Below are 114,797 nucleotides of genomic sequence, written 5' to 3'. Positions count from 1 at the left end.
AGCTTCATCGTAGTAGCCGATATCGGTGATGAGTTTATACTTTTTGGCATCTTCCGGATCGCGCACCAACAGGTTATCCTGCACATTTTTCAGTTGCTCAGGCGTAATGTTACGCGTCTTAGCGATTTGCTGCAGCTGGTAATCGTTGATAGAGTTAAGGAAAGAGTTCAGCTGCTCGCGGTTAGCCTCGCTGGCCTTCTCCAGGAAGAACGGCTCTACGGCGCTTTTGTAAGTACCAACTTTAAAAATCTGAGCCTCAATCTCCAGCTTATCCAGCAGGCGCTTAAAGAAGTATAGCTCCGAGCTCATGCCGTTAAACTCTATCGTGCCCATTGGGTTCAGGTAGATTTTATCTGCAACGGAAGCCAGGTAGTAAGCTTTTTCAGTGGAAAGGTCGGTGTAGGAAACAATAAACTTACCGGACTTCTTGAAGTCGATTAGATCATTCCGGATTTCCTCCAGCTTGCCCATTCCGGCATCCACATACGTCATGTTCAGGAAGATGCCTTCGATTCTGTCATCATTCTTGGCACGACGGATAGAAGCTTTGATTTGATCCAGGCCATCGGTACTGGAAAAACCTCCAAACGAAAAGCCTAGCTCTGAGAAAGGATCTTTGGGGTCGCGCTCTGAGATAGGTCTGTTTAGTTTAAGCTCGAGCACAGAATTGTCTGCCACTTTCACTTCGTCGCGGGAGGCGGTGCTGGCGGCAATACCAATCAGCAACAAAATGCTGATGAAGAAGAATATGAGCAAGCCTACAATGGTGGCCAGCACATATTTCAGAAAATTTAGCATGGTATGATAGGGTTTAATTTAAGTACATACTACTTCGAAAGTCTCATGCTTCCTTACTACAAAATCAAATTTAAGGCTTAAAGTTCATCTACCTCACCTCAACTCGACCAACCACGCCAATTAATAGACCAACCTTTTCAATTTGAAAGTTAAAGCGTTAGAAAGTTAAAATTTATGGTAATGTAAAGTATTTGGGAATATCAGACAACTTGCCTGCCCAGTAAGGCTTCATGCGCAGGTGGCGCCTCCTAAAGTATATCAGCACCATAGTGCCTGCCACCGTCAGGATGCCGCCAAAGCTCAAGCCCAGCTGCCCCCATACTATGTAAAACGCAATCAACAGCCCGAACGAAAGTATAAATACGATCCTACTCATACTTGGTGGTTGGTTATTCGATGATTGACTTTCTAACTCTTTAACTTTTTAACTAATACCTGTATTTTTTGCCCCACTGCGCCTGCAGCTGCTTCAGCAGGTCGCGCTCGCGGGCGTTGTTGCCTGGCTGGTAGAGCGGTGTTGTGCTCAGCTCCTGCGGCATAAACTCCTGCTGCACAAAGTTGCCTTCGTAATCGTGGGCGTATTTATAGTTGTTGCCGTACCCGATTTCCTTCATCAGTTTGGTAGGCGCGTTCCGGATGTGGAGCGGCACAGGCAGGTTACCGGTTTGCTGCACCAGCGCCCGTGCTGTTTTTATGGCCTTGTACGAGGCGTTGCTCTTAGGGGATGTGGCCAGGTAAATGGTGCACTGCGAAAGTATGATTTCCGCCTCCGGATAGCCGATCATCTGCACCGCCTGAAAACAGTTGGTCGCCATTAGCAGCGCGTTGGCATTTGCCAAACCAATGTCTTCAGAAGCAGCAATAAGCAAGCGCCTGGCAATAAACTTCGGATCCTCGCCGCCCTCTATCATGCGAGCCAGCCAATATACGGCAGCATTCGGGTCGGAGCCACGAATAGATTTTATGAAAGCCGAAACCAAGTCGTAATGCATCTCACCAGACTTATCGTACATCACGATGTTTTGCTGGGCCACCTGCTTCACCAGTTCATTTGTAACAACCACTTCATCGCCCTGTACACCTTCAGCCACGATCTCGAGCAGGTTCAGCAGTTTGCGTGCGTCGCCCCCAGAAATAGTGAACAGAGCCTCGTACTCCTGCACCCGCACCTTACGGTGCTGCATCCACTCGTCCTGCTCCAGCGCCTTGTCCACCAGCTCTATCAGTTCATCTTTGGTCAGGTGCTTGAGGATATACACCTGGCAACGCGACAGCAAGGCCGAAATCACTTCAAAAGACGGATTTTCGGTAGTGGCGCCTACCAGTGTGACTGTCCCTTTTTCCACGGCACCCAGCAAGGCATCCTGCTGAGATTTGTTAAACCTGTGGATCTCGTCTATAAACAGCACTGTGCCCTGCCGTTTTTTGGCCTGGTCAATTACCTCGCGTATATCTTTCACCCCTGAGTTGATGGCACTCAACGCTACAAACGGCACTTTCATCTGGTTGGCGATAATGTTAGCCAGGGTAGTTTTGCCAACGCCCGGAGGCCCCCACAGAATCATACTTGGTATAACGCCACCCTCTATGTAGCGGCGCAGAATACCATCTGGTCCTACCAGGTGCTTTTGTCCGTAATACTGATCTAAATTGTGCGGCCGCATGCGTTCGGCCAAGGGTATATTCGGGTGAATCATCTGCTCTATACTTTCTCCGGAAACGGTTACTAACAAAGCTACGAATTTACAGGCAAAGAGGTAGGCCTAATACCAGATGCCTTACTTCTGCCGTGGCGGTTTCACCTTGTTCTGCCGCTCCAGCTCCTTCCGGGCACGCTCGTTTTTCTGGCGCAGCACCGGCACTTCCATCGAGCTTTGCTCCGGCCTCTCATCCCCGAAAAGCACGCCCCACTGTTTAAAGTCCTGGGTTCTGTCAAACACCACTTTAAGCACAGCTATAATCGGCAGCGACAGGAACATGCCAGCAATACCCGCTATTTCACCGCCAATAATAACGCCTACGATAGTTGCCAACGCGTTAATCTTAACCTTTGAGCCTACAATACGCGGCATCAGAATGTTATTATCCAGAAACTGAACACCCGCAATGGTACCAAGCACGGCAAAGATCGGCCACAGTTCAGCAGAAGATGCCAGCGTGAGCAGCACCCCGATAATGTTGCCGAGCAGTGCGCCTACATAAGGTATCAGGTTCAGGAAGGCAAAGATCAGCCCTATCAGCAGGGCGTGCTTAATACCGATGATCAACAGAATGCCGCCCAGCAGCACCGTCATGTAACTTACCTGTATCAGCAGGCCAAACAGGTAGCTTTTGATGATGACCTGCATTTCGCCCAGCGTTTCGGCCACTTTCTCGTGCCTCTCCGGCGCGAACCATAGAAAAACAAACCGCAGCAGCAGGTTCTTGTAAAACATCAGCAGAAAAATATAGATAGGCAGCAGCCCCAGCAGGATAAACAAAGAGGTAACTGACCCGGCAGCCCCGCCAAGTATAGTTCCGGCGTAGTTAAGCAGGGCATTGCTTTGCTCTTTTATAAAGTTGAGTTGTTCTTCGGTAGAGAAAGGAGTGCGTTTCTCTACCCAGGAGCTGAGTGCGTTCAGGTGGTTGGTAACATTTTCCTGGATTACCGGAAAGTCAGATATCAAGCTGCCGATCTGGTAAGAGAAGAACCAAATAATGAGCCCGAAAACAATCGCTAAGGCCAGAATACTAATGGCGATAGAAAGTATATCCGGAAACCTGTGCCTCTGAAAATAGCGGTGAAGCGGCAGGAGCATAATGCTTATAAAAAAGGCCAGCAGCAGCGGCGTAAGCAGACCTTTGGCCAGCACAATGATCCACCCCAGGAAGAACACTCCCATTATCTCCACCGACCTTCTTACTGTAAGCGGCATATCGTTCATAAAATTCATATCTCCTGGTAAAGCGAGTTTAAGATTGTACATATACGTGCCGAAAAGATTTTGCACGTACCTTTGTTGTATGAACAAACAATTGCAGGTGCATGGAGCGCTCTTTCTGGTGGCGTTAATATACGGGAGTAATTACAGTATTGCTAAAGCAGTGATGCCGGCATATATGGGGCCATTCGGCCTGATCGTGATTCGGGTGGTATCGGCGGCTATTTTCTTTGGCTTTTTTACACGGCTTATCACAAAAGAAAAGATTGTAGGTTGGGCGGATAACCTGCGGGTTATACTATGCGGCGTAACAGGCGTGGCGGTAAACCAGCTGTGTTTCTTTGCCGGGCTTAATTTAACGGCGCCTATCAATGCGGCTCTGCTGATGGTGATTGTGCCGGTGGTGGTGCTGGTGTTTTCGGCCATATTGCTGCGCGAGCGCATCAGCACGCGCAAGGTTTCAGGTATTGCCCTGGCTTTTGTAGGCGCGTTCCTACTGATTTATACTTCCAGCAGCGAGCATACTACCGGTAACTTGTGGGGCGATTTGCTCATTATTCTCAATGCCACCTCCTTTGGTTTATACCTGGTGCTGGTAAAGCCGCTGATGCAAAAGTATAACGCCCTTACTGTGGTGAGCCGTATTTTTACGGTGGGTGCTGTTATCGTTATTCCGTTTGGCTGGCAACAGGTGCAGGCGCCTGACTACAACTCCTTTCCGGACTCTATCTGGGTAGCCATCGCTTTTATGGTGATTGCGGTTACCATTATCGCGTATCTGTTTAATACCTGGGCGCTGCGCTATGCCAACCCATCTTTGGTTGGCGCCTATATTTACCTGCAGCCGGTGCTGGCTATTGTTATTGCCATAAGTGTGGGCAAGGATGTCTTTACCATCGAGAAAGCTTTATACGCGCTCCTTATATTTGCCGGGGTCTACCTGGTGAGCCGCACCAGGCAAACCGCAACGGAAGTATAGTCTTATAAAGTATAAAGTCCTGCCAGATCATCTCCGGCAGGACTTTATACTTTATAAGACTATACTTAAGCGTTTGTCTTTGGCTTACTGCTGCTCCAGCGTCTGTTGCCGCCACCGCTATTGCGGGGGCCACCTGCAGGTCTGTTGCTGTTGGCACTGCTGCTGCGGCTTTGGGTACCGTTGCTGCTACCGGCGCTGCGCTGCTGGCCTTCACCGGACGGCTTATTGCCCCAGTTACCACGACCGCCTCTGCTGCCGCCTTTTTTCTTCTGTTCTTTTATAGTGCTGGCTGCCTCAGCAAAATCTTTGGCAGTTAGCGGGTACGGGTGGTTATCAATCACCGGCACGTTTTTAGAGATCAGCTTTTGGATGCTGGCCAGGTAAGGCACTTCATCAGCTCCGCAGAACGATAGCGCAATGCCGCTTGCCCCTGCCCTACCTGTACGCCCGATGCGGTGCACGTACGTTTCAGGTTCGTTTGGCAGCTCGTAATTTACCACGTGGCTCAGGTCGTCCACATCAATACCACGCGCGGCAATGTCGGTAGCAACCAGTACACGTGTTTTACGAGACTTAAAGTTGTCCAGCGCTCTTACGCGTGCGTTCTGTGCCTTGTTACCATGTATGGCCTCTGCGGTTACACCGGCACTGGCAATATCTTTGGCTACTCTGTCGGCGCCGCGTTTGGTACGGGTAAACACCAGCACGCTCTCCATCTCCTCATCCCTGAGCAGGTGCAGCAACAGCTTGCGCTTGTCCGGGCCCTTCACGTAGTATACCGACTGCTGAATGGTGTTAGCTGTAGACGATACCGGCGTTACCTCCACCTTGGCAGGGTCTACCAGTATAGTATCAGAAAGCTTCATGATTTCCGGTGCCATAGTGGCCGAGAAAAACAGCGATTGCTTTTTCTCCGGCAGCACTTTCAGCACCTTCCTCACATCATTCACAAAACCCATATCCAGCATGCGGTCTGCCTCATCCAGCACAAAAAGCTCAATATGCTGCAGGTGCACGTACTTCTGCGCCATCAGGTCCAGCAATCGGCCGGGTGTAGCCACCAGAATATCTATGCCGGCACGCAGGGCGTCGGTTTGCTTCTTTTGCGGCACACCGCCAAATATCACAGTATGTTTCAGGCCGGTGTGCTTGCCATAGGCTGCAAGGCTATCGCCAATTTGCAGGGCCAGCTCACGGGTTGGTGTAAGTATAAGTGCTTTGATCTTTCGCTGTCCTTTGTCATTTCCCTGGTTTTCGTGCAGCAACTGCAGAATCGGAATAGAGAAAGCCGCTGTTTTACCGGTGCCTGTCTGGGCGCAGCCTAGCAGGTCTTTTTTCTGAAGTATAAGCGGGATTGATTTTGCTTGGATGGGGGTTGGGGTAGTGTATCCTTCTGTTTTAAGAGCTTTTAGGATTGGCTCTATCAAATTAAGATTCTCGAATGTCATTCAATGGTTTTTCAAATAAAACCGCGCAACGCCATGTGCGCTGCTTTCACGGTAAGGTAGCCGGAGTTTGAAATAGTGCAGAAACTGCAAAGAGGCCATTCCCGACCGGTGTTGCTCTCATCAACCTAAAAAAAGCTTTTATAGTTTCAAAGGCGCAGAAAGCAAGCTACAAAGATAGAGCCAAGTTTACTCTGTTCCTAACTTGGCAAGTTTTATACTTTGGGTGGATGATCTTGATGCTTTTGAATGCCGAGCTGAGATTTTTATCGGAGAGGCAAGTATAACGCCAAATGCCTCCTGCGAGCTTTCAGTCCGTGGTTTGACATGAGGGTAAGTCTTCAGCTTACGATAATTAGCGGCATCTATACTTTCGCAAGCTGAAAGCTTGCCTTAAAAGCTGAAAGCTCGCGGCAGTAATAAGTAAGTATGTAGAACCATTGTTAGATGCAGTAGCTGCTATAATATTAAAGGAGGTTCTATTTTATACTTTCTCCACCTCCTGTAGCTCCTGCTTGATGTGATCTACTATTTTTACGGCGTGCTCGCGCGAGTTTTCAATAAACCATACCCGCGTGTCCATGCCGCCGCACACTACGCCTGCCAAGTATACGTTTGGCAGGTTCGTTTCCATGGTTTCGGGGTTATACTGCGGCAAGCGCTTCTCATCCTGACTCAGCTGCACACCTATTTTCTCCAGAAAACTGAAATCTGGTTGGTACCCTGTCATGGCCAGCACAAAATCATTCTCCAACGTCACTTTGCCGTCCGGCGTTTGTATATCCACCTCATGCTCACGCACCTCTGTGATGCTGGAGCTGAAATAAGCTTTTATGTCGCCTTCTTTGATGCGGTTCTCCAGGTCGGGTTTGGTCCAGTACTTTATACTTCCTAGCTCCGGCTGGCGCACTACCAGCGTCACCTCGGCTCCTTTACGCCAGGTTTCCAGGGCAGCATCGGCGGCAGAGTTGTTGGCGCCCACCACCACTACTTTCTGACGGAAATAATAATGCGGGTCAAAGTAGTAGTGACGCACTTTTGGAAGGTCCTCGCCGGGCACGTGCAACAAATTCGGGATGCCATAAAAACCTAGCGCCACCACTATATGGTGTGCCTTATAACTGCCTTTGCTTGTACTAATGCGGTACAAACCGTCTTCAGGCTGCAGATGCTGCACTTCCTCAAACAGGTTGATGTGCAGGTTTGCGGAATCGGCTACACGACGGTAATACTCCAGCGCCTCGGCACGGGTCGGTTTTGCGTTAAGCGAGGTAAAAGGTATCCCTCCAATTTCCAGTCGCTCCGAAGTGGAGAAAAAAGTCATGTTGAGCGGGTAGTTGTAGATAGAGTTGACAAGGCAGCCCCGCTCCACAATCAGGTAGCTCAGCCCCTTCCGCTGCGCCTCCAACCCTGCAGCGAGCCCAATCGGCCCGGCTCCGATAATGAGTATGTCGTGAGTTGTCTCCAATATTCTATCCTTTCTAAAGGCACTAAAGTACGCCCGCATTTACAACAGGCAGTGGTAAACTTTGGTTTAATGTATGTACATTAACTAGATTTCCATGCTTATTGTCACAGAAGCGCACTTATAAAACTCATTCTCTATTATCCTTTCCCTCTGAAATTTGTTCTATAACCTGCCAGGTGTTATCCTTTTTAACCGCTCTCCCTGTTAAAGATATCCTGCCGCTGCGCCCATGTATAGTGATTAGATAATCTAGTGTATCCTTATTACGCTGCTTGCTGTTGTACTCATATTCATAACTTTCATATCCACCTATAGAAGCCATTTTAGCCTCATCTTTTTTGTAGCTATCTACTATGTCATTGAAAAATTGAGGAGAACTAGGGTGGGACAAAAACTCCATAAGTATTAGTCCAGCCACAATAAAGATTCCCCAGTATACTTTGTGTATAGTTGGCATTGCTATAGTATGTTAAATCTATACTTATTTTACACCTCACACTAACGGCTATACTTCTACAGCTCCAACTTCATCACGAACATGCCTCTGTAGGCTGGCTTCATCTGCTCGAAAGGCAAGGTATGCGTGCCGCACTTCACAAAGCCGTTCTGCTCATAGAAATCTACCGAGCGGCTGCTGTCCATCGCTTTTAACCATATTATGCGCTTGTTATACTGGGCTGCAACTGCTTTCGTAAACCGGACAACCTCCCTGCCAATTCCTTTGCCTGAGGCAGATTTAAGCAGGTATATCCGTTCCAGCTCCAGCGCCTCCTCTGCCGTGTAATTCTCCAGCGCTTTGTGCAGGTTCAGCTTCAGGAAACCGACCAGTTCTGCTCCGGAATAGACAAAATAAAACGCGGCATGCGGATCTTTGAGCTCATCCAGCAACGTTTGCTTATTGAAACTACGGTCTACATACCAGGCTCCGCCATCAAGCCACAAGTATAAATAATGATCGTTGTAAGAGCGTATAGCTATTTTATGGAGCTCCTGCAGGTCCTGCAGCTGGCATGGCCTTAATTCAACTGAATGCATACTTATTGTTTGTATATACAAACATAACCACAAAAAAGAGCAGCTGCCAGTTTATACTTTAAAAGTTGCGGATCAGACCAGCTCACCCTCCTGCAGAATCTCCTCCAGCAGTTCTTCCTCAACGGGTTTTACCAGGAATCGGGCGACATTGGTAAACGATTTTGAGCGCTGTATGTCCAGCTCACTTGTGGATGAAGTCAGAATGTACACTTTCTGGCTCATGTTCCGGGCCTGCATTTTCTCCAGAAACGCCCAGCCGTCCATCTCAGGCATGTTCAGGTCCAGGAAGACCAGGTGCGGATCCAGTTCTTCGATGGCTGAGAATGCCTGCACCGGGCTGGTAAAATCATGCACGCAGTAAGCAGGATTTACGCTTTTTATAGAATTGACCATGATGAAGTTAAAAATCTCCATGTCATCCACCAGTACTATCCTTTTCATTCTAATTTTCTTAAGCTTTTAATTCTATCAAGTCTGCGGTTGATTTCTCGATTACCTCTTTCAGGGCTATATCCAAATCCTGCGCCGATGTTTTCAGGCGCGGTAAAAAGTTCTGCCGGACTTCCTCTAGCGGCCATTCACGCATTTCAAGCAGGTTTACCAGTCCCAGCACCCGGCTTAGCGGCTCCCGCACGTTGTGGGCGTTCAGTACAGACACCTCCAGGAGCTTTGCATTTTTAGCAGCCACTTCTTTGGTGCGCTCAACAATAACTTCCTGCTGATACTCCACAATAGAGGAGATAACCTGGTTCTGCTCGTTAATTGTGTCCAGCGCGTGCTGCAGCCGCTTGTTCTTTTCGTCCAGCTCCTGCAGCAGGCACAACTCGAACAGTTTTGCCTCCAGGTTCTCGGCCACCAGCTTCAGGAAATTGATATCTTTTCGGGTGAAGAGGCGGCTCTTCCCTGCCAGCACCGACACCACAATGTGCCTGTTTTCATCATTCTGAATTACCCAGCCCCACAGCTCCGGCAGCTCCTCGGCTGGCTGGCTATAATCTTGGGGCAGCTGCAACTCCTGCAGGTTTTGCCAGTGCCGCGGCACCCGGCGCTCCAGCAGCTCTTCCTCAAATGATAAAAAGCTAGCGTGCCCCTGCTTTGTTATGACAGCTCCTGCGGCTGTTACCTCGAGGTGCAGGTAAGTATTACCCCGGCAATAGCTGGCCCTGAAAACATGGAAGTTAAAGAGGTACTTCAGGTTTAACCGAAAAGACGCTGCCACGGCCTCCAGCGTGCGGCAGCACATCAGGCTGTTCGAAAACCTGGAAAAAGCCTCGTAGGTTATCCTGTATACCTGGTTTTCCACCGTCCGTTTTTCGCTTTTTAAAACTCAGCCTCGGCCAGTTCGTTATCGAGCTTTATGCCGGAAATGGTGGCAATTGTGTTCAGCATGTTCACTAGGTCTGCCTGCGCCATCAGCTCCTGCACCTCCGAGTCTGTGAAACCCTCCTGCTCCAGCTCCAGAAAATCCTCATCAGACAGCTGCTGAGTATGCAGCGCCGCTTTCGTTACCAAACGGATGGCTGTTTTGTAGCTGTTTGGCAGCAGCGGCGAATCCAGGTTGGTTGCCTGGTAGCCTTCTTCGGTGCTAATCATCGCGCTCATACTATCGGCAAAAATTCCGTGTGCCTGTGCGCAATAATCGCAGCCACGTAGGTTAGATACGTTGTAGATGATCAGCTGCTTGAGCACGTTCGGCACTTGCCCCTCTATGAGCGTTGCTTTTAATTTGGCCCAGTTGCCCCGCAAAAGCGTAGCGCTATTGCCCTGGCACTTAAACCAATTTAGTACAAAAGGCAGCTGCAACGTTTGCATGGTGTTGTCATAAATTGCCTGCACTTCTGTTCCTGCCTCGCTGTAATCCACCAGTTGGTAACGGCTCTTAGTAGCTGCGCTTATAGTATTGCTCATAAAAACATATCATTTTGAATATATAAAATTAAAGAATATTTCTGAGTAGGTTGTGTTACATAGATCAAAAAATTATTCAGGAAAGTATATAGCAAGACAGGCGGCGGGAAAGCTTTCCCGCCGCCTGTCTTGCTATGATTTTAATAGTGTTTATACTTAGGCCATTACCTCGCTTAGCCGGGGCAGCTGCAGCCTACCGAAGCGGTGCAGCGTAGCTAAATGCGACCGCACGGCCTGCACAAATGTTTCGCTCTCAAGGTACGGAATATTATACTCTGCGGCAGTCTGCTTCACAATATCGGCAATAGCGGGGTAATGCACATGCGATATGCGCGGGAACAGGTGGTGCTCTACCTGAAAGTTAAGGCCGCCTACGTACCAGGACAACAGCCTGCTTCTGCGCGAGAAATTGGCAGTAGTGTTGAGCTGGTGGATAGCCCAATCGTTCTCTATGGTGCCATTCTCGCCAGGCAGCGGATGGCTGGTGCCCTCCACCGTGTGCGCCAACTGAAACACCGTGGAAAGTATAATTCCGGTTACAAAATGCATCAGCAGGAAGCCACCCAGAACTTCAAGAAACGGTATTCCGAAAACAAGCGTCGGTGCCACAAGCACGCAAAAGAAATACAGCACCTTAAATGCTACAATCTTCGCGAAGGCAACCCTGTTCTTTGCTTTTGAGTTGGCATTTACGCCGCTTTTGATATATTTAAAGAACTGAACGAAATCCTTCAGAATAACCCAATACAGCGTAAGCAGCCCGTAAAACAGAAATGCATATGCCCACTGGATTTTATGGAAGAACTTTACTTTGGTGTGTGGGGAGAAACGCATAAACACGATATCGTCAATATCTTCGTCCATATCCGCCACGTTGGTATAAGTATGGTGCAGTATATTGTGCTGCAGCTTCCAGTTAAAAGCCGAGGCGCCTAGCAGATTCACAGAATGCGCCATCAGGTAATTTATGGTTTTGTTTGTGGAGAAGGCTCCGTGGTTGGCGTCGTGCATCACACTCATGGCAACGCCCGCCACGCCTATTCCCATCACAAACCAAAGCAGCAGACTTACAAACAAGCCCGGCGTAAAAGCCAGCAGCCCCGCAAAGGGCACTAGGTAAAGCAGCAGCAGTATAATACTTTTAGTCAGCAACGCATTGTTACCGGACTTAGATAGATTGTTTTCAGTAAAATAGGCGTCTACACGTTTGCGCAGCGTTGGGAAAAACAGGCTTTTGTCTTTGTTAACGAATTTTACTTTGCCTTTTAATTTCATTTAATAAACTTCATAATTGGTAAAATCGGCCCTTAAGTTAAAACTTTCGAGTCCCTTAAAAAAACCTTGGCATTTTAAAAATGCTAAGCAATTGCCTCATTAATGTTCGGTAACCTGCCAAAGCGGTGCAAGGTAGCAATATGAGAGCGTACGGCCTTTAAAAACGTTTCGTTTTCGAGATAAGGGATATTAAACTCGGCAGCTGTTTCCTTTACGATATGCGCGATAGCCGGATAATGCACATGGCAGACACGCGGAAACAGGTGGTGCTCTATCTGGAAATTAAGGCCGCCCACGTACCAGGACAGCAGCTTGTTATTCCGCGAGAAGTTAACCGTTGTGTTTAGCTGATGGATGGCCCAATCATTCTCGATGTTGCCATGCGCATCAGGCCTTGGGTGACTGGTGCCCTCCACCGTGTGCGCCAACTGAAACACCACTGTAAGTATAATACCCGCCACAAAGTGCATCAGCAGAAAGCCAAGCAGCACCTCCAGAAAAGGAATCCCGAAAAACAGCGTGGGCACCGCTAACACTACAAAAAAGTATAGCAACTTCATTATTACAAGCTTCAGAAGCATGGATTTGTTTTCTGAAGCAGTGTTGACATTTACTCCATTTTTAATAAAAAGACCATACTGCACAAAATCTTTTGCCACTACCCAGTACAATGTAAGCAGCCCATAAAACATGAAGGCGTACACCCACTGCAGCTTATGGAAGAACTTTACCTTAGTATGCGGCGAGAATCGTAGCACCAGCCTGTCCTGAATGTCCTCGTCCATCTCCACTACGTTGGTGTAAGTATGGTGCAGGATGTTGTGCTGCAGCTTCCAGTTAAAGGCCGACCCGCCTACCAGGTTCAAAGTATGCCCCATCAGGAAGTTAACTTTTTTATTGCTGGAGAAGGCGCCGTGATTGGCGTCGTGCATTACGCTCATGCCAATACCGGCCACGCCCAGACCCATTACAAACCACAGCAGCAGGCTAAGTGGCCAAGCAGGCTGTAGCGCCAGAATGGCCACAAACGGCAGCACATACATTAACAGCAGCACCACGCTTTTCACGACCATGGCCGTGTTAGCCGTTTTAGGGATATTGTTCTCTTTAAAATAAGCGTCTACGCGCTTGCGGAGGGTAGCGAAAAAGAGGTTTTTATCTTTGGATACGAATTTTACTTTGCCTTTAAGCTTCATGTTTGGGTAATGGTGTGATGAAAAATAAACCCACACAAAGCTAAAAGAGCAGAAGAGTGAATCGTTGATAAAAGAACCTCTAGCTTAAGATTCGGTGTAATTAAAGCCATAACAGTGCCAACTTGCCTACAGCATCTACAGCAGTACTATAATAAGGGCTGTAAAAGGCGTACAAGTTAAGTATAATTAGTGAATCTGGCTAAACACACTGCTTCTATGCAAAACGAAAAGTTTTATAGATTCTTGTAAAAAGAAAGACGAGCCGTTGCAGCTCGTCTTTGTAAATCAGTAAACCCAGGAAGAAAAGACCTCAAGCCTTAAATATACTTTCCGGCACTGGTGCTGAGTTTTACTTTGTGGCGTATAGCGCCGTTAAACTCCTCCTCCATCTTTAGCACCTCATGGCCTTTTTTGCTGATCCAGAAGATAGCATAGTTTCCGTTGCCATACTCGGTGCGGAGTTTCCAGCAATCGGTCTGGGTATTCCCAGGCGTCGGGATTTTCTCTGAGCCGATTACCTCATAGAGTTTCTCTGCCGGGCCGGGCCTGCTGCCGGGGTGGTAAAAGTTGATGCTGTACACGGTATTCGCCTTCAGCGGCAGCGTTTCGAAAAACTCCAGGTCCAGCTCCCAGTTAAACGCCTGCTCCGGCGATTCCACTTTAAACCCCTTAAAGGCATTGTGCTGCGTGGTATCCGAGCCTACTACCTGCCCCTGCCGGAACTCGAACGCAGCCGTGCCTCTGAACGAGGTGCTGGTGTGGTAAACCGGAGTGAAGTCGCTTTCGCAGATAGAGAAGATCCTGCGGTTGGTGGTGCTATCGGCCCCGACCCAGCTCTGCCGTATAACCAGGCGATCTTTGCCTTTATACTTTTCGAGGCGCACATCGCGGTTCCAAAGCGACTGGCTGAGCACGTCCGGCTTATCGGGCTTCCGGATCGTGACCATGTACTGCCGCAGGCCAGGCTTGAGCTGGTGCATGCGCAGATCCGCTGCTTTTATTTGCAGGGTGTCGGGTGTGGCATTGGCGAGGCCGTACCAGAGGCAGGCTCCTACCAAAATGAGTGATTTCTTCATAGTTTATAGGTATAGTTAGGTCGTGTATGCACTGCGGCAGCGCCGGCAGCGACTACAAGTTTCAACCATATCCCATAAAATAAAAAGGGGTTGGCCGAATTTTCGACCAACCCCTTTTTTGTATCGCTATACTTTCTGTTTACAGGTGTATCACCTCATCGTAAGCGGCAGCGGCGGCTTCCATAATCGCTTCGCTCATGGTTGGGTGCGGGTGCACCGACTTGATGATCTCGTGGCCGGTAGTCTCCAGTTTACGGGCAACCACCACTTCTGCAATCATCTCGGTTACGTTTGCGCCAATCATGTGCGCGCCCAGGAACTCGCCATACTTGGCATCGAAAATCACTTTCACGAAGCCATCTTTAGCACCGGCAGCACTTGCCTTACCAGACGCTGAGAACGGAAACTTCCCAACTTTAATCTCAAGGCCTTGCTCACGCGCGGCTTTCTCGGTTAAGCCAACAGAGGCAATCTCAGGAGAGCAGTACGTACAACCCGGTATGTTGCCATAGTTCAACGGCTCCGGATCGTGGCCTGCAAGTTTCTCCACGCAGATAATACCTTCGGCAGAAGCTACGTGCGCCAACGCTGGGCCTGGCACGATGTCACCGATAGCGTAGATGCCATCCACGTTTGTTTTGTAGTACTCGTCTACAATCACGCGGCCTTTGTCTACTTTGATGCCAAGCTCTTCCAGGCCGATGTTCTCCAGGTTAGTCTGGATACCTACCGCAGAAAGTACGACCTCAGCCTCCAGTGTTTCCTCGCCTTTGGCAGTTTTAACTTTAACCTTGCAGATATCACCGCTCGTGTCCACAGCCTCAACAGACGAATCAGTCATGATGTTGATGCCTGACTTACGGAGAGACTTAGACAGCTGGCGCGATACTTCCTCGTCCTCTACAGGCACGATGTTTGGCATGTACTCCACAATCGTCACCTTCGTGCCCATCGCGTTGTAGAAGTATGCAAACTCCACCCCAATGGCACCAGAACCAACTACCACCATGCTTTCCGGCTTTTTATCCAGCACCATTGCCTGGCGGTATCCGATGATCTTCTTGCCGTCTATTGGCAGGTTAGGCAGCTCACGGGAGCGCGCACCAGTTGCGATAATGATATTATCAGCCTCTACTGTGCTTTTCTTGCCTTCTGCATCTGTAACCTCCAGCTTGCCTTTGGCTACTACTTTACCAGTACCCATAATGGCATCAATCTTATTCTTGCGGAACAGGAACTGGATACCTTTGCTCATGCCGTCGGCTACACCGCGGCTGCGCTTAATCACTTTATCAAAATCAACAGAAGCCTCTCCTACAGAAATACCATAATCTGACGCGTGGTTGATGTACTCAAAAACATTTGCGCTTTTCAGCAGTGCCTTAGTCGGGATACAGCCCCAGTTCAGGCAGATGCCCCCCAGCGACTCGCGCTCGATAACACCTACTTTCATACCTAGCTGCGAGGCACGAATTGCGGCTACATAGCCACCCGGGCCACTACCCAGCACTACTAAATCGTATTTTGATGCCATAGTATCTTAATTATAGTTGACAGACAAAATTAAACGATAATCCCAACTCTACAAAACCACCTTTTACCCTTCTGATTATTAGCACAATGGCTGCATCACCATGGCACCAGCAGGCCTCCATACTATAAAAATCCTAATTATATTTTGAGGATGCGCAATGCTGCCGTATTTTAGCCCCTGAAAGTATAAATTACCATTGCTTATGCTGAGAATTTTACCCCTATTACTTTTTTTCCTGATTGCCTTTAATTCTGCTGCACAGCAAACTGCAACAGAGCTCTTTAGGAGCGGAAACGAGAAATTTAAAGCCGGCAGGTACAATGATGCCATACAGCTCTACGACCAGGTGCTGAAACTGGAGCCAAAGCATGCCCCTACCCTGACCAACCGTGGCGTGTCAAAAGACCGCCTGCGCGACTACAGAGGTGCGATTGAAGACTTTACAAAAGCCATAGCCGCTGATGCCAAGTATACGGAGGCATATTTGAGCCGGGGCCTTTCGAGGTACAACCTGCGCGACTACAAAGCCTCCCTTCAGGACTTTAACAAAGGCATAGAGTTAAAACCAAAGGACGCCAGAGCCTACAACAACCGCGGTTTGGTACGTTATGCGCTTAAAGATTACCGCAACGCTATCACAGATTACTCCAAAGCCATAGAGCTGGACAAGGAGTATGCAGAGGCCTATTATAACCGCAGCGCACCACGCTACAACATCGGCGAAAAAGCCAACGCCTGCCTCGACTGGACGAAAGCAAAAAACCTGGGCTTGAAGGAAGCTGAACCATACCTGAAAAAGTACTGCAAGTAAGCTCAGTACTTGAGATTGAATAGTATGATTTCTATACTTGGAGAGACGCAAATTTTGCGTCTCTTTTTGTTTTTAACGTTCCGTAAATGTTAACCCGGAACAGTTATGAGCGGGTCACAGCTGTTCCGGGTTTGCAATCCGAAACCAACTAAAAGCGGATTTGTAATCCGTATTGTAAAGGCAGTCTTAAATGGCAAACAGGTGGATTACAAATTTGCTTTTATTATACTTTCGGATTACAAATCCGAAAGAGCAGGAGGAAGCATAAACTTCATCCTCTGGCAGTAAAACAACAAAAGGCGCTGAAAACAGCGCCTTTTACATTAATATTCAAATATTCACTAAAGTATAGTTTTATGCATCGTTTGGTTCTTTGTTTTTACCGGAAGCCAGCAGCTCCTGTTTTACACTTTTGATATCGATGGCCTGCATACGCTGCATTGTCTGGTCTTTCACTGTATCGAACACGTCCATGTTCTTTCTAGCCACGGGGTTGGCAGCTGGCAGTTTCACGCGCAGGGCATCCACTTGTCGCCCATTCTTCCAGAAGCGGTAGCAAAGGTGCGGTCCGGTGGCCAGGCCGGTGCTGCCTACGTACCCGATAGTTTGCCCCATTTTAACGCGTGCACCTTTCCGGACACCCTTGGCAAATTTAGACATGTGCAGGTATTGTGTTGTATAAGTCTCGTTGTGGCGAACCTTCACAAAGTAACCGTTGCCTCTTGTATAATGGGCTGCTATCACCACACCATCGCCCACTGTACGGATCGGTGTGCCACGAGGAGCGGCAAAATCAGTACCTAAATGAGCTTTATAACGCTTCTGCACCGGATGGAAGCGGCGCTTAGAAAAACGTGAGCTAATGCGGCTATACTCCAAGGGCTCCTTTAGGAAGGCTCTTTTGAGGCTTTGCCCCTTTTGGTCATAATAGTTCAGGCCATTCCCTTCATCAAAACCAATCGCATAAATCTCTTCTCCTTCGTGCTCAAACACAGCAGATTTTAATGCTCCGAAGCCAATCGTTTCCCCGTTCACTACTTTTTCTTCATAAATAAGCTTAAAGCTATCGCCGGGCTGCAGGCGGTTCAGGTCGAGGCGCCAGGCAAAAATGTCGGCAAAGCTGTTTACCAGTTGTGGAGATCCTCCGGCCTCTACCATGCTCACGTACAGGGAGCTGTTAATCTCGCCGGCAATTGTTCGCTCCAGCACCTCCACTTTTCGCTTTTCCAGTGTTACAGCCAGGCTGTCGCGCAGGTCATAAATCACATACTCTACCTGGTTGGGCTCATAAATAAAGAAGCGGGCAGTTTGCGCAGAGTCGCGCGCATGCAGGATCATGTAGTTACGGCCAGCAGCTATACGACGCACATTAAATACGTCTTTCGCCTTCTGAGCCAGGTTGTGTACTGTGGTTGGGTCGATGTTGTATTGGGCCAGAATCTGGGATAGCACCTCCCCGCGCTCCACCTCTCCTTCTACTATCTCCAGGGAGTCGGTGGCGATGCCGTAGACGACCGGCGCAGGGGCAGCCTTTATCCGTTTATTATCTACAACATACTCAGCAGAAGCGGCTTCTGCTCGTTTTGTACCTAGTACATTTACTGGGATAAAGTTCAATGTTTGCGCAGCCGTAATGCAGATCAACAACGACAACGCGATCAGGATGGCAAGTCCTTTTCTGCGTTTCAGCATGAGTTTTGGGATACTTTTGGTTAAAAATCGACACGAAAATAGGCTTTAACCTATAAAAATAAAAGTCAATTTTTACACAATAATCAGATTATAAATATGTTGCAATGCATTCACTAGAATCAAACATATAACAAAGGCCTATATAGCAACATTTACCTTTTTTATTATACTACTGCCAACCTGCTAAACAACAACCGTTTAAAGGTCTTCAGCAGAAGCTATAAGGTCCCTACTTCGGAATACGGAAATCTTTTTTAACTTTGGCTCCCATGAAAGCATTAGAAGGAAAAGTAGCCCTGATTACCGGGGCCTCAAAAGGAATAGGACGAGCCATTGCACAGCAGTTTGTGGAAATGGGCGCAAAGGTAGCGTTTACCTACCTCTCAAGTGTAGAAAAAGGACAGCAGCTAGAGCAAGAACTGGCAGCCGGTGGCGGCAACGTGAAAGGCTACCGCTCCGATGCCTCTGACTACGCCCAGGCAGAGCAACTGGTAGAGGACGTGGTAAAGGAGTTCGGGAAAATTGATGTGGTGGTGAACAACGCTGGCATTACCCGCGACGGACTGCTGATGCGTATGAACGAAGAGCAGTGGGATGCCGTGATGAACGTTAACCTCAAGTCGGTTTTTGCAGTGACGAAGGCGGCCACCAAGCACATGATGCGAGCCAAGAGCGGCTCTATCATCAACATTACCTCTGTGGTAGGTATAAAAGGCAACGCTGGTCAGGCAAACTATGCGGCCTCTAAAGCGGGTATCATCGGCTTTACCAAGTCGGTGGCGCTGGAGCTTGGCTCGCGCAATATCCGCTGCAACGCCATTGCCCCAGGCTTTATCGAAACTGAGATGACCGGCGAACTGGACCAGAAAGTGGTAGACGAGTGGCGCAAGGCTATTCCGTTGCGCCGTGGCGGCACCCCGGAGGATGTGGCTAAAGCAGCCGTGTTCCTGGCCTCCGACGACTCAGCGTACATCTCCGGACAGGTGCTGCAGGTAGACGGCGGCATGCTAACTTAATAATTAGGAATTAGGGATTAAGAATGGAATTTACCTGTTTAGGTACTTTTATAATAAACATTCATAATTGATAAAAGACCAATGCGGCGGCGTTTACGTTAGTAGCATTGGTCTTTTTGTTTTAACTTTAGTTTTGCTGGTATAGCTATGTCTCAAGTGTCCGCCTGTTCCAGCAAATTGCTACCCGCACCCATACATGTGGCGCTGCCGTAGTTCTAACTTTCTAACGCTCTAACTTTCTAACTCAAACCATTGTTCTCGCTCCGCCTCATAACCACCGCCTCTCCCTGGCTTGTACTTGCCTGCCTGGCAGCGGGTGCATTGTATGCGTGGCTACTGTACAGTAGGAAATCTCCTTGGCCCAAAGCCCTGAACTATGGGCTGGCGGCTCTGCGGTTTGTGGTGGTAAGCATACTTTGTTTCCTGCTGCTGGGGCCGATGGTCAGGTTTATATCCAATAATACAGTGCCGCCTACTATTGTGTTTGCAGTAGATAACTCACAGTCGGTGAAGCTGTTTTCTGACTCTACGGAGCTACAGGCCACGCTGCAGCAACTGCAACAGGTGCGGGAGCGGCTAGAGGAAGAAGGATATCAGACAGCCGTACAGACACTGGGGGAGCAACAGCAGCAAAGCATAAGCGAGATAGCGTATGGCACCCAAACCACAAACCTGAGCCAGCTGCTGCAGCGGGTACAAGAGAGTTATGCAGAGCAGAACCTGGCAGGCGTCGTGCTGCTCTCGGATGGCATCGTGAACCAGGGGCTCTCCCCTACCTACAGCAATTTCGGCTATACTTTATACCCTGTGGCCGTGGGCGATACCGTACCGAAGAAAGATGTATTGGTGGCCTCGTTGCGCTACAACAAAGTAAACTACAGCGGTAGCCGTTTTCCGTTGGAGGTTGAGTTGCAGCACGAGGGCTTTGGCGGCAGAACAGCCAACGTTATACTTCAGGAGAACGGCAAAACGGTTGTGAGCAAAAGAGTGCTGCTCCGCGATAACCAACCGCTGCAGCAGGTGCCGTTTCAGGTGCTGGCAAGCGGGCTGGGCAAACGCCATTACGTGGTGCAGGTAGAGCCGCTTCAGGACGAGTTCACAACTATCAATAATACAAAACACGCCTATATTGATGTGGTAAAAGGCAAGATTAAAGTGCTGATTGCCGCCGCTGCCCCGCACCCCGACATCAAAGCTATCCGCTCCGCCATCGAGTCTAACGAAAACTATGAGATAGAACTTTTTATCCCTAGCTTAAACGAGCTAAAACAGCAGAATTATGATGTGGCTGTGCTGCACCAGTTGCCAGCGCGAATGGCCGGTGCCGAGCCGGCGCTAAACCTGGTGCGCCAGAAAAACCTGCCCGCTCTCTACATACTTGGCCCGCAAAGCGACCTTGCCAACTTTAACCGCCTCAACATAGGCATCAACCTTATCAGCAGTGGCCAGACAGATGAGGTGACTGCCGTAACAAACGCTAACTTCAGCAATTTTCAGCTGCCCGAGGCTGCCACAGAGCGTTTGCAGGAGTTTCCGCCGGCGCGTGTGCCTTTCGGGGAAGTGCGGCTGGCGCCAAACACAGAAGTTATACTTTACCAGCAGGTTGGCCGCGTGCGTACCAATAAGCCGCTTTTGGCTGTGCAGACCTCCGGCGACAAACGCAACGCCGTGATGCTTGCCTCCGGAACATGGCAGTGGCGCCTGCAGGAAGCGGCTAACCACGAGCAGCCCCAGGTTTACGATCAGCTCATCACGAACCTGGTGCAGCTACTAAGCGCTCCCCGCAATAAAAAGCGACTGAACGTTTACCCAATCCAGACGGAGTATACAAGTTCAGACGAGATACGGTTTAGCGCCGAAGCATACGACGAGGCCCTGGAGCCTATTTACGGTCAGAACATCACCTTGAATATTACGGGTGAGGATGCCCAGACAAAGACCTTTACGTTTGCCAACGGCGAAAACCAGAGCGGCGTGAACATCGGGACGCTGTCGGGTGGGCGCTATACTTACACAGCCACGGCAAGTATAAACGGACAGCCGCAGAAAGACGCAGGTGAATTTATTGTGGAAGAGCTGCAACTGGAGGCCCTGAACGCTGTAGCCGACCATACCTTGCTGTACCAGTTGGCCAGCAACAGCGGCTCCAGGCTATACTTTCCGGAGCAACTGCAGCAGCTGGAGCAGGACATTCTGCAGGCTGATCATAAAAACGTAATCTACAGCAACGAAGAACTTAGCGATCTGGTAGACATGAAATGGCTGTTTTTCCTGCTGCTGGGGCTGGTGTGCGTGGAGTGGTTCGTGCGCAAGTATAACGGCAGCTATTAATTGTTAAATTGTTAGTTGTTGATTCTGTTTTATTACAACCGCAAATGATGCTGCGCTAAACTTGCGGCAAGTTTTAAACTTGCTTTCTGCGAGAGCAGAAAAGTATAACCTACTCTTAGCTACACCTTCTCAGCTGTCTGCAAGTATAATGTAGTAGTACCTCATCCTGTGCATCTTTAAATTCTGCGAATCCTGCTTCAGACAAAATGTTCAGCGCTTCTCCTATCGTACTCACTACCGAACGCCTGCTGCTCCGCGAGCTGACACCGGCTATATTCAACCAGCTCTTTCTCAAAAAAACCAAGCAGGAAATTATGGCGTACCTGAGCCTGCAGACAGACGAGCAGTTTGAGGAGATGGAGGAAAGGTACACCAAAGGCATCACCACCTACTACCACAACTACAAGGGGTTCCACCTGCTGGACCGTAGCACTAAAAAGGTAATCGGCCACTGCGACTACCACACTTGGATACCGAGCCATTGCCGTGCCGAAATAGGCTACGCCATTACCGACAGCAAGTATAAAAACAAGCGGCTGATGACCGAAGCGCTGGAAAGTATACTTACCTTTGGCTTTAGGCAGATGGACTTGTACCGCGTAGAGGCGCTGGTTGCCGATTACAATACGCCTTCGCTGCAGCTGGTGCGACACTTCGGCTTTAAGCGCGAAGGCCTGCTGCGCAACCATTACCAGGTAAACGGCCAGCTGGAGGATTCTATCATGTTCTCGCTGCTGAAGCCGGAGTTTGAGGAGTGGCAGGCAAAGCAGCAGCCTTAACTATGTCCGTCACAGTTATTCACTGATTACTTTTATACTTTGAAATACATCATCATCAACAAACCCTTTGAAGTGCTCACGCAGTTTACGGACGAGGAAGGACGCTCTACTTTAAAAGACTTTGTGCCTGTTGCCGGCATTTATCCCGTTGGCCGCCTCGACTACGACAGCGAAGGACTTGTGCTTTTAACCGACGACAAACAGCTGCAGCACCGCCTCTCCGACCCCAAATTTAAAGTTGAGAAAACGTATTGGGTGCAGGTGGATGATGTGCCGGCAGACGAGGCACTTACCAGGCTGAGGCTGGGCGTGCAGATAAAGGGCGGCAAAACCACTCCGGCCAAAGTACGCCTGATGGAAGGCGAGCTTAAAGTATGGGAACGCTCTACGCCAATCCGTTTTCGTAAAAACATTCCCACTTCCTGGCTAGAGATTAAAATATCGCAAGGTATGAACCGCCAGGTGCGCCGCATGACCGCCGCCGTGGGCTACCCTACTCTCCGCCTGATCCGCCCAAGTATAGGCCCGATTTCTTTAGGCACTTTACAGCCCGGCGAGTGGCGCGAACTGACTCCTGAGGAAGTAGAGCAGCTTAAAGGAATAGCTAAAGGCAGCAGCGGAAGTGGAAACAGCGGCGTGAGAAGCAAAAGCTTTGGCGCCGGCAACAAAGGCCGCAAGAGCGGCGGCAAAGGCGGTTTTAGAAAACAGATTAATTAATTAGCTATTGGCCTGTTCAAAGCTATTTTAATATCTTAGCCGCTGCTTAATATAAGCTATACTTAATAGCTTCTGTTGATCCTCGGCTTTATAAACAGCTTGTTTCACTTCTGGCTTTGGCTCCCTCAAGCCCGGGAGGGCTCGTCCTCGGGCATCGCGCTGTGTTCCCTCCTGCCTCCGCTGCGCTGCGGCTGCCCTTGGCGGGCACCGGATCTCACAAGGCGCTCAACCCAAGGACTGGGATCAGGTTCGATAGCCCCCGCTAATACAACTTGAACCGAACTCCCTCCCCTGTTTTTAGGGGTGGGGTGGGGTAAAAATTCCCCGCCTTAGACAAGGAGGGGTTAGGGGTGGTTGGATGATGGCTGATGCAGAAATCCCTCCTCTCATGGACTAGCAAAAGCGTGAGTTTTAAGCGAGCGCAGCTTTCATGGGTGGGCTTACCCCAGTAGAGACAGGTCTAGCTTTACCGGCTGCATTTAAATCTATACTTCTGCAAGCTGAAAGCTTGTCCCAGGAAAAGCCACAAAATGGAATCTTGCGGCAGTTTTGATAGCACAACCTTACAATCGCGCTGTGCCGCAGAGGCCTTTGAGCAGTTCCAGCCCCTCGTCCCAACGGCCGTAGCCGGAGGCGCTGTTTATGTGCCCGGCCATGCCGATGTTCACATAGCGGCTTCCCCAGGCATTGGCCAACTGCTGCGCCCGCCCCGCAGCGATATACTCATCGTTGCTGCTGCTTACTACAATACTTTTAAAAGGCAACTGCGCTATCGGTATTGGCGCGAAGCCAGCGGCAGCTTCCGGGAAAGAGGCCGCTTCGGTGTCGGCGGGGGCTACCAGTAATGCTCCTTTAATTGCCTGTTTATACTTCTGAGCCCAAAAAGCGACGGCGATACAAGCCAGGCTATGCGCCACCAGCACCACCTGCTCCGGCTTGTGTTGCCGCACTGTGCTCGCAATCTCCTCCACCCATTCCGCTTGCTTTGGGGCATCCCAGTTCTGCTGTTGCACCCGTTTAAAAGGCGGGTGTTGCTGCTGCCAAAGGCTTTGCCAATGGTCAGGTTCTGAGTCGCCGAGGCCGGGGATAAGTATAACCGTGCTGTGCTGCATAAGCTCTTGCTGAAAGTATAAATCGTTTAAAATCCGAAACCAGCTGTTAATGAAAAGGCACGGCCTTTGCCCGAAGAGCGCCCATCATTAAGCAGCGAGGTAAAGTAGTGGTGATACGTCAGGTCCAAGTGCAGCACCCAAAGCTCGAAGCCAGCGCCGCCGTTAAGCGCAAACTGTGCGTTATGTATGTCGTTTCGTTGGATATCGAGGTTATTGTCTGCCACAGAGATGGCATAAGATATAGAGGGGCCAGCCATAAAGCGCACCCGCGAAATCAGTGGCCCGCTGTAGTCTGTCCGGTATCCGAGGTACACCGGCAGGCGCAGGTAACGCACTGTTAGCGCGTCACGCTCTCCTACCCGAGGCTGGGTTCGGGTAATCAAATGCGTTTTGTGGCTTACAAGGTTTAGCTCAGGCTGCACAAAAAACCGCTCCCCAATGCGCCCGTAAATCCCAAACTCATAGCTTAGTCCGGTATCATCGTCCTCAATCAAATCATCGCTGCTCAGGCTATAGATGTTGATGCCCGCCTTTGCCCCAACAGTAAGCTCCGGTTCGCTTTGCGCAATGGCTGAAAAGGTGATGAAAAGTATAAAACCGGTTAGTAAATATTTTCTCATAAAGGAAGTATAAAGTAATGTTCATCAGCCCGCACTCATACTCCTTAAACTGTACATGCATTGGCTTTGTTTGGCTGGCAGAGCGGCTTTATAGCAGAAGTTTTTTACCTTGCCTGTAAACACGTATCTATAAACTATGAAAACTGCTACTCCATTGTTACAATTGCCTGTAGCCACCGATCTTTTCCTACGCCGGGCAACTCCCTCAGATGCGTCTGCTCTCTATTACATCATCGACCGCGACCGCCCCTACCTCCGTAAATGGTTGCCTTTTATAGATGTTAGCCAGGATGCCGGTGACACAGAGGCTTACCTGAAATACGTTAGCGCCCCAGGCAACACCTCCGATCTTGTTTTTGTAATTGTACACGAGCAAAAAGTATGCGGCTTGATCGGGTTTAAGTGCATAGACAAACTGAACAAGAAGCTGGAGATTGGCTACTGGTTGGCCGAGGAAAAGCAAGGCAAGGGAATTATGCGCCAGTCTTGCCAGACATTGCTTACATATGCTTTCGAGAAAATGCGCATGAACCGGGTAGAGATAAAAGTCGGCGTAGGCAACCACCGCAGCAGCAACATCCCTAAAAAACTAGGCTTTAAGCTGGAGGGAGTTCAGCGCCACGGAGAGCTTCTAAACGGGAAGTTCCATGACCTTGAAGTATACAGCTTGCTCCGGAGCGAGTTTAAGAGTTAAGCTGCCAAGTATAAGTTTTACAACGCTTCAGCAGCTGAAGCAGTATTTCTATCTTTCAGACAAAATAATTTAAAACTATGAGTAACGCAGCCTTTATCCAGATACACCCCGATAACCCGCAGGAGCGAAAAATCCGTGAGGTAGTCGACATCCTCCGAAACGGGGGCGTCATCATCTACCCGACTGATACCATCTATGGCCTTGGCTGCGACATACATAATGCACGCGCTATTGAGCGTGTTTGCCAGATAAAAGGCGTTAAACCAGATAAGGTGAATCTCTCCTTTATCTGCTCCGACCTTACGCACATTTCCGATTACGCCAAAATAGATACCCCGACTTATAAAGTCATGAAGAAGGCGCTGCCCGGCCCGTTTACGTTTGTGCTTAATGCCACCAGTAATGCTCCGAAGTATGCCAGCGCCAAAAAGAAAACCGTAGGCATACGCGTACCTGAAAATAATATTGCCTTGCAGCTGGTAAAAGAACTTGGCAACCCCATCCTCTCCACCTCCATCCACGATGAGGACGAGGTGCTTGAGTACAGCACTGACCCTGAGCTGATCTATGAGAAGTATAAAAACCTGGTGGATGCTGTTGTAGACGGCGGTTACGGCAACAACGTAGCTTCTACGGTAGTAGACGCCACAAACAACACATTCGAAGTCCTACGCCCAGGTGCAGGAGACATAGAGGAGTTTTTGTAGTTTAAGAGTTAGAAAGTGCTTTAATAATGATTCTAGTATAACATCCTCAACTTTTCAACTCTCTAACCCTCTAACTTCCTATGTTTCCAGCGTTTGTGGGTCCAGAGGTAATCGGCAGGGTGGCGGCGGATGGCGGCTTCCAGTTTTCTGGCAAAGGTTTCTGTAATAGAGTTAGGTTCGGCCGGGTCTTTTTTCCCGTCAGAAATCAGCTCAAAGGTAAGGGTATAATGGCCACGGCTTGTGCGGTGCGCATCCAGGAAAAGTACAGGAAGGCCAAATTTGTTGGCCAGCTTTTCAGCGCCTTCATAAAAGGGAGTATCCTGGTGCAGAAAGGTGGTCCAAAACGTAATTTCGCTTTTAAGTGGTGTTTGGTCCGAGAGCATGGCTACTACGCGCGGGGTGTTGCGGTTGGCGGCAAAGTCGCGCAGCGTGTCTTTCATCTTAATCAGCTTTGCGCCCAGCTTGCTTCGCGTGCGCAGCATAAAGTTTTCAAAAAACGCATTGTTCAGGGGTTTGTAAACGCCATATGCCGGAAAATCAAACTGCACAGCCCCGGCCGATAGTACCCACTCCCAGTTGCTGGAATGAGAGCCCATGGTGATTACGGTTTTGCCTTGCTGCACAAAATCATCCAGAAGCTCCTGGTTGGTGAAGGTTATCCGCCGTGCCATCTCAGCAGCATCCATCGACAGGAGCTTGAGCGTTTCCACAATCACGTCAGCAAACTGCCTGTAAAAAGCCTTCGTAATTTGCTGTATCTCTTCCGGGCTTTTCTCCGGGAAGGCGCGCTGCAGGTTATTGAGCACAACCTTTTTGCGGTAGCCGAGCACAAAGTATATAACAAAGTATAGGAAGTCGGCCAACAGGTAAAGCATAGAAAGCGGCAACAGCGACAAGCCTTTCAGCAGCAGCCAGAGCGGATAGTAAAGCGGCGGTATGTTTGTATGTTTATTCACGGGCAAAAGGAGCAGCCGCAAAGGTACAACCCTCACCTGGCATTATGAAATATCAGAACTTGTGCTTATTTAGCGGGAAACCGTATCTCGTAGCACGAATCAAGTAGCACGCTCATACCGAAACGCTACTATGAAAGTTATGCTACCCGATACCTGTTGTCATGATACGCAAAACCTAATTTTATAATTAATCTTGATCCTGCTTACCGAAACAATGTATAACCCTCCGGCAGCTTTTTTCTGGCATGCCGTTCGCTCTGAAAGTATACAGCTGGAGGCGCACGAAAATTATATCAAGCAAAGCTACCGCAACCGCTGCCATGTACTTACGGCGCATGGCGTGCAGCAGCTAAGCGTGCCGGTGCTGCGCGGGAACAGCAAAATCAAAACACCGATACAGGAGATTGAGATAGATTACAGCCAGAAATGGCAGTTGGTGCATTGGCGTACCATACAGGCAGCATACGGCCGAGCGCCCTATTTTGAATTTTACAGTGATTACCTGCAAGCCATTTATGAGCAGCAGCACAAATTTTTATTTGAGTTGAACGTTGATCTTTTAAAGCTTTATCTTAAATTACTAAAACTGAACAAGCCGCTGAATTTCACGCAAGATTATCAGGTGCAGGTTCCTGAAAACGTGCTCGACCTCAGAAATAGGATACATCCTAAAATCTCTACTGACAATTTGCACGTAAACCCATATACGCAAGTGTTTGGCAAACAATTTGTACCAGAGCTCAGTATAATTGACTTGTTGTTTACACAAGGGCCTGCGTCACTTTCTTACCTTCAGTAACGGCGCAACCAAGCTGAACATTTGTACCTAAAAGCTTGTTTCAGAGTAGGCATCAACTGTTAAGACTCAATCAGTTATAAACATTCTACTTTTTTAAGAATACACGGAGTATAGTATACATGGAAGCAAAATTCTCAAACCGAGTAAAAGAGGTCATCTCGCTCAGCCGGGAGGAAGCAATCCGGCTCGGCCATGACTACATTGGCACTGAACATTTAGTGCTTGGTATGATTCGGGAAGGAGAAGGTACAGCCATCTCGCTGCTGAAGAAGCTTGGCGTTTCGATAGATGAATTAAAGTACGCTTTAGAACAGGCTACACGAAATACAGCATCGCAAAGCAGCAATATTACCGGCAGTATCCCCCTGACGAAACAGACCGAAAAGGTGCTTAAGATAACATACTTAGAGGCAAAGATCTTTAAAAGCGATATTATCGGCACAGAGCACCTTCTGTTGTCCATCCTACGGGACGAGGACAATATTTCTTCACAAATTTTAGCGAAATTCAACGTGAACTACGAAGCAATAAGAGACTCGCTGGATTATCATAGCAATAATCCGCTGGCATCGTCAGACACTGATGATTCTGATGATTCGGACAAACTGTTTGGTAGCTCATCGTCACGCGCAGGCAGCTCTTCGAGCAAAAAGCCAGGCGAGAAGTCACGCACTCCGGTGCTAGATAACTTTGGCCGCGACTTAACCAAGCTGGCCGAGGACGATAAGCTGGACCCAATCGTTGGTCGAGAAAAAGAAATTGAGCGTGTGGCCCAGGTACTGAGTCGCCGTAAAAAGAACAACCCTATACTTATAGGTGAGCCTGGTGTTGGTAAAACCGCCATTGCCGAGGGTTTGGCCCTGCGCATTGTGCAGAAAAAGGTAAGCCGCGTGCTGTTTAACAAGCGTGTGGTAACCCTGGACCTTGCCTCGCTGGTGGCTGGCACCAAGTATCGTGGCCAGTTTGAAGAGCGTATGAAAGCCGTAATGAACGAGCTTGAGAAGTCTCCGGACGTGATCCTGTTCATCGACGAGCTGCATACGATTGTAGGTGCCGGTGGCGCTTCTGGTTCTTTGGATGCCTCCAACATGTTCAAGCCTGCGCTTGCCCGTGGCGAGATCCAATGCATCGGTGCCACTACCCTGGATGAGTACCGCCAGTACATCGAGAAAGATGGCGCGTTGGCCCGTCGTTTCCAGATTGTAATGGTGGACCCTACCACACCAGAGGAGACTATCGAAATCCTGAACAACATTAAGGATAAGTACCAGGACCACCACCACGTAAATTATACCGATAAAGCCATTGAGGCCTGCGTGAAGCTATCAGACCGCTACATGAGCGACCGCTTCCTGCCAGACAAGGCTATCGATATTTTGGACGAAGCAGGTGCCCGCGTACACATCAACAACATTGTGGTGCCGGATGATATCCTGAAGCTGGAAGAGCAGATCGAGAACATCAAGGTAGAGAAAAACCGCGTGGTGAAGAGCCAGAAGTATGAAGAAGCTGCCCAGCTACGCGATAAGGAGAAAAAACTTATTGATCAGCTCGAAACTGCTAAAAAGAACTGGGAAGAAGAGACCAAGAAAAAGCGTTACCAGGTAAAAGAGGAAAATGTGGCAGAGGTTATTGCCATGATGACAGGTATTCCGGTGAAGCGTATCGCACAGAAAGAAGGCGTGAAGCTTTTGAACATGGGCGAAGAGCTGAAAGGCAAAGTAATTGGCCAGGACAAAGCGATCGGCCAATTGGTAAAAGCCATCCAGCGTACGCGTGTTGGTCTGAAAGACCCGAAGAAGCCAATCGGTTCCTTTGTATTCCTAGGCCCAACGGGTGTAGGTAAAACGGAGCTTGCCAAGGTGCTTGCCACTTACCTCTTCGATAAGGAAGATTCTTTGGTGCGTATCGATATGAGTGAGTACATGGAGAAATTCAGCGTATCTCGCTTGGTAGGAGCGCCTCCAGGATATGTTGGTTACGAAGAAGGTGGCCAGCTGACTGAGAAAATCCGTCGCAAGCCATACTCTGTGGTATTGCTGGATGAGATTGAGAAAGCGCACCCGGATGTGTACAACCTGCTCTTGCAAGTGCTGGATGATGGTATTCTGACAGACGGACTTGGCCGCAAGGTTGACTTCCGTAACACGATCATCATCATGACCTCAAACATCGGTGCAAGAGACCTGCAGGACTTCGGAGCCGGTATCGGTTTCATGTCTAAGACAAAGCAGGAGAACGTGGATGACATTATGAAAGGCACTATTGCCAGCGCCCTGAAGAAGACGTTCTCGCCTGAGTTCCTGAACCGTTTGGATGATGTGATTGTGTTTAACTCGCTTAACCGTGAGGACATGCACAAGATCATCGAGCTGTCGCTTAACAAGCTATTCACTCGTGTTGAAAGCCTTGGCTATACTATCGAGTTGACAAAAGAAGCGAAAGACTTTGTGGCCGAGAAAGGCTATGATCCGAAGTATGGCGCTCGTCCGCTGAACCGTGCTATTCAGAAGTACATCGAAGATCCGATTGCGGAAGAGATTCTGAGAGCTGAGGTAAATCAGGGTGATTTAATTCAGGTGGATTATAAGGAAGGCGAAGAGAAGCTGAGCTTCACATCCAAAAAGTCTAACGACAAAAAAGCCAAAGGCGCTTCGGATGAGGCAGAAGAAACTGAGCCAACCAAATCATCTGACTCAGATAAAACAAAAGAGTAATGTATACTATCGTAGTATAAATGAAAAGGCTACCCGCTTCGGGTAGCCTTTTTTGTTGTAGTCTGCCCAGCTGCTACCGCAAGAGTATGGCTTCAGTATTGCCCTTCCTCACTACTGCCGCAAGGTTTCATCTTGTGGCTTGTCATGGGGCAAACTTTCAGCTTTCAGAAGTATAGATTTAAATACTGCAGGTTAACGCAAGCTGAAAGTTTACTGCCATGGGAAACCCACGAATTGAAAACTCGCGGTAGGTTAGCTTGTTTTATACTTTTATGTCCTTATTATCGCCTTATTCAAGGAGGATAGTTTTTGGCTATTCAATTCAGTATCTTAACTGGTGCAATTGCTCGCAAAATCATTTTTCTTTACCACTGCCCAGCAGCAGCGACAACGGACGCATGCGATGATGCTTATCAGCTATCAGCTTAAGTATGGCTAGGAATGGTATAAACAAAATCATGCCGGAGGCGCCCCAAAGTATACCGCCCGCCACAATAGCCAGTAAGGTAAAGAGCATGTTTACCTGCAGCCGCGCACTTACGGCCCACGGAAAAATGAGGTTCGCCTCTAAGTACTGCACCACACCAAACACCAGCACCACACCCAGCGGATACCAGATAGAGTCGTAAGTGATCCAGGCGACCGTCATGGGAAGTATAGCTCCGATGGTGATGCCTACATAAGGTATAAACGTAAGCACAGAGGCCACCACACCAAAAAAGATGGCATGCGGCACACCAATCAGCAACAGGCCCAGGCTGTTTAAAACTCCTACCACCAGGTATACGATGGCCATGCCTTTGATAAAATTGTAGTATGTGGAGATGGTTTCGTGGAGGATTTGCCGGATTTTGCGATGCTCGTTTTGCGGAAAAAAGGATTTTAAGGCCTTGGCTAATTGCTCGCGGTTGTAAAGTATAAGCGCCACGTAAATCGGGATCAGCACCAGCAGCACCAGCGAAACGGCGGAAGTATAGACTATACCCTGCAACGTAGTAAACGCCGAAGAAGCCACATCAGATGCCATTCCCTCTACCCAGGTTACCTGCTTGGCAGCGTCTATGCCAAAATGGTGCTCCACATAAGTACTGATATTTCCCCAGGCGGCTTTCAGCTTGCCCTGCAGCTGCGGCCACTCCTCTCCGAAGCGTATTATTTGCCGCACCAGCAGAAAACCCAAGCCGCCAACCAGCACCAGTAGCAGCAACAGGCACAGCGCAATGGCGGCCCAACGCGGCAGTTTTTTCTGCTCCAGCCAAAGGCAGATAGGATAAAGTACAAAACTTATAAGCAGGGCAAAGCTAAGCGGTATAAACAGTGTGCTCCCGAAGTATAAAATCACCGAAACCAGCACTGTATACTGCAGCCACTTCAGCCAGTTTATATCCGCGCTTTTATCCATAGAAATGGTATATTTGTTTAACGGATTCAGAGTCAGCCTCTGCCAAAAATATTCTCTTTATTTTCTGTAAATCCATAAACACTACTCCATGAAATTGAAATTCGCCGCCCTTATACTTAGTTGCGGAATGGTAGCCACTGCAACAGCGCAGGATGTAAGCACCATCAGTCAGCAGGAAGTTACGCGCATCGTATCCACACTTAGCGCCGACGATATGGAAGGCCGCGCCTCCTTTACCCCCGGCATCGACAAAGCCGCAGCGTTCATTAAAAGCGAGTTTCAGCGGATAGGCCTGCAGCCGCTGCCCGGCGAGGATGGCCTGCTCCAAAGCTTCAGCGTGTACCGCGTTACCCCAAAGGAGTTGGAGGCAAAGCTGAACAAGAAGAAAATCTCGCCGGAGCATATCTTCGCGATGACGGATAAAGAGGAACTGGAGTGGACACAGAAAGGCAAGCAGCAGATCGTGACGATCGGCGAGAACGATGATTTCCGGAAGGTGCTGCCAACCGTGATGAACAACCAGGAGCAGGATGTGCTGGTGCTGGTGCACCCGAAGCACAGCGATATTTTTGAGCGCTACAAGCACTACATGGACCGGGGCAGCGTGAAGCAGCAGCTCAGCCCCAACGGCGGCAGCAAAGTATTTATACTTACAGATCAGCTCAGCCCCAAAAAGTATAAGCTGGAGGTAGAGAATAAAGTAGAGCAGCTGCAACTGACCAACGTGGCTGGCATGATTGAGGGCAAGCGCAAAGATGAGTTTGTGGTGTTCTCGGGCCACTACGACCACATCGGCATTCAGGAAGCCATAGAAGGCGACAGCATTGCCAACGGCGCCGATGACGATGCAGCGGGCACTACAGCCATGATGCTACTTGCCGAGTACTACAAAAACCAGCCACAGCCGGAGCGCACCTTACTTTTTGTGGCTTTTACCGCTGAGGAAATGGGCGGATTCGGCTCAAAGTACTTCTCGGAGCAACTGAACCCTGACCAGATTGTGGCCATGTTTAATATTGAGATGGTGGGCAAACCCTCCAAGTTCGGCCCGAACAGCGCCTACCTCACCGGCTTCGAGCGGTCTGATTTGGGCAAACTGATGCAGAAAAGGCTGGAAGGCACGGCGTATAGCATTCACCCCGACCCATACCCGGAGCAGAACCTTTTCTACCGTTCCGACAACGCCACGCTGGCCCGCCTCGGCGTTCCGGCCCACACCATCTCCTCGGTGCAAATCGATCAGGATAAAACCTACCACACCGTTAACGACGAGCTGGAGCAGCTAAATATGGAACACCTTACTAACATGATCCGCGCGGTTGCCCTGGCCTCTGAAGGTGTAGTTAACGGCGAAGATACACCAACGCGAGTGGATAAATCGCAGGTGAGGTAGATAGATTTGAGAACATCCGGTTATCAGCTATATTTAGCTAATAACCGGAATAACTCCTTATATGCAGTAGTTAGCGGCAATGCGAAAAAATCAAAGTTATGATTCCACAAAGAATACAAGCTCTATTTGAGTTCATAGATTTTTTGGACAATAACAAAAAGGAGTACATTCAAAAATATATTCCGGTCTGCAACAAACTCGAAAAAATAAAATTTGAGCAGAAGAAATTAAAATCCGAAAAAAATTATATTGATAAGCAAAAATACGAAAAGCTACAGGAAGAGATTGACAATGACTTTCCGGTAATATATTCAAACGTTTACTTACCTATTATACATAAATTAAAAGAACTGAGAATCTGGTCTGGTGATCAAACATGTTCGAGCATTTGGAACAATAACATTCAAGCTATCTTCGACTTTAAAAGAAATTTTGAGGAGGAAGATGTTTTTAAAGTGCTACACTTTAAAAACAAATACTTAAGGTTTAGAAACGAGACTAATTCTAATTTCCTTAGTTTACAACTTGTTTTCAATGATTTGGATAAGATATTAAAGGAGCTGTTTGATTTTTTCAAAGACTCTAAAAAAAATGAATTTGAAAAATTTGAATCTAAAATTATAGGAGTTAATAGCTTAGAACAAGCGATTGAAGGCTTAAAAAATAACGATAAGAACCTTCTATATTCTATCCCTATAAAAGTGCTTCTTGATAACTCTGATAAGCAAAAAATTCCAGCAAGTTCGATAAATATAAAAAATGATATTATAATGGGAGATAAAATTGAAGCTAAGAATATTTCTAATAATAAAGGACCTATTAGTATCGGCAAGAAAAATAGGATTGAAACTTATGATAACGATTTAGATAAAAAGGCATTCAAATGGCAGAAATGGGGTATTATCATAGCTACACTTTTGGCTATTATAACAATTGTGTTGATGATTATAATAGAATCAAAGAAAGTATAGCTGCCAACATCAGCTGTATGAAATGCGGGTTAAAGTGATAAATAAAGATCTTTACACAAACTGAACTAATCGTTAACTGGCAAGGAAAGTAACTTGAAATCTCGCAAGCGCCATAGCTTAACCGTTACACCCACCACGAAAGACTATAATTCATGAAAAAGTTAATTCTTGTAATAATATGTGCTTTGCTGCAGTCTTTAGCGGGCTTCGGGCAGGCAAAGAATTTTGTTGATCAGCCGTTTATAGAAACTTCAGCTTCGGTAGACACGCTGGTAACCCCTGATGAAATTTACCTTAATGTCTTAATTAATGAAAAGGACACCAAAGGAAAGAGCTCTGTGGAGGAATTAGAGTCCAGAATGGTGAAAACGCTACAAGAGTTAGGTATTAATACAGAAAAAAACCTCGCGCTTAATGACTTGGGCAGTAACTTCAAAAAGTATTTTCTTAAAGGGCAGGATGTGCTTAAAACAAAAGTTTACTCCCTGAAAGTAGATAATGCGCAGACGGCAGGTATGGTTATTCTTGAGCTGGAGAAAATCGACGTTTCAAATATACACCTGGACCGAACCGAGTTCTCAGGCATTGATCAACTTAGGTTAACGCTTAAATCCAAGGCTATTGCAAAAGCAAAAAAGCAGGCCGAATACCTAGTTTCGCCATTAAACCAAAAAGTGGGAACCGCTATCTTTATTTCTGACCAAAGCAGCCCTGATTTTAGCAATCAACTTCAGGGCCGAGTAGCTGGAATTGTTGTAACAGGCTATGGCACTTCAAGTAAATCCGAACCTAAGCCCGCTGATATTCAATTTGAAAAGATTAAGGTTGAAAGCAGTGTAAACGTAAAATTTAAACTGGAACAATAACCCAAAAGCGGCTCCCACTCAGGAGCCGCTTTTTGGTTTATTTCTTCTTCGCCTCATACTTTACCTCTGCCATCACCGGGAAATGATCCGAGGGGAAAAGGCCGTTGGCGTAGGTGTCCGTCAGGATGCCATACTTGCTAACGCTAAAATCCGGAGTGAGCCAGATGTGGTCTATGCGTTCGTCGGTTTGGCGGCTTGCCTCAAAGGCATTAAAAGTGCCGCGTGGTTCGTAGCGGAATTTTGCCAGTTGGTAAGCAGCCTTCAGGTCGCTGCCGGCGCTCATGGCTTTATACTTTTCGTCGTGCTGGCTAAAGTTAAAATCGCCGGTAAGTATAACAGGCGCTTTTCCGGCAATCTCTATTATCTTTTGCTGCACCAGCTTTACGCTTTCTTTGCGGGCCTGCTCGCCACGGTGGTCGAAATGCACATTGAACAGGTAAAAAGTATAACCTGTACCAAGCTCCCGAAACTGCCCCCACGAACACACGCGCGGGTAATCGGCATCCCAACCCTTTCCTGGCTTATCAGGCGTTTCGGAGAGCCAGAAGTGGCCTTGCTTCAGTAGTTTATACTTCTCATTTTTATAAAACACGGCCGCATACTCGCCTTTTTCCTTGCCATCGTCGCGGCCCACGCCAATATAGCTGTACCCCGCAAGTTCTTTAGCCATGCCTTGCAGCTGGTGGTGCATTACCTCCTGCGTCCCGAACATATCAAAGTCATGAAACTGCACCAGCCCCGTAATAGCTGGCAGGCGTTTGCTCCAGGCATTTACGGTATCGTTTACATTATCGTAGCGGATATTAAACGTTGCCACGCGCATGGTTTGCGCCTGAGCAAATATGGAGGCGCCGCAGAACAGCAACAGCAAACTGGCAAAGTAAAAGGCTTTACTTATCATAGGTATTGGTTTAAGTATAATTTGATCCTATAAAAAGGCATTTCGACGTTTAAGATAGTATATTTCCCCTCACCTGCCAAAGTGTAAATTACCGCTGCACACCCTTCGCTGGTGCGAGCTTGCAGCTAGTACCTTAAAGCGCAATGCTATATACATTCAACTTCTAATTAATGCAGCTTTGACTAAAGAGGATATGAGTTGCAAGCTCGCAACAGCATATAGATTTCACAGATTTATCTGCTTCTTTAATCGAGGGAATGGCAATCACTTGCAAAAGTCTTTCATCGCTTTAAGCTAACTTTTTACCCGAACCCGCCAACGTATAAACCGGGCATCTTCACGGGAGGCACCTGATATAACGTACATTCGTCAATTTTTTACGACCTTTGCATTTAGCTAAAAGTATAAATACCCTTGTCTGAGTTACTGAACTTTAATTATCCGCCGGAGCCAAGCACAGATCGCGTTACGCTGTTTGCCGACGTGATTCTTCCGCTGCCCTTGCCCAAGCTGTACACCTACCGCATCCCTTACGAGATGAACGACGAGGTGCTGGTGGGCGTGCGGGTAATTGTACAGTTCGGGGCCAAAAAAGTGCTTAGCTGCATCGTAGCCGACATCCACGAAAATGCCCCCGCCGATTACCAAGCCAAGTATATCCTGGATGTGCTGGATGATAAACCCATCATCACAAAACCGCAGCTTCGCCTTTTTAAGTGGATTGCTGATTATTATATGTGCACCCTGGGCGAGGTGATAAATGCCGCCTTGCCTTCTGCGCTTAAGCTCAGCAGCGAATCCCGGATACAGTTGCACCCGCATTATAACCCTGAGGAAGACGAGCTTATACTTGCCCCGCAGGAGGAAAAGATCATTTTTGCGCTGCACAACAACCAAGCGCTAACGTTTACCGAGGTAGGCAACCTGCTGCAGCTCAAAAGCTATCATAAGTTTATAAAGTCGCTGATACAGAAGGAGGCTATTATTATTTATGAGCAGGTAAGCGATAAGTTCTCGCCTAAAGTGGTAAAGAAAATTCGCCTTACAGAGCATTTTGTACAGGAAGAGGGCTTGCTGGAGGAGCTTTTTAACCAACTCACGCCGCAGCCAAAGCAACTGGACGTGCTCCTGAATTACCTGCAGCTTGTACCTGTGCACCAGGATGTTAACCTAAACTACCATGGCATCGAAAAAAGTGCCTTGACCAATAACCCGCACCTCTCCGCCTCCTCCATTAACACGCTCATTAAGAAAGGTGTTCTGGAGCAGTTCGACCAAATCGTGTCGCGGTTTCCGATAGAGCATGGCAACCAGCAGCTGCCCATGGCGCTGTCGGAGCACCAGTTGCAGGCCAAGGACGAGATTTTAGGCTTGTTCAAGGAGAAAGATACCGTGCTGCTGCATGGCGTAACGGGTAGTGGCAAAACCGAAGTATACATCGACCTGATAAAGCACGCCCTGGACAGCGGCGGCCAGGTTTTATACTTGCTGCCCGAGATTGCCCTCACCGCCCAAATCGTGACGCGCCTGATAAAGGTATTCGGCGATAAGCTGGGCATTTACCACTCCAAGTTCTCAGACAACGAGCGCGCCGAAGTATGGCAAGGTATACTTTCAGGCCGTTTTCAGGTCATCGTCGGGGTGCGGTCTTCCATCTTTTTGCCATTTCATGATTTATCGTTGGTGATAATTGATGAGGAACACGAGCCAAGCTATAAACAGTATGACCCGGCGCCGCGCTACAATGCCCGCGAAACCGGGCTGATGATGGCGCACCTGCAAGGCGCTAAAACCTTGTTGGGCTCGGCCACGCCATCCATAGAAAGCTATTACAACTGCAAAACCGGCCGCTGGGGTTTGGTAAGTATGACCAAGCGTTTCGGGGAGGCCAAACTGCCGGAAATTGAACTGGTGGATACGCGCCGCGAGCAGCAGCGCAAAAACATGCATAGCCACTTTTCGGCGAAACTGCTCACCGAGATTGAGGAGCGCCTGAAGCGCCAGGAGCAGGTAATCCTGTTCCAGAACCGCCGCGGGTATGCCCCGTTCATCAGCTGCGACGAATGCTCTTGGATACCCAAGTGTAAGTTCTGTGCCGTAAGCCTGTCGTACCACAAGTATAACAATGAGCTGCGCTGCCACTACTGCGGCTACCACGAGCGCATGCCCCACGATTGCCCCGCCTGCGGTGCCACCACGCTTAAAAGTATGGGTTTCGGTACCGAGAAGGTGGAAGACGAACTGAAACTGATGCTGCCCAGCGCCGAGGTGCAGCGTATGGACCTGGACACTACCAAGAAAAAAAATAGTTACCAGCAGATCATTTCTGACTTTGAGACAGGCCGCACCAACGTGTTGGTGGGCACCCAAATGGTTACCAAAGGCCTCGATTTCGAGAATGTGAGCCTGGTGGGCATACTTAACGCCGATACTATTATCAACTTCCCGGATTTCCGGGCACATGAGCGGGCCTACCAACTGTTTGTGCAGGTAAGTGGGCGTGCTGGCCGCAAGGGCAAGCCGGGTTCGGTTATCATCCAGACCCGCGACCCGCTGCAGCCAATCTTCAACAAAGTGCGCAGCAACGACTATTCTACCCTTTACGAACACGAGATTGAGGAGCGCATGCGTTTTGGCTATCCGCCCTTTACCCGCATGATCCGGATTACGGTGAAGCACGCCGACGATAAAACAGCCGAGAACGCTGCCATTGTGCTCACCAAAGATCTATCCGACCGCTTAGACAAGCAGCAGGTGCTGGGGCCGGAGGTGCCATACATCTTCAAGATCCGTAATTTATTTCTACAGGAAATCCACATAAAACTGCCCCGCGACTCAACTAATTTAAAAGCCGCCAAAAGCCAGATTGCGCAAGCCATCTTCAACCTAAAACTGCTCGCTGATTTCAAAGGGATTCGGGTAGTGGCGGATGTAGACCCGGTGTAATTACAAACCGTGCAGAAGGAAATCAATGTAAGAAATGGCTTACATATACTTTCAGCTTAATTTGATAGGCAGATAATTTCCTTCTAAAAGTGTCAAAAATAAAAAGTCAATAAAAACAGACATTAACGGCATTTTAGGTCGTTTTTAAAAAATACTTCTGTTTTTTTCATCCAAATAAAAACCTTCCGCAAACCACTGCCGTAAATATAGATACCTTTGGCTAAAAGTTGAGAACCTGAAAGTATGATTGTTCAGAAGGGACAATAGATACTTTCAGGTTTTTCTTTTTTATACCCCCTCTCCTACTACTGTTGCGGCTCATTTTTCTTGAAAAGCAAGAACAAGTAAATCACACCAAAAAGCAGAAAAACCACAAGGAGGATAAGATCCATGGTGGAGTAATTTCCTGTGAAAACTCTATAGGCATTCAGTCCTGCAAACACAAAGCAGGCAATTGTCATGATTATTCTGTACGATCTGCGGTTCTGCATGAGTAAAAGTATGATAGTATAAATGGTAAAATCTTGTTCTGAAGCAGCTCTGTAAAGTACATGTAAACTTTTAAATTACTGCCAGCTGAAATTATTTTTTGCCCGCTACCACATCATATATAGTATAACCCAACAGGTTATCAGCACTGTAGCTATTATATTCAGGATGAAGCCGGTACGCACCATTTGCCCGATTGGCACCATTTTACTGCCAAACACGATAGCATTGGGTGGCGTGGCCACAGGAAGCATATAGGCCATACTACAAGCCACTACCACACCCAGCACCGGGTAGAGCAGCGGCAGACTTAACCCCTGCAGCACACCTATAATAATGGGTATAAACGTAATGGCAATAGCAGTATTCGAGCTTACCTCTGTTAGCATCAGCACTAAAAACACCAGCGCCAGCACCAGCAGCATTTGCTGTTCAGGATCAATAAAAGTGGTGATGCTGCGCCCAATCACATCAGCCAGACCAGAGCTGACCACCAACTGCCCCAACGCCATTCCGCCCCCGAAAAGAAGTATGGTGTCCCAGTCTATCTTCACCAGGTCTTCGGACGTAAGCGTGCCCGCCCCCATGTTTTCCTTGCCCGGCGGAATCAGAAACAACAGCAAAGCAGCTAATACGGCCACGGTACTTTCCGCGAAATAAGTGCTCATAAAAGTATAGGCTCCCTCCATACCGAGCAGGTTGAATACCCCTGGCGCCAGCCAAAGTATAACTGCCAGCATAAAGACGCTCATGGTTACCAGCTCTCCTTTGCTCAGCTTGCTCTCTTGCCGCTGATGCTCTGCCACATACGCCTTTACTGTATCTCTACGGTACAAGCCCTTGTTGAGAAAATAGCGCATGTATAGCAGCATAAAACCATACATACTCAGCGAGATAGGCAGGGCCAAATACATCCACTGCAGAAAATCTATCCGGATGCCTTCCTGCGCCAGGTAGTTTATACCAATCAGGTTGGGAGGAGAACCGATAATTGTGCTGATACCGCCAATGGAAGCACTGTAGGCAATACCCAGCAGAAAGTATACTGCCGTGCTTTTCCCATGCTCCGGGTGGCACACCAGTTGCGTTACACCCAGCATGAGCGGCAGCAGCATAGCCACTGTTACAGAGTTGCTCACCCACATGGAAAGTAGAAAAGACACAGCCGAAAAACCTAAGAACAGCCGGAACAGGCTTTTCTGGAAAAATTTTCGTGAAAGTATAAACAGAGCAATCCGCTTGTCCAGGCCGTGCCGGGTCATGGAGCGGGCCAGCAGAAAACTGCCGATAAAGAGTAAGATGATAGGATGGCCCAGGTTCTGAAAGGCAGTTTCTATCTCCGCAATCCCTAGCATCACAGCCAGCAGTACACCCAGAAACGCCGTCATGGAAAGCGGAATTACCTCGGCCATCCAAAATACCAAACAGAAAGACATGATGGTAGCCACTAAGCGCGCCTGGTAATCCAGGGCAGGCGTCAGCAGCCACACCAGCAGCGCCAGCAGCGGCGCGGCCACCATACCTACATTGCGGCGAGTTAAGGACATAGCTATACTTTGCAGGCTTTCATTAAAAATCAATTCTACCTAAAGATATAGAAAAGTATAGGTGTAGCCATGTAGCGCTTGTGCAGCCAGAAATTAAGCCTTCAGGTACCGTTCGCGGATTATTTTCTGGTGATGCACCTCGTGCCCAAGTATAACATAACCGAGCGCCCGTACGCTAGCCTTTTGTCCGCTGGCAATGCCTTCCTGCTGCAGCGCCTCCTCATCAAAGCCCTTGAACAACTCGATAGTGGCCGTGCGCAGCGAAGTATACTCTGCAATAATCGAGTTTATATCGCGGGCATCGGCTTTTGAGGTTTGCGCATATTGGTTCTCTTCAAAGCCGGGCAGCTCTGTTTTGTCTTGGCGGGCAAAACGCAGGGCACGGTACGAGAAAATTCGCTCAGCATCCATCAGGTGCACCATCAGCTCCTTAATGCTCCACTTGCCCGGCTCATACCTAAACAACAGCTGCTCCTCGGTCAGCCCCTGCACCAAACCTGTGATAAAAACGTAGCTGGCCGTCAGTCCTTCAATCAGGTCTTCGGTTTTGGCTTGCTGCACATAATTGGCCATGTAGCCGGTGTACTCAGCTGGTGCGGGCGGTGTGATGGTTAATTGCGATTTCATGCGTTTGGCATCTGTAAGTATAGACGCTCTGCAAGTTACAAATTTATACTATATAGTGGTTAATGAGAGGATGGCTGCTGATGATCTTGGATTTGTAACTTAAGTACTACTTTGTAAGGAGAATGACACCGCTCGCGAGCAATTCCCTTCCTGTGTGGGTTTAAGGTTGGATACCTGCAGCACCACAACAATAATCCTTCTACTTGATTCCAAAAAATAAGCCTCCTCCTTAAACAGGTAAAGTCACGAATTTCAGGCTTACAAGTATAGTTTTGAGATGCCATGTTAGTTGGAGCCAATCTTGGAGAAAACCCTAATCTCAGAAAAATCCCCTGCTCCGAAAGAGGAACAGGGGATTTTTCTGAGATTTATACTTTACTTATTGGCCTACTACAAAAACAGCATTCCCGAACATGAGTTTGCCACTTTGCCAGAAGCCTCTGAACAGCGGGTTATCCGCCAGGTATACCACCTGTCCACGGCCCATGTTCTGAGCTCCAAGTATAAGCGCGTCCTGCAGCTTCTCTTTTGCTTCCTGGCCCACATAGCCGGCAGCATAGTTGTCCTTCTTCAGTACGCCGACGTTCCAGCCATCTTCCATAAACTGGAAAGTGCTGGCCGAACGAATAAGCGCAAAGTAGCTATCGCCATAGCCAAATGCCAGCGGGTGGGTTCTGTCCAAGTCGACACGGTACACGCTGCCCTGTACCTCTTCTGCCAAAGCCACACGCTCACGCGTGGCATACGTGCGCAGGTTTTCATAAGGGTCAGTCTCTTTTTCACTGCCTTTACCTTCGGCTTTCTCATCAGCGTCAGCGCCTTTTTTCTCTAGCTCAAAGCCTTTTTTGCCAGCCAGAAAACCCGCTGCACCTTCAAGGGCAATCAACTTGCCGCCTCCGCGCACCCAATCCTGCACCTTCTCCAGTGTTTTCTCATTCAGGAGTTCAGTATAGGAGCCGGTCGGCAATATCAGCACATCAAACTCCTGTAACGGCACCTGGTTAAAGTATGAGGTATTAAGCACCGTAACCGGATAATTGATCTGTTGCTCAAAGAAGTGCCATATCTCCCCGAAACCGTATGGAGAAACGCCTTCGCCGGACATCAGCGCTACTTTCGGCATTTTAAGGTAACGCACATTCCCGGATCCAAAATCAGCGCCGCTGCTCACAAAACCTGTGTTGGTGGCTGTAAGCTGCACGTCGTTTGCCTGCGCCAGTTCGCGCACGGTGGCATCAAATTTATTGCCAAAACGCTCATTGCCAGTGCGTGTGATAATCAGTGTGCCTGCCTCATACTTGCTGTTATTTATCTCAAACGGGCGCTCTGCCATGCGCACTTTAATGTTCTGCTGCATCAGCTCTGTAAGAAACTGCAGATCCTGTACGCTGTTCCAGCGGGCCAGGTAGGCGTAAGGTTTTTCTATGCTGATGGTTGCTGCGGCAGGCGCGGCAGGTGCCGTGGAACTCATGTCTACCTTTCCTTTTACAGCATACGTCTGAATGCCGTAAGCATAAGGCAGTGCCCAGGATGTAATGTCGTACGTCAGCGAATCCTCCAGCGCGGACTTGGGTTCAAACAGCACTTTAACCAGCACCGATTTTGGCTGATACATGCTGATGACCACATCTTCCGGAGTCAGCTCCACGCGCTCAGTTTTGCCATTGCTATAGTTATACCCTCTTACAGAGCTGTTTTTACCGGCATATCCAAACTGAATACCCTGCTGCTGCAGATACTTCGTCAGCATTTTAAGGTTGGCGGCACTCGTAGCACTGCTTTTCAACACAAAGGATTTATACTCGCCTTCGGGACTGCGGAGGCTAGTGCTATAATATTTCTGAAACTCCTGCTTCAGTGCGTCTGCCTTCTCAGAAGTAGCTTTGATCGTGGCCTCGCTTGCCGCCACGTGGTGTGCAATCCTGTCCGTCAGCGTGAGCGTATCACCGTCTGATTTCTTGTAAGCCAATCCTGCACGGCCAGAGCCGCCCTGCTCATAAGTCATGCCGATAGCGCCGTTATAAGTTGGCCAGGTATCGCCGTAGCTCGGGTAAAAAAGGTCGAAGCTTTCGCGGGTAAAGTATAGCCAGTTGTTTTTATCGAAATACTGGCGGTTATACTCTCCGATGGTGTTTTGGAACTGGCGCTGCCAAGGCGTAATGCTCTCATGGAAAGGCTTTGCCGCCGGCGAAAAGTAGTAAGGCGACTCCGCACCCATTTCATGGAAATCGGCATGCACCTGCGGCAGCCATTTATTGTATACCTGCAGCCTTTGTTTAGACTCCACCTGTGTTTGCCAGGCCCAGTCGCGGTTTAGGTCAAAGTAGTAGTGGTTCGGTCTGCCGCCCGGCCACGGCTCGTAGTGCTCCCAGGCGTAAGGCGAGGCATTGCCGCCGCGGTTAGAGGCCTGCTGGTACCACTGCACATAGCGCTCACGGCCGTCAGGGTTCACCATCGGGTCAAGTATCACCACAGTGTTTTGCAGCCACTGCTTGCTTTGGGCATTATTTGGGTTCACAAGATCATACAGCACCTGCATCACCGACTCTGAGCTTACCGACTCATTGCCATGCACGTTGTAGCTTAGCCAAACAATAGCGGGCTGGTCTCCTTGCACATTGCCGTTCTGCATACTTGCCTGGCGCAGGTTGTTCTCACGAATCTGCTCCAGGCGCGGCAGGTTCTCGTCTGATGCCACGTAAGCCAACACCAGCGGCCGGTTTTCATACGTGCGGCCGTACTCCTCTACCTTTATGCGGTTGGGAGCTTGTGCGGCCAAATACTTTACATAATCCAGGATGCGGTTTTGAGTGGTAAAATGCTCTCCCAACTCATACCCTAAAAACTGAGCTGGAGACTGCAGTTGCTGCTGTGCCATGGCATAGGGTATGCTTAAAAGCACCAGCCATAAAGCAGTTAAACGCTTTAGCGTGTTTATCATGTTTCTTTGTGAGTAAAAATTTAATGGCATTAGGAATTCTGCACAATCTGCGCAAAAACAGCGAATATGGCAAGTTTGCAGCCTCATCAGCCTTTAGTCTTGCTAACTTATGCTGTTTTGTATATCATTAAAATTCGGAAAGGTATTTTAACAAAAATAAAATTTCATACCTTTGTACCCGAAATCCATTTTGGGTTTCTCTACGCCCTCACTCCTACTTGAAAACTAAAGCTGCTGCAAAGTAACTTGTTCCGCAAGCCACACACTTTCCAGATTTATTTCAAACCAGCCAGAATAGCAAATTTTGTTAACAGCTGGCTCAGAGGGCGATTTTTGAATAGAAACTAAACTAACTAAACTACACTCAGACCCGGTACTTTGTACCGGGTTTTGTTTTTTAAGCCAATCATACTTTCCAGGCTTTACACGTATCTATCAGATATGCGTTACGTCATTGGCAAAATAACGACTTTTATACTTTGGCTGCTGGTTGCTGTGGCAGGAGCGGCAGTGTTGTTTATGGCGGCGGCAGTTATACTTGGTAGTATTACTGTAAATAGCGGGTTTGCACAGGTACAACCGCAGGAGGAGCATATTGAGATCTATGTTACCTCAAACGGAGTCCACACAGATATCATCGTGCCGGTCTCTTCCCCTTACATTGATTGGCGTGAAAAACTGCCGCTGCACCACTTCGGCAACGTGGACAGCACATTCAGGTACATCGGCTTTGGCTGGGGCGATCGCAGGTTTTACATGGAAACGCCAGAATGGTCTGACCTGACACCGAAAGTTGCCCTTACCGCCGCGCTCTGGCCCACCCGCACTGCCATGCATGTAGCGTACATCCGCACCCGGCTGGTACCCACCAAAAGGCAAAGGCCTATACGCATATCACCGGAACAGTACCAGCGCCTCATCACTTATATTGATGAATCTTTTGTGCAGCAAAACAACCGTTACCTACATATTAAAGGCTCCGGCTACTCTGAAAGAGATACTTTTTATGAGGCGAACAGGAAATTCTATATCCTAAAGAACTGCAACAATTGGGTAAACCAGGGGCTGAAAACCATAGACGTTACAACAGCTGTTTGGGCACCTTTGCCGTTTGCTGTAATGCGTCACCTGCGGTAAAAAGAAAAACCCCGGCAATTGCCAGGGTTCCTACTCAAATCACTAAACACTAAATTTTTATTTCATGGGAATCTCCATTAGTAACAGCTCAGCGCCTTCAGATGTTTTAATCTGAATTTTATCTGCCTCGCTGATGCCCATTCCGTCGCGCTTGCCTAGTTTTTCACCGTCAATCTCCACCTCTCCGTCTATCACAAAAGTGTAAAGGCCGTTACCTTGCTTGTGTAGCGCATACTCTTCAGAAAAACCGCTGTTTAACGTACCTAAGGTAAACCAGGCATCCTGATTTATCCACAGAGCTTCGCCGTTTTCGTCCGGAGAAATCACCGTCTGCAGTCGGTTCTGCCTGTCTTCCGGTTTAAAGGTTTTCTGGCCATAGCGCGGCGTAATGTCTCGCTTATTAGGAAACACCCAAATCTGCAAAAAGTTTACAGACTCCGTTTTAGATCCGTTATACTCCGAATGCGTAAGCCCGCTTCCTGCCGACATGATCTGCACATCATTCGTATTTATCACCTCCTGCGTGCCGGTGCTGTCGCGGTGTGCCAGCGAGCCTTTCAACGGAATAGAGATGATCTCCATATTGTCGTGGGGGTGCGTACCGAAGCCCATGCCCGGTGCCACCACGTCATCGTTCAGCACACGCAGCAGCCCGAAGCCCATACGCTCAGGGTTGTAGTACTGCGCAAAACTGAAAGTATGATGAGAGTCTAGCCAGCCGTGGTTTGCGCGGCCGCGTGTAGCTGCCTTATGAATTACCTTATTGCTCATAGTTCGATTTTTTTGATGCTGATTACTTTTGCTTCCACTTGCCTTTAAACGCCAGCTCATGTAGAGGCTTACGCTTGCGCGGTGCCAACTCCCGCTCTTTCAGCACCTCCGGCAGCGACTCCGGATCGCCTACATACCCAACTGCACCCATCGATACGGCTTCATACCCTTCGGGTATACCCAGCATCTGCTGCGCCTTTCCAGCATCAAAACCGCCCATCAGGTGTATGTGCAAACCTAAGTCTGTGGCCTGCAGCAGCAGGTTTCCGGTTGCCAGGCCTACATCATGCCAGGCATGCTTATTCAGGTTGCCGTTAAAATCATACTTGGTTTTGGCGATGCTGATAAAAAGTGCCGCTGCGTTTTTAGCCCAGCTATTACCCTCCACCAGGCAGCTGCCGAGGCGGTCAAAGGCTTCTTTTTCTTCTTTCGTGGCATAAATAAAGCGCCAGGGTTGCTCGTTCATGGCAGACGGTGCCCAGCGTGCCGCCTCAAAAAGCGCTTCCATTTGCTCGTTGCTCACACTCTCGCTGCTAAAGGCGCGGGGGCTCCAACGGTTCTCAATTAAGGTATGCGTGGCGATGTTATTTTCCGTTGCTGTTGACATATCTATAGTTTAAAGTATAAATCGAAATAAGGCTTTATGTTTTCACAAATTTAATGTACATACATATAATGTACAAACATAACACTGATTTAGTTCAGACTTTATTCATACAAAGTATACTTCATCAGGTTGGAAAAAGCTAGCGCTACAGGTTTTAAAAGGCGGCATAAGTATAAAAGCACTTCAAAACACCCTCCCCTTTTAACAGCAGGCAAGGCACTGTGTCAGCTCTGTATCTAATTTTGTATCTTTGCAAATCTAAAACAGATTGAAAATTATGAGCGAATATACTCCACTAAGTGAAGTAGGCGAGTTTGGCCTTATCCGTAAAATAAAAGAGAAAATTGAGCTTCGTAACGAGTCTACCATCAAGGGCATCGGTGATGATGCAGCCGTGCTGGAGCTAAAGGAAAAGCAGGTGGTGGTATCATCGGACATGCTGCTGGAGAGCGTGCACTTTGACCTGACTTTTTGCCCGCTAAAGCACCTGGGTTATAAGGCTGTGGCTGTAAACGTATCGGATATTGCCGCCATGAATGCCAAACCAACGCAAATTACGGTAAACATTGCCGTTGGCGCGCGCTTTACCCTGGAGGCTGTGGAAGAACTGTACGAAGGCATCCGCCTGGCTTGCGACAATTATAAAGTTGATTTAGTAGGAGGCGATACAACTTCTTCGCGTGCCGGCCTGGTGATTAGCGTTACAGCCATCGGCGAGGCTGCCCCGGAGGAGATCGTGTACCGTAATGGCGCTAAAGTAAACGACCTGGTGTGTGTAACCGGAGACCTGGGAGGCGCTTATATGGGGCTGCAGATTCTGGAGCGCGAGAAGCAGGCTTTTATGGCTAACCCGGACATGCAGCCGGAGCTTGAGAACAAGCAGTATATTGTGGGTCGCCAGCTGAGGCCGGAGGCACGCATGGATGTGATCTATGACCTGAAGGAGCGCGGCATTAAGCCAACTTCTATGATTGATATTTCGGACGGACTGGCCTCGGAGCTATTCCATATCTGCAGCCAGTCTAAGGTGGGTGCCGTGGTGTACAAAGACAACCTGCCTGCTGATCCTCAGATGCTGGAGACTGCGGTAGAGTTTAACATTGACCCGCTGACATGCATCATGAACGGCGGCGAAGATTACGAACTGCTTTTCACGGTGCCGCTTGCTGCCTACGATGAGTTGAAGAACCACCCAGATATCACCATCATTGGCAACATCACGCAGGAAAGCGAAGGCGTGAACCTGGCCACCAAGTCCGGACAGGTGTTCCCGCTGAAGGCCCAGGGCTGGAGCCACTTTTAAGAAATTTATACTTTGACAAAACGAAGAAAGGCAGCCGTAATAGCTGCCTTTCTTCGTTTATTTCCGGTACAAAGCTTTTATCCCCTGCCTCTCCAGAAGCTAGTCTGCGATTCGCGACTTTGAAGAGTGAGAACTTATCTTTTTTAATTTAATCCTCCGGATAAGGTATAAACACGAAGTTCTGAAACTCGCCATCCACCACGAACAGGCAGCAGAACTCATCCGGGTCTTTGTAGGCGGCTATAAACTCTTCCACTTTATCCTCTACCACCAGCTGGCGGTTTACAAAATCTTCCAGATAAGAAGCGTTAATGTGCCAGTCCAGCGCCACTTCTTCTTTGGCCAGGAACACAGAGCCCACTGGCACCTGCGTGCGGCTGAACACGAATATAGGATACTCAGAAATTTTGCGTTTACGCACCTGGTAAGATGCCTCTTTCAACGTTTCGGCCACTACCACAAAATCCTGCGAGATAGTGCCCAGGTATTTACCATTCAGTTCCGGATCGTTTTCCATATTCTTATTTGCGTATCACCTAACACATCTCAGGCAGCAAGACTTTCATACACTTTTATTTTGCCACTTGATACGTGCTACGAGTTACGTTTTCTATTTAGCGGTTAACAATACTATATTCTCTACATGGTGCGTCTGCGGGAACATATCCACAGGCTGCACGCGCGTTACGTCATACTTTTCAGACAGCCACTCCACATCGCGGGCCTGCGTGGCCGGGTTACAGCTCACGTATACAATACGGCTCGGGTGCACCTGCAGCAGTTTTTGCACCACATCCTCGTGCATTCCGGCGCGTGGCGGGTCTGTTATCACCACATCCGGCCTTCCGTGGCGGGCAATCAGCTCATCCGACAGAATATCCTTCATATCGCCGGCGTAAAAAGTGGTGTTAGTGATATCGTTGATCTGCGAATTTATTTTGGCGTCCTCTATCGCGCTTGGCACATACTCAATACCGATCACCTCACGGGCCTGTTTTGCCACAAAATTAGCAATTGTTCCAGCGCCGGTGTACAGGTCATACACCAGTTCGTTTCCGGTCAGGTTGGCCAGTTCGCGTGTCTTCTTGTATAGCTCGTAGGCTTGGTTAGCGTTGGTCTGATAGAATGATTTTGGCCCTACCCTAAACTTGATGCCCTCCATTTCCTCGTGTATGTATGGCAGTCCTTTGTAGCACACCACCTCCAGGTCATGAAACGTTTCGTTGCCCTTACTATTGATAACATAATGCAGCGAAGTGATCTCCGGGAAAGTCGCGCCCAAATGCTCCATCAGCGCCTGCATCTCTTCCGGTCTGTCCTCATACACCTGCACAATCACCATCAGCTCCCCGGTAGTAGCCGTACGGATAATGAGGTTGCGCATGTATCCCACCTGTTTCACGATATCGAAAAACGGCAGGTTGTGCTCTTTGGCGTACTTCCGCACTTCCAGTCGGATGGCGTTAGACGGGTCTGGCTGCAGGTAGCAGTGCTTAATATCCAAGATTTTGTCAAAACGGCCGGGAATGTGAAAACCTAAGGCATCGCGGTCAAACTCCTGCCCCGACTGGATCTGCTCTTTTGTAAGCCAGCTGGTGTTCGAGAAAGTATACTCCAGCTTGTTGCGGTAGTAGCGGGTTTCCCCGGAGCCAAGTATAGGATCAAACTCCGGCAGCGGCACCTTACCGATTCGCTCCAGGTTGTCCTTCACCTGCTTCTGCTTAAAGTATAGCTGGGTATCATAGCCGATGTGCTGCCACTTGCAACCGCCGCAGGTGCCAAAATGCTCGCAAAACGGCTGCACACGCAGCTCCGACAACTCATGAAATGCCACAGGCTCAGCTTCCAAGAAGCTTTTTTTCTTGCGGGTTATGCGCAGGTCCACCACGTCGCCGGGGGCTACGCCAGCCACAAAAATCACCATGTTATCATGGCGGGCCAGGCATTTACCTTCGGCCACCATGTCCTCGATCTTAACTTGCTCGAGTATTTCGAATTTTTTCTTCTTGCTCTTATTTCTCACAGTGCCGCAAAATTACAAAAATCTAAGTAGATACGGGTGGTTGGTTGCTAGTTATTGGTTATTCGTTGATGGCTTACGGCAATGTAGAAGTGCAACACCTTGCATCTTGTCTGCGACTGAGCAGTAGTAGTATTGGTTTATGAGAACCAAGGGGCGCACTATACTTGCCGCTGAAAACATACTGAAGGCAAAGCCAGGTCGTACATTCACCCGCTCAACAATTTAACCATTCAACAATTAACCATTAACTTTATCTTTGCACCAGATTTTAGTTGAAGAAAGTATAAAATGAGAGATAAAGTAGTGTTGATTACCGGCGGCACGTCGGGTATTGGCAAAGCATTAGCCTTCGCTTTTGGCCGTGAGGGTGCGAAAGTAGCGGTATCGGGCCGCAACCAGCAGAACCTTGACCAAACCAGCCAGGAGCTTAGCGCGGCAGGTATAGCCAACCTCGCCGTTAATGCCGATGTGAGCGTGGAGGAGCAGTGCCAGCGCATGGTGCAGGAAACCGTAAGCAAGTTCGGTCGCCTGGACGTGCTCATCAACAACGCCGGCATTTCGATGCGCGCCCTGTTCGAGGACCTGGACCTGGACGTGATCCGTGAGGTGATGGATATTAATTTTTGGGGCACCGTGTACAGCACAAAGTATGCGCTCCCTTATATAAAGCAGTATGGAGGCTCTATAGTTGGCATTTCATCTATTGCCGGTTACCGTGGCCTGCCTGCTCGCACAGGTTACTCGGCCTCTAAGTTTGCCATGCACGGATTTCTGGAGACTTTGCGCACAGAGCTGCTGCATTCGGGGGTACACGTACTGCTTGCTTGCCCTGGCTTTACGGCTTCTAACATCCGTAACACAGCCTTAGCCGCCAACGGCCAGCAGCAAGGAGAAACACCGCGCGAAGAGGAAAAGATGATGAGCGCCGAGGAAGTGGCAGAGCGAATCCTGAAAGCCACCATTCAACGCAAACGCGACTTAGTGATGACGACGCAAGGCAAGCTGGCCGTGTGGGTAAACAAGCTTTTCCCAGGTCTGGCCGATAAGCTGGTGTATAACGTCATGGCGAAAGAGAAAGACTCGCCACTTAAGAGGTAATTTATAGATTGTTGATTGCTTATTGTTGATTGTCGTGCTTAGCATGAAAACAAGTAACAATAAGCAATCAACAATTAAAGTTACGGCAGCTCCAGCAGGTTGCTTTTACGGATATACGCCGTCTCCCCTTTCCACTTTATCTCGTACCAGATATCCTGCTCCCCCGTAATGGGTACTTTATGCCCTTGTGAGGTCGTGGCAATCCAATCAGCTCCGGCAGAGGGTGCCGACATAATGGCCACTTGATTGTTCTTGATGATGCCTTCGTCGCCCAGGTTCAGCAAATTGATATAGAAAAGTATAAACAGCAGGTAAAGTATAAACCCAGCTTTGAATGCCGTGCTAAACCTGTGCCCGCGCCGCCAGCTAAACAGCATAACCGTTACTGCGATTACAGCTATAAGCAGCATCAGCTCCAGTATGCGCATGTAATACTTGTTGAACTGTGTTTTAAAAAACTGCAGGTCGTTGTACTCGTAGCCTTGCAGCCGATACGCCTGCGCCAGTTCCTCCATTTTCTTTAGCGTAGAGCGGCTGGGCTCTTTGGTGTAGAACATGTGCAGGTAATACATAGCCCCTGTATAGTCGCGGAGCCCTTCTTTGATGTAAGCCATTTTGAGGAGCATCTGCGGCGAGTATTGCTGCTCCTGCTCCAGCAATTGCTCGTAAAAAACAAAAGCATCAGAATAACGTTGATTCAGGAACAGCGAATCTGCTTTAGCCAGTGTTAAATTAGTTGCCTGAGCATAAGCAGGTTCCGCCAAAACAGCCAAAAAAATAATTAGAAAGACAGATATTTTAGATAAGATATTTTGCATTTAAAAACTTAGCTGTTAGTTTTGCATCGCAATTCAGGGAAACGCCTTGAGATCGCAAGTTAATAAATAAACTGATTCTGTAGCTCAGCTGGTAGAGCAATACACTTTTAATGTATGGGTCCTGGGTTCGAATCCCAGCGGGATCACTTTAAACAATAAATAGCATTTTTTAACTGGAAGGTGTTTTATTGTTGCCTCTTGTAAAGGAGAGGAAAAAAGAAGTAAAAATGTTTTGACATTTTAAATAAAGCTTCTACCTTTGCACTCCCAAACAGGGAAAACGATTCTGTAGCTCAGCTGGTAGAGCAATACACTTTTAATGTATGGGTCCTGGGTTCGAATCCCAGCGGGATCACTTCAGAAGCCTCAAACTTACGTTTGGGGCTTTTTTTATTGCCTGCTTCAAACAAATATCACTATATACCTGTACTCTCTACAGATAATTCCTGCTGTTACATCACAACCCCGTTCTTCATGGAAGATGCCGTAAGAATATACATACCCGTCTCTGTCTCCTACCCTGCCCTGGAAGAAGTGCTGAAAAGCCAGCTGATTGGGGAGCACATCCCAAAGCCAGAAGCAGGATCAGACACGCCTCCTTACGCACAGATTCTGGATGTTGGTATTCGTGGCGCCAACGAAGGGCCGAACAAGGTTATTCTCCGGGTAAAGATCAGGATTCTGCGCACCATGCTGAAGCGCGATTCGGTGGACCTGTACGTGCTGGCTACATTGGGGTACGACAACGCTGCCCAGCAACTCTTTGTGCAGCAGTTCCACCTGACATCAAGAACCAACAGCGGCTTCTTTAACACAGGTTTAGAGGTGCTGGTAAACAAAGTGGCGTATAGTCAGATCATCAAAAAAGCGCGGGTAAACTTAAAGCAAATTATAGCCAGTGAGCTGCAGAAGGCAAACGGAATGCTGGCCGATGGCTTAGATTTGAAGGGGATAAAACTGACGGGTGCGGTAAATGAGGTACGGGTTCAGGATATTACGCCCCTGCCAGACAAGCTGATCCTTTCTGTGGAGTTGACAGGAAACATTGAGGCCAATGTACTGACTCTAACAAACCTTCTGCCGGCTAAATAAACATCATGCCCTCCAAGGGCTTCTATACTATTTAAATATAACTGCTACTGCAGTTATACACATCCCTATCCTTCTAATAAGTATGAATACAAAAGCCCCGGCATTATTTAAATGCCGGGGCTTTTGTATTCATACGTTAGGCCTCTGCTTTAAAGTGCGTCTCGAAGAGTTTATACTTATACTTTGGATACTCTTTCAGCACGGCTACCAGCGCGAATACAGACCCGCCTATCACCAATGGATAGATGAGGTACAGCAGCGGGTGGATAAGCGGCAGTAACAGCAGGCAAAGCAGCCCAATGGCAATAAAGTTAAATAAGTATGAAGCCTTGGCACTAAAGCTGAACAAGCCTCCAGAAACTGCTTTAGGGCTTACAATAGAGGAGATTATACTTATTGGTACCATTACCAGCACACTGCCAATGTACATCATGACAATAAAAAAAGCCTCTTCCTGGTTAAACACAGCCACATACACAAATGTTAGCACGGCATCGATAAGCAAAGGCAGGCGCAGTGCCGTCCAGGTTACTTTCAGGAAGTCGTTTACGGTGCCGCTGGAGCGCTCTACCGTAAGCCAAAGGTTTCGGTAAAAGCCCCATACATTGTTAAACACATAGGAAAAAACAATTAACGGCCCCACAAACAGCCAAAGTGTTAACACCTCATCCAGCAGATGCTCTCCTTTTTTAGTGAAAGCAAGTGCATCGGCACCAAGTATAAATGCCTTGAACGCAAAGCCGAAAAGCAGCATTTGGCGGGCCTGCTTATGGTTTTTAAATAAGCGCCAACCCAAGCTGCGGCGGGCGTTAGTGCTATAGTTGACAGTTTTGCGGCGCGGCTCCGTGGCAGCTTTTTCCAGAAAAAAATTAGCGGTAACAAAAGCGCCTAGCGCGGCCATGTGCACCACCAGCATTATCCAATCGGCAATTGGGAAAAACATCGGCACTCTAACCTGAAGCGCAATAAACGCCCCTGCCATTACCACTGCAGAGTAAAAATTAGCATTGCGCCAGCGCATACGGCGCTCTATAAACACCTGTAGCGAGCGAAGCGTAACGTGGGCCGTAAGTATAACCAAGATGCTCTGCAGCAGGTGCAGCACCGTGTACAACGGCGATATCATGTACAAGAGCAGCAAGAAATTGAGCAGCACAAAGTAAAATGGCGACACCAGTTCCACCACCAGCTCTGTTCGGAAGCGCTGAAAAGCCGAAACAGGGTACAGCTGCGGAATCAGGTTTGCCTTTGGAACGTATGCCGGAAAAAATCCTTTCAAAATAATGGTGGACAGTATAAGCAGGTTTGTGTACTCCAGCACCTGGTCTACGCTCAGGCTGGTGCTGCCCTGCCCTGCCTGCTTCAGCAGAAACGAGAACAGCCAGCTATAAACGCCCGCCGACAGCAGCCCCAGCGACAGCAACAGCGAGCGCTGCAGGCGCTTATGCCTGAAAAAGCTGATGATTCGGACTCGGCAAGAGAATAATATCAGATCCATGTGATAAGTTAAGTATTGAGAGCTATGAGTTAAGAGTCTAAAGTTAAAAGTGCCTTAACGCACTTTTAACTTTAGACTCTTAACTTTTAACTTACTAAGTGAGCATCCAGTCCAGGTTGGTTTCTGCATTGTGGTGCGGCAAAAGCAGCTGGAACAGGGCTTGGTCTATCAGGTTGGAGCCGTTCATGGTAAATTCCTGCACCGACCCATTATACATCAGCTGCCCATCGTTCAGCACTCCTATGTGTGTGGCGATCTTCTCGACATAATTAAGGTCGTGGGAGGAGATCAGGATGACGCGGTTGGCATTGCGGTAGCTTCGGATCAATTGCACCAAAAGCTGCGCGGCAATAGGATCCAGGCCGGTAAACGGCTCATCCAGTATAAGCACTTGCGGCTTATGCAGCATGGCCGCGGCAATGCCCACTTTTTTCTTCATCCCAGTAGAATAGCCCGCCACGTTCTTGTGCAGCGATTCTTTATCGGTAAAAAAATAATTGACCAGGCTACTGATTCGTTGTTCTGCCTCTGCTACAGGAAGTTTGTAAAGCTTTGCCACAAAGCTGAGGTACTCCATGCCGGTAAACTCTTCAATGAGCGGATTGTCTTCGCAAAGGGCGCCGAGGTTTTGCTTTACTTCCAGCTGGTGCTGATGGTAGTCTTTACCGAAAAGAGAGATGCTGCCACTGTCGGGCTGCACCAGGTCGAGGATACAGTTTAAAAAGGTGCTTTTCCCTACTCCGTTCTTGCCCAGCAGGCAGTAGATTTGTCCACTTTCAACAGTCAGGTTTAGCTCCTGTAGCACCTGCTTTTTACCAAACGTTTTAGACAATCCTGTTATTTCTATACTCATATATTCGAATCGTAGCGTGAAGTCCTTCAAATAAAGTATGCGCTACGAGCCTGTAGCACAAGCATAAAGGTATAAACTATCTCTGACTCTCCCCAATATCGCAACTGCTTTACCTAGATAATTTTATACTTGCAGAAATATGCATTTCTTTCTTATGTGCTAACACAGTTAAAGCCGGATAAGGTTCTTTGTTCCTCAATAATTAGGCTTAAAGTATAAACTCTATATTTTTTGATTATTGGTTTTGTTTTTGTCAGAGCCTATTTATACTTTTGCATCCTACTTTACCGGCGCACGTGGTGAAATTGGTAGACACGCCATCTTGAGGGGGTGGTGCCTTCGGGTGTGGGAGTTCGAATCTCCCCGCGCGCACTCTAGAAGCTCTATTCTTAACTGAATGGGGCTTTTTTGTTTTAAGGCCTGTTCTGGAGCTGAGGCTAAAAAATAAGCATAATACCTTACTTAACCGAGGCTACGGCCAAATGCAAGTATAAACCCAGCCTACCTACTACAGGTTTTCAATTCTATGCTTTCCCATTGTCCGCAAGCTTACGATATTTGCGCATCAACAGCATTTATACTTCTGGAAACTGCCTCAACATAAAACCCTGCGGCAGCACTAATAAACTCCTTACAAGTCCAGCTTAAAAGCACCGGAATCGGCCACATCATAGTAAGAAATACCTAGCGTATCGAGCTGCTGGCGCAGGCGCTGCCGGTACCATGGCGCACTGGATCCATCTAAAATAAGTTTATTGAAAGTATACTGCTGCAGCTGCTCCGGTTTCAGGCGCACGTTCTGGCGCAGCAAGAGGTAATCCACGGCAAAGCCGGCCTTTGGCTGCAGCTTGGGCGGATGAGAAAGTATAAGCCACCGCAGGCCCTGCCATACCAGCAACCGATTACTGTCCGGCAACAGCACAGAGGGATTTTTATCGGCACCGTTTAAAGCTACCTGCTGCGGCTGCTCTACCCCGAGCTGCCAGAGGTGCGGCTGTACGTTAAATGTATAATTCTGCGGGTTTTGCAGCAACGAAGAATCCGCTATCAGCACAGCCTGCTGCCCCTGCACAAGCCCTATACCTGTACCGCCTCGCACACTGTATACAATAAACTGCCGCTGCTGCTTTTGCTGCGCCTCCTCCCACATCTCCTGCACCGAAAGCACAGCAGCCACTCCAACCGCTAAACCTAAAAAACGCAATTTCTTCAGGGCCACGAAAAGCAGAAAAGCCAGTAGCAGGAAGTATAAAAGATAGGTTTGCCATACACTGATATCGATGCCGGTGAGCACAGACTGCGGCCAGCGCTGTACCCAAAGGTTAAATTCGTTCATCAGCCAGATCAGCCAGAAGTGCACCTGAAAAAGCAGCCAACTCAGCACCGGCACCCAACTGAACGCCAGCGCCACCACACCCGACCACAGCACCAACATGGCCGCCGGCACCACCACAATATTAGCCAGCCAGAAGTATACCGGAAACTGGTGGAAGTAGTAAAGCCCCAGCGGGAAAGTTGCCAGCTGCGCCGCCAGCGCCACTGTAAAGTACGTCCAGATAAAAGCAAGTACACGGTTGCGCACCTCCAGCAGCTCGTAAATTTTTGGCTGCAGGTAAACAATGCCCAGCACTGCCAAAAAGGACAGCTGAAAACCCACCTCCAGTAAATTGTAAGGGTTAAGGTAGAGCAGCACAAAGGCAGCAAAAGCCACCGTGTTATAGATAACCGTTCTTCGGCGCAAGGCCAGACCAACTGTTACCAAGCTAAACATAAGCACTGCCCGCAGCACTGACGGCGACAAACCAGTTACAAAAGCATAAAGCCACAGCGCCAACAGCACAAGTATAGCCCCAACCCACCGCTGCCTGGCTGTGGCCGTAAACCGCGCCAGCACCAGCATCAGCACTGAGTAAATCAGCCCCACGTGTAAGCCGGATACCGCCAGCACATGCATAGTACCTGTATCCGCATAGGCTTGACGGATGCTGTTATCCAGCTCATCTTTTACTCCAAGTATAAGTGCCGAGGCAATCGCGTACTCCCGCTTCTCCCTCACCCGCTCGTGCAGCAGTTCGTCTAGCTGGCGGCGCAGCTGTATGCTATAGTATAAAATTGTGTTTGGAGGATCAGAGGCGAGCTTCTGGTACTGCAGCGGCTGCAGGTAGTGGCGGTAGTAAATGTTTTTGTTGGCCAGGTAGGCTTTGTAATTAAACTGGTTAGGGTTAAGCGGAGCCACCACTTCTAGCGGTGCGCCTTTTACCAGCAGCACGTCGCCGTAGTTTAGCTCGTAAGCCTGCTCTGAGTCATGGGGCACGGATAGCTGCACCTTACCGATGGCTTTCCGCCAGCTGCCGTTAAGCTTAACTTCTTCAACCTCCAGCACAGTGCTTTGGTAGCCGGGCTTCTGCAGCACGTAATCCTGCACCACACCTTTGTAGTGCGTTGGCGCAGTTTTCAGGTAAGCAATATGCTGGGCCTGATTGATTTCTGAACGCTGAAAGGTAGTGGTATAGCCAAGGGCAAAAAATGTAAGCAGGCCAAGTATACCTGCCATATCCGTAGCAAAGTTGCTTTTAAACTTTTTGGCAAGTAGGGCCGCAGCCACAAACCCCGCAAAGTAAAAGGCAAGCAAACCGAGCCCGTGCCCGAAATGCCTGCCCCAAGCAAAGTATAGCAGAATGCCCGCTATAAAGCTAAGCGTAATGCGCGCAACCGGATATGGCGCCCACCGCAGCATCAGCCCTTGTATGTCATTTTATAGTGCTGGATGTCGCACTCCGTAAATATGTCGCCTTCTTCGGTAAAGCCGTGGCGCTTGTAGAAGTTTACCGCTGGCAGCTGTGCATGCAGGTATATTTTTTGGCTAGCTTGCTCTGCCTGCACATCCTGCAGTACAAGCCGCAGCATTTCGGCCCCTACATTTTTATTCCGGTACTCCGGCAGCACGGCAAACCGCTCCAGCTTTACGCCGGCATCTGTTTTGCGCCAACGAGCGGCTCCGCAGGGCACTCCGTCACAAGTAGCCAGATAATGCTTGGCAGTAGCTTCGTGCGCATCGTATTCCGCATCGCGGGGCACCTGCTGCTCCTGCACAAAAACTTTCTCGCGTATGGCAAAGGCAGCGTTTAGGTCCTGCTCGCTCACAGCTTGTTTTACCTTGATCATGGGGAAGTATAAAAACGTAGAGACGCAACTCGTTGCGCCTCTACAGGTATGCTAGTTACTAAAATTTTATTGACAGGCTACGGTTATCCGGCTGGTTGCCTTCTGCTGCGCCCGTTTACTTTTACTGGCTCACCGCTTTCAGCTGCTTTGGCCTCCTCGCGGGCGGCGCGGCGCTCCTCTTCCAGTTTGCTGTAAGCGTTTACGATGTCACGTACCAGGCGGTGGCGCACCACATCGTCGGCACTCATTTCCACAAACCCGATGCCCTTCACGCCACGCAGAATGTTAAGCACCTCCATCAGGCCGGAGCGCTGGTTACGCGGCAGGTCAATCTGCGACCAGTCACCGTTCACCATCACCTTAGCGTTAGGACCCATACGTGTCAGGAACATCTTCATCTGGGCCGGTGTGGTGTTCTGAGCCTCATCCAGCAGCACAAAGGCATTGTTCAGCGTACGCCCGCGCATATAAGCCAGCGGCGCAATCTCAATGATTTTGTTTTCCTGGTAATACTTCAGCTTCTCCACCGGAATCATATCTTCCAGCGCGTCATAGATAGGGCGCAGGTACGGGTCTACCTTGTCCTTCATGTCGCCGGGTAAAAAGCCGAGGCTTTCGCCTGCCTCTACCACTGGTCTGGAGATAATAATTTTTTTAACTTCCTTGTTCTTAAGCGCGCGCACGGCCATGGCTACTGATACATAGGTTTTACCAGTACCGGCTGGGCCAAGTGCAAACACCAGGTCGTTCGTCTCTACGGCATCTACCAGCTTTTGCTGGTTAGGGGTTTTAGCTTTTATGACACCTCCTTTGCTGCCGTACACAATCACGTCTGAAGAAGTAATAATTACCTCTTCTTCGGTTATAGCATCCGTGCCGAGGTATCTATTTACGCTATTATGCGTAATCTTCCCAAACTTATGATAATGATCTATCAGCGAAGAAAGGATTTCGTGAATTTTAGTGATCTCAGGGGTCTGCCCCTGTATCTTGATCTCGTTACCTCTCGATATGATCTTGCTGCTGGGAAATGCCGCAGCGAGCTGTTTAATATTTTGATTCTCTGTCCCCAAAAAATCAATGAGTGAGATATTCTCTAGGGTTATTACTTTCTCTACCAAATGTTTAGCCTCTTATATAGCAGGTTAGGAATATTTTCTTTAATTTAACTAAATTCAGTAATATTAATACAAATCTACTCAAATTATAGTTCGTAATATGGCTGTAATTACGTTTCTGTCTGACTTTGGATATAGGGACCACTATGTGGCCGCCGTCAAGGCCAAAGTACTTTCGCTGGACCCGCAGGTGCAAGTTGTGGATATCACACATGCTATCGAGCCTTTTAACATAGCGCACGCCGAGTATGTTTTCGGTGCCGTTTTCCGGGATTTTCCGGAGGGCACCGTGCATATACTTGCCGTAGATACGCAAGGTTGTAAACGAGGCAAATTTCATGCTACAAAGTATAAGGGGCATTATTTTCTGCTGGCCGACAACGGTTTGCTCTCGCTGCTGACAGATGGGAAACCGGAGCTGGTGGTGGAGCTGAAATCTGACACTCCTTATGCGCCTTCACCGGCCAGGGATTTGCTGGCACCGGCTGCTGTATTTCTGGCTAAAGGCGGCGATATTGATGTGCTTGGAGATCGCACCAACAACATTAAACAGCTGTTTAACAGACAGCTGCGCCTCAGCGACCATGCCATTACGGGGCACGTGATACACGTAGACCGCTATGGCAACCTTATTACCGACATCACCCGCGACAGCATTGAGACCATTGCACATGGCCGCACGTTTACTGTCCATTTTGGCCGCGAAACCATTGGCCGCATCTACCCCAACTACAACCAGGTGGATGACGGCGACTGCTGCTGCGCCTACAACAGCGAAGGGCAGTTATGCATTGGCATCAACAAAGGGCACGCCGCCCAGCTGCTGGGCCTAGGATTCGACTCGCAGGTGGATGTGCGTTTTTACCCCGGCAGCTGATAGTTGATAGCTAAATTGTTGGATTGTTAACTTGTTGTTCTTATTTATGGGGCTCACTTAAACCATGAGTGCATAAAATAGTTATTGAATAACAATAAACAATTAAACCATGTTGATACGCATTGTCCGGATGACATTTAAACCAGAGAAAACGGAGGAGTTTCTGGAGATTTTCCGAAGTTCTAAAGATAAGATTCGCGCTTTTGAGGGCTGCAACCATGTAGAACTGCTCCAGGACCTGCATCAGCCTAATATATACAGCACCTACAGCCTCTGGGACTCTGAAGCGCATTTAAACAATTATCGCAGCTCTGAGCTGTTCGGGCAAGTATGGCCAGCAACCAAAACCTTATTTGCCGATAAACCGGAAACCTGGTCTTATACACAGCTGGAAGTATAAAGACCTTGCAGCATGCGCAGCTCCTATCTGCATCTGACAGAGATCTGACGCAGATAGCTTAGCCTGTTTCAGAACAAAGCCTGCTTTTTTTTCTGTACCTTTGCTATATACAGCTCGCGTACGAGGCAGGCTAATGAATAATAATTGCTGATTGATCTATGGAAAACTATTTCGAGTTTTACGATATACCTGAAAGTTTTATACTTGACGAGAAGGCGCTGAAGAACACCTATTACAAACTGAGCCGCGAGTATCACCCTGACTTTTATGCCAACGAGCCGCAGGAGAAACAGCAGGAGATTCTGCAAATGTCTACACAGCACACCAATGCCTACCGCACCCTCTCCGACCCGGATCTGCGCATGCAGTACATTTTGAAAGAGCATGGGCTTCTTGAAGAAGGCGGTAAGAACGAACTACCCGGCGACTTCTTAATGGATATGATGGATATTAATGAGGAGCTGATGGAGCTGGAATTTGATTTTGACGCCGCCAAACTGCACGAAATAGGAGAAAAAAGCACCGGCGTGATGGCCGAATTAGAAAATGATATCCTGCCGGTTTTGCAGCGATATCCTGAGCTACACGGAGTTACCAAAGACGAGGCGCTGCAGCAGGTTAAAACTTACTACCTGAAGAAAAAATACCTATTGCGCATTCAAGAAAGTTTATCTAAGTTTGCATCTCGTTCCTGATAGAAGAACAAGCCTTGGTGGCGGAATTGGTAGACGCGCTGGTCTCAAACACCTGTGAGGTTACACTCGTGCCGGTTCGACTCCGGCCCAAGGTACAAATAAAAAGCCCTGCTGATATATATCAGCAGGGCTTTTTATTTGTTTGATTAATTTGTTTAATCTCTTTTAATCAATTAGCTGTTATTTTCTTTTATAAAGTTATATATCATCTCCGTCATTATTTTAGCATCTTCTGTCATATCTTCAATATTGTTGATATACTTAACTGCTTTTTTAGCAAAATTAACCTTATCATTGATAGTGCCAGACTTGGCAGCATAAGAGCGTGTAATACCTTTTACTTGCTTATCAATAAAATTGCCTAAGAGTTGGTCTTTATACCTATCGTAGATGAGACTATCAAAAACTAAACTTTGAGGATTCTTGTTTGCCTCATACTCCATAATTACTTCTTTCAAGACCGATGGTCTTAGTGTGTTCTCAATCTCCCTTGAATTTAAACAATAGTACCTGTCTTTTAAGCTATTTTTTAATTTCAAATGTCGTTCATACTTAGCTAGCCTTTTTGGGTTACATTCACCATCGATTTTTACCCCTGCACCATCCTTATCTGAAACTAAAAAAAGCTTTCCACATAGGCGTTCTACAGCAATGTTTGAATGGCTCTCATCTTTATCATTTAGGAATGACCAATGAGTAATGTTGCCACCACCATATTCAACAAAGGAATAATGAGTATCTTCTTTAAATACTCTAACCGTTTCTTTTAATGATTCTTGGTATACCTCAAGGTATTTTCTGATATAAATTCTGTCTGTAATACCTTCAACCCAAACTGTACAATTAGATAAAAAAACAGAGGCGTTACGTACACCTAACAGTTCAAGGATATTCGCATCTTCATTATCGACATTTTCAATCAAGAATATATGCTCCTCACTCTCTGAGCAGCCTTTGAAAGTATAAATAGAAATACCATCAATATCTAGTGTGATATCTAAAAAGTGGTTAGAGTGTGTAGTTATGAAATATTGGAAAGAAGCAAACTCTGGTTTAGTTAATACCTCTAAAAATACCCTCTGAAACCCTAGGTGCAAATAATGTTCTGGTTCTTCAATAAATACTTTCATCTCCTTTCCTTGATTGAAAAAGAGTGGGTAAGTCAATAATATAATTGCTTGTATTCCGTCACCTAATTCATATATCGGGCGCTCTATATTTCCTATTGACACGTGCACAACATCATCACCTTTACGAGGTATAATGTTTACCATTTCTCCACCAAAGAAATTATTACTCAGAAACTCTTCAAATCCCCTTAATCTATCTCTATCTTTTCTCGCTCCTACTAATAAAGCTTTAGCATCTTCATACAATCTTAATCCTGTGTAAATATCTTTATCTGATTCCTGCTTACCTATAAAGTAATCTTTTAAAGTTCTTTTTAAATATATATCATCATGAGAAAAGCTTGAGCCATTATTAGATATAGGCCTTAACCCCCTTAGAATTGGAATATATATTTTTTTAAAATCGTACCTTTTAAAATCTTTTCCGGTAAGCCCATCCAATTGTTTTAAATATTTGCTACCAATTTCCTTCAAAAAATTTCCGTGATACTGTCTTGTATCATCAATCTTGCTTTTAAGGATGGTTTGTAACGATATAAGACGTTCTTTAAAATGCTTATCTAGTTCAAAATTCCTATCTATATATTTAACATTCGGAACCTTATCTAATATATTAGATTGACTTCCCAAATAGTCCTTAAGATTATATCGATTGCTATAATTTGAAAGTTCTATATTGTATTCTTCAATAATTTGGTTTAATCTAATCAGATCGAAATTTTTAAACTTGAAGCCAAGATTTTCTTCTTTGAAGAATGTTCTTAAGAATCTACTTTTTCCAGAATTATTGGCACCAATAAAAATATTTATCTTAGATAGATTCTCTAAAAACCTCTCTTCTCCTAATAATACATAGCTTTCAAAATGATCTTCATTTAGAAAAATCGAGTCAATAGGGTAGTTCATCTTCATATGTTTTTTAGAGAAGGTTTATAAGATATAAAAATGGAATCATTATTACATTAGTAATTAATTACTATTTAGATAAGTCCCACCTGCTCTTTCGTATTTGCAATCCGAAAGTATGATAAATGCGGATTTGTAATCCGCCTCAGCAAAGGCAGTAGCTAATCCCACAAAAGCGGATTGCAAATCCGCAAAGTATAAAGTTCCGGATTACAAATCCGGAACAGCGGTGAAATAAATAGCGGTGAGCAAGTAGCGGTGCACAGGTAGCAGCAAGCATAGAGCATTAACATGTAGCGGCGAGCATGGTGCATCAACAGGAAGTATAAATTCATAGGCCAAGGTCAGTTATACTTTCTTTCCCGCCGTAGTTGGTGTTTTCACCAACAACCACCCCCCTAGCGCAAGCAGCCGATTTTATTTATACTTCAAACGCAGTTAGCCGCTATATCACATCGCGGAAGCGAGCAACATAGCGGCTAATAAACCTACAGCTTAACCATACTTTGCACATGGCCGTCCGTTTATACTTTGCAACAGCAAAACACCTTGCCCAAAGTATAAAACACGAATTACAGCGGGAAGTTATGGCATGCCAGAGCTGTTCAACAAAGTATGACTTATACCTACATAGAGCCCTGAGGCAGCTTTAGCTCAAACTCTTTGCCTTGCGCCACCGTTAGTTTATAGTCTTTTATCCAGGGGTTGTAGAGGCGCAGGGTTTTATAGTTGGTGCCCTGCTTCAGGGCGAAGGCCGGTAAGTCAGAAACTGTGGAAGTGACCTTTACCGAACGCGTAGGCAGCGGCTGATAGCCACGCTCTGTCGGCAAATCAAAATTATACTTTTGCGGGTTGCCCAACACTTCTTTCAAGGCAAGGATGCGGAACATGTAGCGAGAAGTTTCGTCGTTGAGGTATAGATCATAATAAGAGCTTACCCCCTGCCGCTCCAGCGCACGCCCTAAGCCAGCCATGCCCCTGTTGTACGAGGCTGCGGCATTGGTCCAGGAGCCGAACCGCCCTTTAGCGCTTTTCAGGTACTTTACAGCGGCAAGCGTAGCTTTTTTCACATGAAAACGCTCGTCTACTTCCCCGTTCACAATCAGGCCGTAGCCACGAGCCGTGTCTGGCATCAGCTGCCAAAAACCTGCCGCGCCTGCCGGCGAGGTAACATTCCCAAAAAGGCTCTCGGCCAATGCCAGGTATATAAAATCTTCGGGTATGTCATTTTCCTTTAGCAGTGCTTTAATTTCGGGTACGTAGCGCTGCATACGCTTCAGGCCCAGCAATGTGGTGGCGTGCAGGTAAGAGTTTACCAGCAGCTCACGGTCTAGCCGCTCAGCTACATCCGGCACATGCAGCGGCACCGGCTCTCCGGCAAAACTCAAGACTTCAGGTACGGCGGGCGGGCTAAATACTGGCTTTAGCGCATTGGCGTTTTCATCTGATGCATCGGACATGTCGCCTGACGTCATCATCTGCTTTTGGCTGCACAATTGTAGCGCTAGCACAAAAATTAACGTTACCCAAATGTATTTCCAGAACTGCTGTGCCATGGTCTCCTCCCGTCTTAACGTAAAATATGCCTTCTGTAAACTTCCACTTTAAATTAGGGAAAAAATGCAACAGCATCAAAACCCGGGTGGCCAGAGCAGGTGAACTATACTTTATTTCTAGCAAATGGCTTGGCGTACAGCAAAAACCCAGACATAACTAAACCGCAGCACGAAATTAAGTTTTAGTTTAAAAGCGGGTACTTGTGCCGAAAAGTACTTTGATATCAGCCATACTTAGTTTAAAATTGAGCTGCTACTTACTTTATCTGTCTTCTATAAAATTATCCGTGTTCAAACTACAGTTTTAAATTTTCCATTATTTTTGTAAGATGATCACTTTTGAAGAAACAAAGAAGCTGCTGAAGCATTCCACTTTTTATTATATTATCTCCACAAGCATGGAGGGCAAGTACACCTATGTAAACAACTGTTACAATAAGGCTTTCGAACACATTCATGGGTCTGTTATGGGGCAATCTTACGAGATTACCATGCACCCCGACGACACCAAAGTATGTGCGGAAGTAGCTGCCAAGTGCTTTGAAAACCCAGACAGTACTTTCCCGGCCACTATCCGAAAACATAACGGCAAAGGCGGTTATGTTATTACGCAGTGGGAATACAAAGCCATGTTTGACGCGCAAGGCAACCCGGCAGGCATCTTCTGCCTGGGCTACGACATTACAGCTTACACTGCTCACCACCAGGAACTCCAGAATGCAAAATCGCTTCTGAAAGAAATTTCCTTTTACCAATCGCATATAATCAGAAGGCCGCTAGCCAATATAATGGGCTTAACCAAGGTGCTGGAGCGAATGGATTTGGACCAGAACCTGCGAAACATCTGTGAGATGCTGCTGGAGAGCAGCCACCAATTAGACGCCGTTATAAGAGAAGCTGCTAAAAAGCAGAAGGCTTAACCTGCTCAATAGCTTCTTTCCAAAGTATAAAATCAAGATATCTGGCGATGTTGCCTTTAGCCTTAGCGGTAAATTTATATTGGTTTTTAATAAATTACCTGCAGATGCTTTGAAGCTAAAATATTAATTCCCAAATAATGGATTAAAGTATGTGGTGCTACAGGCTTGAGCCTATTAGAGTAAAATCCCCTGTTGCGGGGTTTCTGCACCTTGTTCCAACGCATCACATAGCCACCTACGGCAAGCACCAGAAAATTTACCAGGTCTTAAAGTTTTGTAAACTGATCCGGAACTTCTAACTTTGCTAACACTGTTAGGTAAAATAACAGAGCTACTATAAATGGGAATCGCAGAAAGAAAAAAACGTCATAAGGAAGAGATAAGAGCCTCTATACTGGAAGCTGCCTGGCAACTGGTGGTGCAGGACGGGTGGCAGGCGCTTTCTGTCCGTAAAATTGCTGAGGCCATAGAGTATAGCGTTCCTGTTATATATGACCACTTCGCTAACAAAGAGGCTATTCTGTTGGAGCTGACAAAGCAAGGTTTCCAGAAGCTGAATGCGTCTTTGGTAAAGGCACAGGACGGAGCTACTAGCCCGGAGGAGCAGATAGAGGCTATGGCTTACGCTTATTGGCATTTTGCCTTTGAGCAGGGCGCTTACTACCAGGTGATGTATGGTTTGGGTATCCCGTCGTGCGAAACCGTTAACCAAATTACCGAATTAAGTACTTTCAGCGAACTGATCTTACAGCCGATAAAGAAACTGATTGCGGCCGGCGAGCACCCGGAAACAGACCCGTTCCTGAAGCTGCACACTTTCTGGTCTATGTTACACGGGCTGGTCTCTATTAACATGATGGGCAGTGAGCAGCACAAGGAGGAGCTAAACCAAATGGTGCTCAAAGACTTTATCCGTGGCTTCGTCTCAGGTATGAAATCATAATTTTTTTGCCTTTATACCTAACACTGTTAGAATTTATAACATCAATAATAAGAATTAATATTTAATCAAAAACCGAAGTACAAATAGTATGGCAACTACAAAATGGTCATTAGACCTATCCCACAGCGAGCTAGGCTTTAAAATTAAGCACCTGATGATCTCTAACGTTACCGGCAAGTTTACCGAGTTCACTGCTGAGGCTGAAACAGAGGGCGACGACTTTACAAACGCAAAAGTGGTGGCAAACATTAACCCGGCTTCTATTAACACCAGCAACGAGCAGCGCGATGAGCACCTGCGCAACGCAGATTTCTTTGCCACAGAGTCTCACCCAAACATGACGTTTGTGTCTACGAAAGTGGAGCGCGTGGATGATGACACCTTTAACCTGTTCGGCGACCTGACTATAAAAGACACAACCAAGCCTGTAAAACTCTCTGTGGAGAACAACGGTATTGCCACTGACCCTTGGGGCAATGTAAAAGCAGGTTTCTCTATCAGCGGCAAGATTAACCGCAAAGACTGGGGCATTAACTACAACGCAGCCCTGGAAACAGGCGGCGTGATGCTGGGCGAAGAACTTAAAATACAAGGCGAGGTACAGCTTGTAAAGCAGGCTTAAAAACGCTTTTACTCCATTATACTAGTGAGGCTGTTCTGAACAAGGGCAGCCTCAACTATTTTTATACTTACACAGTTGAAGCGTGCCACTTTCCATCTGCAAGTATGGCTACGCCTGCTGCAGCACATGCCAACTACCCTCTTTCAATAACGATATACCTGGCCGAGAAGCCATTGCTTTTGTAGAGAACCTGCAGTGCCGTGATAAGCGATTGTATACCTGAGCCTTTGGAAGTATGGCTACTGAGCGGCTCCAGGTAATTTTTGTAGCCTTGCCCGCCAAGTCGGTCTACATAGTTTCTGGCTTCTTGCTCCTCTACCTCCTGCAGGTTCTTGGCCAATACTACACGCCGCATGTAGGGCAACGCAGCCTTCATGCTCTGGTAATCTGAAAAAGCGTACAGCCGGTAATAGGAGCTCAGTTTTATAGAGTTCATAGCTTCAAAGATAGCGCTGCCAGTATCAACTTCTAAAATTGCCGTGTCTCTTATCAGTTTTGAGTAGAAGTGCTGTACCTACAAAATGCCTCTTCTACCCTTCATCAAAACAGTCCCACTTTATAATTTAAAATATCACTAAAAAAATCCAAATCCATAACCTTATATAGCCATAAACGTTACTAAAATATTTATACATATATATTGTGTATAAATATTTTACCCCGCTAATAACGAACTATGCTTAATAAGTTTGTACTAATACTTTCATCCTGCTTACTTTTTATAACTTATAAAGCTAATGCACAATTCTCTTCTGTTACTGTACTAGATCCGGTACAAGTGTCTATTAACACGGGGGAGAAACCACAGTCTAAAGTATGGAAACATGACGGCAAATATTGGTCTGTGTTATCTGACAATACCGGCACTTACCTTTGGCGCCTGGATGACAAAGCATGGACAAAAGTGCTGCAGCTATCGGAGGAAACAAGCGTGCAAGCCGACTGCAAAACAATTGGTAACATAGCACATATCTTGCTTTTTAGAGGTACAGCATCAAAATTAGTTTCTGTAGAATACCTTCCTGCTACAAATACTTATGAGCTTTGGTCCGTAAGACCTGAAGCCGTAAATATAACACTCGACAGCGGCGTTGAGACAGCTACCCTTGAGGTTGACGGCACTGGCAGAATGTGGATTGCATCTGATGGCAATAGCAAAATATACGTAAGGTGGGGCGACTCGCCATACAGCATATGGAGCGCACCTTATGCTGTGGCAAGCAATATCAAAAACGACGATTTATGCGCTATTGTCGCCCTGCCAGGAAAAATAGGTGTATTATGGTCTAACCAGAACACCAAAAGGTTCGGGTTCAGAACCCATACTGATGGAGAGAGCCCTACTACTTGGCAAGTAGATGAAGTGCCAGCCTCTCAATCAGCCGACGACGTGCAAGGCGGCATGGCTGACGACCACCTGAACATGGCCGTGGCAGACGACGGAACCTTGTATTGCGCTGTTAAAACGAGTTTCGACACCAGTATACTACCTGCCATTGCTATGCTTGTGCGCCGCCCAAACGGCACTTGGGATGACCTGTATGAAGTAGCTAGTAGGGGAACCAGGCCTATTGCGATACTAAACCAGGAAGCCAACAAAGTTGTTATCGTGTATACTTCTTCAGACAGCGGCGGCGACATCCTGTACAATGAGTCCTCCACAACAAGTATAGCTTTTGGGAGTGCGCACGTGCTCTTGAAAGGCAAGTTTAATAACCCAACCAGCACTAAATCCAACTACAGCGATGATGCACTTATACTAGCCTCCACCACTAGCTCACCGGTATATGCAGTTGGTACACTTGCCTTGGACACCAGTACGCCTCTACCGGTAGAGCTGCTCAGTTTTACGGCCAAACGCACCAACGATAATGCTGTGCTGGAATGGGCAACAGCATCAGAAACTAACAACGGCTACTTTAGCATTGAGGTAAGCCTTGATGGAAAAAACTACAGCACCGTAGGCCTGGCAAAAGGAAAAGGCACTACCAGCCAAAAGAGCCATTATGCTTTTACAGATAACGGGATTTCGCGCTACGGAGCAGACAAACTATACTACAGGCTAAGGCAGGTTGATTTTTCCGGTGAATTCTCATTCAGCCATATAAATGTGGTATACCCTGGTGCGCTACCAGAGGCACTGGCAGTTCAGGCTTTCCCGAACCCGTTTGACGACATCCTGGAACTAGTCATTAGCTCGCAGGAGCAAAAGCAGGCCATACTTATACTTTACAATACCCAGGGCAAGGTTGTTTATTCTGATAAACTGGCGCTTTCAGTCGGCGAAAACCATGTTTACCTGCAACAGCTGCACGTGCCGCAAGGTGTATATTTCTTAAAAGTAAGCGCCAACGACCAGCAGCAAGTGCTGAAACTGGTACAGCATTAGGCTGCTATTTCTTTATGACTTTAGCCTGCTCTGTAAACTAAAAAGCCATGCAAATCTGCATGGCTTTTTAGTTAATCTTCAGTAGCTTTTGATGCTGCTAAATTGTGCTTAGTTCTTTAGCTGTACCGGAAGGCCCTCCAGTTGGGCATAGCTTAGCTTCCAATCGCCTTCAGTGTTTTTTTTCCAGAGAAGTATAAAGTTACCTTCTCCTATTCCGCGCAACTGCTCCTGCCCCGTCGGCAGCACATCAACCGAGAAAGTGCCTGCCTCGTAGGCCATTGTTCCGTCGGTGCCGGTGCTTACCACGTTGGTTTTTAAGTCGCTGATGGTGGTGTAGGTATCTTTTACCCACTTGTTGGCCACCTCGGTTTTTCCGGTAAAGTGTGTCTCGCCCTGAATAAACTGAACATCCTCGGCCAGGTAAGAGATCACCTTATCGGGATTGTCGCTGTTCCAGGCACTGATAAACTCCTGGTTCAGGCTTTGTACGTTTACCGCCTCTTCCTGCTGCGTGCAGGAACTGAGTGTAGCGGCAAAAAACAGGATATATAAATAGCGTTTCATAAGTCTGTTCGATTAAAGTTTGAAAACAAGTAAGTTTAGTGGCTGCCGCAAGCTAAGCCAAACAGGTTTATACTTGCGGCAGCTTAAGCTTTATACTTACCAGCTTTTTCTTCTTACTTCAGAAGTAGCATAGGCTGTAGACGGATTGCCGAAGGAAGGGTTAGGCAGATACCCCATACTGATGATAGGATTATATATTTCGCTCTCGCTGTAAGCAGCGTACGGCACTCCCACCTGGTTTTGTGCAACTAGTGCCTGCTTAGCGGGCGCAGCTTGTCTTCTTGCTGCTACCGGCTTGCTGGCCGATGTGCTTTTAGCAGCCACAGTTCTAGCGGTTCTGGCTTCTGCGGCGGCTCTGTTAGCGGCCGCTACCCGCTCTGCTTCTGCGGCTCTTTCCGCTTCCGCTGCTTTCTGTCTGTTATCTATGCCCTTGCCGATGGCATAGCCTGCGCCACCGCCAACCACGCCACCTACTACGCCTCCAACCACGCGGTTGCGCTTATGTATCACTGCACCTGCGGCTGCTCCTGTGGCTGCACCGATAACGGCACCTTTGGCTTGTGGGCTTATCTTTCTGTCTTGTGCTTCAGCTGAGGCACTCAGTAAGATCGATACTATAAAGACCATACTGAAAATGTAGTTTACCTTTTTCATAAAACGTGCTTTTAGATTTTACAAACTATCACGTAACGATGAAGGTAGATTTACAACATGCGTGCCAGATCAGTTTAGCTAGCTTGAGCAAAACATGCAAACAGCTATATATCAGCCAATTAAAAAATTAAAATATTTTACTGAAAGCTAAATTTAAGGAGCAAATCAGCTTGCACATGGTAGGGTTATACTTATTCTGCAGCCTTTTCAAACTTCGAGCGCTCCATCCAGGCGCGGGCGGTAGGGTTATACTTATTCTGCAGCCTTTTCAAACATCAGGAAATGCTGAATCGGCAGTACATCTTTTTGCTTGTAGAGCTTAAAACCGTTGGCATTTAGCTCCTTTGTTACCTGGCGGGCGCTCATCTTATGCAGCTCCTTTATTTGCACCTTGGGGTCTTCGGCGCGGTACTCCATCAGCACTAGCTTGCCATCAGGTTTCAGCGCCCGACGGATAGACTGCAGCATCTCCTTCGGGTATTCCAGTTCGTGGTAAACATCAACCATAAAGGCTAAATCCAGGGAGTTATCAGGTAGATTTATACTTTGGCTGCCGCCTTTCACTACTTCTACCTGGCTTAGGCCTAGCTCTTTTTTGCGGCTTTCAAGCGCTTCCAGGAAAGCATCCTGCACATCAATTGCGTATACTTTCCCCTCCGGCACGTTTGGGGCTATCCGGAAAGTATAGTAGCCATTGCCTGCGCCAATATCGGCCACTACACTGTTGGGACGCAATTCCATACTTGCTATGGCAAGGGATGTGTTTTCTTCCTGCGGCCTGGTATCCCGCTGAAGCCAGGCACCGCCAGCAGCGCTCATAATGCCTGCTATTTCGCGGCCCATGTATACTTTGCCAATGCCATCGCGGTCTGGCACTTTTGTGGAGTACTCCCCCGAGGCCTTCTGTTCCGGCTGCTGCGCCTGGCACGCGTTGCAGGCGCTCAGGCATAGCGCTATAAGCAGCAGGTTGAGCCAGTTTAGTTGTTTTGCACGGGCGAAGATTCTCATGGCTTTCAGGTTAATTTTTCCAGTCGCTGGGTTAGCTCTTCAATCAGTTCTTCGCTCCACCTGGCAGCCACCTCCTCATAATCCGACTTATCCCAGCGCTGCAGGTAAAACTTTTCGAGCCAGTTGGTATTTTTGTCCGGCCCCACGGTATAGCTGTTATACTCCAGTTTAAATATCAAGTCTTTGGCCAGGTCAAAAGTTTCTACGCCCGGTTTCTGAAAGCCTTCCAGCCTGAGCCTGAGCCCTACCTGCTGCACATTGCCGTTTTCTATACTTACCTCTGTGGCAGCGTCTGCCGCCGGGTCTTTTGTCCAGGTGTCTACCACGCGTTCTAAGCCAAAAGTATCAAATAAAGGCAGTACAGGCGTTATGTTCTGGTGGATCTGCTCTGCCAGTGCAGGCAAAACAGTATTATACAGGTGCTGTATAGATTGCTTATCGCGCGTGTTTTGTGCTTCCATAAGTATGGTTAACGAAAATGAAGAAAGGTTGATTTAACTTTGGCTGTACTTAGCCGAAGTATAGAAGTGGTTTGCAGCCGAAATCCGATTTTAGCCGGAAGCAGATCCGGTTTATACTTTAGCTGATAGAAGTTTATACTTCTGAGACTTTAAGAAGTATGAAATTGCTGCCCGCTGTTAAGCGACTAATGCTGCGGACACTAAATTTACTGCAGAAAAACTTTGAAAACAGTACCCTTGTCCAACTCGCTGTCAAACTCAATTTTCCCGTCGCAGTTCTCAATAATCCGCTTCACAATAGCCAAGCCGACTCCTGTGCCTTCCACGTGGGCATGCATTCGTTTAAACATGCCGAACACCTTCTGATGGTCTTCTTTTTTGAGGCCTAACCCGTTATCGCTCACAGTTAAAACCGTGTAATTGCCAGCTACAGAAGTGGTAATCGTGACTTCTGGTTTTCTATCCGGCGAGCTATACTTGACAGAGTTAGACACTAGGTTGTACAGGATGCTGCGCAGGTTTTTTTTGGAGAACACAATGCCTGGGGCACCCGAGAAATCGGCTTTCAACTTTGCGTCATACTTCTCAATCAGGTCCTTTATGTTTGCTTTTACGTCTTCCAGCACCTCCTCAAAATCGACACGTTCCGTTTCTACTGCTCCTTCCTCATACTTTAATTTCGCTACTTCCGTGAGGTCCATCAAGGTGTTTTTAAAGCGGCTGACAGCATTGTTGATCATAGCCATAATGGGCATGACCTCTTGCTGTTCCAGCCCCTTTTCCTGTATGGTTTCATCAAGCACAGTCATCAGCCCCTCGATGTTGTTGATTGGTGCTTTCAGGTCGTGGGAGGCTGTGTACACAAAGTTGTCCAGGTCCTTGTTTACTTTGGTAAGTTCCTTGGTGCGCTCCTGCACCCGCTCCTCCAGTTCCTGGTTCAGCGTCAGGGTTTGCTTGTTAACCTTCTCCATCTCCTTCTTCTGGAGGTAAAACTTCACGAACGTGGATACTTTGGCCTTTGTAATGTAGGGGTGCAGCGGCTTGAACAGGAAATCCACCGCACCGGCTTCAAACCCTTCTATCACGTGCGCATCCTGCTCATGTATGGCCGTGACGAAAATGATCGGTATATCCCGCGTTTTGGAGATATCGCGCAGATAGCGGGCCACTTCGTAGCCGTTCATGCCGGGCATCTGCACATCCAGCAAGATAAGCGCAAGCTCTTCCTGCAGGGCAATTTTCAGGGCTTCTTCGCCGGAGGTGGCAAAAAGGTATTCAACAGCTTCACCGTCCTTGGCCAGCAGGCTCTCCAGGCTCACCAGGTTTTCAGGCTTATCATCTACCAGCAGTATTTTTACTGGATACACATCAGGCGCTAAAACAGAAGGGTTAGTATGTTCGTCCAAGATCATGTAGGGTAAGTAAATATTGCTGGATGTGCGCTACACGCATTATCTTACAGGCAGGCGTGCTGTCTATGGCTGCCTGCGGCATGGTAGCGACTTCGGCTTCTGACGGGTTCTGCACAATGGCTTCGCCGCTGTTTTCAAAGATATACTTTAATCCCGAACTTCCATCCCTGCTGGCGCCACTTAGCAGTATTCCCACCGTATTTTCATTAAAAACATCGGCGGCACTGGTAAATGTCACGTCAATAGAAGGCCGAGAGTAGTTCTCCAGTTCTGAATCGTCGAGCGAGAAAGTATGGTCTTTTTCCAGCAGCACATGGTAATTGGCCGGAGCCAGGTATACATGGCCCGGCAGCAGCGGCTCCTTCTCCTCTACCTCCACCGCTTTTAGCTTGAGCTTTTTATCAAAAATCTCCGGCAGGCTGCCTTCCTCGTTGCGCAGGCGGTGCAGCACCAGTATAACAGGTATGCTATAGTTGGCAGGCAGCTCGCTCAGCACATTAATAGAAGCCTGTATGCCGCCCCAGGAGCCTCCAATTACGATAAGCTTATTTGACGCTGCCATCAGTTGGTTTTACGGTAGATGCGGTTGCTCTTATCCACAAAATTATAGCTGCCGTTGATGCCCGACATAGCCAGTGTTTCTTTTTTGCCCAGTGCCAGGTAACCCAAACTCACCAGACTTTCATCAAATAGGGTTAATACGCGCTCCTGCAGCTGCCTGTTAAAGTATATCAGTACGTTGCGGCATACGATCAGGTGAAACTCGTTGAAAGAGGTGTCTGTGGCCAGGTTATGCGGATAAAAAACCACGTTTTTCACCAGCGACGAGTTAAACTTTACGCTGCCATAGTTGCTGGTGTAGTAGCTCGAAAATTCGCGTTTGCCGCCTGCCGCGTAATAACTGGACGTATAGGCTGGCATGTTTGTCGCAGAAAATATCCCCTCCTTTGCCTGCCGCAGCACTTTCTGGTTTATATCAGTGGCGTAAATCTTGGTGCGGGACAGCAGCCCCTCCTCTTCCAGAAGTATGGCCAGCGAGAAAAGCTCCTCGCCTGTGGAGCAGCCGGCATCCCAGATCTTAATGTATGGGTATGTGGAAAGTATAGGCAGCACGTTCTGGCGCAGCGACAGGAAAAACGAGGTATCACGAAACATCTCCGTCACGTTCACGGTCACCTCCTGCAGGAAATTCTCAAAAAAGAAACTGTCTGAAAACAGCCTTGCGCGCAGCTCGTTTATACTTTGCAGGTGCTTTTGCCCCAGAAACCGCTTTACGCGCCGGTAAACTGAAGCCCTTGCGTAGCCACTGAAATCGTAACCGTACTGGCTATGGATCTCCTCAATTAACTTCTCTACCTCCTGCTCAAAAAGGGTCTCATCCTCAAGCCTCATACAACCAAACCCGCATTAAGGTCAGCAACTTATCTGTATCTACCGGCTTTGGTATGTAATCCGAAGCGCCTGCTTCTATACATTTCTCTCTGTCTTCTTTCATGGCTTTCGCGGTGAGGGCAATTATTGGAAGTTGCTTAAAACGTAAATCCGCCCTAATTCGTTTTGTTGCCTCAATACCGTCCATCTCCGGCATCATCACGTCCATCAGCACCATGTCTATGCCTGTTTCGGATTTCAGCTTCTCCAGGGCTTCCTTGCCGTCGTAGGCTACCAGTACCTGCAGGCCGTGCATCTCCAGTAAACTGCTCAGCGAGTAAATGTTGCGTACATCATCATCCACCACCAGCACTTTCTTGCCGCGCAGCACCTCCTCCGGCACATGCAGCTTCATCTTAAACTCATTGCCTTGCGGCAGCTTCTGGTTTACCTTGTGCAGGAACAGCTGTACTTCGTCCAGCAGGCGCAGGTACGAGTATTCGTTTTTAATGATGATGGTATTGGCAAACTCCTTCAGCTTCGCCTCCTCATCTTCGCTCAGGTCTTTGCCGGAGTAAATAATGATCGGGATATCGGAGAGGCCGGCTTTACTCTTGATCTTTTTCATCCAATCATAGCCCTTCATGCCCGGCAGGCCCAGGTCAAGTATAATGCAGTCTACTTTCTGCTTGGCCAGCACCTGCTCCGCCTCCTCTGCGGAGTAAGCAGAAGTTGACTTAAGCCCGTGCGCCAGCAGCAGTTCCGCCACCGCTTTGTTTTCTATTTCATTATCCTCCACAATCAGGATGTTTTCAATGGAAAGGCCGGACTTGCCCGCGATAGACGAGAAAGCTTTGTTCAGCATTTCAAGGGTTACGGGCTTAGGCAGGTACTCTTCATTTGCGGCGTGCTCCCCGATCACCTCCTTGTCGTAAGCCGACATTACGTGCACGTTCATGTGCCGCAACGATTTGTCTTCCCTGATCTGCTTGAGCACGTCCCAGCCCGTGGTGTCGGGCAGGTGCACGTCTAGCAGCATGGCATCGGGCTTCTCTTGCTGTGCCAGCAACAAGCCCTGGCGGCCCGTGTAAGCCTGGTGTACCTTAAAGTTCTTGGCAACGGCAAAATCGGCCAGTATATCGCTGAAGCCTTTATCGTCCTCCACGATCAGCACCGTAATATCCTCCTTGTCCTGGCGCTCTATGTTCATAAACATTTGCCCTACGCTCTTGCCTTTGCTCTCTGCCGGTGCCATGGCCGTTACCTGCGTGGTGTGTTGCTGCGCCCTGGCTGGCTCGGGTTGGTAAGCTGGTGCTGCTTGTTTGGCTTCTGCTGCAACAGGTATGCGCGGCAGGTATAGCGTAAAGGTACTGCCTTTGCCAGGCTCACTTTCCAGCATCAGTTCCCCGCCCAGCAGCGTGGCTAATTCTTTGCTGATGGTAAGCCCCAAGCCAGTGCCGCCATATTTGCGCGTGGTGGAGGTGTCGGCTTGCTGAAACGCCTCAAACACCATGTCCTGCTTCTCCTTTGGAATACCGATGCCGGTATCGCGCACAGAGAAGGCAAGTACGTCATTAGCCTCGCGCAGCTGCTCCGACCTGAATTTCGGCTTAGGATGCACAGGTGATACAGAGAACTCCACTTCCCCGCCTTCTTCGGTAAACTTGATGGCGTTGCCGATGAAGTTCTTCAGAATCTGCTCCACGCGGAAGCGGTCGGTCACGATGGTTGCTGAGCTGCCAGGGTTAATGCGCTCGCTAAAGCGTATTTTCTTTTTGGCCGCCATCTCCCGGAAAATCGGCTCCATAGAGATTTCTGCGACTTTCATCTCCTCTGTTTCCAGCCTCACCATACCTGATTCTATCTTAGACAAATCCAGAATCTCGTTGATAAGCTTAAGCAGATCGTTGCCGGACTTATGTATGATATTAGCATGGTCTGTCTGCTTGGGTGACAGGGTATTCTCCACATTATCGGCCAGCAGCCTGGAAAGTATAAGTATACTATTGAGCGGGGTGCGCAGCTCATGGCTCATGTTGGCCAGGAAATCGCTTTTATACTTGCTCACTGTTTCCACCTGCTGTATTTTCAGCTCGATGGCCTCGCGGGCATCTTCCAGTGCTTTGTTTTTGGCGCCGAGCGCTTCGTACTGCTCCTCCAGCAACTGCGCCTTCTCTTCCAGTTCTGCGTTTTTCTCCTGCAGCTCCTCCTGGTTTACACGCAGCTCCTCTTCCGATGCCTTCAGCTCGGCGTTCAGCTGGCGCAGCTCCTCCTGCTGCGTCTCCAGTTCCTCGGCTTGGTTTTGCGTTTCGTACAGCAGTTCCTGCGTTTGCAGATGCGCTTTTAAAGTATGAATCACGACAGAAACCCGCTCCGATACCGATCCGAACAGGCGGTGATGCAAGTCGGTGTACGGCTTTCTGGAGGCAAGCTCTAAAGCTCCGATAATGGTGTTGGCAAAGTATAACGGGATGATTATTACCGAAGCCGGATCAATGTCTGAAAGGCCGGTTTTGATTTTGAGGTATTCTTCCGGCACTCCCTCCAGTTGCTTCACCTTCTGCTCGCTTACAGCCTGGCCCACTTTACCGGCACCTATGGCAAAAGACGGCAGCTGCTCCAGGCTATAGGATACGCCATAGCTGGCTACAGGCGCAAGCTGTCCGTTATTGCCGTGCAGATACAGAATACCAGCTTCGGAGCCAGTATAATCGCAGAGGAAAGAGACAGCTTTTTCAGACACTTTTTCCAGGGATGTTTCGCCGCTTACCTGGCTGTTCAGCTCCGCCACGCCGGTAAGCACCCAGCTGCGGTCAGCGTTTTCTGTAGTAAAGGTCCGGAGGTTGTCTTTCATGTCGCGGATGGCGTGGCTCAGCATATCTTCGTTGCTCTGCACCTCCACTTCCACATCATACTTGCCCTCGCCAATGGCCTGCGCTACTTTAGAAAGCGATACGTTTTTATCGAGTACGCCCCTGAAAGATTTGGCTACACTTCCGATCTCGTCATTGCTGTTTATGTCTATCACAACTTCGGTTGCACCCAGTTTTATACGGTCTGCTGCGGTTTTGAGCTTTGTGAGGGAGGAGGCAATTATGTTGATGATGTATACTGACAGCACCACTGTAAGGCCAAGTATAAGCACAAAGGCGGTAAGCAGCACAGCCAGGTACTGCTGCTTTCGGTTGATACGGTTGTTTACATCCTGCTCTATACGCTCAATCAGTGCCCTCTCCGCACTTCTGTACTGCTCTATGCTGGTGGTAAACTGGTTGAAAATGGTGGACGGATCCAGCGCGGCCATATTCAGTTGTGGGTCCGACTCTATGGCCTGCAGCACCGCCGCTACTTTTTTATGATTGTCAGAAGTACTGATCTGCTGTACTTCGTTGAGCGCCTGCTGGCTGGCAAACCGGCTGTAATTATCGAGCGCTCTGTTGTAGGCGGCCATCTGGGAGCTGATGTTCGCGTAGTCATTATAGCTAAAAGCCCCATCATCAATCACCCTCATCAGCAGGCTTCTGATTCTTCCAAGTTGTATTTTGGCTTCAGCCAGGTTTCGGAAGCTTAAGAGCTGCTTGCTCAGATCTGTATTGCTGGTACCTGCGGCGTTGTCATCAATTCTATCCAGCAGGCTAAAAATCAAGCTAGTGGAGTATGCTCTGAACGCTAGGGCATCAAAGTTTCGGCTGTCCAGATTGTTTCTATACTTCTGCTGCTCATCTAGTAACGATAGTTCGGGCAGGCTTCTGCCTGTGTTCTGCAAAAATTCTTCCAGGCTTCGCTCTGCTGCGTCCGTACTTCTTCGCTGCGCTATCGCCTCTACCAGCATGGTGCTGTCACCTCCGGCGGCGGCTAGTATGCGGGCTCTTTCTTGCTGAAAGGCGTGTAGCAGAGTCGAGATTTTTTCTGACTCCTCTAGCTGTAGCGCTTCCTGCTGAAGGTTTTCATGTTCTTCAAACTCAAGCTGAACAGTTGTAACAACAAAGTAGAAAAGGGGAATTAGCAACAGAGACAGCAGCAGAATCAGCTTATCCCGGATCTTTAAATTTCTTATAGTGTTCATCTAACGCGCGTAAGTTTCAGTAATAAGATTACTCAACCTGCAAGTTAGGAAACATAGTATAAAATTTATTCTAAAATTACTCTTAAACGTTTGTGAAGGCGACAAACCATACTTGGATATGCAGTACCAGAGACCCTGTACCGGACTGTGAGATAGATACGGAGAAGTATAAAGTTAGCGGAAAGTATAGCGTGGGCAGGAAATAGTAATCGTTTACCAATCAAACATCTCCATCAGGTCCACTTGGTTTATGTATGGCTCCAGCGCCTTTTTGCTGCTAAAGCCACGCACCAGGCTAATGTAATCGTTTTCGGGGTTGTACCAGATCTCGGCAAAAAAACTACCTAAATCATAAAGCGCGATTCGGTAGCCCCTTCTGCCGCGGTTGGCGATAAAGTTGCCGTGTGCCCAGATTATCTCCAGTCTTCCGGCCAGGGTGTGGGTATTGAATAGGTTGAGGTTCATGTGGTTGTATACGTGGCGTTTTAGAAAAAGAAGCAGCTTGTACAGGCTTTGTTACGATGATATTTTAAAGCTGCTCCCGGTTAGGCTTCACCATCTCCCGGAGACTCAAAATCCCAGTATACTTCCAATGTGGTGGGGCCTTCTAAATAGGCAGGAATGGGCGTATAAACAACCAAACCGTTTTTATAGACACTTTTACCGAACTTGGAAAGGCGCATGGCCTGCCACATCAGCCGATCGTGTATTTCGTTGCTTACTGGCCGCTTCGCGTTTACAAACGGACTCTCCTCCCCGAATTTAAAAACTGTGGTATGCATGGCGGTATTGCTCTGGTGGTACAAGGTATTCTACGCAAGTTTCTATTATTTAGTATATGGATTTACCAGGATAATCAACTTGTGTTATAAATAAGTATAATTTATACTGTTGCCAATGCAGCTTCGCTATACTTGCAGCCATATCACCCAAGCCCGCAACTTGCTTTATATTAAATACATATATTTAATTTTGTGAAGATTCGTTATTTTCCCGTTTGAATTAGCGCCTAAGAACAGCTTTTCTATTCATCCTTATCATCCAAAAGCCATTCTACAGCGGTTGGGATATCGGTGAAAACTTCGTGGCGGGCAGCGCCGTGGTGCTGGTACTTGCCTTGTGCCGATTGCGTAAAACCTGTAAAGGCAACCAAGCTGTTGTAGTAGTCTGGGTGGGCTACTGCAATTTTAACTACCTCTGACTTTGCCACCATTTCGGTTCAGTCGTTTACCACCCAATTCTGCTCCTGAGAGGTAATTACAAAAATTTCTTCATCGTCTATTAACCAGTTTTTAACTTTATTGGCAATAGAGAAATTTAAACTCCATAAAAAAACTTCTTTGCGCTCATCAAAATCTATCTGCCGCCTCCACTTTAGTATCAGCAGCGCATGCTTTGCACAGTAGATCACAGAAACAAAGCTGTTCTGCAATACTTCTTCTGTCACTAATCTATCTAAGTCTGCGCCGCTCATTAGTAAAGGTTTACGGGTTTGAATGCTCTTATGTGTTAACCTCCACAGCCAACATTAATTCTCTATTACCCATATACTTGAAACAGAAGCAGAATGATTTGCCAAGATATTTCTTCTAACTTTTGACCTTTGAAGCCACTAAAATTATGCTGTTGTTAATTAGTGCACGGTAATTGCACTGAACCGGCGGAAGCCCTCAAGAAGCAACGTTGTTTTACCCTTGTTACCGTTTAGGCAACCATTTTTTACCTCCTCTGCAGAGCAGGCATTTTGGTTGTTTTTTGTATCTTGGGCTTCGTTAATTTTACAAGTCCTGAACGGGCATTATTTACTCAATCTTAACTAAACTATGCAGAAGCAAATATTAACAGCCGGCAAAAAATCTGGATTGCTGGCTTTACTCGCTCTGGCAAGCTGCACCTCTGTGCAAACACAGGAGCAGTCGCAGCAAACCCAAGCTGCCGTGGAGCAAAAGCAGGAAGAAACAAATCCGCTGCTTAAAAAATGGACTGGCCCTTACGGCGGTGTTCCGGCATTTGACAAAATGAACCTGGCCGACCTGAAACCGGCTATGGAAAAGGCTATGGCCATGAACCTGGCCGAGATCGAAGCTATCGCGAACAACCCGCAGCCAGCTACTTTTGAGAACACCATCGAGGAGATGGAAAGAGCCGGCGAAGAACTGGGCCGTGTATTTACTTACTATGGTATCTGGAGCAGCAACGTGTCTACTCCGGAGTTCCGTAAGCTACAGGCCGAAATGGCACCGAAAATCTCTGAGTTCAGCTCTAAGATCTCTCAGAACGAGAAGCTTTTCCAGCGTGTTAAAACCGTTTATGATAATGCTCAGAAAAACCCGCTGCCAGCCGACCAGCAGCGCGTGGTGCAACTGGTGTACGAAGGCTTTGCCATGGAAGGCGCTGACCTGAGCCCGGAGGCCAAGGAGCGTTACGCCGAGATCAACAAAGAACTGTCTTCACTTTATACTTCCTTCTCTAACAACGTGCTAGGCGACGAAGAGAAGTATGTAGTCTATATCACGAAAGATCAGCTGGGCGGCTTGCCAGAGTCTTTCGTTAAAGCAGCGGCAAAAGCTGCGGCAGACCGTGGGCAGGAAGGCAAGTATGCCATCACCAACACCCGCTCTAGCATGGATCAGTTCCTGACTTACTCGGATGAGCGTGCGCTGCGCGAGAAAGTATGGAACAACTACTACTCCCGTGCCGATAACGGAGATGCGAACGACAACAACGAGAACATCGCCAAAATACTGAAGCTGCGCAATGAGCGCGTAAAGCTGATGGGCTATGATAACTATGCGCAGTGGCGCCTGCAGAACCGCATGGCTAAAAACCCTGAGGCTGCCATGGACCTGATGCAAGCCGTATGGCCTGCCGCCCTTGCCCGCGTAAAGGAAGAAGTGGCCGACATGCAGCAAATCGCAAACAAAACCAGCAAAACCAAAATCACTATTGAGCCTTGGGATTACCGCTACTACGCCGAGAAAGTGCGCCAGGAGAAGTATGACTTGAACTCTGACGAGGTGAAGCAGTACCTGGAGCTAGGCAACCTGACCCAAGCGATTTTCTATACAGCCGGCGAGCTGTTCAACTTCAACTTCACGCCAGTGCCGGAAGGCTCTGTGCCGGTGTTTCATGAGGATGTGAAAGTATGGGAAGTGACGGATAAGACAACCGGCGAGCATATCGGCCTGTGGTACCTGGACCCATTCGCGCGCCAGGGCAAACGCTCCGGAGCTTGGGCTACAACTTACCGCGCCTTTACCACTTTTGATGGCAAAGAGACTGTGCTGGCCTCTAACAACTCTAACTTTGTGAAGCCTGCCCCTGGCGAGCCGGTGCTGGTATCCTGGGATGATGCGGAAACGTTCTTCCACGAGTTTGGCCATGCGCTGCACTTCCTGGCATCCAATGTAAAATACCCGACTCTGAACAGCGGCGTACGTGATTATACCGAGTTCCAATCGCAGTTGCTGGAGCGTTGGTTATCTACTGACAAGGTGATAAACCAGTACCTGAAGCACTACAAGACTAATGAGCCGATGCCGAAAGAGCTGGTGGCTAAAATCAAAAAAGCCTCTACGTTTAACCAAGGCTTCGCGACTACCGAGTTCCTGGCCTCAGCGCTAATGGACATGCACTTCCACCTGGCAGACCCTGAGGGCCTGGACCCGGACAAGTTTGAACGTGAGACACTGGGCAAACTGAACATGCCGAAAGAAGTCGTGATGCGTCACCGCTCACCACACTTCGGGCACGTGTTCTCTGGCGAAGGCTATGCTACCGGCTACTACGGATACCTGTGGGCCGATGTGCTGACGTCTGACGCTGCGGAGGCTTTTGCAGAGGCTCCAGGCGGGTTTTATGATGAGGAAGTGGCCGCAAGACTGGTAAAGTACCTGTTTGCCCCGCGTAACTCTATGGACCCAGCCGAGGCTTACCGCAAGTTCCGTGGCCGCGACGCTAAAATAGACGCGCTGATGCGCGACCGTGGCTTCCCGGTACCGGAGCCGCAAACCAAAAAGTAGAAACCGTATCTTATACTTCATCAGCTATAGTATAAGTATATAAGTAAAGGCCATGCATCCGAAAGCTTGCATGGCCTTTTTTATTTAGCACCTGCTCTGCTGCTACACAAAAGCAAGTAAGCCAACACCTTAGTATAACCCTGTTTTACCGATCAGTGCTCCTATTTAAAACTTTCCGTTTTTACTACTCGTCAACAGTAGAAAGGAATTGTAGAATTATTTAACCAGACCCTATTGAAAACAGCTTTATACTACCGGTTACTCCTACTTTTTTCTGTACTTCTGAGCAGTACGCTCAGCAGCGCCCAGGCTCCTGCTGATAAGGACGAGGAGAAGCCCGTTTTAAAGCTAGGAGGCGCTTTACGTTTCAACTATAACCTCTCCACCTGGAAGGAGGACCAACTGGAGCGTGGCGGCGATTTCGGCTTCGACTTGTTTCGCATTAATGCCGAGGCAGCTTACAAAGGCATCAAACTAAATGCCGAGTTCAGGCATTACTCGCAAGCATTTGGAGGAGCTTTTCTGAAGCAAGGTTGGTTTCAGTACGATTTCTCAGATGCCTCTCAGATACAGGTCGGGCTGAACCAGGTGCCGTTCGGCATACAGCAGTACAACTCCAACAACTGGTTTTTCAACATTACCTACTACATCGGCTTTGAAGACGACCACGATATGGGCGTGAAATACATCCACGACAGTGGCCGCTGGCAATGGCAGGCAGCCTACTATAAAAGCGCCGAAGATTTTGTTTTCAGCTCTGCGGAAGCTAGTCCCAACCGCTACTCTTACGACGTAACCGGGCGCAACAAAGAAAACAACCAGCTGGACTTTAAAATTGTGCGGCGTTTAGGCGACAGCCTGGCGCATGAGCTTGGGGCGTCAGTGCAGGGCGGCCTGCTGTACAACCTTGATACCGAGCGCAACGGAACACGCTACGCAGCGGCAGTGCACTATGAATACAAACCCACTTACAGCCCCTGGGGCGTAAAATTGCAGGCGATGCTCTATAAAATGAACCCAAAGTATGCTGCCGACAACGACCTGAATTTTGTTGAGATGGGCGCTTACGGAGCCAATTATAATGTAGCAAACCAGGGTGAGGTTTATACCGCCAGCCTCTCGTACCACCTTCCCGTCAGCACGCGCTTGCTGCAAGGCATCACCTTTTATAACAACTATGGCTATTACAACAAAAGAGTCAGCGGCTTCGAAAACTCGCACATGAACGTACTGGGCGCTCTGTTCACGGCTGGCCCTATGTACATTTATACAGATGCCGCACTAGGCTATAACCACGCCTGGCTGGGGCCGGAGTGGGAAAACGCCTTCAGCGCAGGCACAGCCGGAGACACAGACTGGCACATGCGCTTTAATGTAAACATGGGTTACTATTTCTGAGATTAATATACACTACATGAGTAAAGTAAGAAGTGATACTAAAACATCGTTAGGTCTTGAGGTGAACGGGCCGGTATTCTGGTCATCCATCATTTTCCTGATCATCAGTATAGCCCTCGTCATTATCTTCAGGCAGGATGCCGAGGCATTCTTCAGCGACACGCAAGCTGCTGTTACAGCAAATGCCGGCTGGCTCTTTATACTCAGCGTCAATATTTTTGTAGTCTTTTGCTTTTACATGGCCTTTGGCCCCTTTGGGAAGATAAGGCTGGGAGGCAAAGACGCGAAGCCTGAGTTTAGCACCTCTGCCTGGTTTGCCATGCTTTTTAGCGCAGGTATGGGCATAGGCCTGCTGTTTTGGAGTATTGCCGAGCCGATCAACCATTTCCAGACGCCGCCGCTTGGCCTGCCTGGCACGCCAGCCGCAGCCCGGCAGGCCATGAACTATACTTTCCTGCACTGGGGGCTGCATGCCTGGGCCATTTATGCGCTGGTTGCTTTGGCCTTGGCTTATTTTACTTACAACCGGCAGCTGCCCCTCACGGTGCGCTCTGCATTTTACCCTTTTCTAGGAGAACGCATACACGGTGTTATTGGCCATATCATTGATGTTCTGGCCGTGATAGCAACGCTATTCGGTTTGGCTACATCACTGGGGTTGGGTGTAAAGCAGGTGGCCGCCGGGTTAAATCACGTTTTTCCGGCCATTGTCAACGATGTGTATACGCAGATCATACTTATTGCTGTTATCACCGGCATTGCTACAATATCTGTAGTAACGGGCGTGGATAAAGGGGTTCGTATTCTGAGTGAGTGGAACATCCGTATTGCGCTGTTTATACTTTTAGCCGTGCTGGTGCTGGGGCCAACGGTATTTATACTTGGCTCTTATGTGCAGAACACCGGCTCTTACATCGGCAACTTTATGCAGCTCTCGTTCTGGAACGAGGCTTACTCTAACAACAACTGGCAAGGCGCCTGGACGGTGTTTTACTGGGCCTGGTGGATTTCATGGGCACCGTTTGTAGGTATATTCATCGCGAGGGTATCCAAAGGGCGCACCATCAAAGAGTTTATACTTGGTGTACTTATCGCTCCGTCGCTTCTCTCTTTCCTGTGGATGACAGCCTTCGGCAGCACAGCGCTGCGTGAGATCCTGGCCGGCGACCCTACTATTGCGGATGCGGTAGCGGCAGACATGTCTACGGCATTGTTCGTTTTCTTTGAGCAGCTGCCTTTCTCCACCTTCCTTTCCGTTGTCGGGGTTATACTTGTGGCGGGCTTTTTCGTCACTTCTTCAGATTCCGGCTCACTGGTGGTGGTTAGCCTTACCTCCGGCGGCAGGCCCGACCCTTCGGTGGGTATCCGGGTTTTCTGGGCGCTGGCTGGCGGAGCTGTAGCGGCAGTGCTGCTGCTGGGCGGTGGTTTGCAGGCGCTTCAGACGGCCGTTATCATTACGGGTTTGCCGTTTGCCATTATACTTTTGCTGATGTGCTACAGCCTGTACAGAGGCCTCAGCGAGGAGCTGGAAGAAGAAAACAGACTGGGTAAAGCGCAGCAGCGTAAGGCATACCAGCAGTTGGTAGCCGAGATGCTCACCAAGCGGGCCCAGAAACAGGATATAAAAGCCACAGACGGCAGAAAGAATACTCCAACACCACAAAATCCCAAAGAATTATGATCGCGATTAATTCCATGATGGTCTGCCTTGACCTCAGTGATATAGACGAGAAACTGGTTGCCTTTGCCCGTTCCATTTGTGAGCGGCTGGAGGTACAGAAAGTATACTTTGTGCACAACATAAAACTGTACGAGCTAAGCGACGACTTCCGCGAGTGGTTCGGCGATGTTGACCTGGCCTCTGAAATTGAAGGCAATATCAATGATATTGTAGCCGAGCAGTTTGGTACCGTTACGGATTATGAAGTACTGGTGAGCGAGGAGCCAAACACCGAAGTTATACTTGCAGACCTGGTGAAACGCTACAAAGTAAAGCTGACGCTTCTGGGTAAAAAAATGAGCGATAAGAGCACCGGCGCACTCGGTACTAAACTTCTGCGCATACTACCGTGCAGCGTGCTTGTTTTTCCGGAAACGGCCGAATTCCACATACAGAAAGTGCTGGTGCCGATAGATTTTTCAGATGCCTCGGTGCATGCCCTCCGGCTGAGCAAAAACCTGGCAGACCAGCTTCGGCTGCAGTTGGAGATCATGCACGTGTACCGGCTGCCTAGCCAGTTTTTCCCGCTGATATCAGAAGAGAAGGCTGTTAAAAAAGCAGAGGAAGTGGTACAAGACAAGTTCAAGGACCTTCAGAAAAGCCACCAGGAAATAGCCAATGTGCCTTATACATTGGTGCGGGCAGCAAATAAAAGTATAGCAGAACGCATTTGCCTGCAGATCGACAAAGGCCGCCACGACTTGCTGGTGCTCGGCCTGAAGGGTAGTAATCCGCTTCCGTCGCTTAGTTTGGGCAGCGTGCCTACCGAAATGTATAACACCGATATCAACGTTCCGCTGTGGCTGGTATACTCAGAAGAAGTGATTAAATAAGCGCTGCCAATTAACTGAAGCGGCTGTATTAAGGCCGCATTTTCAGAATTAAATCAGTTGAAAGCAAAAGAGCCCGAAGTAAAGTTTTACGCTTTACTTCGGGCTCTTTTTTAGTATATGTTAAAGGAACTTTACTACTTATCGCTTTCGTATCCGGCTAGCTTAACCATCTTGTTGTAGTTACCCAACAACAGGAACGATGGGGCCCACTGGCCTACAAAAAGCGCTTCCTCGTCTTTTCTCATAATTTTAAGTGTCGCAGAAATAGCCATAGAGCCTAAGGCTGCCCACAAGAATACGTCAGATGGTAACTTAGAAGTATATTTTTCAATAGTTGCAGCTACTGGGCCTTCTTTATGTTCAGGGTTTGCTCTGTCTGCCTTGTTTTTCAGGTCATTCATTGATGTTTCCATAGTTCTCTTCTTTTCTATTTTTTTGTAATTTGATAATGTCTCTGTAAGAACGAATGAAAGTTTTTTAATGTTTGTAATTTCATTTATTTTTTTGAAAGACGCTCAAAATACCGTCCTGTTTTCCCTGCTTTTTTGCGGGTAAAAATCAACCGCTTATACTTCACTTTTGGCTTTACCAGCTGCCAGGCCCGCCGATTAAATTTTATACTTTAGCTGCAGGTTAAACCTGTGTATCAATAGTGCGTTATGCTTCTGTACAGAAACAAACCGTTTCTACTGATAGGGTTGTAGATGAAGCAAATCAAAAGATTTTCAAAACATACTTTTCATATTCTTAAGGATGCCAAAAGCAATTTTCAGCAAAATGAGCCGATTGTTTACAGCGCCGCTATTGCTTTTTTCGCCATTTTTTCGCTGCCCGCCATCCTGATTGTACTCACGCTTTTCGGCACTGTTTTCTTTTCGGAGGAGACGGTTAAGCAAGAGATAGTGGGTTTGGCGGAAAGTATGATCAATGACGGCGCAGGCCGGCAGGTGGATGTTGTGCTGGACAACGTGCTGACGTCTCCGAGCGGCTTTTGGGAAATATTTATTGCCGTGATTGTAGTGTTGAAAGGAGCCTCTATCATTTTCTTTATCATGCAGAAGGCCCTGAACACTGTGTGGCAGGTGAAGGTGAAGCCCGATGTAAAATACCTTACTTTTCTGCGGCACCGGCTGATAACGTTGGGCGTTGTGGCTGGCCTAGGTCTGCTCCTGCTGCTCAGCCTGATTCTGGATACGGCGCTGTCGATGTACAACGAGCAGATTTATGAACTGTTTGAGGAGTATTTTACGCCTGCTCTCAGAGCCATCAATACTTTGTTTTACCTCTTCGTGATCCTCGTTTTCTTCACATCCATTCACAAAGTGCTGCCCGATGCCAAAGTAGATTGGCGTGACGCGTTTGCCGGAGGCTTCATCACTTCCGTACTTTTTCTGATAGGCAAGCAGGTAATCAACTTTATACTTTCCAGCATAAAAGTGGTGGGTATTTATGCGGCGGCGGGTTCGCTGGTAGTCGTGCTGCTCTGGATTTTCTACTCCTCTGTTATTCTGATGCTGGGCGCTGAGGTAACCAAGGCCTACGCCAACAACCACGGCCGCAGCGTTGAGCCAAGTTCCATTGCCATAAAGTATAAAAATGTGAGCGACGAGAAACGCAAAGTATAAACTACACAGACTTCAGCACCTGGAACAGCCGCGTTAAATCGGGTTTTAGAAGAACCGGTTTACTTTTGTGAGCTCCTTGCGGTACTGCGTCAGCAGGCGGCTTTTCTGGATAAAACCCTTAAACTTTCCGTTCCGGACCACAGGCAGCGTCCATAGTTTGTAGACGTCAAACTTATCCAGCACTTCCGAGGCAGACTCATCCATCTCCACCACAGCCTCTGGCGAGCGCATCAGGTCCCGTGCCAGCACAATATCGTAATTGGAAGCATTGCCGAGTTGCTGCCGCAGATCGTTAAGCGTTATAATGCCTTTCAGAACTCCCTGCTCGTCAAGCACCTGCTGCACATCCTTGTCAGTCTTGGAAAAACACTCCACCACATCCCGGAAAGTATCGGTTTCCAATACTGGAGATTTGTCTTTCTCTACCAGCTGCTTTATACTTAGCTGGTTCAGCAGGATGCGGTCTACCCGCAGCGCTTTGCTTAGCCCCGTTGGCTTTACCACACTTTTGCGCAGGTTCTCTACGTAATACTTCAGGAAGTATGAAACGGCACAGACCAGCATCAGCGGCACAAACAACTGGTAACTCTGGGTGATTTCGGCCACAAGGAATATGGCAGTTACCGGCGCGTTCATGATGCAGGCAAACACGCTGGCCATACCAAGGAATATAAACGTTGCCTGGTTCAGCCCATAAAAGGGGAAAATCAGCGCCACCACCTTGTAAAACAGAAAGCCCAGCAACCCGCCCGTAATGATGGAGGGTGCAAAGTAACCGCCCTCGCCGCCTGAGTTTACGCAAATACCGGTACTTATTGGCTTCACCATCGTAATCAGGAAAAAGAAGAAAAGGTTAAACCACACCGTGTTGGGTAAAGCAGCCAGCGGAGAGTTTACAAACAGCGATCTTTCCTCGTTATTGAGCAATGCGTTGATACTTACATAGCCCTCACCGTACATGGGCGGCAGCAGAAAAATAATGCTGCCCAGGGCCAGCCCGCCCACCAAAGCACGCAGGTAATCGTTTTTTATACTTGAGAAGAACCGGGCGCAATAGCTGTAGGTGCGGAGCAGATAGTTAGACATGAGCATGCCCAGCACTCCCAGCAGAATCACCAGCGGAATCTGCTCGTAGGCGAAATCGGTGAGCGGCACCTGGAAGCGCAGGTGCTCGCCCATAATAAACTCAAACAGTATTTTACCCGCCGCCGCAGCCACCAGCAGCGGAATCAGGAGCGTAGGAGTAAACTCCGGAAGTATGGTTTCGAGGGCAAAGATGAACCCACCCATGGGCGCATTATACACGGCAGAGATGCCTGCCGCCACGCCGCACCCTATCAGCAAGGTGCGCAGCCGGTAACCCAGCCCCAGAAAACGCCCTACGTTAGAGCCTACCGCCGCCCCGCTCGAGATGATGGCAGCCTCCACACCTGAGCTTCCGCCAAACCCAATGGTAAGGCCTGTAGTGATAAACTTGGAGTAGATGAGCCTGAGCCTGATAATGGAAGAATGGTTTTCGATCGCTTCGATAACGTGGCGGGCGCCGCCAAAATAAGCTGTCTTGCTAAAGATGTTGCGGTTGATAAACGTAACCAGCAGGAAACCAACTAAAGGCAACAGGAAGTACAGCAGCTTAGGGGCAAAGTATACCGCATACTGCTCTATATAAAATATAATGGTTTTAATAAGGATAGCCGAGAGCCCGACAATTGAACCAACCACCACACTCAGCACAAAAGGCATAATCCGGCTGTTACTTTGCCTCTTGCGCCACTTCAAAAAAGCCAGTTGGTATCGGTTTAGTCTACTCATGTATTCCTGTTCGTACGTTTTGTAAACGCTTTCGGCATCATACTTGCCAATTTAAACTTATCTATACTTTAGTTGATACTGTTTGCCATTTAAATTTCCCAGCTTTCTTTGCCAATACCCGACAACGGATATTTCATGAAATAGCTGCACCGCCTACTAAACGCCTTGCTTCTGAGCCTCAAATAAACCTCATTTAACTTACTATAAAGCCGGCGCTGCCATAGTTTTTTTACCTGTAAAAGTATTTTATCATATTTCCTCCCAAAGCGTTTTTAGCTACGTATACTTTGACTTTGCCTTAAAAAATGACTAAATTTAGCTGAATGGGATATTTTAGCTGATGTTTGAAAACAGGCATCAGTTGCTTTTTTCTGAGCTGACCGTGAAAGCGAAAAAGCATTTCCTTTTAAATCTTTTTTTCCACCCAATCCAAAAAAATCCAATATGGTATTCATTAAGAAAGGGACTATTGCAGCCGCTTTTGTAGCGGCAACTATGTGCTTTGGGAGCGCGGCTTCTGCCCAGGATGCCGCCGCCACTCCAGACGGAGCCGCCCAGGAGCAGGCAGAACAGCAGTACTCTGAGGAAGATCTTCAGAAATTTGTTGACGCGAACTCAAGCGTTACAGAAATCCAGAAAGCAAGCCGCGACACCATGGTAGCCGTTATTGAGGATAACAGCCTCACGCTGGAGCGCTTTAACGAACTGGCCAAAGCGCATCGCTCTAAAAAGCTAGACGAGGTAGCCGAGAACCCGGAAGAGATTGCAGCTTTCAGCACCGCTGCGCAGGAAGTGGTAAAACTGCAGCCTGAAACAAAGGACAAAATTCAGCAGGCCGTGGAAGAGCAAGGCCTTACGATGGATAAGTATAACGCTTTGATGAAGGCGTATAGAGAGGACCCTGCCGTGCAGCAACAGATAAGAAAAATTGTAGCGGGAAAATAACAACCGTATAATCACAAAAAAAAGCTCCTGGCCACATGCCGGGAGCTTTTTTGTTAGCCATACTTTGGGCCGAAATCTTATCCCTGTTTTACCAACTGAATTTCGCTGTTCAGTTTGATCTCGTCGCTTACCACCACGCTTCCGGCCTCTGTTACGGCGCTCCAAGTCAGGCCGAAGTCCTTGCGGTTTATTTTTCCAGTTACAGTAAAGCCGGCTTTCGTCTGCCCATAAGGGTCTACCACAATACCCCCGAACTCTACATTTACGGTTACTGGTTTAGTGGTGCCGCGGATGGTAAGTTCACCATGCAGTTTATACTCGTCTTCACCTACTTTCTCAAAATTTTTACCTTCAAACCGCACCTGCTCGTGATTGGCGGCATCAAAAAAGTCGGGAGATTTTAAATGTGTGTCGCGCTGCTCGTTGTTTGTGTTGATCGAGTCCACATCGGCTGTAAATACAATGCTGTTTGCCTTGGTAAAGTCATCGCCTTCTGTCTCTACCTCTGCATTAAATTTGCCGAAATACCCGGTTACCGTTGAGATCATCAGGTGCTTTACCTTAAACTGTACTTCGCTGTGCATCGGGTCTGCCACCCATTTTGTAGTTGCCATAGTTATCTGGTTTTATGATGTGTATTTTTATTTAAACTGCTGATTTTATGATTTACAAGTATGATAAAATAACGACCTCAGCCACTTAACGTTTTATCTCTCTTCTGTATACTTCACCTGATAGTTTCAGAACCCACTTCAGCATCCAGACATTTAATGTATATACATAAAATTCTGTAAATTGTTCTGTATTCGCTTTAATGATTAAGGATTGATATAAATGTGTAAGTATAAAGCAGTGAGCAACTTGCAAACCAGTGGCAGGGAGTTATTACGTTTAGGGGAAAACCTCTCACTAAAGAGACACCATACTTCTTTAGCTACTTTTCGTATTTTAGGGTTTTATCAAAAACAAGCAATACCTATGCAATACAGAAGATTTGGCCGCACAGGCTGGAATATAAGCGAAGTGGGTTACGGCATGTGGGGCATGGCCGGCTGGACCGAGTCAGATGACCAGCAGTCGGAGCGCTCCCTGGACCTGGCTGTGGAAAACGGCTGTAATTTTTTTGATACTGCCTGGGGCTACGGCGAAGGCCATAGCGAAGAACTACTCGGTAAACTGCTTAGGCGCCACTCACACCAGCGGCTTTACATCGCCACTAAAATTCCGCCTAAAAACTTTACCTGGCCCTCTAAACCTGAGTTTAAGCTGGAAGACGTTTTCCCGGCAAGCCACATTATAGAGTACACCGAAAAGAGCCTGAAAAACCTGGGCGTGGAAACTATTGATCTGCAGCAGTTTCATGTATGGGAAGACAGTTGGGCCGAGCACGAAGAATGGCAGCGTGCTGTGGAGAAGCTGAAAGCCGATGGCAAGATTCAGCATATGGGCATCAGCGTGAACCGTTGGGAACCGGAAAATGTATTTAACTCGTTGCGTACTGGCCATATCAGCGCTGTGCAGGTTATTTACAACATCTTCGACCAGGCGCCGGAAGACGAACTGTTCCCGCTTTGCGAAAAACTGGACATTGGCATTGTTGCCCGCGTTCCTTTTGATGAAGGCACCCTGACAGGCAACCTCACCAAAGACACGGCTTTTCCGGAAGGCGACTGGCGTAACACCTACTTTGTACCCGAGAACCTGAACAGCAGCGTAGACCATGCCGAAAAACTCAGGCCACTGGTGCCGCAGGGTATGACGATGGCCGAGATGGCGCTCCGTTTTATACTTAGCAACCCTCAGATCGGCACCACCATACCTGGCATGCGCAAAGCCAACCACGTAAAAGCCAACCTCTCTACCAGCGACGGCAACGGGTTACCCGCAGAGCTGCTGCAGGAGCTAAAAGGCCACCGCTGGGACAGAAAACCAACAGAGTGGTCGCAATAGTAAAGTAACCCATATAAAGTATATCCGAAGCCGCTGCCTCTGCTGCAGCGGCTTTTTTGTGGCTGCAGGATGCATGTTATGTGTTATCTTTGCCCCATTGCACATCGATTTTAGAACACCCGCATGAGCCTTATTAAAATAAGCAAAGCCTTTAACGAGCTTACCGCCCAAGAAATGTATGAGATGCTGCGCCTGCGCAGTGAAGTATTTGTAGTAGAGCAAACCTGCGTTTTTCTGGACATGGATAACAAAGACCAGAAATGCCAGCACCTGCTGCTGTACAACAACGGTGAGTTGGTGGCTACCTCCCGCCTGGTACCACCGGGCCTCTCCTACCCAGATGCCATGTCTATTGGCCGCATTGTAACAAGTATGGCAGTACGTGGCACAGGTTTAGGCAGGGTTCTGGTTAATTACTCTATTGAGGAATGTTACCGCCTTTATGGCCAGGGACAGATTAAAATTGGCGCACAGGTATATGCCAAAGGGTTTTACGAGAGCTTCGGTTTTGTGCAGTCCGGCCCGGTGTACGACGAGGACGGCATTGACCATATTGAAATGACGAAAGAATAAAGTTTGCTGCAGCACCGGGTCCAACCACCCCTACCCCTCCTTGTCCAAGGAGGGGAATTCTTACCCCGCCCCAGCCCTCTCCTTTTATTGAGGGCCCCTATCCGTAAAACAGGAGAGGGAGTTCAGTTCAAGTTCCATTAGCGGTGGCTATCGAAATAATTCCCAGTCTTTCCGTTGAGCGCCTTGTGAGATTCCGGTGCCCGTGAGGGCATTGCGACCGAAGGGTAGCAAAGGAAGGGAACACAGCGCGATGCGGGAAGACGAGGCCTCTCGGCCTTGAGAGAGCCAAAGCCAAAGATGAAACAAACAAGTTATAAAGCCGTGGATAAACAGCAGCTAGATAGTATAGCTTAGCTCCAGTTGCAAATAGTAGTGGCTAAAGTATAAACTCCTTTACCTAACGCTCCTGCCCCGTCGTAGACACCAGCACTGAAGTATCCTCTTCCACAACGCGGCGGCTGGCACGGAAACGGATAGTGCGTTGGCCCAGCAGCAGCAGCGTAAGCCCAATTATAGCACATCCTGCCATTACACTGACCATCGGTAGCGTAGAGCCGTTGTGCAGCACACTTACCGCAGCCGACATCAAACCACCCATCGCCATCCTGAAACTCCCCAAAAGAGCCGCTGCACTACCTGTGTTTTTTGTAAACGGAGCCAGCGAAAGTGCAGTCGCATTTGGGTTAAGCAGGCCCTGGCCGGTTAAAAAGATAAACAACAGCCCGATAAGCGCCAACTTGCTAAACCAGCCGTAGTACGTGCCCACCACCAGCAAAATACCGACAGCCGTTTGATAAAAAAGTGTGAAATTTATTACCTGCTCACTTTTAAACTTGTTCAGGATGATGTGGTTAAGCTGAGTGGAGCCAATCATGGCAAAAGCCAGGAAAGCGAATATCCAGCCGTACTCCTGCTCACTCACATTATAGATATTCATGAAGACATCGGCAGAGCCCGCTATATAAGCAAACGGGGCTGCTGTGGCTATTCCTCCTGCCAAGGCGTAAAGCAGAAACTGCTCCTGCTTTAGCACACTGATAAAGCTTTTCAGCACCGGCTTTGGCTTAAGGGAGATAGAGGAGTCGGCTTGCTGACCTTCGGGTAGCGCAAAGTATACCCCCAGCATAATGAGAGCCGTAATCACGGCAAGTATAACAAACACCGAGTGCCAGCCGAAAGCTGCCGTAACATAGCCGCCCACCGTAGGCGCCACCATAGGAGACACAGCAATTACCAATGTAAGCAGCGAGAAAGCCTGCGCAGTTTTGTTTACCGGGAAAATATCACGCACCAGCGCCTGAGCCGCCACCATTCCCACACAACCGCCTATCGCCTGCAGAAAACGCATCAGAATAAACGAATCGATCGACTCTGTATAGGCACAAGCCAGTGAGGTAAGGATGTAAATAAACAAACCGGCGTACAGCGGATTTTTTCTGCCATAGCGGTCTAGCAGCGGCCCGTAAAGCAGCTGCCCCACCGAAATGCCCACCAAGTACGCCGTCAGGGAGAGCTGTACTTGCGCAATAGATGTATTCAGGTCTGCTGCAATAGCCGGAAAACCAGGCAGGTACATATCAATCGAAAAGGGACTGATAGTGGCCAGCGAGCCTAGAATAAGTATAATGACAAAATACTGTTTTCGCGTCATGTATGATTTCTATTTAACCGAAGTTGCAACATTAATTAAATCGAATTGCAGCTGCTATTTTGCAAAGCAGCAGGTGCAGCAACCCCAGAGGTATATAACTTTTTACTTGGCACAATGTTTCCGAATGTTTACCTTGCCTGCCATGCACACTTCTGAGGCACAGCCGAACCCAAACATACTGCAAGAACTGGTACAGCACCGCATGCCCTTCGGCAAGTATAAGGATACCCTGTTATGCGACCTGCCAGTGTCATATTTGGAGTGGTTCTCCAGCAAAGGTTTTCCGCCGGGCAAGCTGGGCATGCAACTAGCCACCATGTACGAGATTAAACTTAACGGGCTCGACTACCTGCTGGCACCACTTAAGCGCCACCGCACAACCGGCGGCAGACAGCAGCTGTAAAAGACTGCCTAAGCAGTGAAAAAGAGTTAGACCTTAGCCTAAATCGAAGCTGCCTACCTCTATTACCTCTCCAGCGGCCATTCCGCCTGCCATTATGTTACCGATACGCACCCGCACCAGCCGCAACGTCGGAAAACCGACTGCAGCCGTCATTTTGCGCACCTGCCTGAACTTGCCTTCTTTAAGCGTTAGGGTAATCCAACTGGTGGGGCCATGCCGTTCATCACGGATACGACGGGCGCGCTCGGGCAGTTCCGGCGTTGCCTTAAGCCGTTGTACGCGGCAGGGTTTGGTCTGGTGCCACTCCTTTTCTGTTCTGATAGCAATGCCTTGCTGCAATTGCTGCAGCGCCTCGTCCGTTATCACGCCGTCTACCTGAGCATAGTACTCTTTCTCCACTTTGCTGCTTCGCACCAGCTCACTGACTTTTCCATCAGTAGTCAGGAGCAGCAGCCCTTCGCTGTCCTCATCCAGGCGGCCAATGGCCATGGTGCCCTCCGGAAAATCATGAAAACCTCCCAAGACCTTTTTTTTACGGGTCTCGCTCACAAACTGACTTACATACCCGTAAGGCTTAAACAGAACAAAGTGGCGGTGCATCATTTGGCAATTTTAAGCCCGCAAAGGTACAGGTAAGTATCCAGAGATGCTATTACATGTTACGCTTTCAACTGCTGAACCATGTAGAGAATTAAATTTCACCGCTTCTCTATATAGTTGTAGCTCGTTATTGATTTATACTTATATTTAACTGAAAATCAGCTTCCCATAGCGGCTCCTTATTATGAAAACGCTTCTAAAACTGCAGTTTTATACTTGTCTGATGCTGCTTGCCGCTGCCTTTAGCGCCTGCGATTACGACGAGAACGACTACATCAGCAAATACTGCCCAGGCTCCTGCACTGTTATAAAAGGCCGTGTGTCTACAGAAAATGGAGCGCCTTTGCCTGGTGCAACCATAAGGGTGCGGTGGCTGAAGGAAGCTTATTTGCAGCCCACCTTTACCCGCGAAAAAGCAATTGCCACCACCGATGCGAACGGAAATTACGAGCTGCGCTTCCTTCTCCGCGATCAGGAATTAACGGAAGGATTTATAGAGCTTAACACTGATTTTGACCAGCGCAGCTACCTTACCTGTAACGGCTCTAGCACATGGTATTGGTATGCGATGGCCCGTGACACCGCCATTATCCAGAACTTCACAATCGCCCCTGCCGCCACACTTCGCCTGGTTATCGACCAGAACAACCCAACCGCTCCTGTAGGCCGCATTTTAACCACTGTAAAGTATAAAATCAGTTCTTCTGATGCTGATAGCTGCGCCTTTGTGTACGATACCAATAGCAGGAACCTCTCCGGCGATCAGTTAACTGTAGCGGCTGGCTCAGTTGTAGTGCACACAGTTAAAACCTATGGCGGCACACAGAGCGCCCGGAAAGACACCATCTTACTGAAACCGGGCGAGACCCGTAACTATGAAATAAACTTTTAAGGCTTATGAAATACGAGATCATACATGAGGAAAAATACCAGCAGTTTACCGCCAGGCTGGAGCAGGAGGAGGAGGCCGAAATAGCGTATGCCAAACCGCAGGACGATGTGCTGGACCTGACGCATACTTTTGTACCTGATGCCTACCGCGGCACAGGGCTGGCGCAGGAGCTGATTGAAACGGCCCTTGACTACGCCCGCCGCCATAACCTAAAAGTGGTTGCCACCTGCGTAGCTGTGCAAAAGCATATTACGCAAAACCCTAAATACAAAGACCTGCTCCGATAACATACTTATAAACGCTATGGAAATGAAGAAATTTATACTTTGCGCTCTCTCCTTTTTCTGCGCTTTAACAGCCAGTGCCCAAGACCAGACGGAAAATCCGGAGCGAAAGCACCTGATAGGCTTGCAGCTGGGCAACGCTTTTGTAAACGGAGATTTTAATGCTTCTGCTTTTGAGGACGACTACCCTGCCTTTGCCCGCAACGGGCTGCTGCTGACAGGTGTGTATCGCTATAGCATGAGCAGGTATGTAGCAGCTGGTACTTCAGTAGCTTACCGGCACAACCGTTTCGGGATGGATGCTTTTGTACAGCCCGACGATGAGTTGGTAACAGCCAAAAACTCCGAAGCGTGGCGCTCAGTCTTTACGATGGCGGATGTATACTTTACAGTGCCCGTGCAAGAGGTTGGGGAAGTATACTTAGCAGGATCAGCGGGAGCCGCTTTTAACCGCAGCGCCTCCTGGCAGATTCAGACGGTTCACGGAGAGGTACGGATGCCATCTGATCAAGCCACCGCCTTGGCGCTTGGTTGGGGCAGCGGCATCAACATAAACGTATACCCTTTGGTTATTAACGCAGAGGCAAGGCTGCTGTATACTAAACCTGAGTTCACGGTGCTCAACGCGCTTGGTACTCCTTTTCAGCACAGCCAGTCAATGAATACTTTTAACATCAGCTTAGGCGCTTTTTACAGGTTCTAACTTTTATACTTTGCAAGCTTGTAAAAATAATTGCATCTTTTTTTCAAGTTGATAAAGTATAAAAAAATGCTTTTCTGCTGCACAGAGCTATATTTTATACTTAAACTGCTGCCTAGCCTAAAATAATTGTATACTTTTTTTCCAGCAGTTTGTAACCTAAGGATAGCTGCCCCGTTAAAGAGTATGGCTAAAAGTTGAAAATAGATTAAATAAAAAGCAAGGGACACTGGAAACGGGGTTCCTTGTTTTTTTATGTGGCTACTGCTCTACTTGAGCAAAGTTTAAGCTAAGGCAGCATGCGCTACGCGGCTATATCTTTCTCCGTCAGCACTCTGCCTGAAAGTATAGAATCTTATACTTACTAAGTATAGCTTTTGAACCGAACCGCCTGCTTTATACTTTCCCTAACTGCTCAAAGCCTTCTTTAAGCTTAGGATACAGTGTTTCGTAAACAGCGTAGCTTTTTGCATATGTTTGATGGTTCTGAGGGATTGGCTCAAAAATTCTGCTTACCCTGATCATGTGCTCCGCATCCTCCAGCGATGGCAACAGTTTTAAGGCATACATTCCCATCAGCGCAGCCCCGAAAGCAGAGCCTTCGGGCGTTTCGGTTAGCTGTACCTTTTTACCTGTCACGTCGGCCAGCATCTGTACCCACAGCTCTGAAAACGAGAATCCTCCGTTGGCATAAATTGCTGAAACAGGCCCCACGGTTTGCTCCAGCGCCTGCACCACACTATTTACACTGAAAATCACCCCTTCCATTACAGCTCTCAGAAAGTGCGCGCGGGTATGGTTATAGTTCGCTCCGATAAAACAGGCACGCGCCGAACCATCCCAGATAGGTGCGCGCTCGCCCAGCAGGTACGGCAGAAAAAGCAGGCCTTCCGCACCCGGTTTTACAGTTTCTGCCACATCGTTCAGCAGCTCGTATATGTCCTGATCTTTGGCGTTGGCCTCTGCCGTTTCAGCGGCATAGAAAGTATCCCGGAACCAACGCAGCGCTACTCCGCCATTGTTTACCGCTCCGCCCAGCACAAAATGGTCCTCGTTTAAAATGTAGCTGAACACCCGTTCTTTCAGGTCTGTGGCTGGTTGGCTGGCCATCATACGCACGGCGCCGCTGGTGCCTATGGTTACCACCGCCTCGCCGGGGCGTACGGCATGTGAGGCCAAATTAGCCAGGCAGCCATCGCTTGCCCCAATCACAAAAGGCGTACCGGTGGGCAAGTGCAGCAGTTCAGCATCAGCAGGTTTAAGCCCTTTAAAAGTATAAGTAGGCGGTACGGGGTCCGGCAGCTGCTCTGGCTTAACACCGGCCACCTGCAGCGCATCCTGGTGCCATTCAAACTTAAAAATATTGAACAAGCCCATACTTGAGGCAACAGAGTAATCGATTTTATACTTCCCGAAAAGCCGGAAAAGCACGTACTCTTTTATACCGATAAACTTTTCTGCCCGCCCAAACAACTCCGGCTGCTCCTGCCGCAACCAGCACAACTTCGGCAAAGGCGACATGGGATGCACAGGTGTGCCGGTTTGCAGGTAAATCTTATGGCCCACCGTGCTGTTCTTTATTTCGTCGGCACAGGCGTGGCTTCTGGAATCGGCCCATATAAAGCAGCGGGTTAGCGGCTGGTCTTGTGCATCTATCAGCATGAGGCTGTGCATAGCGCTACTGAAGCTAACTCCTTCCGGGGTATACTTATACTGCTGCAGCCACGCTGCCACTTCCCCTAGGGTAGACAACACGGCCTGCAGCACCTGCTCCGGCTCCTGCTCTGCCTGCCCTGGCTCCTCGCTGATAATCGGGTACTCCCTCACTTGCTGAAACAGCACTTCGCCGCCTAAGCCAAAAGCCACTGCCTTGGTACTGGTGGTGCCAATATCCACCCCTATTATTGCGCTTTGCTGCATGTATTGTTGTGTTTAATTCTAGCTTACGTAGCTGCAGGCATAGGTTTATACTTTTTAATTTGTTGCCCCAAACCACAGGCTTATAAATGCCTTTTCACCGATGACTGTGTAAACCAAACGGCGCCTCCACCTCCTGCCCAATGTTTGGCTGCCACAGGTTTTACACAAAACCGTACTGTTTCCGGCATTTATGCCTTGCCTTCAGCCGCTTTCTCTTAGGCTCCAAGGTGCGGGAGACTCTGCTTAGATTGCCCATTGCATCACCCCTGATCAGAAGCAACTGAAAATAGCTACGCCTACTTGCCCTGCAGCTTAACCAACAAGCCGAGTTAAAGAAAGAAGCCAAACGTGCACGCCTACATCTTTTAAACCGCTGTTTATAACTGTGGATAAAGTATAGAAATGTAGATAAGCTTTGCAAAGCGCCAGACGGCTGCTCTTTTAAACTGTTGTAGCTCAGCAAGATTCAGTAGCGGCGTGTATACTACCCTGTGCTATTCGTGTAAAATTTGTCCACATTCACATTTCGTACATACTGATTACCTATTTTTGTAAAGGAAATCATGATTACACAAACAGGTAACGGATAGTAGCGATGGTTAAGACAAACACCCACAGAGGCGAAATAATACGCGATGCTATAAAGGCAAGCGGCGTGGCAATCGGTACAGTGGCCGAAAAGATGAGTATCAGTCGTAAAACGCTTTATAATAAGTTTAAAGAGTCGAGTATTCCTTATAGTTTTATTCTGAAGCTGGGCGAAGTGATTCATCATGACTTTTCACAGGACTTCCCACACCTGAGTAAAACTGTAAAAAAAGAAGCACCGAAGGCGCAGCCACAGATCAGCACCAACCTACTGCTGCCGTTCGACAGTGAGCCACAGGAAATCTATAAGCCCAACAACCTCCGCGACTGCGAGCAGGAACTGGTTAACCTGCAGCGGAAGTACATTAACCTGCTGGAGAAATTTAACGAGCTGCTGCTAAAAACGCAGGTTTAAGCGTACAGCTCCTCTGTCGCCATTTGTGTCGCTAAGTAAAGGTATCATTGCTCAGGTTTGAGTTTTGATCTAATCGATGATGATACCTCCTCTTACCTCATTGTCTATACTTTCCTTTGTCCCGGACATGAACGTGGCCACGGCTGTGTCGCCGGTGTAAAGTGTCAGCACATCGCCGGCAATTCTGTAGCTGTCTACGCGGCTGAGGACGTCCATTAACTTGTTTTCCTGATCCATGCTTGGACAGGCCATGCGCGTAGAGCCAAGGCTTGACAGCTTCAGGCTTTGCTCTCCTGCTTCGTACCTCCCGAAAAACCTGTTGCAACCTGTAAAGCCGTGTACTCTTGTTTTGCCCTCCTCAAACCTGATAAAGGCTGTTTGTGTATTCTGCGGCCGCTGCACATCCTGCCCCTCTAATGACAGTAGCGTCCAGTAAGCATCCAAAATACTATCGTTTTCAGCTGCCTGGTTTTTGTTCTGCACGGTGCAGGCGCTGGCCAGGCAAAGCAGCAGCCCCAAGGCCGGTAGCAAGCGCATTAGTTTTTTGATCATCGTTATCTGTTTCTTAAATAAAAAGTATAACTCCCTTTAGCTTGGCATTCGCGTTTTATACGTACGCAGCAACCTTAGTTAGGTATGGCATAAAAAAAGCCCGCAGCTGGGCTGCGGGCTTTCCGGTTTATACTTGTCTGCTAACCGCGTGGCGATTCGCTGCCATAACTGCTAATACCGGAGTCTGCTCTGTAGTCAGGTCCGGAAGTTTCGCCTGAGCGGCGGTAACGGCTGCTGCGCTGGCTATAGTCGTTGCGGCTACGGTCTGAGTTGCGGATTTCTCCACGGTAGCGGGTGTCATCGTTATCATAGTCGCGGTTATAGGACTGGTCACGGTCGCCGCCACGGTAGTCGTTGTCAGAGCGGCGCTCCTGGTGCTCACCACGGTCGTAGTAGGCATCAATCCCTAGCATGTTATAACCTCTGTCTGACCTGCCTCTGTACATCTTGTTGCCCTGGTCTTCGTCACGGTTAAAGTCTTCGTAGCGTCGCCCCTGGCCACTGTAACGGTAGCTGTTATCCTGGCGGTTGTAGCGGTCGTTATCAGCGCCGGAGCTATAGTTTGTGCCGCGCGATGTACCGTAAGTGCCGTAGTTATCTTCCGCTCCCCAGCCAGTTCCGCGCGTACGCTTATAGCCTGAGCTTTGGTCGTTACGACGGTTCCCCATATGCGGATTCGGATCGCCATAATGATAATCGTTCTCGCCCTTGTTTACGCCACGATGGCTGCTGGCACCATAACCTCCTACAGGTCCGCCGCTTTGGTATCCGTAATTTGGGTCTGTTTTGGAGCTTTGCACATTGCGGTAGGCAGCGTTTTCGTTAGGCATGCCATAGTAATTGCCATGCCGGTTGCTGTAGCGATCGCGGTAGTTCTCAAATGGCCGGTCATTGTCACGGTCACGGTCGCGGTTATAGTTGCTGTAGCTATCGCCATAATCGTTTCTGGTGCGGTCGTTATGGTCTAGCTTATTCATAAATTCTCGATGGTACTTTTGATCGTTCCTTTCCATAGTAAAGATTATTTTTAAGTTCTGGTTTACACCTCTATTAACGCACCAGAGCTATATACGTTTGGCTTTCTTGCCTGCAGTACCTCCTTTATACTTCTGTTCTGCAACTACCAATGGTTATCAATTGCTTTTTACCAACCTGATTTTCAGGTTTCAACACATTATTTGCCATACTAATTTGCTGGGTTAAACTGACTGTGTAAGGTTTGTCGAGTTGCTAAACAGGATCGTCTATTTCATTCGTTTTCGTGAAATATTTTTTATATATTTATAGAGATGCTTCTCTGCTAAAAATGGTAAAACCCGTTGGCTGAAAAAGCAGGCTATACTCAGAATAAGGTTTGTTGTTTGTTTATACTTTGGAGTGAGCCGCTGTACCTCAGGTGCAGCGGCTTTTCTTTTTAGCCGGCATAGTTGCACCTAATAGCCTGGCCATACTTTCAGAGCTATCGCGACAACCTTCCTGCCCTTTCTGCTGCTCTGTTGTAATTCCTGAGAACAATGAAATCATCTACGCATACTTTCAAAACCACATGTTACCCTTCGCATAACCTAAAGTCGTTAACGCAAAAAAGCGGACCACCAGTTACTGGTAGTCCGCTTTATACTTTATCCGCAAGTATAAATTATTTCCCTGCGGATGATGAGGTAGCACCGGCCGGCACTTGCTGCTGTTGCTGTTTTTTATACTTGTTGTCGAACTTCTCGTAAAGCACTTTCTGCTTGTTGTTCAGGTCAACGTTACGGCCCTGGATAAAGGCATATGTTACGTTGTTGGTGCGCATGTCCAGCAAATCGCCGGAGGATACCACTAGCGTAGCGTCCTTGCCTACTTCCACAGAACCCGCCTGTTTCTCTATGCCCAGAATCTTGGCCGTGTTTAATGATACAGCTGCCAGCGCCTGCTCTTTGTCTAGGCCATAAGCAGCGGCAGTGCCTGCTATAAACGGCAGGTTACGCGTACCGTGTATGCTCAGGTCATAATCCAGCGCAAACGGAATACCCGCTTTATGCAGCAGGTAAGGCGTCTTGTATGGCATGTCCACATCCTCCTCTGCACGCGACGGCAAAGCATGTACGCCAGAATAGATTACTGATACATTATTTGCCTTCAGGAAGTCAGATACGGCTACGGCATCACGGGCACCAACTACCACAATATCTTTCACACCGTTGTTTTTGGCAAAGTTTACACCTTCAATAATCTCTTTGCCATAGTTAGCATGGATGTAAAGCTTTCTGGAACCATCAAACAGACCAGTCATAGAAGCCAGTTTCAGGTTTTCGCTATTGTGCTTGCCTGCTTTGTACACTGATGCATCACGGAATAATTTCTCCAGCTCCAGCATTGTTTTGTCACGCTCCTCAGCCATGCGCTTCAGGCGCTCATCAGCACGGCTGTTGCCGGTCTCGATCAGCATGCTTGGCCAGTTCAGGTGCATACCTTCGTCAGCTTTTACAATAGCATCTTCCCAGTTCCAGGCATCCAGCTGCACAATAGACGATGTGCCTGAAATAGTGCCGCCCACCGGTGTCAGCTGAGTCATCAGCACACCGTTGGCACGTACTGTCGGGATAATGTCAGAGTCGGTGTTGTAGGCAATCACAGAGCGCACGTTCGGGTTCATGTCGCCTATCTCGCGCCAGTCAATAGTAGCGCGTACACTTTCCACCTCGTTCAGGCCGAGTGTCGCGTTTGGCTGAATCAGACCTGGGTAAATGTGCTGCCCTGTTACGTCCACCACCTCATAGCCGCTCAGGTTAGCGCCACTCTGCGGACCAGCGTATGTGATCTTTCCGTTCTCAAAACCTACGGCTGCGTTTTCTATCACCTGTCCGTTGCCGATGTGCAAGGTAGCGCCTTTCAGCAGCATCGGTTTGCTTTGCTTAGGCGCCGGGGCAGGAACCTGCGCCATAACTGGCACACTGAATAGCAGCGCCACCAAAGCAGAAATATATCTTTTATGAATTTTCATCCTTTGAGTTGTTTGATTGTTGGACTGTTAAATTGCTGATTAAATATTAAAGCCAACCATTTAACAATTACACCATTTAGCCATCAAGATTAGTAAGCGAAGTATGACTCCTCCTCGCTATGCTGCACATCCTCGCAGTGCACCACGTGTGCTTTTATACTTCTTGGAACCTGCGTTTTAGCACCGCCGCTTTTCTCATTCAGCATCTTCTGCACCAGGCGCATACGCTCTTTTTCCAGCTCTTTGCGCATCTGCTCGTCGCGCTCTAAATCGTAGTAAGCCACGCCGTCAACAAATGTCTTCAGGGGCTTTGCGTAGATAGAAAGCGGGTGATCGTTCCATAGCACCACGTCGGCATCTTTGCCAGTTTTCAGGCTGCCCATTCTGTCATCGAGGTGCAGGAGCTTGGCTGGGTTCAGGGTCACCATTTTCAGGGCATCCTCTTCGCTCATGCCGGTATACTTCACACTCTTGGCAGCTTCCTGGTTTAGGCGGCGGGCCATTTCTGCGTCATCAGAGTTGATGGCCGTAACAATACCTAATTGGTTCATGATGCCGGCGTTCTGCGGAATCGCGTCCTTCACCTCCATCTTGTAAGCCCACCAATCGGCGAAAGTAGATCCGCCCACGCCATGCTCTTTCATCTTATCAGCCACTTTGTAACCCTCCAGAATGTGCGTGAATGTGTTCACTTTAAAGCCCATCTCGTCGGCTACGTTCATCAGCATATTGATCTCTGACTGCACGTAAGAGTGGCAGGTAATGAAACGCTTTTCGTTCAGGATTTCTACCAGTGCCTCCAGTTCCAGGTCGCGGCGCGGGGCCGGTGTCTTCGCTTTTTCGCGCTTGCTCAGTTTGTTGTAGTTCTTATGCGCCTGCTCATACTCTTTGGCACGCGTAAAGGCATCTACAAACACCTGCTCCACACCCATTCTGGACTGCGGGAAACGAATGGTTTGTGTGCTGCCCCAGTTCGATTGCTTCACGTTTTCGCCTAACGCGAACTTGATATAGCCATCGGCATTCTCCACTAGCATTTCTTCGGCACTCTTGCCCCAACGCAGTTTCACAATAGCCGACTGACCGCCAATTGGGTTGGCAGAACCATGTAGCAACTGAGATGTGGTAACGCCACCGGCCAGCTGACGGTAAATGTTAATATCTTCCGGGTCTACCACATCGGCCATGCGTACTTCAGAAGTAACAGCCTGTGTGCCTTCGTTTACGCCATCCAACGCAATATGCGAGTGCTCGTCAATGATGCCCGGTGTTACGTGCTTGCCGGTACCATCTACCACTTTAGCGCCAGAATCGCTCAGGTTTTTGCCAACTTTGGCAATCTTACCGTTTTTGATCAGCACATCTGCATTCTCCAGCTTGCCTTCTTTCTCGTTTGTCCAAACGGTGGCATTTTTGATAAGGATGGTCTCCTGCTGCGGTAGTTGCGCCTGGCCAAATGCCTGGAACGGATAGATCATGCTGCCGATGGCCGCGTTCATCTCCTCTTTCTTCGCACGGTCTTTCTTCTCCTTTTCCGTCATGGCTTCGGAGTATGCCGCTACCCATTTTACAGAGGAAGCATTTGGCAACTGACCTTCGCCCTGCAGGTTCTTGTCTGCTACCCAGCCGCTCAAACGAATGCTCTGCTTGCTGTCTTTGCTCTCGGCAAAAGAGATTGTTACCAGGTTTCCTTTGATGCTGATATTACCTTTCACGGTATCTTTTGCAATTACCTGCAGCTCCGGTTTTTCGGCAGTACCCGACACAAGCAGCTTACGGCCTGTATCGTTGCCAAGCTTTAAAGTATAAACGCCACGGTAATCAGCTGGCACGTCAGAGATTTTATACTGCTCGCCCTGCACCCAGTTCTCCAGGATCAGGCCATCTTCCGCAAACAAATTATCTGTAGTGATAATGAAATTGGCCAGCATCCCTTTGTTCAGGCTGCCCACCATACTTTCAGCGTTCAGGAGTTTGGCTGGTGTAGCTGTCAGGGCTTTCAGGGCCTCCTCCTCACTCAGGCCATACTTTACCGCTTTGCGCAGGTTTGGCAGGAAATCTTTTTTGTCTTTCAGGTCATGCGCGGTAAAAGCGATGGTAACGCCCGCTTTCTGCAGCAGGGCTGCGTTAGCCGGAGCCATCTCCCAATGCTTCATGTCTTCCAACGACACGCGTCGCGCATCAAACGGATCTTCCACGTTATAGGCAGCCGGGAAATCCAGCGACAAGATAACAGGCGCATTTGTTGCTTTTATCTGCGGCAGCATCTGGTACTCGTCTCCGGCACCTTTCATGATGTACTGCTTGCCAAACTCATCGCCTACCTTATCGGCACGCAGCACGTTCAGCTTGTTATCAGCCTCAAATATCTGCGGGAAATTATTTGCTTGCGTAAAGGCGGTTAAAGAGATATTTTGCTCTTTCTGCGGGTTGTTTGCATTCCACTGGGCATCCAGGTATGTCTGGCGCAACAGAGCAACAGAGCCCATTAGTGAGTTAGGGTAATCCTGCTTAGATGTGCCTTTTTCGAACGAGAGTGCACCGGCAGCTTTATCTTTCAGCACTACCTCATTCTCCCGCTTTTCAGCAAGTGTTACCAATGCCGCCGTTCCGCGGGCAATGCCGTCGCGGTGCACAGCCAGCACAGTACCAAAGCCCTGCTTGCGCAGCTCTGCGGCCTGCTTGCTATCTATTTTAAACAGCTCAACCGCGTTAGTTTCCGGCCGGATGGCCTGGTTCCAGTTGTAGGCGCCTTGTTTCTCAGACTCCAGCTGCGGCGAGGCACGCCAGTTGCGGCGTTCAACTTTAACCTCCGGCAGGCCATAGTCGCTGAACATATCCACCAAGCCTGGGTAAATATGTTTGCCTTTGGCATCCATAACTACAGCTCCGGCGGGCACTTTTACATTAGCGCCTACTGCCTCTACCTTACCATTGCGGATAACAAGGGTAGCGTTCGGGATAGCTGTTTTATAATCGGTGTGAACGGTGGCGTTGGTGAAGGCCACGAGTCCGGCGCGTTCGTCGTACACGCCGTTGCGCGGAAAAGTCTCCTGCGCCATTACACCGCCTGCGCTGAAAGCAAGGCAGGCTGCAATGGTTAAGATTTTCTTCATGCTGTAGATGGTAGGTGATAAATTAAGGTTTAGACAAGATTCGGGTATCAAGTTAAGCACCAGCGAGATAAAAAGCTATCTAAGGTAGATACTATATTACTGACTTTGACTGCTGCTTCTGCTAAAAGTTTAATGGGGAGATAAGATTATAGCATGTGCTGCCGTAATTTTAGATTTTGTGCTGCCAAGACAGTTGTTGATTTTCAATTCATACTTTGAAAACTCTCATTCACTTTCTGCGACCCATCTGTTGTATTACCTGTGTCTAAAACGCAACGGCTAAACATGCGCAATATATTTAACGGGGATGAGCAAGGCTTTTTATACTTAACCTGTGTTAGATTTACAGCTAATACTTTTTGCACTGCTGCCACAATTAAGCTTAAATTTAACCTTCTGCTGAAAACAGCTGCACATGCGCCCTAACTACAACCTGCCACCCGCTTTGCAAAAGGCACTACTTATACTTGCTGCCGCGCTTATACTTTTTTCCCCCTGGTTTAGCTCGCCGGAGGCCTTGGCTCTTGGCTTAGGATTTGGGCTGATCCTGGGAAATCCGTTTCAGGAACTCTCCGAAAAAGCGGCCAAGTATGTGTTGCAGGCAGCCGTGGTTGGCCTTGGCTTCGGAATTGATTTATACCAGGTGGCTGAAACAGGCTTAAATGGTCTGGTTTACACAGCCGTTTCGCTGGGTGTGACTATGTTACTGGGCTTGCTACTGGGCAGGCTTTTAAATATCACGCCAAAACTAACGCACTTGGTTTCGGTGGGGACTGCTATTTGCGGAGGCAGCGCCATCGCCGCTGTGGCACCGGCCATCAAGGCTAACGCACAGGATATTTCCGTTTCGCTTGGGATTGTGTTTGCCTTAAATGCGCTGGCGCTCTTCGTCTTCCCGGTTGTGGGGCATGCGCTCGGCTTAGACCAGCAGCAGTTTGGCACCTGGGCTGCCATTGCCATCCATGATACCAGCTCTGTGGTGGGGGCAGCCGCCAAGTATGGCAATGAAGCCCTGCAACTTGCCACCACCCTAAAGCTTACCCGCGCCCTCTGGATTGTGCCGATGGTACTTGTATCCGGCATGGCTTTTAAAACAGGCGAGGCCAAAGCCAAGGTGCCGGTTTTTATACTTCTGTTTATACTTGCCTCGGTGCTGATAACTTTCATGCCGGCTGCATTAGCCGTAGCGCCACCCATACTTTTGGCAGCTAAAAAAGGCCTGCTGCTTTCGCTGTTCCTGATCGGGGCAAACCTTAACCGTACGACACTGCGCAGCATCAGCGCCAAGCCTTTCTACCAAGGCCTCATACTTTGGATGTTAGTTGCCAGCAGCTCCTTATTCGTTATTCTGATGTTTTAGATTAATGTTTATACTTCACGCTCATCGGTAGCATCAGGTTTATACTTGCTCGCTAAGCTTGTATCACATCACCTATTGGTAACAGCTTTCAAAAAAGACAATCTTATCATAAAAGTAAAGGGCTTCTACAATCCTGCAGAAGCCCTTTACTTTTATAGTTTATCTACTCTTTGCCTTAATATGCTCTGCCTGACTTGTTCTCCACGAAGTTCATAAACGCGCGGTTTACAACGCCTGTACCGCCCGGCGTTGGGTAGTTACCCGTGAAGTACCAATCACCTTTGTGGTTCGGGCAAGCCTGGTGCAAGTCTTCTATCGTTTGATAGATAACCTGTACTTCGGCTTTCACTTCCGGCGCTTTTACAATCTCTGCTACTTTATCGGAAAGTTCTTTGTGCGTAAACAGGTTATAAAGCTCCTGCACAAAATTGGTTTCCCTGAAGGCATCTGTACCCGCGGCAGCCTGGCAGTTATCATAGGTTTCCTGCAGTTTCTCCCACTGGCCCGTGTCTTTCAGCAAGCCAAGAAGCGCCCTAAAAGCCACAAACTCCTTCATCCGCGACATATCTATACCATAGCAGTCAGGGTAGCGAATTTGCGGGGCGCAAGAAACGATGATAATTTTTTTCGGCTCCAGTTTATCCAGCATTTTAATGATGCTTTTCTCCAGCGTTGTGCCGCGCACAATAGAGTCATCAAGCACCACCAAAGTATCCATGCCTTTCTTTACCACCTCGTAAGTCGTGTCGTAGACGTGCGTTACCAGGTCGTCGCGGCTATCGTTGTCAGTGATGAAGGTGCGCAGTTTGGCATCTTTGATTACCAGTTTCTCGGCGCGTGGCTTAAATTGCAGAATCTCATCGAGTTGCTCCTCAGAAAGCTCCTGGTTAAGGATAGCTTTCTTGCGGTACTCGCGCAGGTGGTTCTCAATTCCCTTCATCATGCCCAACCACGAGGTTTCGGCAGTGTTCGGGATGTATGAGAAAACCGTATTTTTCAGGTCGTAATTGATCGCCTCCAGAATCTGTGGGCAAAGCAGCTTGCCCATATTCTTGCGCTCGGTATAAATCTCGGGATCGTTGCCACGGGAGAAGTAAATGCGCTCAAAGCTGCACGAAAGCTTCTCGCGCGGCTCCACCACTTCCTGCATTTCCGGGTTGCCGGCTTTGTCTATAATCAAGGCGTGGCCAGGCGCAATCTCTTTAATCTCGCTGTACTCAATACCGAAAGCCGTTTTGATAGCAGGCTTTTCCGAGGCGATCACCACTACTTCGTCATCCGCATAATAATACGCCGGGCGAATACCGTTCGGGTCGCGCATCACGAAGGAAGCTCCGAAACCTGTAAGGCCGGCCATGGCATAGCCCCCGTCGAAGTCCTTGCCAGCGCGTTTCAGCACACGCTGCATGTCCAGGTTCTGCTCTATCAGTTGAGTGATCTCCTTGTTAGTATAATCGCCTTTCTTATAGTAATCGAACAGGCGCTGGTTCTCCTCGTCCAGGAAATGGCCGATTTTTTCCAGTACTGTGGTGGTATCAGTTTTATGCTTTGGGTGCTGACCAAGTTCCAGCAGCTTGTTAAACTGCTCATCCACATTGGTCATGTTGAAGTTACCGGCCACGGCCAGGCTGCGGCTGCGCCAGTTGTTCTCGCGTACCATCGGGTGGCAATTATCCACGCTGTTGAGGCCGTGGGTACCATAGCGCAGGTGGCCCAGGTATACATCGCCCAAAAAAGGCATGTTCTCCCAGATCCAGTCAACATCCTCGGCTTTATCCGGGTACTCCTCCTTTAGGTTTTTAAACTCCTTGCCAATCTTACCAAAGATGCTATCAATGGCACGCGTCTTTACCGAGCGGAAACGGCTGATGTAGTCGATACCGGGCAGGGCGTTTATCTTGATGCTGGCAACGCCTGCACCGTCCTGGCCCCGGTTATGCTGTTTCTGCATCAGCAGGTACAACTTGTTAACGCCATACATGGGGGTGCCATACTTCTCGGCGTAATAACTGATTGGTTTCCTGAGCCTGATCAGGGCTATACCACATTCGTGCTTAATTGCGTCGCTCATGAGTGCTTTATAGTGTCTGGGTCAGCAGTTGTTCTATCCAGTGCAGCAGCAGGTCAGGTTTAAAGAACAAAACCAGCAGCGGCAAGGCAAACAGTGCCAATAACAGTTTATTCGACGGTGAAATAACTAATTTTTCCTGAGATTGATTCCTTTTGAAGAAAAGGTAGTACGGTATCTTGATATAGTAAAAGAGCGCCACGCCCGTTAGCAGCACGCCAAGTATAAGCAGCGTGAGCAGCATGGTGTTGCCCGATAAAGTATAGGCTTCCCATACATTACTAAACACCAGTAGCTTAGCCATAAAGCCAGCCAACGGCGGCAAACCCGTCAGCGAGAGCACATAAAGTATGGCCATCACACCTAAAAAGGGCTGCACACGGCCTATCCCTGAAAAATCCTCCAACGACTTGACGCCAAAACGCTGCTCCGACACCTGCAGCACCAGAAAAATACCGAAGTTCATGAACAGGAGCACCGTAAGGTAGAACAGCAGGCTGGAAGTATAACTGGTACCCAAAGCCAGCAGCACCATCAGCAGGATACCGGCATGTGAAACAGATGAATAGGCAAGCAGCCTGCGCGGCGTTTTTTGCCACAGCGCCGTAAAGTTGCCGATCACCAGCGTGGCGATGGCAGCTACACCCAACAGCAGTTGCACATCAGCAAAGGCCGTTGCATCGGTAAAGTTGCTTACAAAGCGCAGAATCACTAATATGCCCGCCATTTTTGGCCCCGTGGAGAAAAGCGCTACCACCGGAAGCGGCGCGCCCTGGTAAACATCCGGTGCCCAGAAATGAAAAGGAGCTGCCGAGATTTTAAAGAAAAACCCTGCCAGCACAAGTATAGCCGCGATGGTTACCAGCAAGCCATCCACTTGCACAAGGCCAAGCGCAAAAGCCTCTGTAGTATAGGCCAGCGTGCCCGTAAACCCGTAGAAGAACGACATGCCATACAGCATAATGCCTGCTGAAAGGGCACCATATAAAATATACTTCAGGCCGGCTTCCACGGCTCTTTTTTCTTGTTTTAGTGTTAGCGTCAGGATATAGGAGGCAATGGAAACCGTTTCAATGGAAAGGAAAACCATCAGCAGGTTCACCGATTTTGCCATCAGGTTGAGACCCAGCACAAGTATGAGCAGCAGCGCGTAAAACTCACCTTTCCCTTCTTTCAGCCTCTCAAGCTCCCGGTGCTGCAATGCCATCAAAACCGTGAAAATACCCGCTGCGCTGAATAGAATACCGCCATAACGCGCCAGGCCATCCGATACCAGCAAATTTAGAAATGGCTCGTCGGTAGCAGCAGTATAACCGCCCAGCACCTGCAACGCCAGCACCGAGAACAAACCGGTAAGCGCCAGCCAGGGCAGCAACCTTTTTATACTTTCTGACTTGAAAAGATCGAGCGTGATGAGCAGCAGGAAAAAAATCGCCAGCAGAAACTCGGGTACCAGCGTGCCTGCACCCGCAAGTATGGCGTTGAGCTTATCTGTTAAGTATGCTGCTTGTTCGTTCACTTACCTGAGCGTTGATAAAATTAAACCGAGCTGTTCCTGCCCGCGCTGCAACACCAGTTCTGTGAACCCGGTTACTGTTAGGCCGATTTTATCTAAGAGCAGGTGCGGGAAGATGCCGAAAAGCAGCGCGAGTATGGCCAGCGGCACCAGCATGAGGTACTCGCGGGTAGTAAGGTCTGTAAGTATGGCTTTTTCGCGCAGCCCCGGGAAGATCCAGTATTTGCCGAAGAACATGCGCTGCAGCGCCCACAGGTAGTATGCTGCTGACAGCAGCAAGCCAAACACCGCCACCACTGTTAGCCAGCGCGGCAGCAGGCCCGTGGCCTCCGGCGCTCCAAAACCGCCCACCAGCACCAGCAACTCCGCAATAAAACCAGAGAAGCCCGGCAAGCCTAAGGAGGCAAAGAAGGCGATCACAACAAAGACGGTATAGACAGGCATCATGTGCGCGAGGCCCCTGAAATTATGAATCATCCGGTCGTGTGCCCGGTCATAAATCACCCCGACAACCAGGAAGAGCATGGCCGAGATAAGGCCGTGGCTGAACATCATATACACCGCGCCGTTTACGCCCTCCACCGTAAGCGAGGCCAGCCCCAGCAGCACAAAACCCATGTGCGATACCGACGAGTAGGCAATCAGCTTTTTCAGGTCGTTCATGGCAAGCGCGTTCAGGGCGCCATAAATAATGGACAGCACGCCCAAACCGCCCACCAACACGGCAAAGTATGCGCCG

The 114,797-nt window shown here is 48.3% G+C and carries 104 protein-coding genes and 4 tRNA genes (2 of these 108 cut by a window edge); 44 read left to right on the top strand and 64 right to left on the bottom strand.

Annotated features, from left to right (window positions below; translation table 11 throughout):
* The 4 genes from sppA to Q1B04_RS08700 form a co-directional block, all read right to left on the bottom strand.
* Positions 1-798, bottom strand: partial view of a signal peptide peptidase SppA gene (gene sppA / locus Q1B04_RS08715; protein ID WP_299758155.1) — the beginning only. Its footprint begins 963 nt before the window's first position; only the first 798 of its 1,761 coding nucleotides appear in the window; it begins with the start codon at positions 796-798; the stop codon falls past the left edge of the window.
* A 172-nt stretch (positions 799-970) separates the two neighbouring features.
* Complete coding sequence (locus tag Q1B04_RS08710) at positions 971-1,174, bottom strand: hypothetical protein (RefSeq protein ID WP_299758152.1); 204 nt, start codon at positions 1,172-1,174, stop codon at positions 971-973.
* Positions 1,175-1,226: 52 nt separating this feature from the next.
* Positions 1,227-2,495, bottom strand: a complete 1,269-nt coding sequence (locus tag Q1B04_RS08705) for a replication-associated recombination protein A (protein ID WP_299758352.1) — start codon at positions 2,493-2,495, stop codon at positions 1,227-1,229.
* 81 nt (positions 2,496-2,576) lie between these two features.
* A complete protein-coding gene (locus tag Q1B04_RS08700) occupies positions 2,577-3,731 on the bottom strand; it encodes an AI-2E family transporter (RefSeq protein WP_299758148.1) in 1,155 nt (384 codons plus the stop codon).
* Between the two features lie 70 nt (positions 3,732-3,801).
* On the opposite strand from Q1B04_RS08700, the gene Q1B04_RS08695 reads away from it, so the two are divergent.
* Positions 3,802-4,698, top strand: a complete 897-nt coding sequence (locus Q1B04_RS08695) for a DMT family transporter (protein WP_299758145.1) — start codon at positions 3,802-3,804, stop codon at positions 4,696-4,698.
* 65 nt (positions 4,699-4,763) lie between these two features.
* On the opposite strand, the gene Q1B04_RS08690 is transcribed toward Q1B04_RS08695, so the two are convergent.
* The 11 genes from Q1B04_RS08690 to lpdA form a co-directional block, all read right to left on the bottom strand.
* Complete coding sequence (locus tag Q1B04_RS08690; RefSeq protein WP_299758142.1) at positions 4,764-6,146, bottom strand: DEAD/DEAH box helicase; 1,383 nt, start codon at positions 6,144-6,146, stop codon at positions 4,764-4,766.
* A gap of 481 nt (positions 6,147-6,627) precedes the next feature.
* Positions 6,628-7,650, bottom strand: coding sequence for a YpdA family putative bacillithiol disulfide reductase (locus Q1B04_RS08685; protein WP_299758140.1), 1,023 nt, complete (start codon positions 7,648-7,650; stop codon positions 6,628-6,630).
* An 88-nt stretch (positions 7,651-7,738) separates the two neighbouring features.
* Positions 7,739-8,011 carry a hypothetical protein gene (locus Q1B04_RS08680; RefSeq protein WP_299758137.1) on the bottom strand — a complete coding sequence of 91 codons (273 nt, stop codon included), beginning with the start codon at positions 8,009-8,011 and terminating at the stop codon, positions 7,739-7,741.
* 113 nt (positions 8,012-8,124) lie between these two features.
* Positions 8,125-8,646 (bottom strand): GNAT family N-acetyltransferase, encoded by a 522-nt coding sequence (locus Q1B04_RS08675; protein WP_299758135.1) that lies wholly within the window; start codon positions 8,644-8,646, stop codon positions 8,125-8,127.
* A gap of 72 nt (positions 8,647-8,718) precedes the next feature.
* Complete coding sequence (locus tag Q1B04_RS08670) at positions 8,719-9,087, bottom strand: response regulator (RefSeq protein ID WP_299758132.1); 369 nt, start codon at positions 9,085-9,087, stop codon at positions 8,719-8,721.
* A gap of 10 nt (positions 9,088-9,097) precedes the next feature.
* Positions 9,098-9,949, bottom strand: coding sequence for a hypothetical protein (locus Q1B04_RS08665; RefSeq protein WP_299758130.1), 852 nt, complete (start codon positions 9,947-9,949; stop codon positions 9,098-9,100).
* A 17-nt stretch (positions 9,950-9,966) separates the two neighbouring features.
* Positions 9,967-10,554 (bottom strand): carboxymuconolactone decarboxylase family protein, encoded by a 588-nt coding sequence (locus tag Q1B04_RS08660; protein WP_299758128.1) that lies wholly within the window; start codon positions 10,552-10,554, stop codon positions 9,967-9,969.
* Positions 10,555-10,710: 156 nt separating this feature from the next.
* Positions 10,711-11,829, bottom strand: coding sequence for an acyl-CoA desaturase (locus Q1B04_RS08655; protein WP_299758126.1), 1,119 nt, complete (start codon positions 11,827-11,829; stop codon positions 10,711-10,713).
* 83 nt (positions 11,830-11,912) lie between these two features.
* Positions 11,913-13,025 (bottom strand): acyl-CoA desaturase, encoded by a 1,113-nt coding sequence (locus Q1B04_RS08650; protein WP_299758123.1) that lies wholly within the window; start codon positions 13,023-13,025, stop codon positions 11,913-11,915.
* A 317-nt stretch (positions 13,026-13,342) separates the two neighbouring features.
* The gene (locus tag Q1B04_RS08645) at positions 13,343-14,101 is read right to left on the bottom strand and encodes a hypothetical protein (RefSeq protein WP_299758120.1); all 759 of its coding nucleotides are present in this window, start codon (positions 14,099-14,101) and stop codon (positions 13,343-13,345) included.
* Between the two features lie 139 nt (positions 14,102-14,240).
* Complete coding sequence (gene lpdA, locus Q1B04_RS08640) at positions 14,241-15,635, bottom strand: dihydrolipoyl dehydrogenase (RefSeq protein WP_299758118.1); 1,395 nt, start codon at positions 15,633-15,635, stop codon at positions 14,241-14,243.
* Between the two features lie 202 nt (positions 15,636-15,837).
* On the opposite strand from lpdA, the gene Q1B04_RS08635 reads away from it, so the two are divergent.
* Together Q1B04_RS08635 and Q1B04_RS08630 are read left to right on the top strand one after the other, a co-directional pair.
* Positions 15,838-16,446 (top strand): tetratricopeptide repeat protein, encoded by a 609-nt coding sequence (locus Q1B04_RS08635; protein WP_299758115.1) that lies wholly within the window; start codon positions 15,838-15,840, stop codon positions 16,444-16,446.
* 105 nt (positions 16,447-16,551) lie between these two features.
* Positions 16,552-16,734 carry a hypothetical protein gene (locus Q1B04_RS08630; RefSeq protein ID WP_299758112.1) on the top strand — a complete coding sequence of 61 codons (183 nt, stop codon included), beginning with the start codon at positions 16,552-16,554 and terminating at the stop codon, positions 16,732-16,734.
* Positions 16,735-16,800: 66 nt separating this feature from the next.
* Here the strand turns inward: Q1B04_RS08630 and Q1B04_RS08625 are convergent, their stop codons facing one another.
* Positions 16,801-18,138 carry a peptidoglycan DD-metalloendopeptidase family protein gene (locus tag Q1B04_RS08625; protein WP_299758109.1) on the bottom strand — a complete coding sequence of 446 codons (1,338 nt, stop codon included), beginning with the start codon at positions 18,136-18,138 and terminating at the stop codon, positions 16,801-16,803.
* Between the two features lie 269 nt (positions 18,139-18,407).
* Between Q1B04_RS08625 and fabG the strand changes: the two genes are divergently transcribed.
* The 4 genes from fabG (at position 18,408) to Q1B04_RS08605 (ending at position 22,981) form a co-directional block, all read left to right on the top strand.
* Entirely contained in the window at positions 18,408-19,154 is a 747-nt protein-coding gene (gene fabG / locus Q1B04_RS08620) for a 3-oxoacyl-[acyl-carrier-protein] reductase (RefSeq protein WP_299758106.1), read from the top strand.
* Between the two features lie 252 nt (positions 19,155-19,406).
* A complete protein-coding gene (locus Q1B04_RS08615; RefSeq protein ID WP_299758104.1) occupies positions 19,407-21,485 on the top strand; it encodes a VWA domain-containing protein in 2,079 nt (692 codons plus the stop codon).
* 206 nt (positions 21,486-21,691) lie between these two features.
* Entirely contained in the window at positions 21,692-22,264 is a 573-nt protein-coding gene (locus tag Q1B04_RS08610; protein WP_299758102.1) for a GNAT family protein, read from the top strand.
* Positions 22,265-22,303: 39 nt separating this feature from the next.
* A complete protein-coding gene (locus tag Q1B04_RS08605; RefSeq protein WP_299758099.1) occupies positions 22,304-22,981 on the top strand; it encodes a pseudouridine synthase in 678 nt (225 codons plus the stop codon).
* 563 nt (positions 22,982-23,544) lie between these two features.
* Here Q1B04_RS08605 and Q1B04_RS08600 read toward each other — a convergent pair.
* Entirely contained in the window at positions 23,545-24,093 is a 549-nt protein-coding gene (locus Q1B04_RS08600; protein WP_299758096.1) for an alpha/beta fold hydrolase, read from the bottom strand.
* Between the two features lie 26 nt (positions 24,094-24,119).
* Complete coding sequence (locus Q1B04_RS08595; RefSeq protein ID WP_299758094.1) at positions 24,120-24,713, bottom strand: outer membrane beta-barrel protein; 594 nt, start codon at positions 24,711-24,713, stop codon at positions 24,120-24,122.
* A gap of 136 nt (positions 24,714-24,849) precedes the next feature.
* On the opposite strand from Q1B04_RS08595, the gene Q1B04_RS08590 reads away from it, so the two are divergent.
* Both Q1B04_RS08590 and Q1B04_RS08585 read left to right on the top strand, forming a co-directional pair.
* Complete coding sequence (locus tag Q1B04_RS08590) at positions 24,850-25,407, top strand: GNAT family protein (RefSeq protein ID WP_299758091.1); 558 nt, start codon at positions 24,850-24,852, stop codon at positions 25,405-25,407.
* Positions 25,408-25,484: 77 nt separating this feature from the next.
* On the top strand, positions 25,485-26,114 hold the full coding sequence (locus Q1B04_RS08585) for an L-threonylcarbamoyladenylate synthase (RefSeq protein WP_299758089.1): 630 nt from the start codon (positions 25,485-25,487) through the stop codon (positions 26,112-26,114).
* 62 nt (positions 26,115-26,176) lie between these two features.
* Here the strand turns inward: Q1B04_RS08585 and Q1B04_RS08580 are convergent, their stop codons facing one another.
* Complete coding sequence (locus tag Q1B04_RS08580) at positions 26,177-27,070, bottom strand: lysophospholipid acyltransferase family protein (RefSeq protein WP_299758086.1); 894 nt, start codon at positions 27,068-27,070, stop codon at positions 26,177-26,179.
* A 193-nt stretch (positions 27,071-27,263) separates the two neighbouring features.
* Here Q1B04_RS08580 and Q1B04_RS08575 point away from each other — a divergent pair, with 193 nt between their 5' ends.
* Positions 27,264-27,869: a WbqC family protein gene (locus Q1B04_RS08575; RefSeq protein ID WP_299758084.1), complete on the top strand. Its 606-nt coding sequence runs from the start codon at positions 27,264-27,266 to the stop codon at positions 27,867-27,869.
* Positions 27,870-27,988: 119 nt separating this feature from the next.
* Positions 27,989-30,586, top strand: a complete 2,598-nt coding sequence (locus Q1B04_RS08570) for an ATP-dependent Clp protease ATP-binding subunit (protein ID WP_299758082.1) — start codon at positions 27,989-27,991, stop codon at positions 30,584-30,586.
* A 355-nt stretch (positions 30,587-30,941) separates the two neighbouring features.
* On the opposite strand, the gene Q1B04_RS08565 is transcribed toward Q1B04_RS08570, so the two are convergent.
* A complete protein-coding gene (locus Q1B04_RS08565) occupies positions 30,942-31,988 on the bottom strand; it encodes an AI-2E family transporter (protein WP_299758080.1) in 1,047 nt (348 codons plus the stop codon).
* 88 nt (positions 31,989-32,076) lie between these two features.
* Between Q1B04_RS08565 and Q1B04_RS08560 the strand changes: the two genes are divergently transcribed.
* The 3 genes from Q1B04_RS08560 to Q1B04_RS08550 all read left to right on the top strand — a co-directional run bounded on the left by Q1B04_RS08560 (position 32,077) and on the right by Q1B04_RS08550 (position 35,218).
* Positions 32,077-33,381 (top strand): M20/M25/M40 family metallo-hydrolase, encoded by a 1,305-nt coding sequence (locus tag Q1B04_RS08560; protein WP_299758078.1) that lies wholly within the window; start codon positions 32,077-32,079, stop codon positions 33,379-33,381.
* A 98-nt stretch (positions 33,382-33,479) separates the two neighbouring features.
* Positions 33,480-34,352, top strand: a complete 873-nt coding sequence (locus tag Q1B04_RS08555) for a hypothetical protein (RefSeq protein ID WP_299758076.1) — start codon at positions 33,480-33,482, stop codon at positions 34,350-34,352.
* A gap of 152 nt (positions 34,353-34,504) precedes the next feature.
* A complete protein-coding gene (locus tag Q1B04_RS08550; protein ID WP_299758074.1) occupies positions 34,505-35,218 on the top strand; it encodes an SIMPL domain-containing protein in 714 nt (237 codons plus the stop codon).
* A 37-nt stretch (positions 35,219-35,255) separates the two neighbouring features.
* Here Q1B04_RS08550 and Q1B04_RS08545 read toward each other — a convergent pair whose 3' ends face one another.
* Positions 35,256-36,119: an endonuclease/exonuclease/phosphatase family protein gene (locus Q1B04_RS08545; RefSeq protein ID WP_299758072.1), complete on the bottom strand. Its 864-nt coding sequence runs from the start codon at positions 36,117-36,119 to the stop codon at positions 35,256-35,258.
* A gap of 414 nt (positions 36,120-36,533) precedes the next feature.
* Between Q1B04_RS08545 and priA the strand changes: the two genes are divergently transcribed.
* Positions 36,534-39,065, top strand: a complete 2,532-nt coding sequence (gene priA / locus Q1B04_RS08540; protein WP_299758071.1) for a primosomal protein N' — start codon at positions 36,534-36,536, stop codon at positions 39,063-39,065.
* A gap of 305 nt (positions 39,066-39,370) precedes the next feature.
* Here priA and Q1B04_RS08535 read toward each other — a convergent pair whose 3' ends face one another.
* From Q1B04_RS08535 to Q1B04_RS08520, 4 genes are all read right to left on the bottom strand, one after another.
* Complete coding sequence (locus tag Q1B04_RS08535; protein ID WP_299758069.1) at positions 39,371-39,556, bottom strand: hypothetical protein; 186 nt, start codon at positions 39,554-39,556, stop codon at positions 39,371-39,373.
* Between the two features lie 105 nt (positions 39,557-39,661).
* Positions 39,662-41,101 carry a DASS family sodium-coupled anion symporter gene (locus Q1B04_RS08530; RefSeq protein ID WP_299758067.1) on the bottom strand — a complete coding sequence of 480 codons (1,440 nt, stop codon included), beginning with the start codon at positions 41,099-41,101 and terminating at the stop codon, positions 39,662-39,664.
* Positions 41,102-41,194: 93 nt separating this feature from the next.
* Entirely contained in the window at positions 41,195-41,728 is a 534-nt protein-coding gene (locus Q1B04_RS08525; RefSeq protein WP_299758065.1) for a DinB family protein, read from the bottom strand.
* Between the two features lie 379 nt (positions 41,729-42,107).
* Positions 42,108-44,669 carry a M14 family metallopeptidase gene (locus Q1B04_RS08520; RefSeq protein ID WP_299758063.1) on the bottom strand — a complete coding sequence of 854 codons (2,562 nt, stop codon included), beginning with the start codon at positions 44,667-44,669 and terminating at the stop codon, positions 42,108-42,110.
* A 441-nt stretch (positions 44,670-45,110) separates the two neighbouring features.
* Between Q1B04_RS08520 and Q1B04_RS08515 the strand changes: the two genes are divergently transcribed.
* Positions 45,111-45,806, top strand: a complete 696-nt coding sequence (locus Q1B04_RS08515; RefSeq protein ID WP_299758061.1) for a TIGR02117 family protein — start codon at positions 45,111-45,113, stop codon at positions 45,804-45,806.
* Positions 45,807-45,863: 57 nt separating this feature from the next.
* Here Q1B04_RS08515 and Q1B04_RS08510 read toward each other — a convergent pair whose 3' ends face one another.
* Positions 45,864-46,577, bottom strand: a complete 714-nt coding sequence (locus Q1B04_RS08510; RefSeq protein WP_299758059.1) for a pirin family protein — start codon at positions 46,575-46,577, stop codon at positions 45,864-45,866.
* 22 nt (positions 46,578-46,599) lie between these two features.
* Positions 46,600-47,184, bottom strand: coding sequence for a nitroreductase family protein (locus tag Q1B04_RS08505; protein WP_299758057.1), 585 nt, complete (start codon positions 47,182-47,184; stop codon positions 46,600-46,602).
* Between the two features lie 277 nt (positions 47,185-47,461).
* On the opposite strand from Q1B04_RS08505, the gene thiL reads away from it, so the two are divergent.
* A complete protein-coding gene (gene thiL / locus Q1B04_RS08500) occupies positions 47,462-48,487 on the top strand; it encodes a thiamine-phosphate kinase (protein WP_299758055.1) in 1,026 nt (341 codons plus the stop codon).
* A 148-nt stretch (positions 48,488-48,635) separates the two neighbouring features.
* On the opposite strand, the gene Q1B04_RS08495 is transcribed toward thiL, so the two are convergent.
* Together Q1B04_RS08495 and rlmD are read right to left on the bottom strand one after the other, a co-directional pair.
* Complete coding sequence (locus tag Q1B04_RS08495) at positions 48,636-49,004, bottom strand: hypothetical protein (RefSeq protein WP_299758053.1); 369 nt, start codon at positions 49,002-49,004, stop codon at positions 48,636-48,638.
* A gap of 93 nt (positions 49,005-49,097) precedes the next feature.
* A complete protein-coding gene (gene rlmD, locus Q1B04_RS08490) occupies positions 49,098-50,510 on the bottom strand; it encodes a 23S rRNA (uracil(1939)-C(5))-methyltransferase RlmD (protein WP_299758051.1) in 1,413 nt (470 codons plus the stop codon).
* A 288-nt stretch (positions 50,511-50,798) separates the two neighbouring features.
* On the opposite strand from rlmD, the gene Q1B04_RS08485 reads away from it, so the two are divergent.
* A complete protein-coding gene (locus tag Q1B04_RS08485; protein WP_299758036.1) occupies positions 50,799-51,608 on the top strand; it encodes an SDR family oxidoreductase in 810 nt (269 codons plus the stop codon).
* Between the two features lie 80 nt (positions 51,609-51,688).
* Here Q1B04_RS08485 and Q1B04_RS08480 read toward each other — a convergent pair whose 3' ends face one another.
* Positions 51,689-52,426: an SH3 domain-containing protein gene (locus Q1B04_RS08480; RefSeq protein WP_299758033.1), complete on the bottom strand. Its 738-nt coding sequence runs from the start codon at positions 52,424-52,426 to the stop codon at positions 51,689-51,691.
* A gap of 73 nt (positions 52,427-52,499) precedes the next feature.
* Here Q1B04_RS08480 and Q1B04_RS08475 point away from each other — a divergent pair.
* The 3 genes from Q1B04_RS08475 (at position 52,500) to Q1B04_RS08465 (ending at position 53,518) form a co-directional block, all read left to right on the top strand.
* Positions 52,500-52,572, top strand: a tRNA-Lys gene (locus Q1B04_RS08475).
* Positions 52,573-52,708: 136 nt separating this feature from the next.
* Positions 52,709-52,781, top strand: a tRNA-Lys gene (locus Q1B04_RS08470).
* A 119-nt stretch (positions 52,782-52,900) separates the two neighbouring features.
* Entirely contained in the window at positions 52,901-53,518 is a 618-nt protein-coding gene (locus tag Q1B04_RS08465; RefSeq protein WP_299758031.1) for a DUF4403 family protein, read from the top strand.
* A gap of 136 nt (positions 53,519-53,654) precedes the next feature.
* On the opposite strand, the gene Q1B04_RS08460 is transcribed toward Q1B04_RS08465, so the two are convergent.
* On the bottom strand, positions 53,655-55,016 hold the full coding sequence (locus Q1B04_RS08460; RefSeq protein ID WP_299758029.1) for a hypothetical protein: 1,362 nt from the start codon (positions 55,014-55,016) through the stop codon (positions 53,655-53,657).
* 94 nt (positions 55,017-55,110) lie between these two features.
* Positions 55,111-55,869 carry an ABC transporter ATP-binding protein gene (locus Q1B04_RS08455; protein ID WP_299758026.1) on the bottom strand — a complete coding sequence of 253 codons (759 nt, stop codon included), beginning with the start codon at positions 55,867-55,869 and terminating at the stop codon, positions 55,111-55,113.
* A gap of 290 nt (positions 55,870-56,159) precedes the next feature.
* Here Q1B04_RS08455 and Q1B04_RS08450 point away from each other — a divergent pair.
* A tRNA-Leu gene (locus tag Q1B04_RS08450) sits at positions 56,160-56,241 on the top strand.
* Positions 56,242-56,500: 259 nt separating this feature from the next.
* Here the strand turns inward: Q1B04_RS08450 and Q1B04_RS08445 are convergent.
* From Q1B04_RS08445 to Q1B04_RS08435, 3 genes are all read right to left on the bottom strand, one after another.
* Positions 56,501-58,606 carry a ComEC/Rec2 family competence protein gene (locus tag Q1B04_RS08445; RefSeq protein ID WP_299758024.1) on the bottom strand — a complete coding sequence of 702 codons (2,106 nt, stop codon included), beginning with the start codon at positions 58,604-58,606 and terminating at the stop codon, positions 56,501-56,503.
* Positions 58,606-59,034 (bottom strand): GNAT family N-acetyltransferase, encoded by a 429-nt coding sequence (locus tag Q1B04_RS08440; RefSeq protein WP_299758021.1) that lies wholly within the window; start codon positions 59,032-59,034, stop codon positions 58,606-58,608. The genes Q1B04_RS08445 and Q1B04_RS08440 overlap by 1 nt, the downstream gene beginning before the upstream one ends.
* A gap of 83 nt (positions 59,035-59,117) precedes the next feature.
* Complete coding sequence (locus Q1B04_RS08435) at positions 59,118-60,155, bottom strand: PhoH family protein (protein WP_299758019.1); 1,038 nt, start codon at positions 60,153-60,155, stop codon at positions 59,118-59,120.
* Between the two features lie 97 nt (positions 60,156-60,252).
* On the opposite strand from Q1B04_RS08435, the gene Q1B04_RS08430 reads away from it, so the two are divergent.
* The 4 genes from Q1B04_RS08430 (at position 60,253) to Q1B04_RS08415 (ending at position 62,219) form a co-directional block, all read left to right on the top strand.
* Positions 60,253-61,029 carry an SAM-dependent chlorinase/fluorinase gene (locus Q1B04_RS08430; protein WP_299758016.1) on the top strand — a complete coding sequence of 259 codons (777 nt, stop codon included), beginning with the start codon at positions 60,253-60,255 and terminating at the stop codon, positions 61,027-61,029.
* A 109-nt stretch (positions 61,030-61,138) separates the two neighbouring features.
* Positions 61,139-61,429: an antibiotic biosynthesis monooxygenase family protein gene (locus Q1B04_RS08425; RefSeq protein WP_299758012.1), complete on the top strand. Its 291-nt coding sequence runs from the start codon at positions 61,139-61,141 to the stop codon at positions 61,427-61,429.
* A 158-nt stretch (positions 61,430-61,587) separates the two neighbouring features.
* Positions 61,588-62,124, top strand: a complete 537-nt coding sequence (gene hscB / locus Q1B04_RS08420) for a Fe-S protein assembly co-chaperone HscB (protein ID WP_299758009.1) — start codon at positions 61,588-61,590, stop codon at positions 62,122-62,124.
* 11 nt (positions 62,125-62,135) lie between these two features.
* Positions 62,136-62,219 (top strand) — tRNA-Leu (locus Q1B04_RS08415).
* Between the two features lie 78 nt (positions 62,220-62,297).
* On the opposite strand, the gene Q1B04_RS08410 is transcribed toward Q1B04_RS08415, so the two are convergent.
* Both Q1B04_RS08410 and Q1B04_RS08405 read right to left on the bottom strand, forming a co-directional pair.
* Positions 62,298-64,166, bottom strand: a complete 1,869-nt coding sequence (locus tag Q1B04_RS08410; RefSeq protein ID WP_299758006.1) for an ATP-binding protein — start codon at positions 64,164-64,166, stop codon at positions 62,298-62,300.
* Positions 64,167-64,786: 620 nt separating this feature from the next.
* Positions 64,787-65,716, bottom strand: a complete 930-nt coding sequence (locus Q1B04_RS08405) for a lytic transglycosylase domain-containing protein (protein ID WP_299758004.1) — start codon at positions 65,714-65,716, stop codon at positions 64,787-64,789.
* 329 nt (positions 65,717-66,045) lie between these two features.
* Between Q1B04_RS08405 and Q1B04_RS08400 the strand changes: the two genes are divergently transcribed.
* The 3 genes from Q1B04_RS08400 (at position 66,046) to Q1B04_RS08390 (ending at position 68,201) form a co-directional block, all read left to right on the top strand.
* The gene (locus Q1B04_RS08400; RefSeq protein WP_299758002.1) at positions 66,046-66,636 is read left to right on the top strand and encodes a PAS domain-containing protein; all 591 of its coding nucleotides are present in this window, start codon (positions 66,046-66,048) and stop codon (positions 66,634-66,636) included.
* A gap of 340 nt (positions 66,637-66,976) precedes the next feature.
* Positions 66,977-67,579, top strand: a complete 603-nt coding sequence (locus Q1B04_RS08395) for a TetR/AcrR family transcriptional regulator (RefSeq protein WP_299758000.1) — start codon at positions 66,977-66,979, stop codon at positions 67,577-67,579.
* Between the two features lie 88 nt (positions 67,580-67,667).
* Complete coding sequence (locus Q1B04_RS08390) at positions 67,668-68,201, top strand: YceI family protein (RefSeq protein WP_299757997.1); 534 nt, start codon at positions 67,668-67,670, stop codon at positions 68,199-68,201.
* Between the two features lie 133 nt (positions 68,202-68,334).
* Here Q1B04_RS08390 and Q1B04_RS08385 read toward each other — a convergent pair whose 3' ends face one another.
* Positions 68,335-68,637, bottom strand: coding sequence for a hypothetical protein (locus Q1B04_RS08385; protein WP_299757995.1), 303 nt, complete (start codon positions 68,635-68,637; stop codon positions 68,335-68,337).
* 342 nt (positions 68,638-68,979) lie between these two features.
* Here Q1B04_RS08385 and Q1B04_RS08380 point away from each other — a divergent pair, with 342 nt between their 5' ends.
* Entirely contained in the window at positions 68,980-70,590 is a 1,611-nt protein-coding gene (locus tag Q1B04_RS08380; RefSeq protein ID WP_299757993.1) for a T9SS type A sorting domain-containing protein, read from the top strand.
* Positions 70,591-70,698: 108 nt separating this feature from the next.
* Here the strand turns inward: Q1B04_RS08380 and Q1B04_RS08375 are convergent, their stop codons facing one another.
* The 12 genes from Q1B04_RS08375 to Q1B04_RS08320 all read right to left on the bottom strand — a co-directional run bounded on the left by Q1B04_RS08375 (position 70,699) and on the right by Q1B04_RS08320 (position 81,600).
* Complete coding sequence (locus tag Q1B04_RS08375) at positions 70,699-71,154, bottom strand: nuclear transport factor 2 family protein (protein ID WP_299757991.1); 456 nt, start codon at positions 71,152-71,154, stop codon at positions 70,699-70,701.
* 96 nt (positions 71,155-71,250) lie between these two features.
* Positions 71,251-71,808 carry a glycine zipper domain-containing protein gene (locus tag Q1B04_RS08370; RefSeq protein ID WP_299757989.1) on the bottom strand — a complete coding sequence of 186 codons (558 nt, stop codon included), beginning with the start codon at positions 71,806-71,808 and terminating at the stop codon, positions 71,251-71,253.
* Positions 71,809-72,060: 252 nt separating this feature from the next.
* Entirely contained in the window at positions 72,061-72,816 is a 756-nt protein-coding gene (locus Q1B04_RS08365; RefSeq protein WP_299757986.1) for a class I SAM-dependent methyltransferase, read from the bottom strand.
* A gap of 5 nt (positions 72,817-72,821) precedes the next feature.
* Positions 72,822-73,277, bottom strand: coding sequence for a hypothetical protein (locus tag Q1B04_RS08360; RefSeq protein WP_299757984.1), 456 nt, complete (start codon positions 73,275-73,277; stop codon positions 72,822-72,824).
* 206 nt (positions 73,278-73,483) lie between these two features.
* On the bottom strand, positions 73,484-74,689 hold the full coding sequence (locus tag Q1B04_RS08355) for a hybrid sensor histidine kinase/response regulator (protein ID WP_299757982.1): 1,206 nt from the start codon (positions 74,687-74,689) through the stop codon (positions 73,484-73,486).
* Complete coding sequence (locus tag Q1B04_RS08350; protein WP_299757980.1) at positions 74,667-75,251, bottom strand: chemotaxis protein CheB; 585 nt, start codon at positions 75,249-75,251, stop codon at positions 74,667-74,669. Before Q1B04_RS08350 ends, Q1B04_RS08355 begins: the two co-directional genes overlap by 23 nt.
* Positions 75,251-76,081 (bottom strand): protein-glutamate O-methyltransferase CheR, encoded by an 831-nt coding sequence (locus Q1B04_RS08345; protein ID WP_299757977.1) that lies wholly within the window; start codon positions 76,079-76,081, stop codon positions 75,251-75,253. The genes Q1B04_RS08350 and Q1B04_RS08345 overlap by 1 nt, the downstream gene beginning before the upstream one ends.
* On the bottom strand, positions 76,071-80,126 hold the full coding sequence (locus tag Q1B04_RS08340; RefSeq protein WP_299757975.1) for a response regulator: 4,056 nt from the start codon (positions 80,124-80,126) through the stop codon (positions 76,071-76,073). Before Q1B04_RS08340 ends, Q1B04_RS08345 begins: the two co-directional genes overlap by 11 nt.
* A gap of 213 nt (positions 80,127-80,339) precedes the next feature.
* Positions 80,340-80,591 carry a hypothetical protein gene (locus Q1B04_RS08335; RefSeq protein ID WP_299757973.1) on the bottom strand — a complete coding sequence of 84 codons (252 nt, stop codon included), beginning with the start codon at positions 80,589-80,591 and terminating at the stop codon, positions 80,340-80,342.
* 80 nt (positions 80,592-80,671) lie between these two features.
* Entirely contained in the window at positions 80,672-80,908 is a 237-nt protein-coding gene (locus tag Q1B04_RS08330) for a hypothetical protein (RefSeq protein ID WP_299757971.1), read from the bottom strand.
* Positions 80,909-81,150: 242 nt separating this feature from the next.
* Positions 81,151-81,339 (bottom strand): hypothetical protein, encoded by a 189-nt coding sequence (locus tag Q1B04_RS08325; protein ID WP_299757969.1) that lies wholly within the window; start codon positions 81,337-81,339, stop codon positions 81,151-81,153.
* A 6-nt stretch (positions 81,340-81,345) separates the two neighbouring features.
* Positions 81,346-81,600: a hypothetical protein gene (locus Q1B04_RS08320; protein WP_299757967.1), complete on the bottom strand. Its 255-nt coding sequence runs from the start codon at positions 81,598-81,600 to the stop codon at positions 81,346-81,348.
* A gap of 349 nt (positions 81,601-81,949) precedes the next feature.
* On the opposite strand from Q1B04_RS08320, the gene Q1B04_RS08315 reads away from it, so the two are divergent.
* The 4 genes from Q1B04_RS08315 to Q1B04_RS08300 all read left to right on the top strand — a co-directional run bounded on the left by Q1B04_RS08315 (position 81,950) and on the right by Q1B04_RS08300 (position 88,099).
* Entirely contained in the window at positions 81,950-84,148 is a 2,199-nt protein-coding gene (locus Q1B04_RS08315; RefSeq protein ID WP_299757966.1) for a M3 family metallopeptidase, read from the top strand.
* 234 nt (positions 84,149-84,382) lie between these two features.
* Positions 84,383-85,546 (top strand): hypothetical protein, encoded by a 1,164-nt coding sequence (locus Q1B04_RS08310; protein ID WP_299757964.1) that lies wholly within the window; start codon positions 84,383-84,385, stop codon positions 85,544-85,546.
* Positions 85,547-85,562: 16 nt separating this feature from the next.
* Entirely contained in the window at positions 85,563-87,227 is a 1,665-nt protein-coding gene (locus Q1B04_RS08305) for a BCCT family transporter (protein WP_299757961.1), read from the top strand.
* The gene (locus tag Q1B04_RS08300; protein ID WP_299757959.1) at positions 87,224-88,099 is read left to right on the top strand and encodes a universal stress protein; all 876 of its coding nucleotides are present in this window, start codon (positions 87,224-87,226) and stop codon (positions 88,097-88,099) included. Before Q1B04_RS08305 ends, Q1B04_RS08300 begins: the two co-directional genes overlap by 4 nt.
* Before the next feature lie 134 nt (positions 88,100-88,233).
* On the opposite strand, the gene Q1B04_RS08295 is transcribed toward Q1B04_RS08300, so the two are convergent.
* Positions 88,234-88,512 (bottom strand): hypothetical protein, encoded by a 279-nt coding sequence (locus Q1B04_RS08295; protein ID WP_299757956.1) that lies wholly within the window; start codon positions 88,510-88,512, stop codon positions 88,234-88,236.
* A gap of 291 nt (positions 88,513-88,803) precedes the next feature.
* Here Q1B04_RS08295 and Q1B04_RS08290 point away from each other — a divergent pair, with 291 nt between their 5' ends.
* Positions 88,804-89,724: a YihY/virulence factor BrkB family protein gene (locus Q1B04_RS08290; protein ID WP_299757953.1), complete on the top strand. Its 921-nt coding sequence runs from the start codon at positions 88,804-88,806 to the stop codon at positions 89,722-89,724.
* A 45-nt stretch (positions 89,725-89,769) separates the two neighbouring features.
* Here Q1B04_RS08290 and Q1B04_RS08285 read toward each other — a convergent pair whose 3' ends face one another.
* Positions 89,770-91,536: a chloride channel protein gene (locus tag Q1B04_RS08285; RefSeq protein WP_299757950.1), complete on the bottom strand. Its 1,767-nt coding sequence runs from the start codon at positions 91,534-91,536 to the stop codon at positions 89,770-89,772.
* Between the two features lie 444 nt (positions 91,537-91,980).
* Between Q1B04_RS08285 and Q1B04_RS08280 the strand changes: the two genes are divergently transcribed.
* Positions 91,981-92,481 (top strand): DUF4168 domain-containing protein, encoded by a 501-nt coding sequence (locus Q1B04_RS08280; RefSeq protein WP_299757948.1) that lies wholly within the window; start codon positions 91,981-91,983, stop codon positions 92,479-92,481.
* A gap of 77 nt (positions 92,482-92,558) precedes the next feature.
* Here Q1B04_RS08280 and Q1B04_RS08275 read toward each other — a convergent pair whose 3' ends face one another.
* Complete coding sequence (locus Q1B04_RS08275; RefSeq protein WP_299757945.1) at positions 92,559-93,095, bottom strand: YceI family protein; 537 nt, start codon at positions 93,093-93,095, stop codon at positions 92,559-92,561.
* A 364-nt stretch (positions 93,096-93,459) separates the two neighbouring features.
* On the opposite strand from Q1B04_RS08275, the gene Q1B04_RS08270 reads away from it, so the two are divergent.
* Complete coding sequence (locus tag Q1B04_RS08270) at positions 93,460-94,431, top strand: aldo/keto reductase (RefSeq protein WP_299757942.1); 972 nt, start codon at positions 93,460-93,462, stop codon at positions 94,429-94,431.
* 123 nt (positions 94,432-94,554) lie between these two features.
* The gene (locus Q1B04_RS08265) at positions 94,555-95,004 is read left to right on the top strand and encodes a GNAT family N-acetyltransferase (RefSeq protein WP_299757939.1); all 450 of its coding nucleotides are present in this window, start codon (positions 94,555-94,557) and stop codon (positions 95,002-95,004) included.
* Positions 95,005-95,401: 397 nt separating this feature from the next.
* Here Q1B04_RS08265 and Q1B04_RS08260 read toward each other — a convergent pair whose 3' ends face one another.
* Positions 95,402-96,655, bottom strand: a complete 1,254-nt coding sequence (locus tag Q1B04_RS08260; protein WP_299757936.1) for a multidrug effflux MFS transporter — start codon at positions 96,653-96,655, stop codon at positions 95,402-95,404.
* A gap of 142 nt (positions 96,656-96,797) precedes the next feature.
* Here Q1B04_RS08260 and Q1B04_RS08255 point away from each other — a divergent pair, with 142 nt between their 5' ends.
* On the top strand, positions 96,798-97,058 hold the full coding sequence (locus Q1B04_RS08255) for a DUF3820 family protein (RefSeq protein WP_299757933.1): 261 nt from the start codon (positions 96,798-96,800) through the stop codon (positions 97,056-97,058).
* Between the two features lie 33 nt (positions 97,059-97,091).
* Here the strand turns inward: Q1B04_RS08255 and Q1B04_RS08250 are convergent, their stop codons facing one another.
* Positions 97,092-97,661, bottom strand: a complete 570-nt coding sequence (locus Q1B04_RS08250; RefSeq protein WP_299757930.1) for a pseudouridine synthase — start codon at positions 97,659-97,661, stop codon at positions 97,092-97,094.
* A gap of 181 nt (positions 97,662-97,842) precedes the next feature.
* On the opposite strand from Q1B04_RS08250, the gene Q1B04_RS08245 reads away from it, so the two are divergent.
* Genes Q1B04_RS08245 through Q1B04_RS08235 form a run of 3 tightly spaced genes read left to right on the top strand, consistent with a single transcriptional unit; the run spans position 97,843 to position 99,537 of the window.
* Entirely contained in the window at positions 97,843-98,550 is a 708-nt protein-coding gene (locus tag Q1B04_RS08245; protein WP_299757928.1) for a carboxypeptidase-like regulatory domain-containing protein, read from the top strand.
* A 5-nt stretch (positions 98,551-98,555) separates the two neighbouring features.
* Positions 98,556-98,837, top strand: a complete 282-nt coding sequence (locus Q1B04_RS08240) for a GNAT family N-acetyltransferase (RefSeq protein WP_299757926.1) — start codon at positions 98,556-98,558, stop codon at positions 98,835-98,837.
* 16 nt (positions 98,838-98,853) lie between these two features.
* Positions 98,854-99,537 carry an outer membrane beta-barrel protein gene (locus Q1B04_RS08235; RefSeq protein ID WP_299757923.1) on the top strand — a complete coding sequence of 228 codons (684 nt, stop codon included), beginning with the start codon at positions 98,854-98,856 and terminating at the stop codon, positions 99,535-99,537.
* A gap of 393 nt (positions 99,538-99,930) precedes the next feature.
* On the opposite strand, the gene Q1B04_RS08230 is transcribed toward Q1B04_RS08235, so the two are convergent.
* Positions 99,931-101,454: a gluconokinase gene (locus Q1B04_RS08230; protein ID WP_299757921.1), complete on the bottom strand. Its 1,524-nt coding sequence runs from the start codon at positions 101,452-101,454 to the stop codon at positions 99,931-99,933.
* A 595-nt stretch (positions 101,455-102,049) separates the two neighbouring features.
* Here Q1B04_RS08230 and Q1B04_RS08225 point away from each other — a divergent pair.
* Positions 102,050-102,457, top strand: a complete 408-nt coding sequence (locus tag Q1B04_RS08225) for a hypothetical protein (protein WP_299757919.1) — start codon at positions 102,050-102,052, stop codon at positions 102,455-102,457.
* Between the two features lie 69 nt (positions 102,458-102,526).
* Here the strand turns inward: Q1B04_RS08225 and Q1B04_RS08220 are convergent, their stop codons facing one another.
* From Q1B04_RS08220 to Q1B04_RS08200, 5 genes are all read right to left on the bottom strand, one after another.
* Positions 102,527-103,009 (bottom strand): META domain-containing protein, encoded by a 483-nt coding sequence (locus Q1B04_RS08220; RefSeq protein ID WP_299757917.1) that lies wholly within the window; start codon positions 103,007-103,009, stop codon positions 102,527-102,529.
* Between the two features lie 140 nt (positions 103,010-103,149).
* Positions 103,150-104,022 carry a hypothetical protein gene (locus tag Q1B04_RS08215; protein WP_299757915.1) on the bottom strand — a complete coding sequence of 291 codons (873 nt, stop codon included), beginning with the start codon at positions 104,020-104,022 and terminating at the stop codon, positions 103,150-103,152.
* A 379-nt stretch (positions 104,023-104,401) separates the two neighbouring features.
* Positions 104,402-104,533 (bottom strand): hypothetical protein, encoded by a 132-nt coding sequence (locus Q1B04_RS08210; RefSeq protein WP_299757913.1) that lies wholly within the window; start codon positions 104,531-104,533, stop codon positions 104,402-104,404.
* A 115-nt stretch (positions 104,534-104,648) separates the two neighbouring features.
* Complete coding sequence (locus Q1B04_RS08205; protein WP_299757910.1) at positions 104,649-105,998, bottom strand: amidohydrolase family protein; 1,350 nt, start codon at positions 105,996-105,998, stop codon at positions 104,649-104,651.
* A gap of 89 nt (positions 105,999-106,087) precedes the next feature.
* Positions 106,088-109,114, bottom strand: coding sequence for an amidohydrolase family protein (locus tag Q1B04_RS08200; RefSeq protein ID WP_299757908.1), 3,027 nt, complete (start codon positions 109,112-109,114; stop codon positions 106,088-106,090).
* Between the two features lie 415 nt (positions 109,115-109,529).
* Here Q1B04_RS08200 and Q1B04_RS08195 point away from each other — a divergent pair, with 415 nt between their 5' ends.
* Positions 109,530-110,474, top strand: coding sequence for a putative sulfate exporter family transporter (locus tag Q1B04_RS08195; protein WP_299757905.1), 945 nt, complete (start codon positions 109,530-109,532; stop codon positions 110,472-110,474).
* A gap of 175 nt (positions 110,475-110,649) precedes the next feature.
* Here Q1B04_RS08195 and Q1B04_RS08190 read toward each other — a convergent pair whose 3' ends face one another.
* The 3 genes in view from Q1B04_RS08190 to Q1B04_RS08180 are tightly spaced (at most 7 nt apart) and all read right to left on the bottom strand, a layout consistent with a single transcriptional unit that may run on beyond the window.
* The gene (locus Q1B04_RS08190; RefSeq protein ID WP_299757903.1) at positions 110,650-112,545 is read right to left on the bottom strand and encodes an amidophosphoribosyltransferase; all 1,896 of its coding nucleotides are present in this window, start codon (positions 112,543-112,545) and stop codon (positions 110,650-110,652) included.
* A 7-nt stretch (positions 112,546-112,552) separates the two neighbouring features.
* Positions 112,553-114,061 carry an NADH-quinone oxidoreductase subunit N gene (locus tag Q1B04_RS08185; protein WP_299757900.1) on the bottom strand — a complete coding sequence of 503 codons (1,509 nt, stop codon included), beginning with the start codon at positions 114,059-114,061 and terminating at the stop codon, positions 112,553-112,555.
* Positions 114,062-114,797: the end of an NADH-quinone oxidoreductase subunit M gene (locus Q1B04_RS08180; protein WP_299757898.1), read on the bottom strand. The gene runs 1,010 nt beyond the window's last position; only the last 736 of its 1,746 coding nucleotides appear in the window; its start codon lies beyond the right edge, outside the window; its stop codon occupies positions 114,062-114,064.

Origin of the sequence: uncultured Pontibacter sp., assembly GCF_947495565.1 — a bacterium.
Classification (GTDB): domain Bacteria; phylum Bacteroidota; class Bacteroidia; order Cytophagales; family Hymenobacteraceae; genus Pontibacter.
Note: the sequence above shows the minus strand (reverse complement) of the source record. Positions and strands in the feature narration are given on the sequence as shown.

What these genes read in the sequence shown, in the direction of transcription:
- Q1B04_RS08295 (WP_299757956.1), bottom strand. Translation starts at nt 88,512, where the DNA reads ATGGAAACATCAATGAATGACCTGAAAAACAAGGCAGACAGAGCAAAC.
- Q1B04_RS08680 (WP_299758137.1), bottom strand. Translation starts at nt 8,011, where the DNA reads ATGGAGTTTTTGTCCCACCCTAGTTCTCCTCAATTTTTCAATGACATA.
- Q1B04_RS08650 (WP_299758123.1), bottom strand. Translation starts at nt 13,025, where the DNA reads ATGAAGCTTAAAGGCAAAGTAAAATTCGTATCCAAAGATAAAAACCTC.
- Q1B04_RS08375 (WP_299757991.1), bottom strand. Translation starts at nt 71,154, where the DNA reads ATGAAACGCTATTTATATATCCTGTTTTTTGCCGCTACACTCAGTTCC.
- Q1B04_RS08690 (WP_299758142.1), bottom strand. Translation starts at nt 6,146, where the DNA reads ATGACATTCGAGAATCTTAATTTGATAGAGCCAATCCTAAAAGCTCTT.
- Q1B04_RS08460 (WP_299758029.1), bottom strand. Translation starts at nt 55,016, where the DNA reads ATGGATCTGATATTATTCTCTTGCCGAGTCCGAATCATCAGCTTTTTC.
- Q1B04_RS08455 (WP_299758026.1), bottom strand. Translation starts at nt 55,869, where the DNA reads ATGAGTATAGAAATAACAGGATTGTCTAAAACGTTTGGTAAAAAGCAG.
- Q1B04_RS08215 (WP_299757915.1), bottom strand. Translation starts at nt 104,022, where the DNA reads ATGGAAAGGAACGATCAAAAGTACCATCGAGAATTTATGAATAAGCTA.
- thiL (WP_299758055.1), top strand. Translation starts at nt 47,462, where the DNA reads ATGAGCGAATATACTCCACTAAGTGAAGTAGGCGAGTTTGGCCTTATC.
- Q1B04_RS08545 (WP_299758072.1), bottom strand. Translation starts at nt 36,119, where the DNA reads ATGATAAGTAAAGCCTTTTACTTTGCCAGTTTGCTGTTGCTGTTCTGC.
- Q1B04_RS08560 (WP_299758078.1), top strand. Translation starts at nt 32,077, where the DNA reads ATGAAATTGAAATTCGCCGCCCTTATACTTAGTTGCGGAATGGTAGCC.
- Q1B04_RS08555 (WP_299758076.1), top strand. Translation starts at nt 33,480, where the DNA reads ATGATTCCACAAAGAATACAAGCTCTATTTGAGTTCATAGATTTTTTG.
- Q1B04_RS08360 (WP_299757984.1), bottom strand. Translation starts at nt 73,277, where the DNA reads ATGGAAGCACAAAACACGCGCGATAAGCAATCTATACAGCACCTGTAT.
- Q1B04_RS08480 (WP_299758033.1), bottom strand. Translation starts at nt 52,426, where the DNA reads ATGCAAAATATCTTATCTAAAATATCTGTCTTTCTAATTATTTTTTTG.
- Q1B04_RS08505 (WP_299758057.1), bottom strand. Translation starts at nt 47,184, where the DNA reads ATGTCAACAGCAACGGAAAATAACATCGCCACGCATACCTTAATTGAG.
- Q1B04_RS08585 (WP_299758089.1), top strand. Translation starts at nt 25,485, where the DNA reads ATGAGTAACGCAGCCTTTATCCAGATACACCCCGATAACCCGCAGGAG.
- Q1B04_RS08565 (WP_299758080.1), bottom strand. Translation starts at nt 31,988, where the DNA reads ATGGATAAAAGCGCGGATATAAACTGGCTGAAGTGGCTGCAGTATACA.
- hscB (WP_299758009.1), top strand. Translation starts at nt 61,588, where the DNA reads ATGGAAAACTATTTCGAGTTTTACGATATACCTGAAAGTTTTATACTT.
- Q1B04_RS08340 (WP_299757975.1), bottom strand. Translation starts at nt 80,126, where the DNA reads ATGAACACTATAAGAAATTTAAAGATCCGGGATAAGCTGATTCTGCTG.
- Q1B04_RS08600 (WP_299758096.1), bottom strand. Translation starts at nt 24,093, where the DNA reads ATGCAGCACAGCACGGTTATACTTATCCCCGGCCTCGGCGACTCAGAA.
- Q1B04_RS08225 (WP_299757919.1), top strand. Translation starts at nt 102,050, where the DNA reads ATGGTTAAGACAAACACCCACAGAGGCGAAATAATACGCGATGCTATA.
- Q1B04_RS08525 (WP_299758065.1), bottom strand. Translation starts at nt 41,728, where the DNA reads ATGAAATCGCAATTAACCATCACACCGCCCGCACCAGCTGAGTACACC.
- Q1B04_RS08405 (WP_299758004.1), bottom strand. Translation starts at nt 65,716, where the DNA reads ATGGCACAGCAGTTCTGGAAATACATTTGGGTAACGTTAATTTTTGTG.
- Q1B04_RS08270 (WP_299757942.1), top strand. Translation starts at nt 93,460, where the DNA reads ATGCAATACAGAAGATTTGGCCGCACAGGCTGGAATATAAGCGAAGTG.
- Q1B04_RS08205 (WP_299757910.1), bottom strand. Translation starts at nt 105,998, where the DNA reads ATGAAAATTCATAAAAGATATATTTCTGCTTTGGTGGCGCTGCTATTC.
- Q1B04_RS08390 (WP_299757997.1), top strand. Translation starts at nt 67,668, where the DNA reads ATGGCAACTACAAAATGGTCATTAGACCTATCCCACAGCGAGCTAGGC.
- Q1B04_RS08670 (WP_299758132.1), bottom strand. Translation starts at nt 9,087, where the DNA reads ATGAAAAGGATAGTACTGGTGGATGACATGGAGATTTTTAACTTCATC.
- Q1B04_RS08245 (WP_299757928.1), top strand. Translation starts at nt 97,843, where the DNA reads ATGAAAACGCTTCTAAAACTGCAGTTTTATACTTGTCTGATGCTGCTT.
- Q1B04_RS08410 (WP_299758006.1), bottom strand. Translation starts at nt 64,166, where the DNA reads ATGAAGATGAACTACCCTATTGACTCGATTTTTCTAAATGAAGATCAT.
- Q1B04_RS08280 (WP_299757948.1), top strand. Translation starts at nt 91,981, where the DNA reads ATGGTATTCATTAAGAAAGGGACTATTGCAGCCGCTTTTGTAGCGGCA.
- Q1B04_RS08515 (WP_299758061.1), top strand. Translation starts at nt 45,111, where the DNA reads ATGCGTTACGTCATTGGCAAAATAACGACTTTTATACTTTGGCTGCTG.
- Q1B04_RS08290 (WP_299757953.1), top strand. Translation starts at nt 88,804, where the DNA reads ATGAAGCAAATCAAAAGATTTTCAAAACATACTTTTCATATTCTTAAG.
- Q1B04_RS08285 (WP_299757950.1), bottom strand. Translation starts at nt 91,536, where the DNA reads ATGAGTAGACTAAACCGATACCAACTGGCTTTTTTGAAGTGGCGCAAG.
- Q1B04_RS08350 (WP_299757980.1), bottom strand. Translation starts at nt 75,251, where the DNA reads ATGGCAGCGTCAAATAAGCTTATCGTAATTGGAGGCTCCTGGGGCGGC.
- Q1B04_RS08510 (WP_299758059.1), bottom strand. Translation starts at nt 46,577, where the DNA reads ATGAGCAATAAGGTAATTCATAAGGCAGCTACACGCGGCCGCGCAAAC.
- Q1B04_RS08530 (WP_299758067.1), bottom strand. Translation starts at nt 41,101, where the DNA reads ATGTCCTTAACTCGCCGCAATGTAGGTATGGTGGCCGCGCCGCTGCTG.
- Q1B04_RS08230 (WP_299757921.1), bottom strand. Translation starts at nt 101,454, where the DNA reads ATGCAGCAAAGCGCAATAATAGGGGTGGATATTGGCACCACCAGTACC.
- fabG (WP_299758106.1), top strand. Translation starts at nt 18,408, where the DNA reads ATGAAAGCATTAGAAGGAAAAGTAGCCCTGATTACCGGGGCCTCAAAA.
- Q1B04_RS08385 (WP_299757995.1), bottom strand. Translation starts at nt 68,637, where the DNA reads ATGAACTCTATAAAACTGAGCTCCTATTACCGGCTGTACGCTTTTTCA.
- Q1B04_RS08240 (WP_299757926.1), top strand. Translation starts at nt 98,556, where the DNA reads ATGAAATACGAGATCATACATGAGGAAAAATACCAGCAGTTTACCGCC.
- Q1B04_RS08325 (WP_299757969.1), bottom strand. Translation starts at nt 81,339, where the DNA reads ATGGTGGCAAAGTCAGAGGTAGTTAAAATTGCAGTAGCCCACCCAGAC.
- Q1B04_RS08430 (WP_299758016.1), top strand. Translation starts at nt 60,253, where the DNA reads ATGGCTGTAATTACGTTTCTGTCTGACTTTGGATATAGGGACCACTAT.
- Q1B04_RS08655 (WP_299758126.1), bottom strand. Translation starts at nt 11,829, where the DNA reads ATGAAATTAAAAGGCAAAGTAAAATTCGTTAACAAAGACAAAAGCCTG.
- Q1B04_RS08335 (WP_299757973.1), bottom strand. Translation starts at nt 80,591, where the DNA reads ATGAACCTCAACCTATTCAATACCCACACCCTGGCCGGAAGACTGGAG.
- Q1B04_RS08305 (WP_299757961.1), top strand. Translation starts at nt 85,563, where the DNA reads ATGAGTAAAGTAAGAAGTGATACTAAAACATCGTTAGGTCTTGAGGTG.
- Q1B04_RS08710 (WP_299758152.1), bottom strand. Translation starts at nt 1,174, where the DNA reads ATGAGTAGGATCGTATTTATACTTTCGTTCGGGCTGTTGATTGCGTTT.
- Q1B04_RS08495 (WP_299758053.1), bottom strand. Translation starts at nt 49,004, where the DNA reads ATGGAAAACGATCCGGAACTGAATGGTAAATACCTGGGCACTATCTCG.
- Q1B04_RS08255 (WP_299757933.1), top strand. Translation starts at nt 96,798, where the DNA reads ATGCACACTTCTGAGGCACAGCCGAACCCAAACATACTGCAAGAACTG.
- Q1B04_RS08400 (WP_299758002.1), top strand. Translation starts at nt 66,046, where the DNA reads ATGATCACTTTTGAAGAAACAAAGAAGCTGCTGAAGCATTCCACTTTT.
- Q1B04_RS08520 (WP_299758063.1), bottom strand. Translation starts at nt 44,669, where the DNA reads ATGATAAACACGCTAAAGCGTTTAACTGCTTTATGGCTGGTGCTTTTA.
- Q1B04_RS08200 (WP_299757908.1), bottom strand. Translation starts at nt 109,114, where the DNA reads ATGAAGAAAATCTTAACCATTGCAGCCTGCCTTGCTTTCAGCGCAGGC.
- Q1B04_RS08445 (WP_299758024.1), bottom strand. Translation starts at nt 58,606, where the DNA reads ATGCTGCGGTGGGCGCCATATCCGGTTGCGCGCATTACGCTTAGCTTT.
- lpdA (WP_299758118.1), bottom strand. Translation starts at nt 15,635, where the DNA reads ATGGCATCAAAATACGATTTAGTAGTGCTGGGTAGTGGCCCGGGTGGC.
- Q1B04_RS08590 (WP_299758091.1), top strand. Translation starts at nt 24,850, where the DNA reads ATGAAAACTGCTACTCCATTGTTACAATTGCCTGTAGCCACCGATCTT.
- Q1B04_RS08485 (WP_299758036.1), top strand. Translation starts at nt 50,799, where the DNA reads ATGAGAGATAAAGTAGTGTTGATTACCGGCGGCACGTCGGGTATTGGC.
- Q1B04_RS08610 (WP_299758102.1), top strand. Translation starts at nt 21,692, where the DNA reads ATGTTCAGCGCTTCTCCTATCGTACTCACTACCGAACGCCTGCTGCTC.
- Q1B04_RS08595 (WP_299758094.1), bottom strand. Translation starts at nt 24,713, where the DNA reads ATGAGAAAATATTTACTAACCGGTTTTATACTTTTCATCACCTTTTCA.
- Q1B04_RS08355 (WP_299757982.1), bottom strand. Translation starts at nt 74,689, where the DNA reads ATGATCTTGGACGAACATACTAACCCTTCTGTTTTAGCGCCTGATGTG.
- Q1B04_RS08570 (WP_299758082.1), top strand. Translation starts at nt 27,989, where the DNA reads ATGGAAGCAAAATTCTCAAACCGAGTAAAAGAGGTCATCTCGCTCAGC.
- Q1B04_RS08550 (WP_299758074.1), top strand. Translation starts at nt 34,505, where the DNA reads ATGAAAAAGTTAATTCTTGTAATAATATGTGCTTTGCTGCAGTCTTTA.
- Q1B04_RS08645 (WP_299758120.1), bottom strand. Translation starts at nt 14,101, where the DNA reads ATGAAGAAATCACTCATTTTGGTAGGAGCCTGCCTCTGGTACGGCCTC.
- Q1B04_RS08330 (WP_299757971.1), bottom strand. Translation starts at nt 80,908, where the DNA reads ATGCATACCACAGTTTTTAAATTCGGGGAGGAGAGTCCGTTTGTAAAC.
- Q1B04_RS08425 (WP_299758012.1), top strand. Translation starts at nt 61,139, where the DNA reads ATGTTGATACGCATTGTCCGGATGACATTTAAACCAGAGAAAACGGAG.
- Q1B04_RS08220 (WP_299757917.1), bottom strand. Translation starts at nt 103,009, where the DNA reads ATGATCAAAAAACTAATGCGCTTGCTACCGGCCTTGGGGCTGCTGCTT.
- Q1B04_RS08300 (WP_299757959.1), top strand. Translation starts at nt 87,224, where the DNA reads ATGATCGCGATTAATTCCATGATGGTCTGCCTTGACCTCAGTGATATA.
- Q1B04_RS08700 (WP_299758148.1), bottom strand. Translation starts at nt 3,731, where the DNA reads ATGAATTTTATGAACGATATGCCGCTTACAGTAAGAAGGTCGGTGGAG.
- Q1B04_RS08260 (WP_299757936.1), bottom strand. Translation starts at nt 96,655, where the DNA reads ATGACGCGAAAACAGTATTTTGTCATTATACTTATTCTAGGCTCGCTG.
- Q1B04_RS08365 (WP_299757986.1), bottom strand. Translation starts at nt 72,816, where the DNA reads ATGAGAATCTTCGCCCGTGCAAAACAACTAAACTGGCTCAACCTGCTG.
- Q1B04_RS08210 (WP_299757913.1), bottom strand. Translation starts at nt 104,533, where the DNA reads ATGATTTCATTGTTCTCAGGAATTACAACAGAGCAGCAGAAAGGGCAG.
- Q1B04_RS08675 (WP_299758135.1), bottom strand. Translation starts at nt 8,646, where the DNA reads ATGCATTCAGTTGAATTAAGGCCATGCCAGCTGCAGGACCTGCAGGAG.
- Q1B04_RS08695 (WP_299758145.1), top strand. Translation starts at nt 3,802, where the DNA reads ATGAACAAACAATTGCAGGTGCATGGAGCGCTCTTTCTGGTGGCGTTA.
- Q1B04_RS08395 (WP_299758000.1), top strand. Translation starts at nt 66,977, where the DNA reads ATGGGAATCGCAGAAAGAAAAAAACGTCATAAGGAAGAGATAAGAGCC.
- Q1B04_RS08320 (WP_299757967.1), bottom strand. Translation starts at nt 81,600, where the DNA reads ATGAGCGGCGCAGACTTAGATAGATTAGTGACAGAAGAAGTATTGCAG.
- Q1B04_RS08250 (WP_299757930.1), bottom strand. Translation starts at nt 97,661, where the DNA reads ATGATGCACCGCCACTTTGTTCTGTTTAAGCCTTACGGGTATGTAAGT.
- Q1B04_RS08535 (WP_299758069.1), bottom strand. Translation starts at nt 39,556, where the DNA reads ATGCAGAACCGCAGATCGTACAGAATAATCATGACAATTGCCTGCTTT.
- Q1B04_RS08195 (WP_299757905.1), top strand. Translation starts at nt 109,530, where the DNA reads ATGCGCCCTAACTACAACCTGCCACCCGCTTTGCAAAAGGCACTACTT.
- Q1B04_RS08190 (WP_299757903.1), bottom strand. Translation starts at nt 112,545, where the DNA reads ATGAGCGACGCAATTAAGCACGAATGTGGTATAGCCCTGATCAGGCTC.
- Q1B04_RS08685 (WP_299758140.1), bottom strand. Translation starts at nt 7,650, where the DNA reads ATGCGGGCGTACTTTAGTGCCTTTAGAAAGGATAGAATATTGGAGACA.
- Q1B04_RS08370 (WP_299757989.1), bottom strand. Translation starts at nt 71,808, where the DNA reads ATGAAAAAGGTAAACTACATTTTCAGTATGGTCTTTATAGTATCGATC.
- Q1B04_RS08275 (WP_299757945.1), bottom strand. Translation starts at nt 93,095, where the DNA reads ATGGCAACTACAAAATGGGTGGCAGACCCGATGCACAGCGAAGTACAG.
- Q1B04_RS08235 (WP_299757923.1), top strand. Translation starts at nt 98,854, where the DNA reads ATGGAAATGAAGAAATTTATACTTTGCGCTCTCTCCTTTTTCTGCGCT.
- Q1B04_RS08440 (WP_299758021.1), bottom strand. Translation starts at nt 59,034, where the DNA reads ATGATCAAGGTAAAACAAGCTGTGAGCGAGCAGGACCTAAACGCTGCC.
- Q1B04_RS08635 (WP_299758115.1), top strand. Translation starts at nt 15,838, where the DNA reads ATGCTGAGAATTTTACCCCTATTACTTTTTTTCCTGATTGCCTTTAAT.
- Q1B04_RS08465 (WP_299758031.1), top strand. Translation starts at nt 52,901, where the DNA reads ATGGAAGATGCCGTAAGAATATACATACCCGTCTCTGTCTCCTACCCT.
- Q1B04_RS08630 (WP_299758112.1), top strand. Translation starts at nt 16,552, where the DNA reads ATGAGCGGGTCACAGCTGTTCCGGGTTTGCAATCCGAAACCAACTAAA.
- Q1B04_RS08315 (WP_299757966.1), top strand. Translation starts at nt 81,950, where the DNA reads ATGCAGAAGCAAATATTAACAGCCGGCAAAAAATCTGGATTGCTGGCT.
- Q1B04_RS08345 (WP_299757977.1), bottom strand. Translation starts at nt 76,081, where the DNA reads ATGAGGCTTGAGGATGAGACCCTTTTTGAGCAGGAGGTAGAGAAGTTA.
- Q1B04_RS08625 (WP_299758109.1), bottom strand. Translation starts at nt 18,138, where the DNA reads ATGCTGAAACGCAGAAAAGGACTTGCCATCCTGATCGCGTTGTCGTTG.
- Q1B04_RS08265 (WP_299757939.1), top strand. Translation starts at nt 94,555, where the DNA reads ATGAGCCTTATTAAAATAAGCAAAGCCTTTAACGAGCTTACCGCCCAA.
- Q1B04_RS08705 (WP_299758352.1), bottom strand. Translation starts at nt 2,495, where the DNA reads ATGATTCACCCGAATATACCCTTGGCCGAACGCATGCGGCCGCACAAT.
- Q1B04_RS08660 (WP_299758128.1), bottom strand. Translation starts at nt 10,554, where the DNA reads ATGAGCAATACTATAAGCGCAGCTACTAAGAGCCGTTACCAACTGGTG.